This is a genomic window from Roseinatronobacter sp. NSM, assembly GCF_052379845.1.
Lineage (GTDB): Bacteria > Pseudomonadota > Alphaproteobacteria > Rhodobacterales > Rhodobacteraceae > Roseinatronobacter.
Genome location: NZ_JBQTCF010000007.1, coordinates 1 through 113866 on the forward strand (window position 1 = coordinate 1; position 113866 = coordinate 113866).

Consider the following 113866-nt stretch of genomic DNA (forward strand, 5'->3'; position numbering starts at 1 on the left):
CAGGCCCGCCTTTTTTGGTGTCTTGCAACTGGTGCAAAAGCTGTCACGCCTTGGTTGCGCCGTGATCGGCTGGGCTGGCTGCGTCGCGGAACACGGCGGTAATGCGGTTCCAGCCTTTGCGTATGCCTGCCTGAATATAGGCTGCGCGCATACGGCGCGCATCTTGTTCCAGCCGCGTGACGTCCAGAATGGTCAGTGTTTCATTGGATAGCGGTGTCATGTTTTTCAACCTTGATGGATGTATGTCTGTTGCACCGATAAATAGACGCTGCGGCGCAGCATTGCGACCGACAATTCGGAAACGCCGCTATGCAGCGCGTGCATTCCTGCGCAGTGCACTTGTCACGTTAGCGCTAACTGTTTATAGGATGGTGTAACATCGAATATTTGCCCGCGCATCTTGCGCCAGCCTATCGGAGGGATCATGCCAATCAATTCCGGGATTGAAGCTGTCACAGACAGAATCCGCAACCGCTCGGCTGCGCGTAGGGGGCAATATATGGACAGAATGCGCGCCGCAGCAGAAGCTGGGCCTGCGCGCGCGCATCTGTCTTGTGGCAATCAGGCCCATGCCTATGCTGCGATGGAAGGGGACAAGGACACTCTGGCCACAAGCCGCGCGCCCAATCTGGGCATTGTGACGGCCTATAATGACATGCTGTCCGCACATCAGCCATTTCAGGCATATCCCGACATCATACGCGCCGCCGCGCGTGCAGCGGGCGGCTCGGCCCAGGTGGCAGGCGGCGTGCCCGCAATGTGCGACGGCGTGACCCAAGGGCAGCCCGGCATGGAACTGTCGTTGTTTTCGCGCGACGTGATTGCGCTGTCGGCGGGTGTTGCCATGTCGCATAACTGCTTCGATGCCGCTGTCTGGCTTGGGGTCTGTGACAAGATTGTTCCCGGCCTGATCATCGCGGCCGCGACATTTGGTCATGTGCCTTCGGTGTTCATTCCCGCAGGCCCAATGACCAGCGGTCTGCCCAATGATGAAAAGGCCAAGGTGCGCCAGAAATTCGCACAAGGCGAAATTGGCCGCGATGCGCTGATGAAGGCCGAAATGGCCAGCTATCACGGGCCGGGCACCTGCACCTTTTATGGCACGGCCAATACCAATCAGATGCTGATGGAATTCATGGGCTTGCATTTGCCCGGCACCAGTTTCATCAACCCAAACACGCCCTTGCGCGATGCGCTGACCGTGGCCGCGACCGAACGCGCGCTGGCCATTACCGCGCTTGGCAATGATTACCGCCCCGCGGCCCAGGTGCTGGATGAACGCGCCTTTGTGAATGGCATTGTGGGGCTTATGGCCACAGGCGGGTCCACCAATCTGGTGCTGCACCTGCCCGCCATGGCGCGCGCGGCGGGCATTGAGCTGACCTTGCAGGATTTCGCCGATATTTCCGACATGGTGCCCCTGATGGCCAAGGTGTATCCCAATGGACTGGCCGATGTGAACCATTTTCACGCTGCTGGCGGGCTGGGCTTTATGATTGGCGAATTGCTGGATGCGGGGTTGCTGCATGATGATGTATGCACCATCGCAGGCGACGGGCTGGCCCGCTATGCGCAGGAACCCAAATTGCGCGACGGCGTGCTGGTATGGGAAGACGGGGCCGGGCACAGCCTGAATGACCGCATTCTGCGCCCTGCACGAAACGCCTTCCAGAAATCGGGCGGGTTGAAACAATTGTCGGGCAATCTGGGGCAGGGGGTTATCAAAACCTCGGCAGTCGACCCCGCGCGCCACGTCATACAGGCCCGCGCCCGCATTTTCCACGACCAAAGCGCAGTCAAGGCCGCGTTTCAGGCGGGCGAATTTACGCAAGATACGATCGTCGTTGTCCGGTTTCAGGGACCTGCCGCCAATGGCATGCCCGAACTGCATTCGCTGACCCCCATTCTGGCCGTGTTGCAAGATCGCGGGCTGAAGGTCGCATTGGTCACCGACGGGCGCATGTCAGGGGCCAGCGGCAAGGTGCCCGCAGCCATCCACGTCGCCCCCGAAGCTGCCAAGGGCGGCCCGCTTGCGCGGCTGAAGGACGGGGATTTGGTGCGCCTTGATGCGCAGGCGGGGCGGTTGGATGTGCTTGAAGATGACTTTGATGCGCGCACGCCAGTGGTGGCGGATCTCTCCGCGAATGAATTTGGCATAGGGCGGGAACTTTTCGCAGCCTTCCGTCAGGCCGTGGGCGATTCAACCGAAGGTGCCGCTGTCGTGGTCTGACCTGTCGGTCGTGACCGAAGGGCGCGCGACTGCGCGTCCCGACGCGCGCCGCAGCCCCCTCAATGGGGGCAAGGGGCGCGCCCCCTTACCCCTCGGGGGCAATCTTCCAGCGCGCCTCGTTCTCCTCGATGGCGCGAATCCGCTCAGCGGTTTTGGGGTGGCTCATCAACCATGCGGGCATGCCACCGCCAACACCCGTCAAGCTGTCCAGCTTGCGAAACAGCTCTTTTTGCGGGCCGGTGCCAATATTGGCCTTCACCAACAGCGCGGAGGCATAGGCATCGGCCTCGTATTCATCATTGCGGCTCAACTTTGCAGCCAGAACCGACACCAGAAAATTTGCAATCACCACGCCCAACCCGGGCAGGAAACGATTGAACACTGTGGCCAGCGCCATGCGTACGGCATTGGTGCCTGAAAAATCAATCATGCGCTTGCGTGAATGGCCCAATGCCACATGCCCCAGCTCATGCGCGATCACACTGGCAAGCTCCTCTGCCGTCACCTCGCCTCGCCGGTATTTATTGTAAAATCCGCGCGTAATGAAAATGCGCCCGTCCGGCGCCGCCAATCCATTGACAGGATCAATCTCATAGATGTGCACCTTGATCCGCTCCACGCCCACAGCGCGCGCAAAGCGGTCCGTCAGCGCCTTCAGCCGGGCATCCGCCAGCGGAGTGGACTGCATATCAAGCTCGCGTTTGGTGCGCCAGCTTGAAAACCAATACATCGCCACCCCATAGAGCAGCAGCAAAACAAAAGGGGCAAGTTTCAACATAGCCGGAATATGGGGTGCTTAGGGACGATAGGCAATGGTCACCCCCCCACAACAAGGGTCAAACCCATCATCGCGGCAAACGAAAGCGTGACAATACCCCCGGTTGTTGCAGGGGTCACGCCTTCGGTCGCCTCCGGCAGTAATTCCGAAAATATCATCCACAACATGGCCCCCGCCGCCAGCCCCAGCCCTACGGGCAAGAACGGCTCAAAACTCAGCACAAACAAAAACGCCGGAACCGCCAGCATGGGCTGCGGCATCGATGACAGGATCGCCCAGCCGGCCGCTTTGCCAATGCTTGCCCCGCGCGGCACCATGATCAACGCAATGGCCAGGCCCTCGGGGACATTATGCAGCGCAATCGCAATCGTGATAAAATCGCCCAGCTCGCGCCCGCTGCCATAGGCAACCCCGACCCCCACCCCCTCGGCTGCGGAATGCGCAGTCATCACCCCCATGATCAACAGGATCTTCAGCCCATCCGCCCCCTGCAGGCCCGCAACACCCCGCTCCCCGCTCGCGCTCAGCAGGGTCTTTGCCAGCCAGATCCCCCCCAGCCCCAGCACCAGCCCGACCAGACTGCGCAGACCTGAAAACCCGAACCCTTCATCAATCAGGCTGAATGTTGCGGCCAGCATCAACCCCGCCGCAATGGCATTGCCATGGGCCAGCGCACGTGGCGTCACATCGCGCAGCGCCAGCAACGGCAAGGCCCCAAGCCCGGTCGCAACCGCCGTGACGCCGGCCGCAAGGCATACCAGAAGAACTGTGGGATCAAGCATCGCATATCTTGTGTTTAGAATAATTCTAATAACCCTAGAGCGATATGATCCCCGTGACAAGCCCCATTGCCGCCGCAGCGCGCCCCCGCCGCATATGCCAGCATTTACACATACACCGTCACATGCCTGTTGCAGGGCTGCGCTAAAAAACGGCATGCGTGATTTGCAGCGTCATAAAGGCTTGTCAGGGCGTTGGCGCAAGATATAGTCCAGTTTATGGTGTCCGATACAATCGCGCACCACTGCCCCCGCGGGGCGCGCGCGCCCAGGGGGCTGCCAATACGGAGGCGGCACCTATGGATGGTGAATTCAGAACTGATTTTGTACGCGATCCAGTCGCATTGCGGCATTTTCCGGCACTGGTGCTGAACGCAGATTACAGGCCCCTGTCTTATTATCCCCTGTCGCTGTGGCCCTGGCAGGACGCCGTAAAGGCGGTGTTTCTGGACCGGGTTGATATTCTTGCAGAATATGATCAGGTTGTGCGCAGCCAGCGCATGGAAATCCGGGTGCCCTCGGTGGTCGTGCTGCGTGATTTTGTCAAACCCCGAAAACGTGTGGCCTTCACTCGCTTCAACCTGTTTTTACGCGATGAATTCTCATGCCAGTATTGTGGCGCGCGCCATGATCTGACCTTTGATCACGTCGTGCCGCGCAAGCTGGGGGGGGTAACAAGCTGGGAAAATGTTGTGGCCGCCTGCGCCCCGTGCAATCTGGCGAAAGGGTCCAAAACCCTCCGCGCCTCGGGGTTGAAGCTGCGCCAGACCCCCTATCGCCCGGATGCCGAAATGTTGCGCAATCTGGGCCGCCGTTTCCCCCCGAACCATTTGCACGAAAGCTGGCTGGATTACCTGTATTGGGATACCGAACTCGAAGCCTGATGCCCCCAAGCCGCGCTGCCTTGACGGGCAGGCCCTGTATGGACAAACTGCACCAGCAATCACCGCATCACGCGCGCCTGCGGAACAGGCTGCCACTGACGCCTTTCCTTCATTCTGGCAAAAATATCCCGGGGGCAAGGCCCGCAGGGCCTTGGGGGCAGAGCCCCCTGAAGATATAAAATATATCCCAAACGAAAGGCGCAACATATGGGCAATGCAGTCATGGTGCAGGGGTGTGGGTCCAATGTCGGGAAATCCGTCCTTGTCGCGGGGCTGTGCCGCGCGGCGTTGCGCCGTGGTATTTCCGTGGCCCCGTTCAAACCGCAAAACATGTCAAACAATGCTGCTGTCACGCAAGATGGCGGCGAAATCGGGCGCGCGCAGGCCTTGCAGGCGCAGGCTTGCGGACTGGACGCTGTGACCGACATGAACCCTGTGCTGCTAAAACCCGAAAGCGACACGGGCGCGCAAGTGATTGTGCAGGGCAAACGTATCGCCACAGTCAAGGCGCGCGCCTATGCGGGGTTGAAACCGCAGCTTATGGGGGCCGTGCTTGACAGTTTCGAACGGTTGAAATCCGCATATGATCTGATCATCGTCGAGGGGGCGGGCAGCCCCGCCGAGATCAACCTGCGCGCCCATGATATCGCCAATATGGGGTTCGCGCGCGCCGCCGATGTGCCGGTTCTTCTGGTCGGGGACATTGACCGTGGCGGCGTGATTGCCCAGATTGTTGGCACCATGGCGGTTCTGGACGCAGATGATGCCGCAATGGTTGCGGGCTTCATCATCAACAAGTTTCGCGGCGATCCGGGCTTGTTCACGCAAGGGTATCAGCAAATCGAAGCGCGCAGCGGGTGGCGTGGCTATGGGGTGCTGCCGTGGTTCTCGGATGCTATGTATTTGCCTGCCGAAGATGCGCTGGACCTTGGGTCTGGCGCTGCGCCGGGTGGGGTCAAGATTGCCTGTCTTGTCTTCTCGCGGATTGCCAATTTCGATGACCTTGACCCGCTGAAGGCCGAACCGGGCGTTGATCTTGTTATGGTGCGGCCGGGCCAGCCCATTCCGGGCGATGCGCAGCTGGTCATTCTGCCGGGGTCAAAATCCACCTGTGCTGATCTGGCATTTTTGCGGGCGCAGGGGTGGGATATCGATCTGGCGGCGCATATCCGACGGGGGGGGCATGTGCTGGGCATTTGCGGCGGGTATCAGATGCTGGGCCGGATTCTGCACGACCCCCAAGGCCTCGAGGGGCAGACAGGTCAGATGCAGGGCCTTGGGTTTTTGGACGTCACGACAGTGATGACCGCAGACAAACGGGTGGAACGGGTGCAGGCGCTGCAGTATTCAACCGGGCTGGAGGTGGCGGGCTATGAAATACATATCGGGCGGACCACGGGCGCGGATTGCGCGCGGCCTTATGCGCGCACGCCCAGTGGCAATGACGGCGCCGTTGACAGCACGGGGCGGATTATGGGCACATATCTGCACGGGCTTTTCGCGTCCGACGGGTTCCGGTCTGCCTTTTTGGCGCATCTGGGCGCAACGACTTCCGGGTTGAAGCATGCCGCCCTTGTCGAGGAAACGCTGAACGCGCTTGCGGATCATCTTGAAACGCATCTGGACATTGCGGGCGTGCTATCGCTTGCGCGCTGATACGCACCCTCGGACCAGATTTAAGAGTATCCGTCTTGATCAAGCAGTTTTCGGTGTCCATTCGCGGTCTTGTCGGACGATTGCGTTGGCCAGTTCGATCAGTTTTCGCATGAGGGCCGTCAGAGCAACTTTGGCGGGCTTTCCGGCCTTGATCATGGTCTGATATTTCTGCCGCAGATCTGGGTTGTGACGAGCGGCGACGAGCGCAGGCATGTAAAGCGCGTCGCGCAGAAACTTTCGCCCGCCTTGGATGAATGCTTTACCCAGCCACTGACCGGATTGTCGTGTCATCGGCGCGAGGCCCGCGAGACTGGCGATTTGCTTGCGGTCCATGGTGCCGATTTCCGGGCACTCGATCAGGATCGCGACAGCTGTGATCCGCCCCAGTCCGGGAATCGAACATAGAATGTTGAGGGCGCGCGCGCGTTTTGGGCACTCCTTCAAGAGCGAGAGCAGCGCGCTTTCCAACTCGGTGATCTGACGTTTGACTTGCGCGATCCGCGCTTTGGTCTGACGCTTGGTCAAGGCGATGGTCTGCGTCTTTAGCCGGTTCAAGAGGCGCGTGCGCTCCTTGATCAGGGCCGTGCGCGCGACCTGCAACTCCTTGAGCTTGGGTTGATTTTTATCGCCAACCCCATCCGGCAAAAGATCGAGCGCCGCTCCCATCATGGCGAGGGCGCGGGCATCAACGGCATCGGTCTTTGCCCGTGTCCCACGCGCCTGCGCGAAGCGGCGCGCCTGTAGCGGGTTCACCTTCACCAACGGCAGAACACCTGCAAAGCTGCGTTCGAGAGCCGCGTGGTAAGCCCCAGTCGCCTCGTAGACCACCAGGTCCGGCATGTGCGCCCCGATCCAGCGCCGCAGCGCGCGCTGGCCTGCGGCGGAGTTTGCGAATTGCGCAGCCGCGCCGGTGCTCAGGCGATGCACATCGAGCGTGTCTTTCGAGATGTCAATTCCGATGGTATCATTTGTCATCTTCGCATGTCCTCTGCTTGTCGTAGAGGGCTCCAGTGCCGCTCTGTATCCGTTCAGGCCTCAGGCGAAGACGATGGCTGATCACACTCTAAAACGGTCCCTCACGACCAAGCCCGTGACGATCCAGCCACCGCCCCAGCACGCCATAAATGGCGTGGCGTGCTGGGGCTCTCTTTTCGCATAAGAGCCGGGATCAGCATAAGACAAGCAGGTTGCGCAAAAGTGGGAACCGGTTTTATGCAAAAAGACATGCGACACCATAAGGTGTGAGTGGGTCGCGTGAATGCGAATGAACGCCAAACGCGCTAACGTGCCGATTTCGCCTGTCTTGGGCGCATGCCGGACCGTGATCCCTCTTTTAATGTGCAGAAACAGCCAGCAAGCGGCACGTCATTCAGCCATTTGTGTATCCCTTAGCGTTCATGCGCCACGCCAAACCTTTGGGATCGCGTGTTTGCGCGCAAAGCCGTGTCCCAGTTCTGCGCAATACGCTATATATGCGCCCGAACCGCCTGAACACAGGTGGTGACAGTCATGTCGCAACAACCAGCCCGCCCCAGCTTGGCAATACCACATAGGCCTGCGCTGGGGTGCGGGGGTAGGGTCGATCCGGCTGCAGCATCCTTCAGAATGGCACGCTGCTCATGGACGCGCGGGTAGCAGTTCTGCCAGCCTTTCGCGCAAAAGTGTGCTGTCGCGCACCGTGTTGCGACCCGCATTCAACAACCCTGACGGCACAGCATTTTCGTTTCGTAATGGAACCGCCAAGGGCTGGACAGAACCTGTTTCGACTTCTTGCGCTGTCTGCATCATTGCCGGTTGGGCCGGCCGTTCTTCCGATGCAACGCTTTCCGTGATGCTGGCTTCCATATTACGTTCGGCCACGTCAGTAGCATTCGCTTCCGGGGCAGAAATGTCGGGTAATGGTGTGGCGTCCAGCGCCGTGGCGATGTCACGCACTGGTCCTGTGCCGGTGTTGTCACTCTCTTGGGTGGTGGCCGGTTCGGCGATCAGAAGCTGTGCCTGCACATCAAATCCCAGGCGGGAAAGACGGCTTGCGAGCTCTGATTTCACGGGCCACGGCACCGATCCTTCCCAAGGGCGATACTCGAACACAAGGGTCACGAAGGACCTGTCATCGGCCTCGCGCACCAGGTCCAGCAGCAAATCGGCCATAAGGGCGTCAGTTTGTGGTTCAGGCAGGGCCGCGTCATTTTCCCGCGCAAGGGTGAAAGCGTCAGCATGCCGACCCGAACGTGACACCCCTTTTGCAAGAAGCGTGGCAAGCCTGTGCCCCTCCTCCGACCCGCGAAGCGCGCGCAAGGCATCTTGCGCTTCTTGCGCCAGTTCCGCTGACACCGGTTCGTCCAAATCCTGTTGCCGTTGCAGCAGGAATGTCAAAGATTCAAACGTCGGTTCAGAGATAAGGTTTTGTTCAAGTCGCTGCGCGTCTTGAGCTGAGGCGCGCGGCAGATCAAGGGCAGCTTGCGCAATGCGCAACGGGTCCGATTGCATCTGTGTGACCCTGTCAAGGCTGTCGCGTATGCTGTGCGCCGGCGACAAATGCCCTTGCGCGGCAAGGTGGCGGATAACATATGGCCCAAGATGCAGACGCAGATGTGGCGGAAGCGCCTGAACCGCTTGCGTCAGGTAGGTCACGGGATACCCGGCAGGCAAATCTTGCGGCAAGATGACCAGCGCTTGCCATAGAACACCCATCTCACCACAGGCTTCAAGCCCTGACAGGGTCAGGTTTTCGGGAAGCGGATCAAGATCAATGAGGTGACTCAGCACCTCCAGGACCTGGTTTTCGGGGGGCTGCGGGCTGATCAGCGACAGGATCAGGCGCGCCTCGGCGCCGAACCCCAGATACAGATAATGCTTCGCAAGCGCACGCGTAGCGTCAAGGTCCAGCATGTCGGTCTCGTTGAACAATTGGCCGGGGACATAGGGCGCAGGCGTGTCAGTGGCGGCCCCCGCCCAACCGGAGGGATCCATCATGTGCGCGGGCGGACAAGTTGCCCTGGTGTCATTTTGCAACGCGCGCGATGCGGCGCCACGGGCCGCAGACACGCTGTCGGTGACGGTGAAATGGCCTGATATGTCCGCGGTCTGTGCGGAGCTGTCCGGTGCAGGTCGGGTGTGCATTGTGGTTGCGTCTGGCGGCGGATCTGGCTGCGCGGACTGGTTGGGGGTCAGCAGACCTTGGCCAACAGCTTCTGATAATGCGCGGCCCAATTCTGTTGTCATGCTCCCCAATGCGGACAACGGCTCGGGAACCGGCCGGGCAGGCTGGGGCGTTGGCAGGATGTCTGGGGCTGATGCGCCGACCACTTGTGTCAGTAGCAAGGACGGGCGGTCTTGAGTCGCGGATGCGCGGCCCGTGAGCAAGGCGGCCAGAGATTCACCCGCCAGTTGGGCATGGGCGCGCGGCTGCGCAGGCACCGCTTGTTCGATTAGTTGAGACTGGTCAGGCCGCGTCTGGGGGCGCGGCGAATTGCGGGTGGCCAACATGGCCGAGGTTTCGATTTCAACGATGTCGATGACAAGATACCGAGGCAGATCCTCTGACGCGCGAATAACGCAATCGCAAGCAAGTTTCAGTTCCAACCCGGAGTCGATTTCCCGTAACGACGCAAGCCGCGTTCGTGGAATCCGCGCGAAAGTCTGAGAGAGATCGAAATCCAGCGCCGGGCCCGAGATCGCCAGTATCCCCAGATGCCCGTCTTGGGACAAGCGCCAGTCATTTGCTTCGGGAATTTGCACGGTCAGACGGGTGAACACGCTATGTTCGCCCGCTCGAACGGGAACAATTGTGGTCTGCGCCGTTGCCCCGAAGCCGACGAAACAACACCCCAAAACAGCAAGATACCTGATGTAGTATATCATCTTCACGCCACGTTCTTCTTGAGATCCCGCATCGCATTTTCCAGTTCATTGAAATCCGGGCGTTGATGATGCGGCGTGTTCTGCCGCCCCACTTCGATACAGATATTGGCTGGGTGCGCATGCAGGTTCGCAATCAGGACTTCACGAATCAGTTGAAAGAAATGATCGTCTTCTTCCACAATGTCGCGCATGCGCCCCGCGATTGGCCCCACAAATCCATAGGCCAGAAAAACCCCCAAAAATGTTCCCGTCAGCGCACCACCGATCATTTTACCCAAGATCTCTGGCGGTTCCGCGATGGCCCCCATGGTTTTGATGATCCCCAGAACAGCTGCAACAATTCCAAGGGCGGGAAGAGCGTCTGCAACGATCTGCACAGCATGGCTGGTGTGAAGGGCGTGGTGCTTATGCGCTTCAAGGCGTTTGTCCAACACTTCCTCGACCTGATGGGGATCGTCATAGTTCATTGATGCGGCGCGCAATGTGTCGCAAATCAGATCAACGACATCATGGTCCGCCTGGATTTTGGGATATTTCGAGAAGATGACAGACTCATTGGGCGCTTCGATCTGTTCTTCGATGGCGACGGGGTTCTGGCGCGAAAGCCAGATCAGTTCGAACAGTAGGCACAGCAGATCGCGGTAGTCGTTCGGGGACCATTTCGGCCCCTTGAAAACGCGACCAATATCTCGCCCGGTGCTTTTGATGGTGCCCATGCTGTTGCCGAGGATAAAGGCACCGGCAGCTGCCCCCCCGATCATCATCATCTCGAAAGGGAGTGCCTTGAGAATGATACCCATCGTCCCGCCAGCGGCAAGATAGCCCCCGAAGACCATAACGAAGATGATGACGATGCCGACGATTGCGATCACAATAAGCCTCTGTCTTGAAATTGGAGGAGGAAGGTGAAATCAGGATATTCACGCATCTTCGTTAAAAAAGCGCTTCGTTCGCGCCCATATATCAGTCCCGCGGGGTGTTGGCGTTTCGACCGGCCAAAACTGCGCTGATGGAATAGGCGGTCATTGGGTCAAGCGATGCCATGACCGCGCCTGCAAAATCCGGACGCAAGCGCGCAAAGAAGCCGGCTGCAAACTGGACATCCATCTGGCTGAAAAGTTCGGCGGCTTGTTGCGGCTTCATGTGTTCATACACTGCTGTCAGACGCGCGACATCGTCCTCGGCTGCGGATTCCGTAAGCGCCAAGGTCTGAAGTAGGCGCTCTTCGGCCTGTGCAAGCTGTTCAAGTTGCGCGCGAATGTCGGCTTCGGCCTGCCTGAGTTCCTCGGCGCGTTGTTCAAGGCGTTCTTCCATTTGCTGTAAACGCGCCTCTCTGGCGCGCAGACTTTGGAACAAGTCGCCCGGATCGGGGGCAGGAGGGTCCTGTGCGATGGCGGCATCAACCTGGGCTGTGTCATTTTCCGCAGCAATGACTTCTGCCACGCCAAGGCCAAGCCGTGACAGCCCCGCAACAAAAAACAACCCCGTCAACACCATCAACGCCGAAGAGGCGCCGCGTTTCTGAGCTGACTTATGTGCGTAGGGGTGTTTCATCGCCGACGTCCCATGGTATCGCGTTGTCGCAAAACGCGGGGTTTGTTGAGTTTGCCTTGCAAGAGTGGTGCGAAATCGTCCGCCGTCAGTGTTTCCGTCTCGTCCGTGGCCACGTCTGCCGCCGCCCGATCTGCCTTGGGTGCCCTTGCGCGGGGTTTGGCAGCAGCAAGCAACAATTCCAGATTGCGTGTCGCTGTTTCGGCCCGTGCGATCGTCAGGTTCAGACTTGTTTCAGCCTTGGTGCTGGATTGTGACGCTGCATTCAGGGCCTGCGTCAGCGCGTCGACCTGTTGCGACAGGATTGCGATTGCCGAACCCACATCGCCATCAAGGCGCGTCAGCGCCCGCAATCTGCGCGACAGCAGCATGCAATATGCTGCGGCAAGGAAAGCGCCAAGCGCGACTGCTATATCAACCAGAATTGCCATGACGACCCCCTTAGCTCAGTATGAATTCGGTAATCAGAAAATCGCGGATGTGACCCTGACCTGCGACTGTTTGCAGCCGGCGCAGAATCTGGGCGCGCAGCCGGATCAGCGAGGCAGGCTCGGCCAGGTCGCGTGGATCAACTGCGCGCAGATACATGTTGATGATGTCGATGAAGCGCGGTTGCAGGCGTTCAAGCTCCGCACGGGAACTTGCCTCAACCTCGAGTTGGCCCGAGAATTGCAAATGCCGCGAACTTGATCCGGGCGCGAGACTGACAGTGATTCGCTCAATCGGAATGAACGCAAAATCCTGTGCGATGCTCGCAGGTTTGGTTTCCGGCGCGGAAGGGGCCAGGATCAGCCCCGAATACACTGCATAAAAGCCCCCGCCGCCAAGGGCCAAAGCCCCTGCAAGGCCAAGCAATATTGGCATAAGGGCCTTCTTCTTTGGCGCCCCCTCGGTGCCGGACGCTGTGTCTGTGGCTGCGGTCATATGCCATTTCCCGTAAAACGAATTTTCTTACATATGCCACAAGGTCACTAACTGATTATTAAGCGAGAGAGGTGAAACTGCGATCAGATCAAGGGCAGAAGCCCACACAAGGAGAATCGCAGTGCAGAAGATTCAGTCGCTCTGGGCCGCACTGGACACGACCAGACGCGTCATGATCATCGGGGCAGTCGCCTTGATGTTTGCGGCCGTCATGGGGTTGGCGCGGCTTGCCTCCAGCCCGGGGATGTCGTTGCTCTATGCCGGGCTTGAAGATGCCGCCGCGGGAGAGGTGATTCAAACATTGGACACGCGCGGCATTCGCTATGATGTGCGTGGGGATGCTATATTCGTGCCCTCGGCATTGCGCGATGAAACACGCCTTATGCTGGCCGCCGCGGGGCTGCCTGCCAATTCCCATTCTGGGTATGAACTGCTTGATTCGCTTACAGGATTTGGCACCACATCGCAGATGTTCGATGCGGCTTATTGGCGCGCGCGCGAAGGTGAGTTGGCGCGCACCATCACCGCAAGCCCGCATATCCGTTCTGCGCGGGTGCATATCTCGCAAGGTGCGAATTCAGCCTTCCGGCGCGAAATTGCGCCAAGCGCCTCGGTGACAGTGACGACATCTTCGGGCATGCTCAACCCCGCGCAGGCGCGCGCAATCCGCTATCTTGTCGCGTCTGCGATTGCCGGCATGCAGCCCGAGCAGGTGTCCGTGATCGATGGTGCGGGCGGTCTGGTCTATGGCCCCGAAACCGAAGCGCTGGCAAACGGGACCACCACCGACCGCGAGGCCGATATGCGCCGCAGGGTCGAACGATTGCTGGAAGCGCATGTCGGTCATGGCCGTGCGGTTGTGGAACTCAGCCTGGAAACCGTCACGGACCGCGAGACGATTCAAGAACGACTGGTCGATCCCGAAACGCGCGTGGCCATCAGCACTGAAACCGAAGAAAGCGAAACCAGCAGCACCGACACGCGCGGGGGCGTCACAGTGGCCAGTAATGTGCCCGATGGTGATGCGGCCGGCACTGACGGCAGCGCGCAAGCCCGCGAAAGCCAGAACCGCCAGCGCACAAATTTTGACGTGTCTGAAACGCGCCGCGAAATTGAACGTCTGCCCGGTGCGGTGCGGCGCTTGACTGTTGCTGTGCTGATTGACGGCATCACTGAACCTGATGATCAGGGCGTCATGTCATGGCGACCCCGCAATGCCGAAGAACTTGAGGGCCTGCACGAGCTTGTGGCGTCTGCGGTCGGGTATGATGAAACGCGCGGCGATGTCATAACTCTGCGGTCGCTGCCATTCGAGCCGGTGGCGGCCTTGGGCACAGAGGCAAGTTCGGGGCTGTTTTCTGCATCCAGTCTGGACATCATGACCTTGCTAAAATGGGCCTTTGCGCTGCTTGCGCTTGTGGTTCTGGCCCTGTTTGTGCTGCGGCCCATCCTTCAGGCCGCAACGCAACAAAGCGGTGGGGCAGGATTTGACGGGTTCGACAATGATTCCGTTCCGGGTTTGCCGGGGGCAGGCGGTTTTCCTGAAATGGCCAGCCCGATGGCGCTGGATTTTTCGGGAATGGGGGGGGGCGATGCGTCTTTCGGGGGCGGGGATGATCCTGTCGCGCGTCTGCGCGAGTTGATTGCAGAACGGCAGCAGGAATCGGTCGAAGTGTTGCGCCATTGGATGGATGACGCAGGGAATGCCTCGAAAGGGCCAAAATGAGAAATGTCATGCTGAAACTCGAGGTTTTCGAGGCCGCGCCCGCTGATGAAGACCCGCTTCTGGATGCGGAAGCTGCGGAAAAATTGCGCGAAAGCGCCTATGAGCAGGGCTATGGTGCCGGCTGGCAGGACGCGCTTGCGCAGCTGCGCGATGAGGATGCGTTGCGCCAAAGTGCGGCACTTGAAGCGCTGCAGGCCATCAGTTTCACATATAACGAAGCGCATGCAACGCTCGAAGCATCGTTCATGTCGCTGACGCGGACCTTGTTGGAAACGCTTGTTCCCGAAGTTCTGCGTCTGTCGCTTCCCGGTCTGGTTCTGGAAAGTCTGCAACAGGCCGCCAGCCGTGACACGCGCGTGCCATTGCATTTGTATTGCGCCCCGCAGGTGCGTGCAACTTTGGAACAGGTGGTGGCCGCCGTGCCGGGGCTGGAGGTCCAGTTGCTGGACGAGCCAAGCTACAGCGAAGCGCAGGTGTCGCTGCGTCTGGACGATCAGCAAAACAACATTGACCTCGATTCGGTGCTGGCGCAGCTTCAGGCCGCGTTTTCCCGGCAGCTGGATCTCAAGGCACGCAAAGGAGCCTGACAATGGAAGAACGTGACCTGAATACTGCGATACTGGAACAGGTGCCGGTGGAAATATCCGTCTCGGTCGGGCGGGCGCGGCCCATGGTGCGCGACCTGATGCGTCTGGGGCGCGAATCGGTTCTGCCGCTGGACCGTCGTATTGATGATCCGGTGGAGTTGTTTATTGCCGACAAATTGATCGCGCGCGGCGTTCTGGAAGAACTTGAAGGCGAAAATGCGGGGTTTTTGGGTGTGCGCCTGACCGAGATTATTGACCTGAAAGCGGCACTTTAGGGACATGATACACCGGATCGTCGTTTTGATAGCAGCACTTGGCACGGGCCTTTTGTTGTCGGGCACCGCTGCGCTTGCGCAGGAGGTGACGTTCAGCTTCGGCGGGGCGGACGGGTCGCTGGCGGTGCGCAGTGTGCAGCTTATTGTTGTGCTGACATTGCTCAGTCTGGTGCCGGGCATTCTGGTTATGGTGACCTGCTTTCCCTTCATCGTGACAGTGCTTGCGATTTTGCGGCAGGCGCTTGGGCTGATGCAATCACCGCCCAATATGCTGATTGTGTCGCTGGCGCTGTTTTTGACCTATTTCGTGATGGAGCCTGTCTTTGTCGCCGCTTGGCAGGGCGGGATTGTCCCGCTGAATGCTGGGGATATTGAGCTGGAAGATGCGTTTTTGCGCGTGGCGGACCCGTTTCGGCAGTTCATGGCCGCGCGCGTGGATGTGCCAACCTATGAAAGCCTTGCCAATCTGCGCCCCGACAATGTGGGGGACCTGTCCCCTGATGCGCCGCTTTCGGTGCTGGTGCCCGCCTTCATGCTCAGCGAGGTTGCGCGCGCTTTTCAGATCGGGTTCCTGATTTTCCTGCCCTTCCTGATTATTGACCTTGTCGTGGCTGCAGTCCTGATGTCGATGGGCATGATGATGGTGCCGCCCGCGATTGTGTCGTTGCCGTTCAAGCTGTCGTTTTTCGTGATTGCCGACGGGTGGCGGCTGGTGTCGGAAGCATTGGTGCGAAGTTACATGTAATCGCGCGCGATGCCCTTGCCACATCTGCGCCCAAACCCTAAAAGCGGCCCTTGCGAATGCCAGTCAGGGGAATGGTGATGGGTTTCAAGATGGGAATCGTGGGTTTGCCGAATGTCGGCAAGTCTACATTGTTTAACGCATTGACGAAAACTGCCGCCGCGCAGGCTGCAAATTTCCCGTTCTGCACCATTGAACCCAATGTGGGCGATGTGGCGGTGCCGGATGCGCGACTGCAAAACCTGGCCGATATCGCCAAATCCCGAGAGGTGATTCCAACGCGCATGACCTTTGTCGATATCGCGGGACTGGTGCGCGGCGCGTCCAAGGGGGAGGGGCTGGGGAACCAGTTTCTGGCCAATATCCGCGAAGTTGACGCCATTGCCCATGTGTTGCGCTGTTTTGAAGATGACGATGTTACCCATGTAGAAGGGAAGATCGACCCGGTTGCCGATGCCGAAACCATTGAAACGGAATTGATGATTTCGGATATGGAATCCATCGAGCGGCGTCTTGCGAACCTGTCGCGCAAATTGCGCGGGGGGGACAAGGAAGCGCTGGAACACGACGCGCTGTTGCGCCGCGCGTTGGTGGCGCTGGAAGCGGGCAAACCCGCCCGCACAGTTGAAATCAGCGCCGAGGAAACAAAAAACTGGCGCATGTTGCAATTGCTGACGGCCAAACCCGTGCTGTTTGTGTGCAATGTCGAGGAATCCTCGGCGGGGACCGGAAACGCGCTGTCGGCCAAGGTGGCGGCCATAGCGCAGGCGCAAGGCGCGGCGCATGTCGTCATTTCCGCCCGCATCGAGGAGGAGATCAGCCAGCTTGACGCTGAAGAAGCGCAGATGTTCCTGACCGAAATGGGCCTTGAAGAAGCCGGGTTGGACCGGCTTATTCGCGCGGGATATCAGTTGTTGGGGTTGCAGACCTATTTTACTGTCGGCCCCAAGGAGGCGCGCGCCTGGACCATTCCGGCAGGCACGCTTGCGCCGCAAGCAGCGGGCGTCATCCATGGTGATTTTGAACGCGGCTTTATCCGCGCCGAAACAGTAGCTTATGACGATTACATCGCCTGTAACGGCGAAGCTGGCGCCAAGGATGCAGGAAAATTCCGTGTTGAGGGGAAATCCTATCAGGTCAAGGACGGCGATGTGCTGCATTTCCTGTTCAATGCCTGATTGTCAGGTTTGACATCCCTGCAAGCTTGGGGTTGTCTGGGGCGACGTCATGTCTTGCAGGTAGGCTGATGAACAGGACCCGTCTGTTTCAACTGGCGCTAGGGGCAATTGCCCTTGTGGGTATGCTGGGCTGGCTGGCATGGCACCATGCAACGCTTGTGTATTTTACGCAATTGCATGACCGCGGGCAGAACACGCTTAATCTGGCCGAGGCATCCTTGCGTGGGCAATTGTCGCGCTTTGAACGGCTGCCCCATCTTCTGGCCGACCAGCGGGTGATCCGGTCGCTTGTGCTGGCCCCGCGCGACCCCGACCTTGTGATGGCGGCCAATCTGTATTTGCGCGACACTGCGCATATGTTGGGCGCGTCCGATATTTATGTGATGTATCGTGACGGGGAAACGCTGGCGGCCAGCAATTTTGACCAGCCGCACAGTTTTGTGGGCGGAAATTTTGCGTTTCGGCCATATTTTTTTGATGCGCTGGGCACCAAGGGGGCGGGCCGGTTTTATGCGCTGGGCACCACGTCCAACAAGCGCGGCTATTATTTCGGGGCCCCCATCGAGGTTGCAGGCCAGCGCCATGGCGTGATGGTTATCAAGATTGATCTTGATGAGATTGAACAGACATGGGCCTCGGATGAGGTGCGCATCATCGTAACGGACCCCGAAAATATTGTGTTTCTGTCCAACAGGCCGGATTGGTTGTTCCGGTCCTTCGGGCCACTGACGACCGATCGTTTGTCGCGCACTGTGCAGACGCGGCGTTATGCCAATGCCGAAATTGGCCAGATTGATTATACGCGCGACACAAACCCCGACGGGTTTAACCTGTTGCGCACCACTGGCAGTGACGGCGCGATGCTGGAATACCTGATCGCTGATGCGAAAATGCCAGATGCCGAATGGATGGTGCAGGTCTTGTTGAATACCCGCCCCGCGCGGGTGCAGGCGGCCAGTGCAGTGGCCTTGGCTGGGTTCAGCTTGGGGTTGATTGCGCTGATCGGGTTTATCCTGTGGCAAAGGCGGCGCCAGCTGGCCGAACGGCTGGCCGTCCAGCAGGCCGCACGCGACGAGCTGGAAGCCCGTGTCAGCCAGCGCACATCCCAGCTTGGGGCCGCCAACGCCGCCTTGCGCGACGAGGTGGCCGAGCGGCGCGCGACCGAGGATCGCTTGCGCCAGACGCAAACCGAACTGGTGCAGGCGGGCAAACTGGCCGCGCTTGGGCAAATGTCGGCGGCGCTAAGCCATGAATTCAACCAACCGCTGGCAGCGGCGCGCAATTACGCGGAAAATGCGCAAGTGTTGCTGGACCGCGGGCGCAGCGCCGAGGCGCATGACAATATCGGGCGCATTCTGGGCATGATAGACCGGATGGGCCGTATCAGCCGGCATTTGCGCAATTTTGCCCGCAAGCCGCATCAGCAATTGCGCCCCGTCGATCTGTCCGAAGTGGTGGCGGATGCGCAAGAATTGCTGGCATGGCAACTTGCGCGGTCCGGGGTGGGGCTGCATGTCGACCTGGGACAGGACCCGCTGGTTGTCACGGCAGGCGCCGTGCGGTTGCAGCAGGTGCTTGTCAATCTGTTGTCGAATGCCATTGATGCGGTCGAGGGGCAGGAGCTCAAGAAACTGCGTCTGGTCGGGCGCAGGCTGGGGGATAGGGTTGAACTGCGCGTGCATGACAACGGCCCCGGTATTGGTGATGCCATTCAGCCGCGCATATTCGACCCGTTCTTTTCCACCAAGGAGGTGGGCAAGGGGCTGGGGCTGGGGCTGTCGATTTCCTATAACATCATCCGTGATTTTCACGGCGCGATTTCGGTGCGCAACCATCCTGACGGGGGCGCGGAATTCACATTGACGCTGCATGCCGCGCAGCCGCTTCCTGCGCAGGTAGCACAATGACGCCGCCAGTTGTCCTTTTGGTCGATGATGAGGAGGAGTTGCGCAACTCTACCATGCAAGCGCTGGACCTTGCGGGCCTGCAGGTGGACGGGTTTGCGCAGGCCGAACCGGCGCTGGACCGCATAACTGCGGGGTTTGGCGGTGTGGTCATCAGCGATATTCGCATGCCCGGCATGGACGGGCTGACGCTGATGAACCGCATCCATGACATTGACCGCGATGTGCCGGTTATTCTGATTACCGGACATGGCGATGTGCCGCTGGCGGTGCGCGCCATGCGCGAAGGCGCGCATGATTTCATTGAAAAACCGTTCTCGGGTGCGCAGCTTGCCTCCATTGCGGCGCGTGCGCTGGAATACCGCCAATTGGTGCTTGAAAACCGCCGCTTGCGGGCTGTTGCTGGGCAGGCGGATGATCTGGAAGCGCGCCTTGTCGGGCGGTCTGACAAAATGATTGCGCTGCGCCGCCAGATCCGCACGATTGGCCCGTCAGATGCAGATGTGCTGATTGTGGGGGATACGGGGACAGGCAAGGAAATCGTGGCGCGGGCGCTGCATGATTTGTCGCCGCGTGCCGCGCGTCCCTTCATTGCCATCACCTGTAGTGCACTGCCTGACACACTGATTGAATCCGAACTGTTCGGCCATGAAGCGGGCGCCTTTCCCGGCGCCATCCGGGCACGGATGGGCAAGTTCGACCACGCACGCGGCGGCACCATCCTTCTGGATGATATCGGGGCAATGGCCATGGATGTGCAGGGAAAATTGCTGCGCGTCATAGAGGACCGGGTGACAACGCCGCTTGGGTCCAATGCCCAGCACCAACTGGACGCGCGCTTCATTGCCACAAGCCGCGTGCCCCTTGAAGCCGAAGTGGCCGCAGGCCGGTTTCGCGCGGATCTGTTGTATCGGCTGAATGTGGTCAGTGTGCGGGTGCCGCCGCTGTCGGAACGTCTGGAGGATGTGCCGCAACTGTTTATTCGCCTGCTGACCGAAGCCTGCCTGCGCCACCGTCTGCCCGCGCGCACGGCCAGCCCTGCCATGCTGGCGGAATTGTCGCGCAATGACTGGCCGGGCAATGTGCGCGAATTGCGCAACGCCGCCGAGCGCTTCGCTTTGGGCGTGCAGATGTCCGAAGCCCCCTTGGCCGCGCGCGACAAATCCGCGAAATTGGCCGATATGATGGCCGCGCATGAACGCAAATTGCTGGTGGATGCGCTGATCCGCCATCAAGGGGCGTTGCGCCCTGTCTATGAAGCGTTGGGGCTGTCGCGCAAGGCGCTTTATGACAAGCTGCTGCGCCACGGCATTGACAAGGGGCATTTTCTGCCCGTGGGGGCCGATCTGCCCGACACGCCCCCCGATGATGTGTAGCAAACCACACATGGCTTTCGCGGGATGTGTAGTTTTCTACACATCAGTGTGGATTGCGTTGGAAAAATACCCAAACGCCCGAGAGCGCGCTTGAATAAAGCCGTCAAACCGTTTGCTGTGCCCCCAGTGCTTGCCTCACAGAGCGAGGAGTGACGCAAGCGCCCCGAGCACATAAATACGCAAAACCAAGGGGAGGTTCCCAATGCGTTACACCAATTTCGCGGCTTTGGCCGCTGCTGCTGTTATGACGGTATCTGTGGCGAACGCGCAGGACCGTGACGGCTGGCCATCTGATCTGACAGTGGGCACCGCCAGTCAGGGCGGCGTTTATTTCGTCTATGGCAACGGTCTGGCCGGGTTTCTGGGCGAAGAACTGGGGCTGAATGCCTCGGGCGAGGTGACGGGTGGGCCGGTGCAGAACGTTACGCTGGTGCAGATGGGCGACCATGATATTGGTCTGGTCACCATGGGTCCGGCCTTCGAAGCATGGACCGGCGTTTCCGAACTGGCCCCCGGTCTGGAACACAGCGATATTCGCGCGCTGTTTCCCATGTATGAAACCCCGTTTCAGGGTGTGGCCCTTAGCGGTTCCGGCATCACATCAGTCAGTGATTTCGAAGGCAAGCGCGTCGGCGTTGGCCCTGCAGGCGGCACACCCGGCACCTATTGGCCGCGCTTCTTTGACACGCTGGGGCTGAATGTCACTGTCTCGAATGCGGGTGCGGCTGACACGGCGGGCCAGCTGAAGGATGGTCTGGTTGATGCGTTCGTGTTCGCCGCAGGTCTGCCCATCGGTGCATTTTCGCAACTGGCCGCCGAAGCTGATGTTGTGATGTTCGGCTTCAGCGAAGAAGAACTGGCCACCATCATGGAAGGTCACCCGGAGGTGTCGCAATTCACCATTCCTGCGGGCACCTATACGGCGCAGGATGAGGACCAGCATTCCGTCGCAATGTGGAATTTTGCCATCGCGCATGCCGATATGCCCGAAAGCCTGGCCTATGAAATCACCAAACTGGTGATGGAAAACAATGACCGGATGCTGCAAATCCACGCAGCCGCCGCGGCAACCTTGCCTGAAAATGTCGGGAACAATTCCTTCCTGCCATTCCACCCGGGTGCTGTGCGCTATTTCGAGGAAATCGGAATCGAGATCCCCGAAGACCTGAAAGGCTGATCGAGCGGTCTGCTTTGACGACATCGGGCCAGGGCGGCGTCACGCTCTGGCCCGTTTTGGGAACCGTGGCCTAGTGCGGTTTGACATATGTGGTGCGTCTGCGTGCCCCTGAAGGGCCATTCATCGCAGAAATTCCAGAACTTGGGGGGAACATGTCTCAGACTGACGCGCAGGGTGCGCAACCTGAAACCGACAATATTGCCGAAGGTGTGGACAACGAAATCGTCACCAGCAACCAGCGTGTGTTTGCGGGGGTGGTGGGTATTGTCGTGACCGCACTGTGTATTCTGTATACGCTGTTTCATGTCGGTGCGATGAATGGTGTGCATGATCGCATCACGGATTTTCTGGGCCTGCCTTCGGTGGACCTGACAGAACCGTGGCGCTACAGGCTTGTGCATGTTGCAGGCGGTCTGGCACTGGGGTTCATCCTGTTTTCGGCGCGTGCGCTGCATGACAACAGCACCGACGCGCCGCTGTCATTGGCCGAGAAGGGGCTTCTTGCAGCAGGCGGTGCACTTATCTTGCTGGCGCTGGGGCAGGTGGTGGTCATGTTGACGACCGGCGACCGTATCACCACGGGGGCGCCTGCGGGTAAACATGTTCTGACATTCGGCTATCCGTTGATCGGGGGCACGGTTCTGGTGCTGCTGGCCAGCTGGATCCAGCCCATCCGCAACCGCACCAAGCTGTCGCTGGCCGATACGCTTCTGGCGGTTGCTGCCATTGTTGTGGGTATTTACATCATCGGCCACGCTGATTTGCTGCGCACCCGCGCGCAGGTCTTCCCGCATGTCAATGACATGTGGGCGTCCATCGCGGGGATTATCCTGATTCTGGAACTGACGCGGCGTCTGGCCGGACTGGCGCTGGTTATTATTGTTGCGGTGTTTTTGGCTTACGGGTTTATCGGCCCGTGGCTGCCGGGGGTTCTGAACCATCGCGGCTATGCGCCTGCGCGGTTCTTCGGGTTTATCTATACTGATAACGGCATTCTGGGCCCGACCACGGCGATTTCATCGACCTATATTATTTTGTTCATCACCTTCGCGGCGTTCTTGCAAGCCAGCCGTGTGGGCGAATATTTCGTGAATTTCGCCTTTGCGGCGGCGGGCGGCACGCGCGGGGGGCCGGCTAAGGTGGCGGTGTTTGCATCCGGCCTGATGGGCATGATCAACGGCACATCTGCGGGCAATGTGGTGTCCACCGGGTCGTTGACCATTCCGTTGATGAAAAAGGTGGGCTACAAACCGCAAACATCCGCCAGTGTCGAGGCTGCGGCCAGTTCCGGCGGCCAGATCCTGCCGCCGATCATGGGCGCGGGTGCCTTCATCATGGCGGAAATCACGGGCATCGCGTATCGGGACATTGTGATTGCCGCGATCATTCCCGCGATCCTGTATTTCACATCCGTTTATTTCATGGTCGACAAGGAAGCGCTGAAAAAGGGCATGCAGGGGCTGCCGCGCGACATGCTGCCGCGTTTTGACGTGCTGGCGCGGCGGGTGTTCCTGTTCATCCCCATCGTCATACTGATTGGGGCGCTGTTCATGGGCTACTCGGTCATTCGCGCAGGCACGCTGGCCATGGCGTCCGCGGCGGTGGTCAGTTGGTTCACACCGCATAAGATGCTGATGCGCGAAATCCTGTATGCGTTCGAAATTGCCGCGCGCATGTCGCTGCAACTGGTGGCGGTCTGTGCGGCGGCAGGTGTTATTGTGGGGGTTATCGCGCTGACAGGGGTTGGCACGCGGTTTTCGTCGCTGTTGCTGGGCTTCGCGGGCCAAAGCCAGTTGCTGGCGCTGGTGTTTGCCATGTTGGTGGCAATTATCCTTGGAATGGGCATGCCCACAACGGCGGCCTATGCGGTGGCGGCGGCGGTCATTGCGCCGGGGCTGATCCGCATGGGGATTGAACCGCTTACAGCGCATTTCTTCATCTTCTACTATGCTGTGATGTCGGCCATCACGCCGCCTGTGGCACTTGCGGCCTATGCGGGCGCGGCGATTGCGCAGTCAGACCCGATGAAGACAAGCGTGGAAAGCTTCAAGATCGGGCTTGCGGCCTTTATTGTGCCCTTCATCTTCTTCTTCAATGACGGGCTGCTGATGCAGGGGGATTGGGGCAACATTATCCATGTGTTCTTTACCGCGCTTCTGGGGATCTACCTGTTGGCGTCGGCGGTGCAGGGGTGGTTGTTCGGCGTTATTGGCTGGCCGCTGCGGGTATTGGTCGGCGGGGCCGCCATCGCCATGATCTCCGGCGGCTGGGTTTCTGATGCAATCGGGCTTGGTGTGGCCGCGCTGGTGTTTTTCATCCAGCGCGGGGTGATCACACCCAACACAGTGGCCAAAGGCCACGACTGACCCTGACAGGGGGTGAAGGTGCGAGGGGCCGTGTCACCTTTGTGACGCGGCCCTTTTCATGTCAGGCACTGTGGCTGGTGTTGTGGCGCGCTGGGCTGGCACCCCTGGCTAGAGCATGTCGCGCAAAAGTGGCAGGCGGTTTTGCGCAAAAAGACATGCGACACCATAAGGTTAGAGCCGGTCGCGTGACTGCGAATGAACGCGGGCACGCTCTAGCGCGTGATGTCTTCCATCTGGACAAACATGTTCTTCCAGGCGCGGTCTATCAGCTCGGGGGACATATGGCGCGGTTTTCCTTCAAAATCGCAGATATTGATCATCTGGTCGATCAGGAAAATGGGCTGATAATTGGCATAAATATTGTCTATCGTCGGGTATTTCTTCTGGATCAGGTAGATGATCGTTTCTTCATCCAGCGGCAATTTGCGTTTCTTCGCAACCATGGCAAAGATTTTCAGGAAATCGCCCTGACCGGGGCCGTCAATCTTGATCTTGTAGAAAATCCGGCGCAGCGCGGCCTGATCGAAAATTTCATTCGGGTGAAAGTTGGTTGAGAAAATCACCAGCGTGTCGAAAGGCACAATGAACTTTTCCCCCGACGCAAGCGCCAGAATGTCATAATTCATTTCCATCGGGACGATCCAGCGGTTGATAATCGCCTGCGGGGGTTCTTCCTGCCGGCCCAGATCGTCGATGATGAACACCCCGCCCATGGATTTGAACTGCAACGGGGCCTGATAGGTGCGCGATGTGGGGTTATAATTCAGGTCCAGCATCGACAGCGTAAGTTCCCCGCCGGTAATCACGGTCGGGCGTTCGCAATACACATAGCGGTTGTCAAACCTGTTGCCGGTCTGGCGTAGCAAGGTCGGGTTGTCGTCCGATGTCTTGACCAGTTTGTGCACGATGGGGTCATAGACAGTTATGATTTGCCCTGCGGTTTCAATGGCACGCGGCACGAAGATACAATCCCCCATCGCGGCCCTGATCCCGTTCGATATGGAGGATTTACCGTTGCCGGGGGGGCCATACATCAGGATTGACCGCCCCGAACTGACAGCGGGGCCAAGGTCATCCATCAAGGTGGGGGGCAGGATCAGGTCGCCCATGGCGATTTTCAACTCGCGCCGGGTAATTTTGATGCGGCGAATGGACTGGCGTTGGATCTGTTCGCGGTAGCTGTCCAGTGGCACGGGCATGGGCCCGTAATATTCGGATTGCGACAGCGCGTAAGTGGCCCGCGCCTTGCCTGCCTCGGTCAGTTCAAACGCGGCTTCGCTTCCGTCATCATCGGATTTGGTGGCGCGTGCTTCAAGCAGGCGTTCGGCGCGCACCAGATCCACAAGTTCGATTGTTTGCGGAATGGGCAGGCAAATATGGCGCGCAATATCAGTGATGCGCGACAGGGACATGCGGTAGATGGTCTTGATCAGGATGTCGCGCATCAGCACAGTGTTCAGCCCCGTCGCGGACAGGGTGCGGATGGGGGCAGGGGGCTGGATTTGCGGGGCTTGGGTGTTCATGGCGAAATGCTCTGGTGTTGGGGGCAAATATTATCGGATGAACCCTGATGAAATGCTAAATTGCCGCGCCATTTCCAAGGGCCGCCGCAAGCGCGATGTAGAACAGTAAGGCAGGCCCCAAGGCCAGCCCCAAGGGAAATTCCCGCCGGTGCCAGCTTTCCCAATCCGGGGCCATGCGCCGCGCAAGCGGGGTGCGCCGCAGCGTGCGATGTGCCGCAAAGCTGACAAGGATGACCACCCCCAAAAGTGGCAAGAATAGGCTTAGGTCCCCAAGCGCGATGAATGGGGCCATTGCAGCGGCGAATTTCGCATCCCCCGCGCCCAACAGCCCCACCGCGCTTAGGACGAACCCCACCCCCAGCACGGCCGCGAAATTGGCCCAGCCCCATGCCCATACAGACACCGGCAGGGCCACCAGCCCGACCACCAGATACACCCCCAACAGCGCCAGAACGGCCTTGTTGTGGATTTTCATCCACTTCATGTCACTCCATGCGACCCACAGGCTGATGGGGGCAATGAAGGGCAGGAACCACAGCGCGGCTGTGCTGCTGAGCATCATCAACCGCGCCCCCCGCCTTCCAGCGCGCGCAATGCGCGCACGGCTTCGTCAAAATGCTGTGGATGGGTTTCAATGGCTTCGGCAAGCATGGTGCGCCCCACATTGGTGTCGCCCTTGCGAATGGCGGCAATGGCCATGGTGTGCAGCAACATGGCGCGTTCCTGCTGGGTCATGCGCACCAGCGGCAGGCTGTAATTACCTTGGGCTGCGCGCGCCAGGGCCATGTTGTTCTTCGCGGTGAACAGATCGGGGTCATGTTGCAGGGCCTGTGTGAACAGGCTTTCGGCGTCGCGCGGGGCACCGCGTGTCAGTTTGGAATAGCCCCAGTTGTTCAGCACGGATGCAGGGCGCGTGGTCAGCCCCGCTGCCGTTTCATAAAAATGATCGGCCTTTTGCCATTGCTGTTTGCTGTCGGCGATGATGGCTTCCAGACGATAGCGGTCAAAGCTTTCATGCGTTGGGGGAACCGCGTTCAATGTCCGCTCGGCATCGGACCAGCGGTTGGCGCGGATCAGCGCATCGGCCAGCATGACCCTGTCATCATTGGTGGCGTCGGGATGTGTGACAAGCTTTTGCCACACGGGCACCGCGTCAGCCACCCGCCCCGCGCGGATCAGCGAGCGCGCAAGGCCGCGCTGGCTGTCCAGATGGTCGGGGTCACGTTCCACCTGGCTTGCGAAATAGGCAACCGCTTCTTCGGGGTTGCCCGCCGCCAGCATCAGGTCGGCCATGTTCTGGTTATCGACGGCAACCACGCTGTCAATTGCGCGCGTAACGGCTGTCTGCTTGCCGTTTTCGCATGCAGATACGACACACACGCTGCCTGCCAGCAGCGCAACTAGTCCGGGGTGGCGCATTTTTGCGTCCTCACTGCTCTTATAGGGGCGTGGACAACAACAGATACCTGCCACTTCCCCGCCGCATCAGCGAAAGCTGACGTGCCTCGGGGGTATCATAGCCTGTTTCTGCGGTCTTTTCGATGGCTAAACGCAGGTTGTCGCGGATTTCGCCCGCCCGCCCGCTGTCAAAGGCAAAAGCGTTGCGAAAATGCAATTGCGCCTCGCCCCAGCGGTTCTGTTCGGCAAGGGCCACCCCCAGATTGTTTTGCGCTGGGACAAATTGCTGGTCCAGTTCCAGCGCGCGGCGCAACACCTGCTCGGCCTGCTGGACGCGCCCAAGACGCAAATTCGCGGACCCGATTGCAGACAGCGCATCAACAGAGGTGCCCTGTTCGGCCATGGCGCGGTAATAGGCGCGCAGTGCCAGTTCAAATTCCCCCGCCGCCATCAGCCTGTGGCCCACAACCAGCCCATCCACTGCCTCCACCACATTGCCGCGCCCGGCTTGGGGGGCCATCTGGTCCGGCCCCAGGCCGAAATCCGTCGTTTTTGGGGCAGGGGCGCAGGATGCAGCCAGAACGACAAGACAAGCGCAGGCAACAAGAATTCGCGGCATCAATTCCCCATGATGGTGGCCGGGTTAAGTTCTGACATGACACCCACGACAGAAGGGCCAATCAGAATGATCAGCAATGGCGGCACCGTGAACATCATTGTGCCCAATGTCATCTTGGTGGGCAAGAGGTTGGCTTTCTCCTCGGCGCGCATGATGCGTTTATCGCGCATTTCAGCGGCAAAGACACGCAAGGCCTGGGTAATCGAGGTGCCGTATGCGGCGGCCTGAACCATGACGGTGACAAAGGATGTGATGTCGGGCAGGTCCACACGCTTGGCCATTTCGCGCAGCACTTCACCGCGCTCACGCCCGGCGCGCACCTGATCACCCACTGTTGTCAGTTCCTCGCTGAGGGCTGGGTAGGCAGGGCGAATTTCCTGCGCGACGCGCTGGATGGACTGGTCCAGCGACTGGCCCGCTTCAACGCAAATCAGCATCATGTCCAGCGCATCCGGAAATCCTGCCATGATTTCTTCCTGACGGGCAGCGGCGCGTTGCTCCACCCAGCGGCGCGGCAGGAAATACCCGATCAGCATAGGCGACACCATGACCGCAGCCAGAACCGGCAACCCGTCCAGCTTGCCGGGCAGGATGACGAAAATCAGCAGCAGCGACAGCAAGATACCGCCAATGGCCAGCAGGAACTGAACTGCATGCATGTCGCGCACAGCGTTCTTGCCATGATAGCCGGCCAGCACCATTTTTTTGCGGGCCTCGGACAGTTCCTTTTCGTCGGTCGGTTCCAGAAATTTGGCGTATTTTCGCAGCGCCGCCATATCCAGCCCCGAACTGGCCCGGCGCAAGGTCTGGCCAACGCCTGCAGCATCGGAATTGCGCGCGCGGGTCGCGGTTTCGCTGAACTTGGCCATCGGGTCGGGGCGGGTATTGGTGACCAAGGCAAATCCTGCGATCGCCACCAGCACCAGCCCCCCGATACCGGCCAGCATGATCACACCAAATGCACCTTGAAACATGTCCAACATTTTACGCCCGTCCTTGTTAAATTCATCTGTCCATTCGGGGGCAGGGTTATACTTTGATATTGGTCATCTTGCGCATATACAGGATGTTCACGACCAGAAACACGCACACGACGATGGCCAGCGGAATGTATATCGGGGTTTCCTTCACGCTGTCGTAATAGTCGGGCTTGATGCCCTGAATCATGACCATCGCCCCAATGGGAAAGGCCGAAAGGAACATGCCGGACCATTTCGCTTCTGCGGTGATGGCCTTGACGCGGCGAAACAACTTGAACCGCGCGCGGATAACTTTGGACAAGCCTTCCAGAATTTCCGCCAGATTGCCGCCGGATTTTTGCTGAATGGACACAGACACGGCCAGAAAGCGCAAATCCTGCATGTCGACGCGTTCGCCAAATTCTGCAATCGCCTCGCCTGCGTCGCGGCCATAGGCGACTTCATCCGCGATAAGGCCCAGTTCGGTGCCCAGCGGGTCAGCAATTTCTTCGGATGCGATGGTCAGGGCCGCGCCGAAAGGATGGCCCACGCGCAAGCTGCGCACGATAAGTTCAATGGCTTCGGGCAATTGTTCTTCAATGGCTGCGACGCGCTTCTTGGCCTTGCTGGACAGCCAGAAGAACACCCCGCCAAAGCCGAACACCGCTGCAAGCGCGATGCGCAGCCCGGTGGCAGTGGACGTGGCCAGCGTCAGCAACACAAAACTGAACATCGCCACCCCGCCCATCAGCATAATCAGGCTGGCGGGGGAAAAGGCCACATTTGCCTTGCGGGCATGCGATTCCAGCAAACCATAGAGCGGCAGCGCCGACACCCCGCGCCCATGTGCCCCGCGTTCCTTGCGCAGGTGTTCCATGACGTCTTTTTTCGTCTGGCCCTTGTCCATCAGGTCCAGACGCCGGTTCATTTTCTTGGAATGTTCAATGCTTTTGCCAAAGGCCATCAGGTAAATGCCCTGAATAAGCAAAACAACTGAACCGAATATCGCCAGATATATCAGGGGACTGAAGGACATGGGTTACCTACCTTGGGCCAGTGGGTTCATAAAGTGTTGCGGGCAGATCATAGCCCCAGCGCGCAAAACGGTCCGCGAAATGGGACCGCAGGCCCGTTGCCGTGAAATGGCCTATAATCTTGCCGCCCGGTTCAAGGCCCGTGCGTTCGAAGCGGAAAATTTCCTGCATGGTGATGATTTCCCCCTCCATGCCGGTGATTTCGGTAATCGACATCATGCGCCGCGACCCGTCTTGCAGGCGGGAGACTTGCACAATCAGGTTGACCGCTGACCCGATCTGGCTGCGCACCGCGCGCAAGGGCATATCAAGCCCCGCCATTGCAACCATGTTTTCCAGACGGCTGATGCCGTCGCGGGCATTGTTGGCGTGAATCGTGGTCATGGACCCGTCATGGCCGGTATTCATGGCCTGCAACATGTCGATCACTTCCTCGCCGCGGGTTTCGCCAACGATAATCCGGTCCGGGCGCATACGCAGCGCGTTGCGCAAACAGTCACGCTGGGTGACCGCGCCCTTGCCTTCCATGTTGGCGGGGCGGCTTTCCATGCGGCCCACATGAATTTGTTGCAACTGCAATTCAGCCGTATCTTCGATGGTCAGGACGCGTTCTTCATTGCCAATGAAGCCAGACAGCGCATTGAGCGTGGTGGTTTTGCCCGACCCGGTGCCCCCGGACACGATGACATTCAACCGCGTGGCCACCGCCGCTTCCAGATACAGCGCCATTTCCGGCGAAAACGCCCCGAAATTCACCAGATCCTGAATGCCAAGCTTTTCTTTCTTGAATTTCCGGATGGACACCAGCGCCCCGTCCACCGCGACTGGCGACACCATCGCGTTGAAGCGCGACCCGTCTGCCAGCCTTGCGTCAACATAGGGGTTGGATTCATCCACACGGCGCCCGACAGCTGAAACAATTTTGTCGATGATGCGCATAAGGTGGCGGTCATCGCGGAAGGTGACGTCACTTAGTTCCAGCTTGCCCGCGCGTTCGATGAATATCTGTTTTGGTCCGTTGACCAGAATATCGTTGATTGTGTCATCGGCCAGCAATGGTTCCAGTGGCCCAAGGCCCATCACCTCGAAATACAGGTCATGGTTCAACTGCATGCGTTCGTCATTATTCAGCACAACGTCGAATTCTGACAGCGCTTCAGCGGCAATGGCGCTGATTTCAGCGCGCACTTCGGCTTCACTGGCCTTTTCCAGCGCGGCAAGGTTCAGGTCTTCCAGCAAGCGTTTATGCAGGTCGCTTTTCAGGGCGTTGATGCGCAGCTTGCGCAGCGCGGTCTTGTCGGGGGCAGCAGCGCGCGCGGCCTGCCGGACCTCTTGGCGGGTGGCGGGGGCGGGTTGTGGTGCAATTCGGGGGGCGGGGCTGGCGTCTGGTGTCGGGGGCAGTTTGTCTGCGGTCACCGAAACGGGCTTGCTGGCGGTTTCTTTGCGATAACGTGCGAACATGATACAAACCTTGTTATTCTGCGGCGATTTTCTCAGCGTTTTTGGCAGGGGCCAGTGTCAGGGCAAGTTTGCGAATTTCCTTGGCGGCAGGATTTTTTGGCGCAAACTCTGCCAAGGGCAAACCATGGTCATTGGCATCGCGGACCTGGGCGCCGCCATCGGGGATAAATGTTGTGAAGCTGACACCAAGGCTTTCAGCCATGCGTTTTGCGCGCGAGCGCCCGCCAAGGTCGGTGAAACGCGGGGCACGGTTCAGAATGAAATGGAACCTGTCCATAGACAGACCGTCCGCCTTCAGGGCGCGAATAAGGCGCAGCGTGTTTTGGGCGCTGCGCATGTCCAGTTCCATCAGGGCAAAATATTGTTGGGCCGCACTCAGCACAGTTTCGGTCCAGTGAACGATTGTGCGCGGCATGTCGATGACGACGATATCGAAACTGTCGCGCGCAATGGTGATCACGCGCTCAATCTCGTCGGGGGAGAGCAGGTCCAGCGGCAACATGTCCGAAGGGGCTGTCAGCACATGCAGTTTCTCCTGAAAGTGCTGCAACGCCGAATAGAAAGCGTCCTTGTCCAGCGTGCTGGTTTGCGACAGCATTTCATACACTTTTTCGGTGCGCGGCAGGTCCAGATAGGTTGAGACAGACCCTGATTGAAAATCCAGATCCAGAATGCAGACAGACGGGCCGGTTTTCCCCTGCGATTGCACCAGTTCCCACGCCAGATTGACCGCAAATGTCGTGGCGCCGGCACCGCCCGCAAGCGACTGGACTGCAAGAACCGTGCCGTTGCATCCGCTTTGGGTGGGGGCCACTTTCGCATGCGCGGCGGCAAGGGCGGCTGTGCGAAGCCGGTCTATGGCATCCTTCAGGGCGTTTTCCGGCAAAGGATAGGGAACAAAATCATCTGCGCCCGCGCGCAGCATCTGGTGCAGCAAGATGGGGGACAGGGATTCCGCGATCAGCAAAACCCGTATGGATTTGGCCGCCGCGCGTTCAATGATGACGCGAACAAGATTCGTCTGCGCCGCGTCTTCGTCATCAAGGGCGATTGCCAGCAGTTCAAGATCAGCGGCTTCAGGATCATCAAGGAAGGACACTGTTTCAATGAAGGTCAATTCCCCCCAAGAATCCGCAAAAACGGCTTCCATATCCTCGATCAGCAGATCGAAATTCCGCACATCCCGACAGACAGTGCAGGCACGAATTCTTGGTTCTTCCTTCACACTACCCGCCATTACCCAACCTCAATACAAAAACATGTGCCGATTTATGATAGGTGCGGGGAATCATTCGACCTGACTCCCCTTCGACACTGCATCAAGATTGTCCACAAATCTGGCAAGAATTAGGCCAAAGAACTGCAATTGTTCGACGCTTTGGCAGGCAAACACGCCAGCATTCATGCATTAACCCTGTGGGCGGGGGCGTTGCGCCGCTGCCAAGGTGCCGGCGCGGGAATTGCCGGTGCCTTTGGGTCAAGAAACGAACATAATCAAATCCGGGAATATTGGGAATGAATAACAACATTATGTTGCGGAAAACGCCAAACCGGTTTTCCGCAACATATGCAAACCACCGCTTGGTGGCGTTTACAGTTTTTCGGTCAGTTCCGGCACCAGCGTGAACAGATCACCGACCAGACCATAATCAGCCACCTGAAAAATAGGGGCTTCTTCGTCCTTGTTGATGGCAACAATGATTTTGCTGTCCTTCATCCCCGCCAAGTGCTGGATCGCACCGGAAATGCCCACGGCGATATACAGTTCAGGCGCGACCACCTTGCCGGTCTGGCCCACTTGCCAGTCATTGGGGGCATAGCCGGAATCGACTGCCGCGCGCGACGCGCCCACGGCGGCACCCAGCTTGTCGGCCAGCCCTTCGATCAGTTTGAAGTCATCTTCCGACCCCACGCCGCGCCCGCCGGACACCACAACCTTGGCTGATGTCAGGTCGGGCCGGTCGCTGGCGGCCACCTTGTCCTCAACCCATTCCGACAGGGCAGGGTTATCTGCGGCTGAAATGGTTTCAACGCTGGCTGACCCGCCTTGTCCCGCCGCATCAAAGGTGGATGTGCGGATTGTCAGAACCTTGGTTGCATCGCGCGACTTCACGGTCTGGATGGCGTTGCCTGCATAGACCGGGCGTTCAAACGTGTCCGCATCGACAATGCCCGACACATCCGACAGCACCATCACATCCAGCAGGGCCGCAACGCGCGGCAGGATGTTCTTTGCATCCGTTGTGGCCGGGGCCACGATATGGCTGTAACCGTCCGCAAGGCTGACAATCAGGGCCGCAGTGGGTTCGGCCAGACGGTGGCCCAGACTTGCATCCTCGGCGCACAGAACTTTTGCCACACCGTCAATCGTTGCCGCATTTGCGGCCGCATCGGCGGCGCTTGCGCCTGCACACAGCACTGTCACATCGCCCAGTTGCGCCGCAGCCGTCACGGCCTTGGCGGTGGCGTCCATGTTCAGCGCACCATCGGTGACTTCGGCCAGAAGAAGAACCGCCATCAGAGTACCCCCGCTTCATCTTTCAGTTTGCTTAGCAATTCATCCACGGACCCAACCTTCACCCCGGCAGAGCGCGCGGCGGGTTCGGTGGTTTTCACGATTTCCAGCCGCGGGCTGACATCGACGCCGTAATCGGCAGGTGTCTTTTCCTCCAGCGGCTTTTTCTTTGCTTTCATGATGTTGGGCAGGGACGCATAGCGCGGTTCATTCAGGCGCAGGTCCACGGAAATGATTGCGGGCAACTTGACCTTCAGGGTTTGCAAGCCGCCGTCCACTTCGCGCGTGACTGTTGCACTGTCCCCGTCAACCGACACTTCCGATGCGAATGTGGCCTGTGCCCAGCCCGTCAGCGCACCCAGCATCTGGCCGGTGGCGTTCATGTCATTGTCGATGGCCTGTTTGCCGCACAGCACGATTTGCGGCGCTTCCTCATCTATCACCGCCTTTAGCAGTTTGGCCACGGCCAACGGTTCGATATCGGTATGCACATCATCGGCAGCGTTGATCAGGATGGCGCGGTCCGCCCCCATGGCCAGCGCGGTGCGCAGCGTTTCCTGCGCTTGCTTCACCCCGATGGACACGGCGACAATTTCAGAAACGATGCCTTTTTCCTTCAGACGGATCGCTTCTTCGACTGCGATTTCGTCAAACGGATTCATCGACATTTTGACATTCGCCAGATCAACCCCGCTGCCATCCGCCTTGACACGGACTTTCACGTTGTAATCGATCACGCGCTTGACTGGCACCAGAACCTTCATTGGCGACTATCTCCTTTTCGCAAAGCTTGTGTGGTTCTACCGAGTTGCAGTTGTGAAAAACAATGCAAAAACGACATGATGGCAAACCCCGACGCCGCGTTACCGCATATGTCTGCGCTAACGGTTCGCGCCCGGAACCCAAAGAATGTCATCCGCGCCGTTGTCATTGGCCACGCGGCCCGCAACAAACAGCCAGTCCGACAGCCGGTTCAGATATTTCACTGCCGATTCGTTGACCCCCTCGATTGTCGACAGATCCACAGTTTCGCGTTCCGCGCGGCGCGCCACAGTGCGGCACAGGTGGAAATGCGCCGACAAGGCCGACCCGCCGGGCAGGATGAAGCTGCGCAAGGGCTGTAAATTTGCGTTCATCGCGTCAATTTCGCGTTCCAGCCGGTCCACTTGCGCGGGCACCATGCGCAGGGGCGTGTATTCGGCCTGCGCGTCGCGTTCCATGTCGGGGCGGCACAGATCGGCGCCCAGATCGAACAGATCATTTTGGATGCGCGAAATGGCCTGCACCATATCGCCCGTGGCATGCAACCGCGCCAGACCCAGTGTCGCGTTCAATTCGTCAACTGTGCCATAGGCCGTGACGCGTTGCGAATGCTTGGCCACACGCGCGCCATTGCCAAGCGCAGTTTCACCGGAATCACCCGTGCGAGTGTATATTTTGTTCAGCACAACCATTGTCAGGCCCCCTTGGAACGGAAATAGGCAAAAGCGACAATCAAGATGACGGCCACGAACTGCGCATACAGTCGGTAACGCATCATGCGATTGCCATGTTTGCGGTTGAATTCGCCACCTTTGGCAAACCCGCCGATGCCGATCATCAGCACCACAAGCACCACCAGCGACGCAAAGGCCGCGATCAGGAACATGGGGTCTTGCAGCAGCATGTCGGAAACTCCTATCGGTTTGGGCGCAACTTAGTCGTCCCTGCGCCAATTGCGAGGGGAAAACCCAGATGCGCTACAATTTGCCCAGCACAAGGTCCAACAGCCGCGTGGGCAAAACACGGCGCAACCCGCCCAGAATATAGGTGGGTGTCGTCACATAATACCGCGCGCGGGGTCTGCGGCTTTCAAGGCCGGCAATCACGCGGCGCGTGACGGCATCGGGGGGCAGTTCAAAGAAGTCGGGGTGCGTCTTGTCATAAAGGCGCGCCAGCAAGCTGTCGCGGTAGTGCTGCGCGCGTGCGCTGTTTTCCCAATCGATCCAGCGTTCAAAATGCGGGATCGAGTTTTCGCGAATGCGCGATGTGACAGGGCCGGGTTCGATCAGCACGACGTGAATGCCCGTGCCCGCCAGTTCCAGCCGCAACACGTCTGACAGCCCTTCAAGCGCGAATTTTGTTGCGACATAGGCCCCGCGCCATTTCAACCCGGCCAGACCCAGCACAGATGAATTCTGCAAAATGCGCCCATGTCCCTGGGCGCGCATGACAGGCAGGACCGCGCGGGTCAGTTCATGCCAGCCAAACAGGTTTGTTTCAAAAATGCTGCGCAAGGCGTCGGTGGGCAAATCCTCGGTCGCGCCGGGAATGGCAAAGGCACCATTGTTGAACACCGCGTCCAGCGTGCCGCCGGTGGTGTCCAGTATCTGGGCAAGGGCCGCGTGGATGGTGGCATGGTCGGTATAATCCAAAACAAGGCTGGTCAGCCCTTCGCTGCGCAAACGCGCGCAATCGTCAGCTTTGCGGCAGGTGGCGAACACCTGCCAGCCGCGTTTTGCGAGGGTGTGTGCGGCATGATAGCCAATGCCTGAAGAACAGCCCGTGATCAGAACAGAACGCATCATTGCCTTTCGGAACAGCTATGCGCCCCTTCAGGACGACCATGTTTCGCGTTTGCGATAGATGGTCGAGGGGGCGATGTCCAGTTCCCGCGCCGCTTTGGGCACCGACCCCGCATTGCGCCGGATGGCCGAGGTGATGACCAGTTCTTCAATCTCGGCCATTGTCATGCCGCTCAGGACATCAGCGGCGGTGGCCCCATAGGCCAGACCTGTGGGCGCGCCGCCGTTTTCTGCGCTGGCGAAGCTTTGAAGTTCGGGGGGCAGCATATCGGGGGTAATGGTCGGGCCGTCATGCAACACCACAGCAAGGCGCAGCACATTGACCAATTCGCGCAAATTGCCCCGCCAGGGGGCCTTGCGAAACACAGACGCTGTTTCCGGGGCCAGCCCGGTAAAGGTTTTCCCTTCTTCCTGCGCAATCTGGACCAGCAGGTGACGGGCCAGAATATTCACATCCTCACCCCGGTCGCGCAATGGTGGCACATGCATGGGAATGACGAATAACCGGTAATACAAATCCTCGCGCAGGCGGCCGCTGCGCATTTCTTCGGCCGGGTCGCGGGTGGCCGCGCAGATGATACGCACATCCACCCTGACCGCATCCCCGCCGCCGGTTGGTGAGGCGGTTCCGTTTTGCAGAAAATTCAGAAGTCTGGCCTGCACCGACGGGGCCATGTCATGGATGTTTTCCAAAAACAGCGTGCCCGCATCTGCCTTTATCAGGGCGCCGGGCTTGACTGACGCAGCAGGTGCATTGCTGCGCTGGGCCTGCCCGAACAATTCGGCTTGTTGCAATTCATGCGGGATGGCACTGCAGTTGAACGTGACAAATCGGTTTTTTGCGCGGGCAGATTTCAGATGCACCGCGCGGGCGCATAATTCCTTGCCCGTGCCGCTTTCGCCCAGAACAAACACCGGCGCCATGGAGGTGGCGACAGCGCGGATTTTCTCATAGAGCTGGTGCATCACCTCGGACTGGCCAAGGAAGGCCGAATCAATCGCATCCGTGTCGTGCGCGCTGGCCGACACTTCTGCGGGCCTGTCCCTTTCGCTTTCGGCATGGGCATTGGCCACCGCACTGATAAGGCGAATGTCGCCCAACGGTTTGACCAGAAAGTCATGCGCGCCCGCGCGTGTCGCCTCGACCGCGGCATTGACGGACCCGTTTGCAGTGATCACGATGATCCGCGTGGCGGGCTGCAGGGCCAGCATTTCGCGCATCACGGCCATGCCGTCGGAATCGGGCAGCATAAGGTCCAGCAACACCACACCGGGGCGCGATTCGGCAAATTTCGTCAACGCCTCTTGGCCGTTTGACGCACATAGCGCGTTGTAGCCGGCCTTGCGCAGGATCGTCCGATACAGCATTTGCAAAGAGGGCGTATCTTCAACCAGAAGAAGCGAGGATATTGCCGACTGGTTACCAATATTCACATTCATTTAAGGGACTCAATATATTGTGCCAAAGCGGCCCGCACCTGGCCACATTCCCGAATCAGGGCAGGGAAAACTGCGGCAAGCGTCGCACCTTCCTTTTGTTTGGCCAAAGTTTCCGCGCGCAAAGATGTTTCGGGTAAATTATTCGCCCCAATCGTCAGGGCAAGCCCTTTCAGTTCATGTGCCAGCATGTGGATTTCTTTGAAATTCCAATCCGCATGTCTGTTCCATGCCGTCTGGGCATCAGCCAGCGCCCCGTGAATTCGTGCAAAATCCTGGGCGAGTTGTTCTGCCAGTTCTGCGGCAAGTTCACTGCCGCCCGTGTCCAGCAGGGCTAGGAATACTTCTGGATCAAGCACTGCATCGGTCATAATTTCGCCCACATTGCCAAATAAAATAATTCCCCTTTTGATTCTATCCCATCATATGACCAGAGTATAGACATCAGATTTCAACCTGACGGAGAGCGATGTTCGAATTAAGGTCGAAGCTTGGCAAAATTGGTCAAGCTACGGAATATTTCGGCGTTTCATGACGCTTGCCATGCGGCATACGAAATGACGACAAGACCATATGTCTGTCGCCCGAACCGGGAATTGCCATGAACCGATGCCGGTTAGCATGTCACCACACATGCCCGCGCGAGCATCTGCACGCGCGGGTGGGGGGGCGGTGCCGTCGCCGGGCGTTTCCGTTACCCTTTGGGGTAGCCAAGTGATGCAAGCGCCTGCGCAATTTCTGGCAGGATTGCGGGGTCGTCAATCGTTGCGGGCATCTTGAAGTCCTTGCCGTCTGCAATGGCGACCATGGTTGCGCGCAGAATTTTTCCTGACCGTGTTTTGGGCAGGCGGTCCACCACCACAGCCAGCTTGAAGGCCGCTACCGGGCCAATGCGGTCGCGCACCAGTTTTACGCAATCCTTGGCAATGTCGGCCGGGTCGCGTGTCGTGCCGGAATTCAGGCATAAAAAGCCCAGTGGCAGTTGCCCCTTCAGGTCATCTGCAACACCGATCACGGCACATTCTGCCACGTCGGGATGGCTGGCCAGCACTTCTTCCATACCGCCAGTGGACAGGCGGTGGCCCGCAACATTGATCACATCATCTGTGCGCGCCATGATGTAAACGTAGCCGTCCGCATCCATGTAACCTGCATCGCCGGTGGCGTAATAGCCGGGGAACTGGTCCAGATAGCTTTTGCGAAACCGCCCTTCGGCGTTCCACAGGGTGGGCAGCGTGCCCGGCGGCAGCGGCAGCTTGATGGCGATCGCCCCCAATGTGTCAGGCCCTACAGGGTGCCCCCCCTCATCAAGCACGCGAATGTCATAGCCTGGCATGGCGACAGCGGGTGACCCCAGTTTGACCGGCAGCGGGTCCACCCCCATCGGGTTGGCCGCAATTGGCCAGCCGGATTCGGTTTGCCACCAATGGTCAATGACCGGCACGTTCAACTGGGCCTGCGCCCATTCAATGGTGTCGGGATCCGCGCGTTCGCCTGCCAGATAGACGGTTTTCAGGCAGCTCAAGTCGTATTTCCGGACAAATTCGCCTTTGGGGTCCTCGCGTTTGACAGCGCGGAAAGCTGTTGGGGCGGTGAAGAAGCTTTTGACCTTGTGTTCCGAAATAACCCGCCAGAACGTGCCCGCATCCGGCGTGCCAATGGGCTTGCCTTCAAACACAATGGTGGTGTTGCCCGCAATCAGTGGCGCATAGCAGATATAGCTGTGGCCCACGACCCAACCCACATCGCTTGCGGCCCAGAACACATCACCGGGGTCAACATCATAGATGTTCTTCATCGTCCAGTGCAGGGCTACCAGATGGCCCGCAGTGGGGCGCACCACCCCTTTGGGCTGGCCAGTGGTGCCCGATGTATACAGCACATAGGCGGGGTGGTCCCCCTCAACCGGCACACAATCGGCGGGGTCTACGCCATATTGGAACGCGTGCCAGTCGTAATCCTGCCCGTCGGTCAGCCTGGCCACTTCCTGTTCGCGCTGGAAAATGACGCAGAATTCAGGCTTATGCGTGGCCAGGTCTATCGCGCCATCCAGCAGCGGTTTGTAATGGATCACGCGCCCCGGTTCCAACCCGCAGGATGCGGCAATAATGCATTTGGGCTGCGCGTCATTGATCCGCACAGCCAGTTCATTGGCCGCAAACCCGCCAAACACCACGGAATGAATGGCCCCCAGCCGCGCACAGGCCAGCATGGCTTCCAGCGCCTCGGGGATCATGGGCATATAGATGATGACGCGGTCCCCTTTTTGCACGCCCTTGGCCCGCAACGCCCCCGCAAGGCTGGCCACGCGGTCGCGCATTTCCAGATAGGTCAGTTCGCGTTTGGAATGGGTGATGGGGCTGTCATGGATAACCGCCACCTGATTGCCGCGCCCTGCCGCAACATGGCGGTCCAGCGCGTTCCAGCAGGTGTTGACCATGCCATCCTTGAACCATTCATAAAGCGGCGCGTTTTCGTCAAACAACGCCTTGGAAGGGGCGCGCACCCAGTCGATTGCCTGCGCTTGTTCCATCCAGAACCCGTTGGGGTCCGCAATCGACCATTTGTGCAAATCGTCATAGCGCATACCTGTCCCTCCCATGAACCTGACACTTGATCCTGAGATAGACGACACCACGCCGCGCGCGCAATCCTGTTAACGGGAACAAAGCGGGCGTATGCGAGATAATTTGCATGTCAGCTTTGCAAATTTTTGCAAATCTAACGTCTTTCTTGCGTATTTCGCATATCTGCACCCGCTTTGCAAATTTCCTGACGTTTTGTCCTATCCGTAAATGGAAACGGGGGTCCCCGCCAAGGCCGACATATTCAACAATCCGCGCGGGGTGATGGATGGGGTGACGATATGGGCAGTGTTGCCCATACCCATCAGGATAGGCCCGACTTCCAGCGCGTCGCCGCGCATCTTCAGGATATTGCGCACGCCGCTGGCCGCGTCGGTATTGGCGAAGATCAGCACATTGGCCGGTTCTGAAAACCGGGCGCTGGGGAACATGCGCGCGCGAAGCGCAGGGTCCAGCGCCGCATCGACATGCATTTCCCCTTCATAGTCGAAATCCAGCCCGGCCGCGTCCAGTATTTCCAGCGCTGCGCGCATGTTGCGCCCCGAGGGCGTGTCCAGATTGCCGAACTGGCTGTGCGAACATAGGGCAATTTTCGGGTTCAGGCCGAAGCGGCGCACATGGCGGGCCGCGCCAATGGCGGTTTCCGCAATCTGCTGCGGGGTGGGGTTGGGGTGAACCTGTGTATCGGCGATGAACAGGTTTCCTTCTTGCTGGATCATCAGGCTTAACGCGCCCACGGGGTGGCGGTCCTTGCTGCCCAGAATTTTGGTGACATAGTTCAAATGCCACAGGAACTGCCCGAATGTGCCGCAGATCAGGCTGTCCGCATCGCCGCGATGCACCATAATTGCGCCGATGGCTGTGGTATTGGTGCGCAAGATGGCGCGTGCCAGATCTGGGGTAACCCCGCTGCGTTCCATGATGGCGTGGTAGCTTTGCCAGTAATCGCGGTAGCGCGGGTCGTCCTGGGGGTTGACCAGTTCGAAATCGCGCCCCGGTTTGATGGACAGTCCCGCGCGTTCCAGCCGCATGTTCACCACATCCGGCCGCCCGATCAGGATGGGCACTTCGGTGGTTTCTTCCAGCATGGCCGAAGCCGCACGCAACACGCGCTCATCCTCGCCTTCCGCGAATACGATGCGGCGCGATGCGGCGCGCGCGGCTTCGAAGACGGGCCGCATGATCATCGCGGACCGGAACACCGACGCATCCAGCTTCGCCTTATAGGCGGCCAGATCGTCCAGCGGGCGTTTGGCCACGCCCGACTCCATGGCAGCTTTTGCCACAGCGCTGGCCACCACACCCATCAAACGCGGGTCAAAGGGTTTGGGGATCAGGTAATCCGCCCCGAAACTTAGCTGCTCGCCCTTATAGGCCGCCGCGGCCTCGGCGCTGGTGGTGGCGCGGGCAAGTGCGGCAATCCCTTCCACGCAGCCAATTTGCATCGCGTCATTGATTTCCGTCGCCCCCACATCCAGCGCGCCCCGAAAGATGAAGGGGAAGCACAACACGTTATTGACCTGATTTGGAAAATCCGACCTGCCGGTGGCAATAATTGCGTCAGGGGCCACTTCGCGCACCTGATCTGGCAGGATTTCCGGTGTCGGGTTGGCCAGCGCAAAGATGATCGGGCGCCTGGCCATGCGCGCGACATGGGCTGCCGTCAGTGCACCGGGGCCGGACAGGCCCAGAAACAGGTCCGCGCCGTCAATCACATCATCCAGCGTGCGTTTTTCGCTGGGCTGCGCAAAGGCGGATTTTTGCGGGTTCATATCCTGTTGGCGGCCTTCATATACCAGCCCGTGAATGTCGCACAGCCATATGTTTTCACGCCGCACGCCCAGTTTGACCAGCATGTTCAGGCAGGCAATGCCCGCCGCGCCGCCGCCGGTGCTGACGATCTTGATGTCTTCAAACGCCTTGCCCGCCACGCGCAGCGCATTTGTGGCGGCCGCGCCCACAACGATGGCGGTGCCGTGCTGGTCATCATGAAAGACCGGAATCCCCATGCGTTCTCGGCAGATGCGTTCCACGATGAAACAATCAGGCGCCTTGATATCTTCCAGATTGATCGCGCCGAAAGTGGGTTCCAGCGCGCAGACAATATCGGCCAGGCGTTCGGGGTCCGGCTCATTCAGTTCGATATCGAAACAGTCGATATTGGCGAATTTCTTGAACAGAACCGCCTTGCCTTCCATCACAGGTTTGGATGCCAGCGCGCCAATATTGCCCAGCCCCAACACCGCAGTGCCATTGGTGACGACCGCGACCAGATTGCCCCGCGCGGTGTAGCGCGCCGCATCTTCAGGGTTGGCCTTGATTTCAAGACAGGCTTCGGCCACGCCCGGCGAATAGGCGCGCGACAGGTCATAGCCGTTTGCCAGCGGTTTGGTGGGGCGCACTTCCAGCTTACCGGGGCGCGGATATTCATGATATATCAGGGCTGGATGGCGGCTGTCATCCGATGGCAGGTCGGTCATGTAGGTCCCTCAGTGTTCGTTTTGTTTAGTATTAAACTAAACAGCTGCGGGGGCAAGTTCTGCTTTATGGGGGCGGGCGGCAGTTTCGCGCTGTGCCCACGCCCGGCTTGCAATACGCTGCGCGGCGGCGCACAGTCATATCAGGGGGCGTAATCAACGTATCAAGGGGGCCTATGACGCTATTGCTTGAAGCGCGCAAGGTGCGTGAATTGGCCTATGCGCCTTATTCGGGGTTCAGGGTGGGCGCGGCGTTGCGCTGCCCTGATGGACAAGTGTTTGTCGGGTGCAATGTCGAAAACGCGGCCTATCCCGAAGGGGTCTGTGCAGAGGCGGGGGCCATTTCGGCCATGGTCGCCGGGGGCGCGCGCGAAATTTTGGAAATCACGGTTGTGGCCGACAGCGCCGCGCCTGTGCCGCCCTGCGGGGGGTGCCGCCAGAAAATTGCCGAATTTGCAACAGCACAGACGCGGGTGGTCATGGCAACTGTGTCCGGCCTTCAGGTGACCATGACAGTGGCGGAATTGTTGCCCGGTGCCTTCGGGGCGTCGCATATGGACAAATCCTGATGGCGCGCGCGTTTCTGGTTGTGCTGGATTCGGTGGGTTGCGGGGGTGCCCCTGACGCTGCTGATTTCGGGGACGAGGGGGCCAATACCCTGGGCCATGTTATTGCCGCCTGCGCACAGGGGCAGGCGCAGGACGGGCGCAGCGGGCCGCTGCAAGTGCCGGTGCTGGACGCGCTGGGGCTGGGGGCGGCAGTGCGGCTGGCCTCCGGGATGGCGACACCGGGACTGGCGGCCCCCCCGTCGGGGCTGTGGGGGGCTGCCACCGAAACATCGCGCGGCAAGGACACGCCGTCGGGGCATTGGGAACTGGCAGGGGTGCCCGTGCCATGGGACTGGACCTATTTCCCACGGCAGGTTCCCGCGTTTCCGCCTGATCTGGTCGCGCAGATTTGCGCGCTGGCGGGCACGGACGGAATCTTGGGCAATTGCCATGCAGCGGGCATTCCGATTGTGCGGGATCTGGGCGCGCAGCACCTGCGCACGGGCTGGCCGATCTGCTACACATCGGCGGATTCCGTGCTGCAGATCGCAGCGCATGAAGATGCGTTTGGACTGGCGCGCTTGCACAAGCTATGCGCCGATCTGGCACCGCTGCTGCATGCCATGCGCGTGGGGCGTGTGATCGCGCGGCCCTTCGCGGGGTCGGAAGCCGCAGGGTTCACGCGCACGCCCAACCGGCGCGATTTTGCGATGCCCCCCCCCGCACCAACCCTGTGCGACTGGGTGCAGGGCGCGGGCGGACAGGTCCATGCTGTGGGCAAGATCAGTGACATATTTTCGGGACAAGGGATAACGCATCAGCATAAAGGGCAAGGGGATGGCGCGCTGTTCGATCATTTCCTGCGCTTGCTGGCGGACACGGGGGACGGATCTTTGACATTTTGCAACTTCGTGGAATTTGACACGCTTTATGGTCATACGCGCGATGTATCGGGATATGCCCGTGCGCTGGAACGTTTCGACAAGATTGCCGCGCAAGCGCTGGCGCGGCTGCGCCAAGGCGATATGCTGGTCATCACCGCTGATCACGGCAATGACCCCACTGCGCCGGGCACGGACCACACCCGCGAACGGGTGCCCGTTCTGGTGGCGGGGTATGGCGCGGGGCAGATCGGGCAGTGCGCTTTCGCGGATGTTGCCGCCAGCATTGCCGCACATCTGGGCGTGCCAGCCCAAGGCCCGGGCCGGAGTTTTCTGCCATGAGGGACCGCGACGAACCTGCCATGATGGACCGCGACGAACCTGCCATGATGGACCGTGACGAACTTGTGCAATTCCCGAAGCTGGAATTGCATCTGCATCTTGAAGGGGCCGCGCCGCCGGCGTTCATCCGTGACCTTGCAAAGCGCAGGAAGGTTGATATTGCGGGCGTGTTCGATGATCAGGGGCAGTATCGCTGGACCGGGTTTGACGGGTTCCTGTCGACCTATGACGCGGTCAGTAGCGCCTTGACGGGGCCGCAGGATTTTCATGATCTGACATTATGCGTTCTGGAACACGCCGCAGCGCAGGGCGTCATTTATACCGAAGCTTTCTTGTCACCCGATTTTTGCGGCGGGGGCGATGGGATTGCATGGCGCGACCATCTGGCCGCGATTGAAGCCGCGGCCGAAACCGCACAGGCGCGGTGGGGAATTGTCATGCGTGGGGTTGTGACCTGCATTCGCCATCTTGGCCCCGAACAGGCGCGCAAGATCGCCATTTGCGCGCAGGAAACCGCAGGCCAATTCGTCACTGGGTTCGGTCTGGCGGGCAATGAAACGATGTTCCGCCCGCAGGATTTCGTCTGGCCCTTCGATGCCGCGCGCGAAGCGGGGCTTGGGCTGACTGCACATGCGGGGGAATGGCAGGGGCCAGACGCGATACGCGCGACATTGCGCGATTTGCGCGTGACGCGCCTTGGGCATGGGGTGCGCGCCATTGAAGATGCGTCGCTGGTCGCATCTCTGGCGGAAAGCGGCGTGGTGCTGGAAACCTGTCCGGGGTCCAATGTCGCGCTGGGCGTTTATGCGCGTTTGCACGATCACCCGGTTGCAAAACTGTGCGATGCAGGCGTAAAGGTCACTGTGTCCACGGATGACCCGCCCTTTTTCGGCACCACGATGACGCGCGAATATGAAGGGCTTGCCCGGTGTTTTGGCTGGGGTGGGTCCGAGTTTGCCCGGATGGCGCATACAGCGCTTGATGCGGCCTTTGTTGATGCGCCTGCGCGCAAGCTGTTACAGAAGCGACTGGAGGAAACATGTCCCACCCCGACCTGACCATCATCGAGCACCCGCTTGTTGTGCATAAATTGTCGATGATGCGCGAAAAGACCCTGTCCAGCCGGGATTTTCGCAGCTTGCTGCGTGAAATCAGCCAGTTTCTGGCCTATGAGGTGACGCGCGACCTGCCGCTTCGGTTGCAGACCATCACCACCCCTGTGGCCGAAATGCAGGCCCCGGTTCTGGATTGCCCTGATCCGGTTCTGGTGTCCATTTTGCGGGCCGGAAACGGGTTGCTGGATGGCATGCTGGAAGTGCTGCCCACGGCGCGGGTGGGGTATATCGGGCTGTACCGGGACGAAGCGACGCTGCGCCCGGTGCAGTATTACTGCAAACTGCCGCCCGAACTGGCTGGCCGGCGCGTGATTGTGGTTGATCCGATGCTGGCCACGGGCCATTCGGCAGCGGCGGCGATTGACCTGCTGAAGGGGGCGGGGGCCACGGACATTGTGTTTCAATGCCTGCTGGCCGCGCCCGAAGGGGTGGCGTGCATGGCGCGCGCGCACCCGGGTGTGCGCATTGTCACCGCCGCGCTGGATGAATGCCTGAATGAGCGCGGATATATCGTTCCGGGACTAGGGGATGCGGGTGACCGGATTTTCGGCACATCATAAGCCATGCGCGGGCGCGAATCGGGTTTACTTTCAAAACTGTTAAAGGGCATGGTCAACGTGCTGAAGCGGGGGTTTCATGTCTGTCAGATCATTTGCACTTTCAAGCTTTTTAGCCATCCTTATGACCACCACGGCGTCTGGCCAGACCAATGGCACAACACCGGCGGAATTGCCGCCAGCAGGGTATGACGCGCGCGAATTCACCGACAGTCGCGGCTGTGTGTTCTTGCGCTCCACATTCGGGGGGGAAGTGACATGGGTTCCGCGCTACGGGGCGGACAGGCAGCCTGTATGTGACGGAACGCCCAGCATTCGCGCTGAAGTGCGCGAACCAGCGGTCCAACCCGTGCCGCAGCCCGTGGGCTCGGTGTCGCGCCCGGCCCCTGTGGCAGGCGGCAAGGAACCTGCGCGCGCCACCGTGTCGGCCCGCCGCCACACGCCGCGCCCCCCCGCACCACGCCATGCCGATGCGTCAGGCCGTCACCCTGATTGCCCGCAAAATGCGCCTTTCGGGCAGGTGGTGCGCACCAGTGATGCGCGGCTGATGGTGATTTGTGTGTCAAGTATAGACCAGTTTCCCGAAGGACTGGGGCCGAATGCAGGCCATCGCGGCCCCATCGCATTGCCGCGCAACACCATCATGCCCCCCCCTGCAGCCGCGCCGCAACACACCCGCAACATTGGCACCCATGTTCAGGTTGGCAGCTTCCGGGTTCCCGACAATGCCACGCGCCTGCGTGCGCGCCTTCTTGCGCGGGGTTTGCCTGCTGGCATTCATGTCGCGTCAGGTTTGAATGTGGTCACCATTGGCCCGTTTGCTGACGCCGCGCAGGCACATCAGGCGTTGGACATTGCGCGGCGCATGGGCTTTCGGGATGCGTTCTTTCGCCGCTAGCATATGATTTGTAACGTAAACTGTTTGAAAGGGGGGGGTATCATCGCCCCACAGTCTATTCCATGGCGGGCTTGCGCTGAAGAACCTTGCTTCGACTGACCAGAAGCCCCGAAATGATAATGCCCAAAGCCAGCAGGATGCGCGGCGAAAGGTCCTCGGACAGGATCATCACCCCCAACAGCACCGACCAGACCGGCACATGGTAATTCACCTGCGCCAGAAAACCCGGCCCCGCGCTGCGGATGATACTGATTTTCAACAAGGTCGCCAGCCCCGTGGGCAACAGTCCCAAAAACAGCAGCGCCAGCAGCGGGCGCGCAGCGGGCAGGGCGGGCACCCCTTCGTGCCACAATGCGGCAGGCACCATCAGGACACTTGCCATCCACAGCGCCAGCACCCCGAAGGCCATCGGGTGCACCTCGGGGCAGCGGCGCGTGACAATGGACCCGATCGCATAGCTTAACGACGCCGCCAGGCACCCCAGCCGCGCCAATGTTTCCAGTTCCGACCCTGTCATCGCCAGAACCCCCGGCCCGATCAGCACGCCCACACCCAACAGGCCCAGCATGAAACCGCCCGCCTTGGCATTGGTCAGCCGGTCGCCCGGAACCAGAAAATGCGCAAACCCCAGAACGAACAGCGGAATCGCCGCCATGCTGATTCCGGCAAAGCCGGACGTGACATGTTGCTGCGACCAGCTTAGCAAGAAGAACGGCAGCGCAGTTGAAAACACGCCCATCGCGGCAGCAAAGCCCCAGATGCCTGCCCGCATGGGCAGTTTTATTCCCATCATGACCGCAACCCCGGTCAGTGTCAGCGCGCCAATGACAATGCGCCCCGCCGCCACCCAAAGCGGCGCAAACCCTTCCAGCGCAACGGCAATTCCCAAAAAGGACGCGCCCCAGATCAGGCCAAGGGTGATCAGGGACACCCAGTTTGACAAGGTCGGATTGCTTGGCATTGGAATGGTTCCTTGGGGCGGCAGGTTTGTGAATATGTGCAGTAATGCATCGTGGAGGCGCTGATGTCCACCAACCCGCAAAATGACGAATCGTGCGCAGAAAACAAGCGTAAGCCGCAATAATGACCCTTTTTGGCCCCACCAACCCCGTTATGTCATGGTGCACTGCCAATGCGACACAGACACAGCGCCACACAGCCAGCGGGAACCCCAGCAATGCCAAGATGCCCCCGACCAAACCGCCTGCGCATTTTCCTTGTTTGCGAAGCCGGTGCCGTTTCTGTGGATTGGGTTGTGCTGTCTGCCGCAGCGATAGGATTGGGCGCGTTTTTCGTCACGCAGGTCAGCGAGGGCAGCGCCACGCTGGCCAATGCGACGCAAAGCAGTTTGCAGGACATGCTGGCAGAAGACCCGGTTGCGCGCTACATGATCCAGCGCTTGGATGAGGCGCAAGTGGCAAGCTGGACGGCCACTTTTGCCGCACAGACCGACACGCAGCTTCTTGGGTCTGTTCAGACACGGCATGATCAGTTCATGTCGCATCTGGCCGCACAACAATGGTCACAGGCCCTGCAGCGCATCGATTATTACCATATCATCGAAGAAGAACTCGCGACACGCGGTCTGCAGCGTCCCGAAGGCATGCCCACGGCGCAAACCATGTTTGACCTGTATACCAGCGCGCGCAGCTGATACAGGGCGCGCCCCCTCCCTCGAAAGGAAGGGGGCGCGCGGTTGCGCAACCCTTGTTAGTTGCGCTCTTTGTCAACCATCTTGGACGCGCCGATCCAGGGCATCATCGCGCGCAGTTTCGCGCCCACCTGTTCAATCTGGTGTTCGTCATTGATGCGCCGTGTGGCCTTGAAGAAGGGCTGGCCCACGGCATTTTCCGCCATGAAGTCGCGGACGAATTTGCCTTGCTGAATGTCGGTCAGAACGGCCTTCATCCGTGCCTTGGTTTCTTCATAAGGCAGAATGCGCGGCCCGCTGACATATTCGCCATATTCGGCAGTGTTGCTGATCGAATAGTTCATGTTGGCAATCCCGCCTTCATAGATCAGATCAACAATCAGCTTCACTTCATGCAAGCACTCGAAATAGGCCATTTCCGGCTCATAGCCCGCTTCCACCAGTGTCTCGAACCCCATGCGGATCAGCTCGACCAGACCACCGCACAGCACGGCCTGTTCCCCGAACAGGTCGGTTTCGCATTCCTGACGGAAATTGGTTTCAATGATCCCCGAACGCCCGCCACCAATGGCGCTGCAATAGGACAGACCGATTTCCATTGCCTTGCCGGTTGCGTCCTGATGCACCGCCACCAGACAGGGCACACCACCGCCTTTGGTGTATTCGCCGCGCACCGTGTGGCCGGGGCCTTTGGGCGCCATCATGATGACATCGACACCCGGTTTCGCCTCGATCAGGCCGAAATGCACGTTCAACCCGTGGGCAAAGGCAATCGCGGCCCCTTCGCGCAGATTGTCATGCACATATTTCTTGTAGGTTTCGGCCTGCAGCTCATCTGGCATGGTGAACATGATCACATCGCACCATGCGGCCGCTTCCGCGATGCCCATGACCTTCAGCCCTTCGGCTTCGCATTTCTTGGCACTGCTGGACCCTTCGCGCAGGGCGACGACAACATTCTTTGCGCCCGAATCGCGCAGGTTTAGCGCATGGGCATGGCCCTGGCTGCCATAGCCCAGAATGGCTACTTTCTTGTCCTTGATCAGGTTCACATCGCAATCGCGATCATAATAGACGCGCATGATACTTCCTCCGTTAGATGTGCTTCTGCGCCAGATCATACTGTTTTTCGAACAAATTGCGTTTCATATCTCGCGTATATTTCCGAAATCCGATAAGTATCATTCATGAATATGGAAATTATGAAATAATCATGCGTATCGATGACAGCGACCGCCGCCTGTTGCGCCACCTTATGGCCGCCCCCGATGCCAGCACCGCCGACCTGGCCGCGCGCGCGGGCATGACTGAAGCCACCTGTTGGCGCAGGCTGGACAAGTTGCGCACTGTAGGCATTTTGCGCGGGCAACAATCTGTGATCAACTGGCGCGCCCTTGGCTGGCAGGTCGAAGTCAGCTTGCGCATCACGCTTGACAAAACCAACCCGCGCGCCTTTGACGAATTCGTGGCCGCCGCGCGTCATGTCCCCGAGGTGCTTGAGATCCAAAGCTTTCTTGGCCGCGTTGATGTGCGCCTGAATGTCATTGCGCGTGACATGGCGCATTACCAGCAAATCTACCGCGACCGTATCCTGACCCTGCCGCATATTTCCGACCTGGAGGCATTGATGCATCTGTCCGACATCAAATCCGAAGAAAGCCTGCCGATATGATTTTCATCTTGCCGCAAATACTCCGGGGTGAATGGGGCCGCAGGCCCCAGAGGGGCAGCGCCCCTTTCCGCGCCCCCCGCACAGCGCCATGATTGACTTCGACGATACCGACCGCGCCCTGTTGCGCGCACTCGCGCAGGACAGCACCCAAAGCGCGGGCGCGCTGGGGCGCAAGCTGGGGCTCAGCCAGCCTGCCGCATGGCGCAGGCTCAAACGCCTGCGCGATGGCGGCGCGATTGCGCGCCAGCGTCTGGATCTGGACGTGGCCGCGCTGGGCTTCGGGGTCACAGTGTTTTTGGGAATCAGCCTTGCCGCCAAGGGCCGCGTCAGCCTTGCGGATTTTGAACGCGCCGTATCGGCCATCCCCGAAGTGCAGACTGTCCAGCATGTGCTGGGTCTTTATGATTACCGCCTGCGCGTGGTTGCGCGCGATCTGGCAGATTTTGAACGCATTTTGCGCCGTCGTATCATGACCTTGCCGGGCATTGGCGCAGTGGACGCAAATGTGTTGTTAAGCGAAGAACGCCTCGCAGGGCCCTTGTAGGGAATTGACCTTGGCGCGCGTATTGGGCAAGACCGCGTCATGCTGATTTACAAGATATTCCGCCGCCCCGAATGGGACGCAATGGTTGCCAGCGGGCGAACAGATGGTGCGCCTGTTGATCTGGCCGATGGTTACATCCATTTCTCCACCGCCGCGCAGGTCATGGCGACAGCTGCCAAGCATTTCGCCCAGGAAAGCGATCTTGTCTTGATCGCGGTCAATGCCGCTGATCTGGGCGCGGCGCTGAAATGGGAACCCTCGCGCGGGGGGGATCTGTTTCCGCATCTGTACCGGCCCTTGCACAGCGAAGACGTGCTTTGGGACACCTCGCTGCCGCTGGGGGCTGCCGGGCACATCTTTCCGGAAGGGCTGGTATGAGTGTTCTTGAAAATCTGGGCCTTGGGGTATTGCGCAGTCTCGACCCTGAAACCGCCCATGGGCTGGCCATCAAGGCGTTGCAATCAGGGCTTGTGCCCCTGCCGCGCGCAATCGTGTCGGACAGGTTGCAAACACGGGTTGCCGGGCTGGATCTGCCCAACCCGGTGGGGCTGGCCGCGGGGTTTGACAAGAACGCGACTGCGCTTGCGGGGCTGGCGCGCGCGGGTTTCGGCTTTGTGGAAGTGGGCGCTGCAACCCCGCGCCCGCAACAGGGCAATGCGCGCCCGCGCCTGTTTCGCCTGACGCAGGACCTTGCAGTGATCAACAGGTTCGGCTTCAACAATGACGGCGCGCAGGCCATTGCAGCGCGGCTGGCGCAGCGGCCTGCGGGTATGGTTCTGGGGCTGAATCTGGGCGCCAACAAGGACAGCAGCGACCGGGCAGGCGATTTTGCGCAAGTGTTGCGCATGACAGGCGCCTATATTGATTTCGCAACTGTGAATGTCTCCTCGCCCAATACCGAACGGTTGCGGGATTTGCAGGGTGCAACAGCGCTGGCGGCCCTGCTGGCGGGGGTGATGTCCGCCAGACAGGAGCTTGCGCGCCCGATCCCGGTTTTCCTGAAAATCGCCCCCGACCTGTCAGACACGGACCTCGCCGAAATCGCGGATGTGGCGCTGGCCGCGCGCATAGATGCCATCATCGCCACCAACACCACCCTGTCGCGCGAGGGGCTGACCAGTCCACAGGCACAGGAAACGGGGGGGCTGTCGGGGGCACCGCTATTTGAAAAATCCACGCGCGTTCTGGCGCGCTTGTCCCATCTGACCGGGGGCGCTGTGCCCCTGATCGGCGTGGGCGGGGTGTCCTCGGCGCAACAGGCCTATGCGAAAATCAGGGCAGGGGCCTCGGCGGTGCAACTCTATTCGGCGCTAGTCTATGAGGGGCTGTCGCTGGTGGCGCGCATCAATCAGGGTCTGGCCGAGTTGCTGGAACGCGACGGACTGGACAATGTCGCGCAGGCTGTGGGCCGTGACCGGGACAAATGGCTGTGACTTCATCTTGCCAAAAATACTCAAAAAGCTGCGTTCAGACGCCGTTCCAGCCTTGGGTATAGTGCGGCCAGCAACACCCCGCGCAAGACGTTGAGCACCATCAACGCCCCCCACAGCGCATGATTGCCCCAGATTGGCACAGACCACCAGATTATGGCTGCGTAAATCGCCACGGCCAGGGCGACAGTATTGCGCATGTCGCGCGTGCCAGTGGCCCCAATGAACACACCGTCCAGCATATAGGCCCCGACCCCCAGCACACATAGCGCAACTACATAAGGCAGGAATTCGCGCGCCGCCGCCTGAACACCTGCATCCTTGGCCATCAGATCAATTGCAAACGGGCCAACTGCCCAAAACCCCAACGCCATGACCAGCGCCGCCCCCACTGCCCAGACGGACGCGCGCAGTGCCGCCTGCCGCACGGCCGCCAACGACCGCGCCCCCACCGCATGGCCCACCAGCGCTTCGGCAGCGAAGGCAAACCCGTCCAGCGCAAAGGCCGTGACCATCAGAAATTGCCACAACACCTGATTTGCCGCCAGTTCCACATCGCCAAACCCCGCCGACACGAACATGAACCCTGTCATCGCGCCTTGCAATGCGATGGTGCGCAGCATGATGTCGGAATTGACCGACCACATGCGATGCAGGCGGGCGCGGTCAAACACCCGTGCCCAGTCGCGCCATTGCGCGCCCGAAAATGCCGCACGACACAGGTATAGGCCAAGCGCCAGCGATGTGGTTTCGGCAATCAAGGTGGCAATGGCCACCCCTTGCACCCCCCAGTCAAGCCCCAGAACGAACCACAGATCCAGCGCGATATTCAGCCCGTTCATCCACAATTGTAAAATCAGCACGGACCGCGTGCGTTCGGTGCCAATCAGCCAGCCATTGACAGCATAAAGCGCGATTGTCGCCGGTGCCCCCCAGATGCGGATTGTCAGATACTCGCGCGCCAGGGCCTCAACCGTGTCGCTGGCGGGCGCTATGCGAAAGGCTGCGGCCATGATCAGCGCTTGCGCTGTGACCATCACCACACCGGCAGCCAGCCCCAGCATAACCCCGCGCGTCAGAACCGCGCCGCTTTCGGCCAGATCGCCCGCCCCGCTGGCTTGCGCAACCAGTCCGGTGGTGCCCATGCGCAAAAACCCGAAAACCCAGTAGATTGACGCCAGAATGACAGCGCCCAGCCCCACAGCACCAATCGGGGCGGCCGCACCCATCTGGCCCACCACGCCCGTATCCACTGCGCCCAGCAACGGCACCGAGATATTGGCCAGCACAATGGGCAAAGCAATCCGCAAAACGCGCCTGTTGGTCACCGGCTGCGCCGCGCGCATGGCGTCGGTCATGTCAGCGCCCGCCGGACGGGGGCAGGGGCGGTTGCGGCATCAGGAAATGCCCGGTCGCTTGCGCAAACAGCCGCGCGCGGTTGTCCTGCCAGGCTTCCACATGGACACTGGCATAGCGCCGCCCGGACCGGTTGACCCGCGCGCGCGCATAGGCATCGCGCGGCAGGCCGGTCCGCAGATAATCGATGGTGAAATCTATTGTCTTTGGCAGGCGTGGCATATCAAGGGCCATGCTTTCGGCGTTTAACCTGCCGGATTCAAGGTCTTCCCACAGCATGGCCCAGCTCAGTTCCACAATCGCCGTTACTTCCATAAAGGATGCGATGGCCCCGCCATGCAGGGCGGGCAGGATGGGATTGCCGATATGGGTTTCATCGAAGGGCAAGACCGCTGTCAGTTCGTCGCCATGGCGTTCAAACTGTATGCCAAGGAATTGTGCATAGGGAATGGCGCCCACCAGCGTTTGCAAGGCTGTATCGCGCCGGTATTTGACCTGTTGAACGGGTTCGGGCTGTTTCATTCCGGCACCTTTTGCGCATGGTCGAATGTGAAGGCCCCTGTGGCCGTGGCGACCGGGTTTTGCGCGTCGTCATCATGGGCCGTGGCCCGCACGAAGGCCACATTGCGCGTAACATGGTAGCACACGGCCCGCGCGGTAATGCGCTGACCGGGGGTGGCCGCGCGCATATAATCGATGCGCAGGTCAATGGTGGCGGTGTTTGTCGCCCCCGGATAAGACAGCACTGCCGCCCCGCCGCATGTGTCCATCAATGCAGAAACTGCCCCGCCATGGATGACGCCGGTTGCAGGGTCCCCCACAAACCGGGCGTCCCAGTCCATTGAAATGCGCGCCTCGCCCGCGTCCAGTGCTTCAAGCTGCATTCCCAGCGCGCGCGCGAAGGGCAGGGCATTGATAAAACTTTGCGGGTCTAGGGGGGGCATGGGAACCTCGGGCTTTGGTGTGGCGTTCATTCTGTGCCTGAACCGGTGCAAATGGCAATAGCGCGGGCGGGAATTGCATCATCGGCACGCAGGGCGTAGCATATCGCACAGAAGACAGGGAGGCATGTATTTTGTCCGGCGACAGGCTTGGGTTCAAACAGATGTGCGTGAAGTTCGATGTGACGCCGCGCACCTTGCGGTATTATGAATATATTGAATTGCTGTCCCCCGAAAAAGAGGGGCGCAACAGGTTCTACACCCCGCGCGAGGTGGCGCGCATGACCTTGATCATGCGTGGGCGGCGTTTCGGGTTCAGCCTTGAAGAAATCCGCCAGTGGCTTGAAATTTACGAACACTCCGGCACGCACAGGCAGCTTTCGGCGTGGCTGGACATGGCTGATCGCCAACTTGTTGCGTTGAAAAACCAGTCAGCGGAACTTGATCGCACAATAGATGACCTTCACAAACTGCGCGAAGATGCTGCCGCGCTTTTGGCGGATCAAAGGACGTGACGTAAGTTTGAATTCTGACGTGGCGTTTAACTTTACCTTCACGTCAACATGCATATGTTACCCCCAAGGCGGCGCGCCAGTTGGTGTGCATTTTTTCGAAAGGGGGGAAGCCATGTCGCAAGATGTCAAGACGATCCGGCAGATGTGCGATGCGTTCGGTGTGACACCACGCACTTTGCGTTTCTATGAAGCAAAAGAACTGCTTTGGCCCCGCCGCGACGGGCAACACCGGCTGTTTACACGCCGCGACCAGGCCCGTCTGAAGCTGATTTTGCGGGGCAAACGCTTTGGGTTCAGCCTTGAAGAAATCCGCCAGCTTCTGAACATGTATGACCGCGACGACAGCGAATTGAAGCAGTTGCGCAAAACCTATGAAATCGCGCGGGACCGTCTGGCAGACATGGAACGCCAGCGCGACGAACTGACCGAAGCCATCATAGAGCTGAAGAAGGAATTGTCCTGGGGCGAAAATGTCCTGCGCCAGGCCGACAAACCTGCAGCCGCTGAATAACCTGCAAAGCTGCACATCCGCGCATATGCAGCACCGACGACACCAGGGAGAGAATGACATGCCCAGCTACACAGCACCGACCAAAGACCTGAATTTTGTGTTGCATGATCTGCTCAAGATCAGTGCCTCTGAAATTCCGGGTTATGCCGATCTGGATCAGGACTTCACATCCGCCATTCTGGACGAGGCCGCGAAACTTGCCGAAGGGGCCATGGCCCCCCTCAACGCTGTGGGCGACCAGCAAGGGTGCCGGCTGGAAAACGGCGTGGTGCGCACGCCTGACGGGTTCAAGGACGCGTTCGCGCAGGTCAAGGCCGGTGGCTGGAACGGGCTGGACCTGCCGGAAGACTACGGTGGGCAGAACCTGCCCTATGTGCTGCAATCGGCAGTGGGGGAAATCTTCTCGGCCGCGAATATGGCGTTCAACATGTATCAGGGCCTGACACATGGCGCGATTTCCGCAATCATCGCGCATGGCTCAGATGAACAGAAGGCGCGTTTCCTGCCCAGGATGATCAGCCTTGACTGGACAGGCACCATGAACCTGACCGAACCCCATTGCGGCACCGATCTGGGCCTGATCCGCACCAGGGCCACCCCACAGGAGGATGGCAGCTACAAGATTACCGGCCAGAAGATATTTATTTCCGCCGGGGATCATGACATGGCGGAAAACATCATCCACCTTGTGCTGGCCAAGGCACCGGGCGGCGGGGACGGGACCAAAGGGATTTCACTGTTCATCGTGCCCAAGATCATGGTGAATGATGATGGCAGCCTTGCTGCGCCCAATGCCGTTTCCGTGGGCAAGATCGAAGAAAAGATGGGCATTCACGGGAATGCCACTTGCGTCATGAACTACGACGGCGCGACCGGATATCTGGTGGGCGATCTGCATAAGGGCATGCGCGCCATGTTCACCATGATGAATGAAGCGCGCCTTGGCGTGGGGTTGCAAGGGTATGCGCAGGCTGAAATCGCCTATCAGAATGCGCGTGCCTATGCGATTGACCGCCTGCAAGGGCGCGATGTGACAGGCACCAAAAACCCCGATGGTCCCGCCGATCCGCTGATCGTGCACCCTGATGTGCGCCGCATGCTGATGGATCAGAAAAGCTTTGTCGAAGGGGCACGCGCCTTCACCATGTGGGGGGCAAACCAGATTGACCGCGCCCACCGCATGAAGGATGCGCAGGCCGATGGCCTGATCTCGCTGCTGACGCCGGTGATCAAGGGCTTTCTGACCGACAAGGGCTTTGATATGTGCATTCAGGCCCAGCAAGTGTATGGCGGGCATGGCTATATCGAAGAATGGGGCGTGTCCCAGTTCGCGCGCGATGCACGGATCGCCATGATCTATGAAGGGGCGAACGGCATTCAGGCGCTGGACCTGGTGGGCCGCAAACTGGCCCAGGATGGCGGCAAACATGTGATGGCGTTCTTCGCTTTGGTCAAGGATTTCATCAAGCAAAATGCAGGCGATGACCGCCTGGAGGAATATGTCACGCCGTTGAAATCCGCCTCCAAGGATTTGCAGGCGGCAGCGCTGTATTTCATGGAAAACGGTATGAAAAACCCCAATGACGCGCTTGCCGGATCCAATGATTTCATGCATCTTTTCGGGCATGTGTGCCTTGGTCTGGTCTGGGCGCAAATGGCGAAAGCCGCGCTTGGCGCATTGGATGCGGGCGCCACGGATCAGGCGTTTCTGAATGCGAAACTGATAACAGCGCGTTACTACATGACCCGCCACCTGCCCGCTACAGCGTTCCACCTTGCGCGTATTCGAAGCGGCTCTGACGCGATGATGGCGCTTGGCCCCGAGCAGTTCTAGACCATACAACTGCGGCATCGCCCGCCCGGCGGTGCCCCCTTGCCCTTGCAGGAGGATCCATGCCCAAACGCTTTCGCCTGACCCGCAGGTTCAACATGGCCATGACCGAAGACGGATACCGTCGTTTGCGCCGTTTCGCACAGGACGCCGGACTGGAAGAAGGAGAAGCGCTGTCGTTCCTGTTCGAAAATTTCGAGTCTGTGACACATGCCGAAAATCTTGGCCACCGGCTGCGGATGTTCAATTCGGAACTTGAGGATCGCAAAAGATGACCGAAAAAGGCGCCTTCGGCGAGAGTATTTGTAGCAAGATGAAAACGAAGGTCAGTTGATGCGCCCCGTCCCTCCGCTTGTGGCATCATCAGAACGGGGCGGCTTCACCTTGCGCGGTCATCGGCTCTCCAGCCTGTACCGCAACACCAAGGATGCCTCATCAAGGTTAACAAAGTCTGAGCGCTGCAGGTCTTCATCTTGCAAAAAATACTCAAATATGCAGCCGCCGAAGCGACAGGCCGGCTGCGTCGCGCAAGACCTGTGGCAGAACCGGTGCGATGTTCCGGCCGCAGGTTTTACGACATACGCTAATGACAACAGATTACGGAGGAACGCATGAGCGACGCATATATCTATGATACGATCCGCACGCCAAGGGGCAAAGGGCGCGCTGATGGCAGCCTGCATGAAGTGACCGCCGTGCGTTTGTCGGCTTTGGTTCTGAACCATCTGAAATCCCGCAACGATCTGGACACGCGCGCGATTGAGGATCTGATCTGGGGCAATGTCACGCAGGTGGGCGAGCAGGGGGGGTGTCTTGCGCGCACGGCAATCCTTGCATCGGATTTTGATGAACAGGTGCCGGGGCTGGCAATCAACCGTTTCTGCGCGTCCGGCATGGAGGCGGTGAATATTGCCGCCAATCAGGTGCGCGGCGGGGCGGGCATGGCCTATGTGGCTGGCGGGGTCGAGATGATGAGCCGCGTCGCCATGGGGTCGGACGGGGCGGCCGTGGCTGTGGACCCGTCTGTAGCGATGGAGCGGTATTTTGTGCCCCAAGGCATTGCGGCCGATATCATTGCCACCCAATACGGATTCAGCCGCCAGATGGCGGATGAACTGGCCGTTGAAAGCCAGAAACGGGCTGCCGCTGCGTGGGCGGACGGGCGCTTCGCGCATTCGGTCGTGCCGGTCACCGATATCAACGGGCTGACCATTCTGGACCGCGACGAATACATGCGCCCCGCCACGGATATGGCCAGCCTGTCGGCCCTGAAGCCTGCGTTCAAGGACATGGGCGAGGTGATGCCGGGCTTCGACAAGGTGGCCTTGATGAAATACCCGCATCTGGAACGCATTGAGCATATTCACCATGCGGGCAATTCATCGGGCATAGTAGACGGGGCGGCGGGTGTTTTGATCGGCAACAAGGAATTTGGCCAGAAATACGGCCTGAAACCCCGCGCGCGCATTCGTGCCACGGCCAAGATTGGCACCGATCCCACCATCATGCTGACTGGCCCGGTTCCGGTGACTGAAAAAATCCTGCGCGAGGCTGGCATGCAGATTGCCGATATCGACCTGTTTGAGGTCAACGAGGCTTTTGCCGCAGTCGTCCTGCGCTTCATGCAGGCATTTGGTGTGGGCAGCGAGCGTGTCAATGTCAACGGCGGCGCAATTGCGATGGGCCATCCGTTGGGCGCGACGGGGGCGATGATTATCGGCACGCTGCTGGATGAGTTGGAACGCACGGGCAAGGGCACGGGCCTTGCAACGCTATGTGTGGCGTCGGGCATGGGTGCGGCCACGATCATTGAACGCGTGTAAGGGGGGCAAGGAACATGACCGATTTTATCTATTCCGTAGATGCTGACGGCGTTGCGATCATCACTTGGGACATTCAGGGCAAATCCATGAATGTCTTGTCCCTTGAGGGGCTGGCCGAGTTGGAGGCACATATCGACAATGCGATTGGCGATGATGCCGTCAAGGGGGTGATCATCACCTCTGGGAAGGGGGATTTTGCGGGCGGGATGGACCTGAACGTGATTGCCAAAATGAAGGATATGGCGGGCGATCAGCCGGAAAAGGGCCTGTTTGATGGCATAATGTCCTTGCATCGGTGCCTGCGCAAGATTGAACGCGCGGGCATGGATGCCAAGACCCTGAAGGGGGGCAAGCCCATTGTGGCGGCCTTGCCGGGCACCGCGCTGGGCATTGGTCTGGAAATTCCGCTGGCGTGTCACCGTATCATTGCGGCCGATAACCCCAGGGCCAAGATCGGCCTGCCGGAAATCATGGTGGGTATTTTCCCCGGTGCAGGTGGCACCACGCGGCTGGCGCGCAAGCTGGGTGCGATGGGGGCGGCGCCCTTCTTGCTGGAAGGCAAGCTGTCGGACCCCTCGAGAGCCAAATCGGCGGGGTTGATTGATGAGGTGGTCCCCGCATCGGAATTGATGACGCGTGCGAAGGACTGGGTGCTGGGCGCAAAAGACGCCGATCTTGTCAAACCATGGGACACCAAGGGTTATAAAATGCCCGGCGGCGCGCCCTATCATCCGGCCGGGTTCATGACATTCGTGGGGGCGTCAGCCATGGTGAATGGCAAGACCCAAGGGGTGTATCCGGCGGCCAAGGCGTTGTTGTCGGCGGTGTATGAAGGGGCGCAGGTGCCATTCGATACAGCGCTGAAAATTGAAGCGCGCTGGTTTGTCCATGTGCTGATGAACCCCAGTTCAACTGCCATGATCCGGTCGCTGTTCATCAACAAGGAAGCGCTGGAAAAAGGCGCGAACCGCCCCAAGGTCGCGGATGAGAAGGTGCGCAAGCTGGGGGTTCTGGGCGCGGGCATGATGGGCGCGGGCATTGCCTATGTCGCGGCCAATGCCGGCATTGAGGTGGTGCTGATTGATGCGCAGCAGGCAGCGGCGGAGAAGGGCAAAGGCTATGCCGCAAATGTGCTGGACAAGGGCATGAAGCGCGGCAAGGTCACTGAGGGCAAGAAGGCCGACGTGCTGGGGCGCATTACACCGACCACGGATTACGCAGCGCTGACGGGCTGCGATCTGGTGATCGAGGCCGTGTTTGAAGACCCCAAAGTGAAGGCGGAAGTGACCGCCAAAGCGGAATCCGTGCTGCCAGGTGACGCGATTTTTGCCACCAACACATCGACCCTGCCGATTTCTGATCTGGCGAAGGCCAGCGCGCGGCCCGGCCAGTTCATTGGTATCCATTTCTTCAGTCCGGTCGACAAGATGCTGTTGGTCGAAATCATCAAGGGCCGTGAAACCGGTGACCGCGCTGTGGCCAAGGCGCTGGATTTCGTGCGCCAGATCCGCAAAACCCCGATCGTTGTGAATGATGCGCGGTTTTTCTATGCCAATCGCTGCATCATTCCCTACCTGAATGAAGGCATGCGCATGGTGCGCGAAGGGGTTGCGCCTGCGCTGGTGGAAAATGCGGCCAAGCTGATGGGCATGCCTTTGGGCCCGCTGCAGCTGGTCGATGAAACATCGCTTGATTTGGGGGCGAAAATTGCCAGGGCCACGCGCGCGGCCATGGGCGCTGATTATGCCGATGGCGATGTTGATGAGGTGGTGTTCTGGATGGTCGAACAGGGCCGGTTGGGGCGCAAATCCGCCGCCGGTTTCTATACCTATGACGATAAGGGCAAGCGTCAGGGTCTGTGGCAGGGGATCGCAGACAAATTCCCGCAATCGGACGATCAGCCCGATGTCATCGAAGTGCAGCACCGCCTGATGTTCGCCCAAGCACTGGAAGCAGTGCGCGCGCTGGAAGATGGCGTGCTGGAAGATATCCGCGAAGGGGATGTGGGCGCAATTCTGGGCTGGGGGTTCGCGCCATGGTCCGGCGGCCCGTTTTCTTGGTTGGACATGCTGGGCGCGGAATTCGCGGTGTCTGTGTGCGACGATCTGCAAGCGCGTTTCGGGGCGCGGTTCACCGCCCCCGATATGTTGCGCAAGATGGCAGAAGCGGGGCGCAGTTTTTATGCCAGCCGCGCGTCTGCTGCTGCGTGAGTGGAAGTGTCGGCACGCGTGTCCTGTTTCAGGGCGCGCGCCACCTTTTGCAACTGCCGCAAGCTTAGGCGCGGGGTGTCCAGCACCCCCACCGCCGCCGCCGCATGCAGCGGCGAAAAGTCGCTTTCGGCCCGCGCGCTGACAAGCGTGGCACCGGCGCAGTGAATGACCTGTTCGGACGCGAATGTAAGCATGTGGATCGTCAGGTCACCCGCTATCGGCACCCGATGAATGCCGCTATACCCTTCCAGCATCAGGGCCTGGATCAGGACAAAAGGTTCGCCGAAGTCAATTTCCGCCATGTCGGATTCAACGATGACTTCCTGACAGGGCAGTAAGGATATTTGTTTGCGGTTGCCCAGAACCCCCGCTGGCACCGCCATCGTAAAGCCTTTATGCGCGGGCAAGCTGGCCTGCGCGATTGTGACCCTATGGTTGGCTTCAACCCGTTGCATTCCGTTGTCGAATGTCAGAACCAGATCGCCGGGCAGGATGGTTTCGACACCGCGCCAGCCCGATTGCGTGCCGATCAGCGTGCCGGGCAGTAACCCGTCTTCGCGCAGGGCGACATCATACAATCCGGCGTCCTTGTGCATGGCCGCAGCGATGGCGGGCGCGCAAGCTGACAGGCTGCCGATATAAGCAGAATGGGAGGGTGTTGAATTCAGCATGTCGACTCCTCTTTGCGTCGGCCAAGGGCTGTCGTCCATCTTGGTCCATGCTCGACTAAACCATTTGTTAAGGACGAAATCTGGGAAAGAACTGGACATTTCCAAGGCGAGGATCTTTATTTTGTTATAAGCTGGCAAGGCGGGGTTGAAGGTGCCGGGCTGGCGCCTGCTGTATGGCAGGGGCACGCGGCGACAAAAACAGGGGGGCTGATGGGCTGGCTTTCGGATGAAACCGGTTTGGACCGGAACGCGGCAAATTATGTTGCGCTGACCCCGCTATCGCATTTGCGCCGCGCTGCAGACGTGTTTGCACACCATGAAGCCATGGTTTACGGCGCGATCCGCTGGACCTATGCGCAATATTGCGCGCGTGTGACGCGCCTTGCCAGCAGTCTGGCCGCGCAGGGTGTGAAACCCGGCGACGTGGTGGCGACGCTTCTGCCCAATATTCCCGCCCATGCCGAAGCGCATTTTGCAGTGCCCGCCTGTGGGGGCGTGCTGAATGCAATCAATATCCGGCTGGATGTGGACACAGTTGCCTATATCCTTGGGCATGGCGGGGCCAAGCTGATACTGGTGGATACGGCCTTTGTGGAGCTTGCCGAAGCGGCCTGCAGCACGCTTGACGCCCCGCCCGTGATTGTCGAAGTGCCTGACACACAGGCCGGTTTCACCCCCACCGGACGCCATACCAACTATGAGGCATTGGTGGATGCGGGCGATCCGCAGTTTGCGTGGATTCTGCCACAGGATGAATGGGAAAGTATTGCGCTGAACTACACTTCCGGGACGACCGGTCGCCCCAAAGGCGTGGTTTATCACCATCGCGGCGCGTATCTGTCCACGCTGGGTCAGCCCATTTCATGGCGCATGACGCTGTTTCCCCGGTATCTGACGATTGTGCCGATGTTTCATTGCAATGCATGGTGCCATCCATGGATGCTGCCCGCGCTTGGCGGGTGCATGATTTGCCTGCGCGATGTGACGGCAGCGGGCATTTATCATGCCATCAGCGCGGAACGGGCAACCCATTTCGGCGGTGCGCCAATCGTGCTGCAAACCATCATCAATGCCCGCCCCGAAGACCGCCTGCCGTTTGATCATCTGGTCGAGGTGTTTACCGCAGGTGCCCCGCCGCCTGCTGCCGTGCTGGCCGCGATTGAACCACTGGGGTTCAATGTGACGCAGGTTTACGGCCTGACCGAAACCTATGGCCCCGCGACGGAATGCCTGTGGCATGACGGGTTCGATACCCTGCAAGGCGAGGACCGCGCCGAGGTGAAGGCTAGAACAGGTGTGCTTATGCCGTTCATGGATGATATTAGCGTCATGCAGCCCGACACCTTGATGCCAGTTGCGCGTGACGGGGCGGCGCTGGGGGAAATCCTGCACCGGGGCAATGGTGTGATGAAAGGCTATTACAAGAACCCGCAAGCCACGGCAGACGCCTTTCGCGGTGGGTATTTCCATTCCGGCGACATCGCCTTCTGGCACGAGGATGGCTATATCAAGATTGCCGATCGCGCGAAGGATATCATCATTTCCGGCGGCGAAAATGTCAGTTCCGTCGAGGTGGAAGGGGTTTTGATGAAACACCCCGCTGTCGGGCTGGCCGCTGTGGTCGCCAAGCCAGATGATACATGGGGCGAAGTGCCCTGCGCCTGCATCGAACTGAAGCCCGGCGCACAGGCCAGCGAACAGGATTTGATTGCCTTTTGCCGCGCAAGATTGGCAGGGTTCAAGACCCCCAAAAAGGTGGTCTTCATGGACCTGCCGAAAACGGCAACCGGCAAAATTCAAAAAGCCGATTTGCGCGAATGGGTGCGCGCGTTGTGACACGCTGGCGTTGCGTGCGAAGTTGCGATAAGGTGCCTTCAAAACGACAAAGCAGGCAAGCGGCATGACGACCGCGCTTAAGAAATATCATAAGCTTGAAGGCATGGGCCTGTGGTCCGGCGGGGTCGAGGACCAGCGCCGCGAAGTTGTCGTGTCCTTCGGGGATGCGACGCTTGTGATCATGGACAGCCGCAGCATGCATGTGCTGTCGCATTGGTCGCTTGCAGCGATTGAACGGTTGAACCCCGGCCAGCGCCCGGCGCTGTTCAGCCCTGACGGGGAAGCCAGCGAAGTTCTGGAACTGGATGAAGACCTGTTGATTGATGCGCTGAAGGAACTGCACGCAGCCCTGGCCCCGCCGCGCAGTCTGCTGGACCGGCTGCGTCTGCCGATCATGGCGGGGCTTAGCCTTGTTGTGCTGGGGCTTGGCGCGGTGTTGTTGCCGCCCGCGCTGGTGGATCATACCGCTTCAGTTGTGCCCATGGCCAAACGGACGGAAATTGCAGATCGTGTGCTGGCGGATTTGGTGCAATCAGGGGCTGCGCAATGCCAAAGCGGGCTGGGGACAAGCGCGCTTGGGGTTTTGCAACGCCGCCTTTTTGACACGCCAGTGCGCCTTGTCATCATGCGCGGGCTGCCATTGGAAACCCCGCGCATCCAGCATTTTCCGGGACGGTTATTCGTGATGGACGCCCGATTGCTGGATCAAGCCGAGAATGTCGACGCGCTGGCCGGGGCTTTGGTGATTGCGGGGGTGCGCGCGGGGGCAGATGATCCGTTGCGCCCGTTCCTGCGCCATGCGGGTGTTATGACCACATTTCGGTTGCTGACATCCGGGGAATTGCGCCGGGGCGCGGTGCGTGGCTATGCGCTGTCGCTTTTCAATACGCCACCGGACCTGCCAGAACCGGAGGCCCTGCAAACACGACTGGACAGGCTGGGCCTGTCGCTGCGGGCATTCGCTGAAAATGCGCGCCCGCTGGACCCGGCTGCCGCGCAGATTGCCGAGAGCCTGCGCCTTGATGGCGACACGCCCCCGGACCCCGCGCGCGGCGCGTTGCTCAATGACGGGCAATGGGTCAGCCTGCTGAATATCTGTGACGGATAAGCAGGTTTAGCGCATCTCGCACAAAAGTGGGACCCGGTTTTGCGCAAAAAAACATGCGACACCATAAGGTAAGAGTGGGTCGCGTGAATGCGAATGAACGCGGGCACGCGCTAACCAGACGTTCCAGCCCGCAGCACATGCCAGGGCGTTTCAAACCAGTGTTCCTGAAGGTTTGGGCTGTCCCCGATCCGGTCAATAACGGCGAACCTGCCGGGATGTGACAGCGGCGTTAACACCCCATGCCAGATATTGCGGTGAAAATTGATGCCCTGCGCCCCGTCGGTTTCAAACGCCAGCGGGACAGCGGGGCAGCCGTTCTTATCTGGTGCGACAATGACAAGGAAGGGTTCGGCATGCATGGGGATGAAAGCCTGCGTGCCGTCAGGGTGACGTTCCATCATGTCCAGCCGGTAGGGCAGGGCGCGGGGCTGCGCGTCAAACAGCGAAATTCCCGCGCGGCCGCCCTGTCCAAAATCCAGTTTGGCACGGTCATGGAAGCGCCCGCAAAGCCCTTGATTGATCAGCTTGTCGGGCGGACCGTGTAGGTCCAGCACATCGCCAAAAGGCGCGAAGGCGGCCTGTGTCAGCGGGCTTGGGGTCAGGGTGTATGTCATGGCTGGCGGTGCGATCCGGTGATAGGGCAGGATTTGAGTATTTTTAGCAAGATGAAGCCAGCAGGGCGTTCAAGCGCAATTCGGCGATGCGTTCAACTTGCTGGCACGCCGTTGAAAATTCGGTCGTGGTGTCATTGTCGATGCGCGCCTTGAACGCTGCGAGGATGGACGCCTTGGTGTTGTCGCGCACTGCGATGATGAAGGGGAAGCCGTGTTTTTGCACATAGGCAGTGTTGAGGTTCTGGAATGTGCTGCGCTCATCATCGGTCAGGGCATCGAGCCCGGCGCTGGCCTGTTCTTGGGTTGAGGCATGCGTCAGGCGTTTTGCGGCGGCCAGTTTTCCGGCAAGGTCGGGATGGGCGCGCAGGACCGTCAGGCGTTCATCCATGCTGGCCGCGCGGAAGGCGCGCGCCAAAGCATTGGCAAGGCCGGTTGCGGTATCATGGGCAGGCCCCAGTTCCAGCCCGTAGGCGCGTTCCGCCACCCAAGGGGAATGTTCATAAACCCCGCCGAAGCGGTCTATGAAGCTGGCGCGGTCCATCTGGCTGGGCCGGGTGCCGCGCTGGTGGGGATGTGCGGTGGCCCAGTGCTGTGCGATGTCCATGCGACGCGCGAACCACACGCCCGGATGCGATTGCACATGATCTAGAAAGCGCATCAGGCCCGCAATCTTGCCTGGGCGCCCGATCAGGCGGCAATGCAGCCCGATGGACAGCATTTTTGGCGCGCCTGCTTCCCCTTCGGCATAAAGCACGTCAAAGGCGTCCTTGAGGTAGGTTTCAAAATCAGCGCCCGTCACCCAGCCCGGCGCGGTGGCAAAGCGCATGTCATTGGCTTCCAGCGTATAGGGCAGGATAAGCTGGTCGCGGTCGCCGAATTCCATCCAATGGGGCAGGTCATCATCATAGGTGTCCGAAATCCAGTCAAACTGGCCCGTTTCCGCAGCCAGCCGCACTGTGTTGACCGAACAGCGTCCCGTATACCAGCCGCGCGGGGGGGTGCCCACAGTTTCCGTGTGCAGGCGAATGGCGTCCTGGATGGCGGTGCGTTCGTGATCCTCACTCATGTCGCGGTGTTCGACCCATTTCAGGCCGTGGCTGGCGATTTCCCAATCCGCCGCTTTCATGGCGGCCAGTTGTTCGGGGTTGCGCGCAAGGGCGGTTGCCACGCCGTAGATGGTGACCGGCAGCCCCCGCGCCGTGAAAAGGCGGTGCAGGCGCCAGAATCCCGCCCGCGCGCCATAGTCATAGATGGATTCCATATTCCAGTGCCGTTGTCCGGGCCATGGGGCCGCGCCGGGAATGTCGGACAGGAACCCTTCTGATGCCGCGTCGCCATGCAGCAGGCAGTTTTCGCCGCCTTCCTCATAATTCAGCACCAGTGAGATGGCGATTTTCGCGCCCCCTGGCCAAGCTGCATTTGGGGGTGTTGCGCCATATCCGGTCAGGTTGCGGGGGTAGCGTTGCAAGGGGGCCTCCGGGGTTTGGTGGAATGATGCAGTGGTAAAGCAGAATGCGCACTTCCGCTTTCAGTCAATTTTTGAAAGACCTGAAAGCGGCGCTCAAGGCAAGGGGCTGGCGTGCGCTGGCGTATCTGGTCTAGGTTATTGCATAGATTTGCACAAAACGGAGACATGCAATGTCCGGTTTTCTGACCACCCATGTTCTGGATACCGCCCGCGGATTGCCTGCGCAGGGGGTGCAGATCACGCTGTACAGGCTGACAGGGGGCGCGCGAGAGGAAATTGCGCGGCTGGTCACCAATGATGACGGGCGCACTGACAGCCCGATTCTGCCGCAGGCGGAGTTTGCCACGGGCCAGTATGAGCTGGTTTTCGCCGCAGGCGATTACTTGCGCGCAACCGGACAGGCGGGGGCCGCGCCGCTGTTTCTGGATGACATTCCTGTGCGGTTTGGCATCAATGATGCGGACAGTCACTACCATGTTCCGCTGTTGCTGTCGCCATACGGGTTTTCGACCTATCGCGGAAGTTAGGTGCCTGAATTTCGTTAGAATTATTGGTTAATTCATGACCCGATGCGGTGACACCGGGGGGGGGGGCAAGTCTTTGACCGGCTCACGCCACGGTCATGGCCGCAAGTTCAGCCCTGATCCTGTCGGCAATGAAATCGGTGAACAAGGACACTTTCAGGTCGCGCAACCGCTTGTGGGGGGTCAGCGCCGCAAGGGTCACTGGCAGGGGCGGGGTTGCTGCGGCCACGGGCACCAGCGCGCCGCTGCGCAGGTGGTCTGCAACCTCGAAGATTGGCTTGAGGACAATGCCGTGCCCGTCCAGCGCCCAGCCCGTCAGAACATCGCCATCATCGGATTCAAACGGCCCGCCAATCTTGAAACGCTGCGGGCCAGTGGCGGTTTGCAGGGTCCATTGAAATTCGCGCGCGCCCGGAAAGCGCAGGTTCAGGCAATCATGTGACTGCGCCACCAGGGCTGCGCCGTCCTGTGGCATGCCGCGGCGGTCAATATAGGCAGGTGCTGCGCATAAAATGCGCGGGCATTCCGCGATGAAGCGCATTTTCAGCGCGGAATCCTCTAATGGTCCCAGATGAAACAGCAGATCCAGCCCCTCGGCTGTTACATCAATGCTGCGGTCCGACAAGCGCAGGCGCAATTCGATTTCGGGGTTGTCCTGCTTGAAGGCAGGCACATGTGGCGCAATCAACCGCCTGCCAATGCCAAGCGGGGCGGCCACGAACAATGTTCCGCGCGGTTGGGCTGTGGCATGGGTCAATATGGCCTCTGCCTCGGTGATGGCATCAAGGATTTTCAGCGCGCCCTCATAGAACAACCTGCCGTTCGATGTGGGGTTCAGCGACCGCGTGGTGCGGTTGAACAGCCGCACGCCAAGGTGTTTTTCCAATTCCCCCACCCGCGCTGACGCCACCGCAGGCGAGGTGCGCTGATCGCGCGCCGCCGCCGACATGCTGCCTAATTCATAGACGCGCACAAACATCTTGATGTTGTTGATATAGGCCATGGGTATTTTCAGGCTGCATTTGAAAGTGTTCGGGGTTTTAGTGGATTAACAGAAAGCCATGCGCCGGTATAGCCTGCGCACAACACATAACCGGAGGGCACCTTATGCTGGAACTGGCTGTCATTGGCGCATGGGCAGAATTCGCCGTGCGCTGGCTGCATGTGATCACGGCAATCGCCTGGGTCGGGTCCAGTTTCTATTTCATCGCGCTGGATCTGGGTTTGCGCAAATCACCCGACCTGCCCGAAGGGGCCTATGGTGAAGAATGGCAGGTCCATGGGGGCGGGTTCTATCACGTCCAGAAATATCTGGTCGCGCCCGCGCGCTTGCCCGAACACCTGATCTGGTTCAAATGGGAAAGCTATTTTACATGGCTTTCGGGGTTCGCGCTGCTGGTTCTGGTTTATTATGTCGGCGCGGAATTCTACCTGATTGACGCCAACACGCTGGATCTGGCGGTCTGGCAGGCCGTAGCCATTTCGGTGGCGTCGTTGGGCTTGGGGTGGCTGGTTTATGACCTTCTGTGCAAATCCCGCTTGGGTGATGATAACAACCGGCTGATGGTGGTGTTGTTCGTGCTGCTGGTCATCATGGCATGGGGGTATACGCAGGTATTCACCGGGCGCGCGGCCTTGCTGCATTTGGGGGCATTCACCGCCACGATCATGAGTGCGAATGTCTTCATGATTATCATTCCAAACCAGAAAATCGTTGTCGCCGATCTGCGTGCAGGCCGCATCCCGGATGCAAAATATGGCCGCATTGCCAAGCAGCGCTCCACCCATAACAATTACCTGACATTGCCGGTCATTTTCCTGATGCTGTCAAACCACTATCCGCTGGCTTTCGCATCCGAGTATAATTGGCTGATTGCCGGGCTGGTCTTTCTGATGGGGGTCACGATCCGGCATTTCTTCAACACCATGCATATGGGCGGCGGCTATAAATGGTGGACATGGGCTGCAACGACCGCGTTGTTCATCGCCATCATCTGGCTTTCGACGCTTGGCCAGCCCCGCGATTATGAAGATGCACTTGCCAGCCTGACCCCCACCGCCGCACGTTTTGCCCAAGACCCGCAGTTTGAGGATGTCTATTGGACCGTGGTCGGGCATTGCTCCATGTGCCACGCGCAAGACCCTGTCTGGCCGGGCCTGCATTGGGCACCCAAGGGCGTGGTTCTGGAGACCGAAGCCCAGATTGCCCGCGCGGCCCAGCTGATCTACCTGCAATCCGGCATCAGCCACGCCATGCCGCCGGGAAATACAGTGCTCATGGACACAACTTCGCGCGCGCAGATTGCGGACTGGTATCAGCGCGTCAGCGGATCCTAGAGTATCCGTCTTGATCCGCCGCACTCCGTTCAGGCCTCAGGCGAAGGCGATGACTGGTCACATTCTAGAGTGGGTCGCGTTCATTCGCATTTGCGCGACCCACTCTAACCTTATGGTGTCGCAGGTTTTTTTGCGTGTCATGCTCTATGCCGCCTGAAACAGCGCCAGCGGGAAAAGAGGGCGGCTACATCCCCTCGCCAAAGCGGTCCATGACCAACGCACTTAGCGCATCCGCAAGGTCTTGCGCCTGTGCGCCGCTGGTGCGCACCAGAATGGAAGTCCCGCGTGACGCCGCCAGCATCAGCAGCCCCATAATTGAATCACCGGGCACATTCATTCCATCCTTGCTGACTTCGGCTGTGGCGTCATGACGTTCCACCACCTCAACAAACTTGGCAGAGGCCCGCGCGTGCAGCCCCTTTTCGTTTATGATCTCCAAAACGATTTCAACCATGGCCAATCAAATCCTTCATCCGGCTTCGGGGGCGGCGTCAAATGCCCTGCCCCTGCCCCCCAACCTCGAGTGAGTTAATATATTTTCTGCCGGCATCCAGCGCCGCAGTGGTCGCGTCCTGCATGGACAGGTCACGCGATTTGGCCAGCTTGATCAGCATCGGCAAATTCGCACCATACAGAATACGCCGATTGGGCGATGCGCATGCAGGCAAAGACAGGTTCGACGGGGACCCCCCGAACATGTCGGTCACCACAATCACGCCTTGGCCCGTGTCAACCGCGGCCGCTGCATTCAGGATTTCCAGCTTCTTGGCCTCACGATCATGATCATATTCGATCGCAATTGCCCGAATGCCGTTTTGTTTGCCGATCACATGTTCAATCGCGGCGAGGTATTCGCGCGCAAGCCCACCATGTGCGACGATCACGATTCCGATCACGCCCGAACCTTACTCATCTTTGCCAGTTTCCAGCGTCGTTGCCGAAACACGTTCCAATTCCCTATGACGTATAGACACCCGCCACTTAGTCTGCGCAAGGGCTTGTGCCAGTTTTTCTGCAGTTGCAACCGATCTGTGCCGCCCGCCAGTACAGCCAAAGGCGATTGTCAGGTGCGACTTCCCTTCCTGCGCGAATTCCGGCAGCAAAGTTTCAACCATATCGTGAACACGGTCAAAAAACGGGGTAAAACGCGCATCACTCTCGACAAACTGGGCAATCCGCGCATCCCGGCCGTCAAAGGCGCGAAGTTTGGGGTCCCAATGGGGGTTGTTCAGAAAACGGCAGTCAAACACCATATCGACCGCAGATGGCACCCCCCGCTTGAAGGAAAAGGACTGCACCTGAACATGCATGCCCCGCTGCCCGTCCTGACCGAACACATCATGCAGATGGCCGCGCAAATCATGGGGCGTCATGGGGTTTGTATCAATAAGCACATCAGCACGTTGGCGCAACGGTTCCAGCAGGCGCAATTCCAGCGCAATTCCTTCGCTTGCTGGGGTTTCGGGGCGCAGTGGGTGGCGCCGGCGCGTCTCCGAAAACCGCCTGCCAAGCGTTTCAGCCGAGCAATCCAGATACACAAGTTCAAATTCAAGGTCGGGAATTCCCGCCAGCATCTCAACCAGCGCCAGAACCGCGTTGACCGAAAAATCACGGTTGCGTGTGTCAATCCCCAAGGCCAGCGGGCATCGAAGCGGTGTTTTCACCAATCGCGGCACCAAAGATGAGGGCATGTTGTCAATCGCTTCAAACCCGACATCTTCCAACGCTTTCAATGCTGTGCTGCGCCCTGATCCCGCTGGCCCGGTAATCAGGATCAGGCGTTCGGTTTCCGATGCGTGGCGTGACATGTCCAAAACGTTCCCAGGTGGCCAGGTCATGGCCGCGCCCCCTCATCAAGCCACGACTGGGACAGCACATATTGCCGTAACGCGGCGGCAAAAGCCTTGCTCTCGACCTTGTGTAGAGTGGGCACATCAACGCCCAGCATTGTCGTAACCCGCCGCGGCGGCATGCGCGTTTCCTCGGTCACGTCCATATCGACCAGCACCGACACCCGCACACAGTGCAACGGCGTCGCCGCAATCAGCCCGATCCCGCGCATTTCAACCAGCCCCCGAATGGGCGCGGGACATTGTGCAAACAGGTTTTCGCCCGCGCGCAGAATGCGGGTTTGGTCATCCGCAACAAGCCGCGCCCCCAGCGCCATAAGTTCCAGCGCCAGTTCCGACTTGCCGGACCCTGACCGCCCTTTTGCGACAATCGCGTGCCAGCCCCCGGGTGTTTCCAGAGCGACAGCGCTGGCATGCAGCAGGGTTTCCGCGCCCCCGCTCACACTGGCAGGCCGACGACAAAACGCGCCCCCAAGGGTGCACTGCCCAGCGGCGCATCAGGCAGGCGGATATTCTCGGCCCAGATCACACCTTGATGCGCTTCAACGATCTGTTTGGATATCGCCAGCCCAAGGCCCGAATGATTACCAAACTGCTTGACCGGTCGTTCCGAATAGAACCGTTTGAACACCTTTTGAAGGGCATTGTCGGGAATACCGGGGCCCGTATCCTCGACCACGATCAGCACGCGTTCATTGCGCTTGCGTGCCCATATGCGCACCGCGTCCCCGTCTTCGCAAAACGAAATCGCATTGGTGATCAGGTTGACAAACACTTGCGCCAGCCGCCCTTCCAGTCCGGTTACGATAATCGGGTCCTGTGGCAACAGCTTGATGAATTCCACACCTTTGGCCTGCGCTTCCTGACTAAGATGTTCGCACAGATTATTGAGCAGATTGATCAGGTCAAATTCTTCTTCTTCTTCCTTGACAAGTTCTGCGTCCAGCCGCGACGCATTGGACGTGTCTGAAACCAGCCGGTCCAGCCTGCGCACATCATGTTCAATCACATCCAGCAGACGTTGAATCTGATCTTCGCGTTTGGCCATGCGCAATGACCCGACCGCGGACCGCAAGGATGCAAGCGGGTTCTTGATTTCATGCGCGACATCTGCAGCGAACTGCTCATTGGCCTCAACCCGGTCATAAAGGGCGCTGACCATACCGCGCATGGCGCGCGACAGATCACCAATTTCATCAGGCCGACCCGTCAGGTCGGGGATGCGCACGCGCCCCGCGTGGGTGCGCCGACCGTCACGCCGCTTCCCCAGTTCCGCAGCCATTGCCAAATCGGCCAAGGGGTTCGCAATTGTGGAAGCCAGAACGAAACTCAACCCGATGGAGACCAGAAGCGCAATCAGGAAAAACTGCAACACTTGTTCGCGGTCATGACGCATGAGTGAGGCGGTGTCGCGCGCATCCCGGCGCAAAATGACCGCACCGCCAAACACGTCATTGGCAAGCACTGGTGCACTGGCGGCAATCCACATGTCGTCATTTGGGCCGCGATGGGTGTAGCTGTCACGCTCACCTTGTTGATTTCGTGCAAAAAGGTCCTGCGCAATATCGTTGAATTCCGGGGCGGCCTGTGCCATCAGTTTTGCGCCGGTCACATAGGTCATGGCCGACCAGATCCCCGTCAACGAATCGCTGATGAAGGTGGCTTTTTCCGCCAACACATCATCGTCAGGGCGCTGGGAGCCATTGAGCTGCGCCGCGATGGTGCCGTCTTGCGCCACAAGGACAATTGCGAAGCGTTCATCCAGCGTCAGACGGCGGGCTAGAACATCTTTCGACGCCTCAATCCCGCCTGCCGCCGCGACAATATCGGCCACAATCTGGGCAGTCTGGCGCAAGGTCTGTTCCTGCTGGCGCAGCAAACTGTCGCGGAACGGGTTGGTAAACAGAACGCTGACCACAAGGATAACAAGCGCCACAAGGTTAAACAGAACGATCTTGCGCGCCAGCGGCGAACTGGAAATGCTTAGAAACCCGCGCTTGGCACGGGTTGCACGCACTTCGGACTCGACCGCATCGCCCGGACCAACCCAGTCGTCACCAAGAACAACGTCGGTTCTGGACGCTGTGACTTCTGTTTTCACGCTCGCACCTACTGCCACCCCAAGGGGCCACCCCTGCATTCTCAGGCTTCGTTATACTTGTACCCAATCCCATAAAGCGTTTCTATGGACGAGAATTCTTCGTCAACACTGCGCATTTTCTTGCGCAATCGCTTGATATGGCTGTCAATCGTTCTGTCGTCCACATAGACCTGATCATCATAGGCCACATCCATCAACTGATCGCGCGATTTCACGACACCGGGGCGCTGCGCCAGCGCCTGAAGCAGCAAAAACTCCGTGACTGTCAGCGTCACATCCTTGTCTTTCCATTTGACCGAATGGCGCAGCGGGTCCATTTCAAGGTTGCCGCGCACAATGGTTTTTGCTTCCTCGCCGTTTTCCTCGCCGCTTTCGATGGCCTGTTTGCGCCGCAGCAAGGCCCGGATACGTTCGACCAGCAGACGCTGGGAAAACGGCTTCTTGACGTAATCATCCGCCCCCATGCGCAGCCCCAGAACCTCATCAATCTCATCATCTTTGGACGTCAGAAAGATGATGGGCATCTGGGTTTTCTGGCGCAACCGCTGCAACAGCTCCATCCCGTCCATGCGCGGCATTTTCATATCAAGAACTGCCATATCGGGCAGTTTGCGATTGAACGCCTCTAATGCGGACTGGCCGTCATTATATGTTTCAACCTCAAAGCCCTCTGCTTCCAGACAAATAGAAACAGAAGTCAGAATGTTACGGTCATCATCGACAAGTGCAATCCTTGACATATTGCCTGTCCTTTTCACTGCTGGAGTAGTTGGCGTGACTGCCTTATTTTTGCCACATATTCACCCAAGTGCAGGGGATACGCAATAAAATACTTGTCAGGCGCAACTGGCAAGGTCGGGATTCGCTGCGGATCGTGCGAATCCGCAACACATTTATCCGCGACGGGTCTTAATATTGCGCTAACGCGCATTTGGTTGCGCTAACTGCACCGAACACGCCTATCAATCGCTGCAGTGCCAGTGTTATAGCGAATGACATCGGGGGCGCTGCACACTTACCCCCCATCATCGCATGTCGGCCATGGCCGGCCTTGACCCAGATTGTTATCGCGCCAGACGGAGCAGGCATAATGACAAAACCCCGCGTCAACCCAAACAAACGCTTGGAAGATCAAGGCATTACCGGCGCGTCGGCAGTGTATTACAACTTACTGGAACCAGCACTTGTCCAGGCCGCCCTCACCCGCGGCGAGGGGCATCTGGGGCTTGGTGGCGCTTTGCTGGCCTCGACCGGCACACATACGGGCCGGTCCCCCAAGGACAAGTTCGTCGTGCGCACCCCCTCGGTGGAAAACACCATCTGGTGGGAAAACAACGCCCCCATGGCCCCCGATGCATTCGACCGGCTGTATGAAGACATGCTGGACCATGTCAAAGGGCGGGAATTGTTCGTGCAAGACCTGTATGGCGGGGCGGACCCTGCACATCGGCTTGATGTGCGCGTGGTCACCGAACTTGCATGGCACGGGCTTTTCATTCGCCATATGCTGCGCCGCCCCGAGGGGGAGGAGCTGGAAAGCTTCGTGCCCGAATTCACCATCCTTAACTGCCCCAGCTTCAAGGCCGATCCCGCGCGCCATGGCTGCCGGTCGGAAACCGTCATCGCGCTGAATTTCGACCGCAAGCTGATCTTGATCGCCAACACCGCTTACGCTGGCGAGAACAAGAAATCCGTCTTCACGCTTCTGAATTACCTGCTGCCTGAAAAGGGCATCATGCCGATGCATTGTTCGGCAAATCACGGCATCGACAACCCTGAGGATACTGCTGTCTTTTTCGGGCTGTCAGGCACTGGCAAAACCACGCTTTCCGCTGATCCTGCGCGCATCCTGATCGGGGATGACGAACATGGATGGTCCGATACTGGCATCTTCAATTTTGAAGGGGGCTGCTATGCCAAGACCATCAATCTGGACCCCGAGGCAGAGCCGGAGATTTACGCCACCACGCACCGCTTCGCCAGTGTTGTGGAAAATATGGTGTTCGACCCCGACACGCTGGAACTGGATTTCACCGATGACAGCCTGACGGCAAACACGCGTGTTGCCTATCCGCTGGACGCCATTTCGAATGCGTCCGACACCTCGCTGGGTGGGGTGCCAAAAAACATCATCATGCTGACCTGCGATGCGTTTGGGGTATTGCCACCCATTGCGCGACTGACGCCAGCACAGGCAATGTATCACTTCCTGTCGGGTTTCACGTCCAAAGTGGCCGGAACCGAACAGGGTGTGACAGAACCGCAGCCCACATTCTCGACATGTTTCGGGGCCCCCTTCATGCCGCGCCGCCCCGAGGTTTACGGGAAATTGCTGCAGGAAAAGATTGCCAAATTCGGGGCGGAATGCTGGCTGGTGAATACGGGCTGGACCGGCGGTGCCTATGGCAGCGGATCACGCATGCCCATTAAGGCCACCCGCGCGCTTCTGAGTGCGGCCCTTGACGGTTCGCTTGCAAATGCGGAATTCCGTCGTGACCCCAATTTCGGCTTCGATGTGCCTGTTTCGGTTCCCGGCGTGGCTGATGTTCTGCTGGACCCGCGCAGAACATGGGAAGACCCGGCTGCCTATGACGCGCAGGCCGCCAAACTGGTGGCAATGTTTGCTGAAAACTTCGCGCAATATGTGCCCTTCATTGATGAAGAAGTGAAACAGGCCGCGATTGGCTGAAACTGCGCTGCATGATATGACCCACAGGAAAAAGCCCCGCCGAGGTTTCGGCGGGGCTTTTGCTGTTTTACAGGAAAGGGGGCGTTGCCCCCAGTCGTCTGCGACGACTTCCCCCAGAGTATTTGCGGCAAGATGAAGCTGGCAGCTGTGCGGGCGCGGCAGCCGGTCTGGGGCGGGGGTTAGAGCGTGTTGCGCAGAAGTGGAAACCGGTTTTGTGCAAAGAAGACATTTGGTAACAGAAGGTTAGAGCGTCTCTCGTGAATGCGGATGAACGCGAGACACGCTAATACGCAAAAAAGCCAGGCTTCAGGGGAAGCCCGGCTTTTGAATTGTTGCGGTGCTCGTGATTATTCGACTGTTTCCTGCGCGGGGATCTGGTCGAAGCGCGGTTCGCGCGGCGGCCTGCCAACAACATCGCGCAGGTCATCCAGCTCGATGAAGTTGTCAGCCTGACGGCGCAGTTCATCTGCGATCATCGGGGGCTGGCTGCGGATCGTGGAGACAACTGAAACCCGCACGCCCTGACGTTGCAGGCTTTCGACCAGTGGCCGGAAATCCCCATCGCCGGAAAAAAGCACCGCATGGTCAAGGCGCGGGGCAAGTTCCATGGCATCCACGGCCAGTTCGATGTCCATATTCCCCTTCACCTTGCGGCGGCCCATGGAATCCGTGTATTCCTTGGCTGCTTTTGTGACCATGCTGTAGCCGTTGTAATGCAGCCAGTCCACCAGCGGGCGGATGGGCGAATATTCATCATTTTCCAGCAGCGCGGTATAGTAGAACGCCCGAAGCAGTTTGCCGCGGCGCATGAATTCCTGACGCAGAAGCTTGTAATCAATGTCAAAGCCCAGGGCCTTGCCGGCCGCGTACAGGTTTGACCCGTCTATAAAAAGCGCTAAACGCTCATCTTTGTAAAACATGGTTTTACCTTTGTGTTTTTAACCTGTCACACCGCAACTATGTCGAATAGGCATGATGGCTGTGTCAAATATCCTGATCCTGGAAGGACCGTTCATACATGTTAGATAGCTTAATTGGGTCCAAGTGCAATCCGATCCTGATTGCACTTGGGTCAAACCTGGCGGGGCATTCGGATAGTCCAATTGTCCAATTGGATAAGGCCATTCGGGAAATCGCAAGAAAATCAGTTACTATCATGGAACGAAGCCCATATTACCGGACACCCTGTTTTCCGGCGGGGGCTGGACCGGATTTTGTGAATGCCGCGATCGTGTGTGAATGTGATCTGGCCCCGCGGGCATTGCTTGATGTGCTGCACGGGATAGAACAGGCGGCGGGGCGCGAACGCACCGGGCGCTGGAGCGCGCGCGTGCTGGACCTTGATTTGCTGGCCATGGGCGGGGCAATCCTGCCTGATGTCGGGACATTCCGGTATTGGTCGGAACTGGCGCCTGCACAACAGATGCAGCAAACGCCCCCAGAATTGATTCTGCCACATCCGCGTTTGCAGGATCGCGCGTTTGTGTTGCAGCCGCTGCTGGACATCGCCCCCGACTGGGTGCACCCCGACACTGGCCTTAGTGTGCGCGACATGCATGCCGCACTTGATCGCAGGGAATTGGCGCAGATTGTTCGGGTTTCGGGCTAGAATGCAAGGAATTGTGACAAGCAGGCGCTTGCGCTGGGACGATTCGCGCAGTATGCAGCAGGCTCTGGCCCACATCTGTTCTGAATTGGAGTCTGCTTATGGCCCGCGTAACCGTAGAAGATTGCGTTGACAAGGTTCCCAACCGCTTCGAACTGGTCGCTCTTGCCGCGCACCGTGCGCGTGAAATCGCAGCGGGCGCTCCGATTACGGTAGATCGTGACAACGACAAAAACCCCGTTGTTTCCTTGCGTGAAATCGCGGATGAAACCCAATCTGCGGATGAATTGCGCGAACGGCTGATCGAAAGCTTGCAAACCCAGATCGAAGTTGACTTGCCAGAGGATGACAACATGGCCCTGTTGATGGGCCGTGCGGAACATGACAAGCCCGAAGAAGACAGCATGAGCGAAGAACAAATGCTGCGTGCGCTTATGGAAGCACAAGGGCAGGCAGGCTGACACAATGCAGTCAGTGGATTGACACCTGCGGCGGTGGTTCAATCATGTATACTGATCTCTCGGGGAAGGTTCTGGGCGCGTGATCACATTCGCGGATCTGATCGCTTTGGTGCGCAATTACAACCCGAAGACGGATGAAGACCTGATGCGCCGCGCCTGGGACTATGGCGAGGCCATGCATGAAGGGCAGTTTCGCCATTCTGGCGAACCTTACTTCACACATCCCGTGGCTGTGGCCGCCTTGCTGACTGAAATGCGGCTGGATGATGCGACCATCATCACCGCACTGTTGCATGACACGATTGAAGACACCAAATCCACCTATTCCGAGGTGGCGCAGAAATTTGGTGATGAAATCGCGGAATTGGTTGATGGTGTGACCAAGCTGACCAATCTGCAGATTTCATCATCCGAAGCCAAGCAGGCCGAAAATATCCGCAAGCTGTTGATTGCCATGTCGCGGGATTTGCGCGTCATTTTGGTGAAGCTTGCAGACCGGTTGCACAATATGCGCACCATCAGGTCGATGAAACCGGCCAAACAGGCGCAAAAAGCCCGCGAAACCATGGATATCTACGCGCCCTTGGCGGGGCGTATGGGCATGCAATGGATGCGCGAGGAACTGGAGGATCTGGCCTTTCGCGTGCTGAACCCCGAGGCGCGCAATTCCATTCTGCGCCGCTTCATATCCTTGCAGCGCGAGGCCGGGGATGTGTTGCACCGCATCAGCGGTGATATTCGCACCGAACTGGAACGCGCCGGTATTGATGCGGTTGTGTTCGGGCGCGCGAAGAAGCCGTATTCCATCTGGCGCAAAATGCAGGAAAAGGAACTGGCCTTTTCGCGGCTGTCGGATATTTACGGCTTTCGGATCATCACCAACTCGGTCGAGGAATGCTATACTGTTCTGGGCCTGATGCACGGGCGCTGGCGTGCTGTGCCCGGCCGCTTTAAGGATTATATCAGTCAACCCAAATCCAACGGCTACAGGTCCATCCATACCACTGTTTCGGGCCGCGATGGCAAGCGCGTGGAAATCCAGATCCGCACGCGCGAAATGCATGAAGTGGCCGAAGCGGGCGTAGCTGCACATTGGGCGTATCGCGATGGCCAGCGCAGTGTGAACCCGTTTGCCGTGGATCCTGCAAAATGGATTGCCACCCTGACCGAAGGGCTTGAATCCGAAGAAGATCACGATGCGTTTCTGGAACATGTGAAGCTGGAGATGTATTCCGATCAGGCGTTTTGCTTTACGCCAAAAGGGGACGTTATCCAGTTGCCACGCGGGGCCACCCCGCTGGATTTTGCCTATGCAATTCACACGCGCATCGGCAACAGCTGCGTTTCCGCCAAGGTGGACGGGCTGCGCGTCCCCTTGTGGACACGGTTGCGCAATGGCCAGTCGGTTGAAATTATCACCGCCGAAGGGCAGCGCCCGCAGGCAAGCTGGATAGATATTGTGGCCACAGGCCGCGCCAAAGCTGCAATCCGGCGGTCCTTGCGCGATGAAGACAGGGCGCGCTTCATGCGGCTGGGAACCGAATTGCTGCGCGCCGCATTTGAAAATGCGGGCCGCGACATGAGCAACAAGGCCCTTGCGACCGCATCCAAAATCATGGGCATACCCGACGCCGCCGAATTGCGCGCGCGTGTCGGGTCGGCGGAAATAAGCGCGCGTCGGGTTGTCAGCGTGCTGTATCCTGACGGGCTTGCGCAGACGCCACAGGTTGATGTCACGCGCCCCGTTCTTGGGCTGAACGCGGACCAGTCTTTCCGGCGCGCGGCCTGTTGCCAGCCCTTGCCGGGTGAACGCATTGTGGGAATAACCTATCGCGGCAAGGGGGTCGTGGCCCATGCTATGGATTGTGATGCGCTTGCCGAATTCGAGGATCAACCCGATCGCTGGATAGATTTGCGCTGGCAGGATGGAACGCATCCTGCGGTGTATTCTGTTACGTTGGATTTGACGATTTCCAATGATGCGGGTGTTTTAGGGCGCGTATGCAGCTTGATCGGAGAGCATAAGGCGAATATCTCGGATTTGCGTTTCGTGGATCGCAAGCCGGATTTCTACCGGCTTCTGGTAGAAGCAGAAATGCGGGGTGTGTCGCATCTGCATGAAGTGATGACCGCGCTTGAAGCTGAAACCTCTGTTGCGCGTATCATTCGCACGCGCGACCCGTCGCTGCGCCCGTGACTGGCCCTGAGGGGCCAGGTTTAATGAAAGTTTGCCGCCCGTGGTGTTCAAAAGACGCAACCCAAGAAATCTTCGCCAGAATGTGGTGAATTTCTTCATTCCCGGCGGGGGGTGGGGCCGGTCGGCAAGTTATGTCATGCACAGGTTGCGCAGGTTGCCAGACAGCCCTAAACGGATTGCACGGGGCATTGCCGCCGGGGTTGCAGTAAGTTGTACACCGCTTTTTGGCATGCATTTTGTGGCCGCTGCCCTGCTGGCCTGGGCCTTGCGCGGGAATGTTCTGGCATCGCTTCTTGCAACGTTTTTCGGGAACCCGTTCACCTTTCCGGTTATTGCCGTGTCGGCGCTGGAACTGGGCAGTTTCATTCTGGGCATTGAAAACACCCTGAAAGGCAAGCATGCGATCCGCGCATTCGGTGCTGTCTGGCAGGAACTGTGGCGCAACAGCATTTCTGTTTTCACGTCCGAACCTGTCAGTTGGCAGAACATGGCGCATTTTGGCTGGGATGTGTTTGTGCCCTATATGCTGGGCGGAACGCTGATCGGGGTGGTGTGCGGTGTCCCGGCCTATTTTCTGTCCCTTCCCCTGATCAGGGCCTACCGGAACCGCAGAATGAAGAAGATACAGGAACGTTTTGAACAGGCCCGCAAAAATGACAAGAACCAGTGAACTGCCCGCTGGGTCATTGAGTTTGGCTGCCTGGCCGCTATTGTGTGTCACAGTTGGACGTGGGTTACAGCAAGTGTGGGAACCAGCATGAGTAAGCGAACAGACAGGCCTTTGCGCCTTGGGGTGAATATTGACCATGTGGCGACGTTGCGCAATGCCCGCGGCGGGCGCGACCCGGACCCGGCGCGCGCGGCCAAACTGGCGCAGCAGGCGGGTGCAGACGGGATCACGCTGCATTTGCGCGAAGATCGCCGCCATATCATGGATGCGGATTTGCCTGCCGTTATGGCAGCGGTGACGCTACCGATTAACCTTGAAATGGCAGCGACCGATGAAATGCAGGCCATCGCGCTGAAATACAAACCCCATGCCGTGTGTATTGTGCCCGAACGCCGCGAAGAACGCACCACCGAAGGCGGGCTGGACGTGATTGCGGATGCGCAGCGCTTAACGGACTATATTGCGCCGCTGCGGGCGGCGGGCAGTCGCGTGTCGTTGTTCATTGCCCCCGATGAGGCGCAGGTCGAAGCGGCCGCGCGCGTGGGCGCGCAGGTCGTCGAATTGCATGTGGGCGCGTATTGTGATTTTTGCACTGACGGGCGCGACGCGGAATGTGACCGCGAATTACGCCGCCTGTTTTCCGCCGCAGCCCGCGCCGAGGAGCTGGGGCTGGAGGTGCATGCGGGGCATGGGCTGAATTTCAGCAATGTCGGACCGATTGCGGCAATCCCGGAGGTTGTGGAGTTGAATATTGGGCATTTCCTGATTGGCGAAGCGGTTTTTATAGGGCTGGATGCCGCCTTGCGGGAAATGCGCCGCCAGATGGCGCTTGCACGGATGTAGCGGCGTCATGATTCTGGGTGTGGGAACTGATCTGGCCAATATCGACCGCATTGCGCGAACCTTGGCGCGGTTTGGGGATCGTTTTCGCAACCGGGTTTTTACGCAAGAGGAACTTGCCCGCGCAAAACGGCGCGGTGATGATGTTGCGACCTATGCCAAACGCTGGGCCGCGAAAGAGGCCTGTTCCAAAGCGCTTGGCACGGGCCTTGCGATGGGCATTTCCTGGCGGGATATGTGGGTGAGCAATCTTGCCGGTGGCCAGCCGGTGATGCATGTGTCCGGTTGGGCGGCAGCGCGGCTGGCGCAGATGACCCCGGACGGATATGAAGCGGTCATCCATGTCAGCCTGACTGATGATCACCCTTGGGCGCAGGCCTTTGTGGTGATTGAAGCACGCCGCCCAGACGGAACGGGTGCTTGATATTTGACCGGTGATCCTGCATAGACACGGTGAAATTTATCTTGTTAAGAATATTCGGGTGCCGGTCCCGGCCCCGATGCGGGCAGTGGCAAAATGACAGTATCGAAATTCGACCCCCACAGACGCCCGACATTTGCGGAACAATTCGCACCCAAATTGTTGACAGTGCTGCGCGAAGGGTATGGGCCAAAGCAGTTGCGCGCCGATGCAATTGCCGGGCTGACAGTGGCGATTGTTGCCTTGCCCTTGTCGATGGCAATTGCCATCGCATCAGGGGCCACGCCTGCGCAGGGGTTGTATACGGCCATCGTGGGCGGGTTCATCGTATCGTTGCTGGGCGGGTCGCGCTTCCAGATCGGGGGGCCTGCGGGGGCGTTCATTGTGCTGGTGGCCGCCACTGTTGCGCTGCACGGGATGGACGGGTTGATACTGGCCACGTTCCTTTCGGGGCTGATGCTGGCGGTGGCGGGGTTCCTGCGGCTGGGCACATTCGTAAAATTCGTGCCCTTTCCGGTGACAGTTGGCTTTACCGCTGGAATTGCGGTGATCATCTTTGCCAGCCAGATCAAGGAAATCTTCGGCCTGACACTGGTTGATGAACCCGGCGCGTTGGCGGAAAAACTGCCAGCCTTGTGGCAGGCGCGTGACAGCATGACGCCCCATGCGCTTGGGCTGTCCCTGGCAACGGTTGTGGTGATTGTGGCACTCCGGCGCTGGCGGCCCAACTGGCCGGGCATGTTGGTCGCTGTGGGGCTGGCGTCAATCGTGGTCGCGCTGTGGGAACTTCCGGTGCAAACGATCGGAACGCAGTTCGGGGGTATTCCGTCCTCCTTGCCCGCGCCCGCCTTGCCTGCCGTGACATGGGCCAAGGTCTGGGCGGTGCTGCCTGCGGCGGTATCCTTTGCGCTGCTTGGCGCGATTGAATCGCTGTTGTCAGCTGTGGTGGCCGATGGCATGACAGGGCGGCGGCACCGGTCCAATTGCGAATTGGTGGCACAGGGCGCGGCCAATATAGGGACGTCGCTGTTTGGCGGGTTCTGTGTCACGGGCACCATTGCGCGCACGGCCACGAATGTGCGCGCGGGCGCGCATGGTCCGGTTGCGGGCATGCTGCATGCGGTGTTTTTGCTGGTGTTCATGCTGGTTGCGGCGCCGCTTGCGGGGTATATTCCCCTTGCAGCGCTGGCGGGGGTTTTGGTTGTCGTGGCGTGGAACATGATTGAAAAGCCCGCTATCGCCATTTTGCTGCGCTCCGGCTGGGGCGAGGGGACGGTGCTGGGCGCCACCTTCTTTCTGACCATCTTCCGCGACCTGACCGAGGCAATTATCGTGGGCGTTGCGCTTGGGTCCATCTTGTTTATTCAGCGCATGGGGCGGGCAACGGCTGTGGACGCCCAGACCCCCTTCGTTTCGCGTGACGAGGCCGACATGGCGCGCCCGCGCCAAGCCTATGCCAAGGATATGGCTGCGAACCCTGATATTGTGATTTACCGGATTTCCGGCGCGCTGTTTTTCGGCGCGGCCGCAAGTATCGGGTCGGTTCTGGACCGCATACAAGATACGCATAAAGCCTTGATTGTGGATTTTTCGGCCGTGCCATTTCTGGATTCAACAGGCGCAAACATGATAGAAGAACTGGCGCATAAGGCGCAGAAACGCGGCGCGACCTTGTGGTTGACCGGCGCCAGCCGCGATATTCGGCGCGTTTTTCTGATGCACGGGTTGCGCAAACCGATGGTGCGCTATGCCGTCAGCGTTGACGCGGCCATAGCCGAGCTGATGACCCCTGCTCAAGACGCTTGAAGCCGGTTCAACCCAGGTCGCTACGCCAGTGCAGCAAGCAGGCGGGCGCGCGCTTCGGGCAGGGGGCGGCCTGTGGCATGGGCCAGCCATTGGTTCAGGAAATGGCCGCTGATGGCCAAAGACTCGGTCAGGTCGCGCGCGCTGAAGGGGCCGCCATTCACCAGCGCGGCAGGTAATGGCAACAGGCGCGCGGCATAGTCGCCCGCCCCTTCGATGGTGACCGCGCGGCCCGTGCGCGGGCTGACATAGGCCAGCCCCTGTTGCGCCCCCGTGACTGCGCAGCGTTCCAGGTCCAGCCCGAAGCCGGTTTCTTCCAGCAAGTGCAATTCCCACAGCGCATAGGATCGTAGCCAGCCGGGTTGGCCCAGATTGTCCAAAATCTCCATCGTTGCCGTATACAACCCCGGATAGGCAGCGCGTTCGGGCAGCGCGTAGCGGCACAGCGCGCAGACCGCGCCCAGCGCAAGCAGCGCCAGACGGTCCCCCAGAATAGCGGCGGCGCGTGGGTGCAGCAATTCCACAGTGAAATTGCCCATCTGTTCTTCAAGCCTTGCGCGCCAATGCACATCCAGTTGCGCGCCCGGCTGCAGCACAGGGGCCATCTTGCGCGACGCACCCCCGCGCACGGCACCTGCATGGCGTCCATGCAGCGCGGTGAATACCTCGATCAGGGCTGTTGCCTCGCCATGTTTGCGAACGCTTAACAATATGCCTTGATCTCGCCACTCCATGGTGCCAAGCCTTGCCCCGTCAGGCCGATTTCGGCAAGGGGGAATCCAACGCCGGATTTCAGCTATTGGCGTTGTGGCGCAGTGAAAGTGCAGGATCATCAGTTTTGGCAATAGATCGCAAATACCGCCTCATTGCCGGGCTTATTGGTGGGGTAGCGGTTGCTGCACTGGTGGCGCATGTGTTGGGGCGTTTGGGCAATGCCGGGATGGCCGCAGTCTTGTGGCGATCGGGCGGGTATTTTACCATTCTGACCAATACGCTTGCGGCAGGCACTTTTCTGACCATCGCCATAAGCGGGCGGCGGTTGCCCTTCGGCTGGATGAGCATGCTGACCTTGTCCATGATCATGGTTGCGCTGGTCTATCATATCCTGCTGGCGCATCTGTTCAATCCACATGGGCTGCGGTGGTGGGTTGATCAGGCCTTTCATACGGTTTTGCCCGCATCTGTGCTGTGGTTCTGGTTGATGGAGGTGACACGCATTGACCCGCGCGGCGGGCGACCGCTGGTCTGGGTGATGTGGCCAGCCTGTTACGGCGCCTATGCGCTGCTGCGCGGGGCCGTGACAGGCTGGTATCCCTATCCGTTCCTGAATGTCGGCAGCATCGGCTGGAATGATGTTGCGCTGAACCTTGCGGGAATTACGCTTGTTTTTGTGGTGTTGGCCTATGGGATGAACTATTTTGGCCAGCGCATGCCGCTGCGCGATTTGGACATACGCTAACTTATTGAGTGCGCGAGTGCGCGAGGCTCAAAACCGCTTCCCACCTTTGCGCAACCCCCCTCTAACGCATTGCCAGATAGGCGGCGCAACCTGCAAGCGCGGCGTAGTCATCCTGGACCAGGGCGACGGGGAAACGCTGCACAAGGTCCGACATGCGCCCCATATCCGTAAAGGCCGCTTCAAACCCGAACTGGTCCAGCCATGGGGCAAATGCGCGCGCCACACCGCCAATCAGGTAAATTCCCGCATAGGGCAGGGTGACCAGTGCAAGGCTGGCCATGGTTTGCCCCAGAAGCCGCACATAATGACGCCCCACGGATTGGGCCAGGGTGCAGCCTGACTCCATCGCGGCAAGAATGGCGGCCGCGTCCTTGCCGCCCGGCATGCCAAGCTGTTCGGCATGGAAATCATAAAGCCGTTCCAGCCCCGCACCTGCCAAAACATCCTCGACCGAGGCGATGCCGCGCCGCGCGATCAGCCAATCGGCCAGCCTGTAATCGTCCTGCCCGCGCAAGGGCAAATGAATATGCCCTGATTCTGATGGCGGAACGACAACCTGCCCCGTGCTGGTGCAATACACCGGCGCGGCATTCACGCCCGTGCCCAGCCCGATGACAAGGCGCGTGTTGCCTTCGCGCTGCCCTGTGCGGATCGGGCGCAGATGGGTTTGCGCCAACCCGCCCACAGCATAGCCCTGCGCCTGCAGGTCATTCAGGAAATGCACCTTGGCGATGCCATTCTGCTGGGCGATATCCTGCGCATTGGCATTCCATCCCAGATTGGTCATCTCGGCGGTGTCGCCATGCACCAGACCGGCCAGCGCAAAGGCGGCTTGCTGCGGCGTTTCAGCATGTTGGGACAGAAACTGCACCACGATTTCCCCAAGCCCCGAAAATTCGGCATTGCGAAAACGCGTCGTGCTTGGGGCGATCAACTCGCGCCCGCGGGCAAGGGCCATTCGCGTATTGGTGCCGCCAATATCCGCCACCAGAACCAGCGGAGCGTGCGTTGTGGGCTGTGATGCCGTCATGGGTGTGCCTTTGTGAATTCATGCAAGCGCTTTGGGGTGTGTGATAGGATGCTTCGGCCCGTGGCCGCAAGGGCATATGCCCCCCGGCACAGCACCTTTCACCGGCTGGATGGTGCGGCGGGATACGAAAATCCGGCGCCGGTATGGCGTGGCGGGTCTGGCTTACCGGATTGCCGCACCAGTGCTTTCGCCCACGATCAACGCAGTTTCCATCAGGCAGGTCAGGGGCGGGTGTCGCGGTGTGGCAATCGTCTGTAGCAACATCTCGGCGGCTTTCCGGCCTGCCTCGCGCACCGATGATTGTGTCGCGGTAAATAGCGGCACATCCCCGCCATTTGGCAGATAGGACAGGTCATCATCATGTGTGATGACCGAAACATCCCGCCCAAGCCGGACGCCCTGATCCACCAGCGCGCGCCGCAACCCATAGGCCACCAGCATGGACGAGGACAGAAACGCCGTTGGCGGGTCGGGCAGGCGCATCAGGTCCGTTGCGGCCCTGTGGCCAAACACTTCGGTCATTTCGGCCTGTCGCATCAAGGCGGGATCTGGCGCAATGCCCGCTTCCGTCAGCGCCTGAATATAGCCTTTTCGGCGGCGCATGGCGAAATCCATGTGTTCCAACCCGTTGACCAGGGCAATCCTGCGGTGTCCCAGTTGCAGCAGGAATTCGGTTGCGCGCCGGAAAGACCTGTTATTGTTGATATCCAGCCATGAATACGGCGCGTCCACCCCGCTGGAACGGCCATGAACCACAAACGGAACCCCCAGCTGCGTCAGCATGGCGATGCGGGGGTCGTTCAGTTTGGGGCCATGCACAATCATTCCGTCCACCGCGCCACGCGCGATCATGTTGCGGTAAGCCTGTTCTTCATCTGCGTCGGGCACCATGCTGAGCATCATTTCATAGCCTGCACGCGAATAGGTTTCGCCCGCCCCTGCAATGAAATCGGCAAAGACCGGATTGACGATTTCATGACTGTCCGACAGTGCGATAACGTGGCCAATGGCATGGGTGCGCCCGGTGGCCAGACTTCTGGCGCGGGTGTTCGGGTGATAATTGGCGCGATCGGCTGCATCGCGCACCCGCTTGCGGGTTTTTGCATTCACTTCGGGATAGCCGTTCAGGGCGCGTGACACTGTCGTTGGCGACAGGTTCAGCGACGCAGCAAGTTCTTTCAGGGTGACGCCCATTGTTTAGTCAAACCGCATTGAACATTTGCGATCAGTATGCGCAATTTTCGCGCCTTGGAAAGTGCTATTTCACAAATTCCTGATGCTGCACATGCGAAATTTGGCAATAAAAAAAGGATATTTGCAAGATAGATGATTGACTTGAATGGGGTGATCGGCAAATGTCCGATTATCCAAAGCGTTTTGGAAAATTGATTCCAAACTGCTGGGATACTGATCAGCACAAGCTAAAAAATTGTGCATAACAGATCGTCAACCGTGGGAGGATGGCAATGAAGACCAAATTTTACGCAGGCGTTGCAACGCTTGCCCTGATGGCGGGTAGTGCCACGGCGCAAGACCTGATTGTCGCGCCGGGAACAGACGGGTTTAACTGGACCAGCTTCGAAGACTTCGCGGCCGCGCATGATTTCAGCGGCGAAACCATCACTGTTTCGGGGCCTTGGCTTCAGCCGGACGCGGGCATGCTTCGCAATGTTCTGGCTTATTTCGAAGAAGCGACCGGCGCGACAGTCAACTATTCCGGATCGGACAGTTTCGAGCAGGACATTGTCATCGCAGTTCAGGCCAATTCTGCACCCAACATCGCTGTGTTTCCACAGCCCGGACTGGCGGCAGACATGGCGGCCATCGGCGCTTTGGCGCCGCTGGGCCAGGAAACTGCCGACTGGATGGTGGAAAACTATGCCGCAGGCCAGTCCTGGGTTGATCTGGGCAGTTTCGCCAATGCGGACGGCGAACAGGAAATGTTCGGCTTTTTCTACAAGGTCGATGTGAAATCGCTTGTCTGGTACAGCCCCGAACAGTTTGACGAAATGGGCTATGACATTCCTGAAACGCTGGAAGACCTGAAAGCGCTGTCTGCGCAGATCGTGGAAGATGGCGGCACGCCATGGTGTGTCGGGCTTGGGTCAGGTGCGGCAACGGGCTGGCCGGCGACCGACTGGGTTGAGGATATGATGCTGCGCCTGCATGAACCGGAAGTCTATGACGGCTGGATCACCAATGAAGTTGCCTTCAATGACCCCCGCGTGGTCGAAGCGATCGAGGCTTATGGCGAATTCGTGCGCACTGATGGCTGGGCGCAAGGGGGGGCAGAAGCGTCCGCAACAACCGATTTCCGCGACAGCCCTGCCGGTTTGTTCCAGATTCCGCCTGCGTGCTACATGCACAAACAAGCGTCCTTCATCCCGTCCTTCTTCCCCGAAGGGTCTGAATATGGTGTGGATTTCGACTTCTTCTACTTCCCGGCATCGGGCGAGGGTGACTTGGGCGAGCCGGTTCTTGGCGCAGGCACACAATTCGCCATCACCAATGACAGCCCCGCGACACGCGGCCTGATCGAGTTCCTGAAAGCCCCCATCGCGCATGAAATCTGGATGGCGCAATCGGGTTTCCTGACGCCGCATACGGGTGTCAATCTGGACACATTCGGGGATGATTCACTGCGCGCGATGAACGAAATCCTGCTCAATGCGACCACATTCCGCTTCGATGCATCCGACGTGATGCCGGGTGAAATTGGCGCAGGCGCATTCTGGACGGGTATGGTCGATTACACCACCCAAGGCGATGCTCAGGCCGCTGCAGATGCTATTCAACAGCGCTGGGATGCCATGCGCTAGACCCATATTGCAGGGCCGCGCCCCGTGTGTGGCCCTGCATTCTGCATATGGTCTGCGAACGCGGAACGCGGCTGCGGGCGCAATGTCGGCACCCAAGGGCAGGCGCTGCAAACGACAGCAAAAAAGGGGGGGGAAGATGTCACCGGTCTTGCAAGGAATTGTGACAATCATCATCGGGGTCGGTGGGTGCGTCGGATATTTCTACGCGTCCAACCTGCTTCTGGACAAGGTCATCTTCCCGGCGCGTGGCCCGCATGCCGGACGCAATATCAACCGTGCCAACAAGCTGCGCCCGTGGCTGTTCCTGTTTCCGGCCATCTTCGCGTTGGGCCTGTATCTGGTCTATCCTGTGGTGGGGTCGTTCTACAGGTCGCTGTTTGACCGTTCTGGCATGAATTTCATTGGGTTGGGAAATTACTTTGATCTGATGAATGAAGGGACATTCCGCACCGCTGTTTTCAACAACATGTTATGGGTGCTGTTCGTGCCCGCCATGGCCACGTTTCTGGGCCTTCTGGTGGCGCAGCTTACGGACCGGCTGTCATGGGGCAATATCGCCAAATCGCTGATTTTCATGCCGATGGCGATTTCCTTTGTGGGGGCGTCGTTGATCTGGAAATTTGTCTATTCGGCCAACCCCGATATCGGGATCATCAACGCGCTGCGCGACATGTTTGGGATGGCACCCGTTGACCCTGTTCAGGTGTCATTTTGGAACAATTTTTTCCTGATGTTCATTCTGGTGTGGATTCAGACAGGGTTTGCAATGGTCATCCTGTCCGCCGCACTGCGCGGCATTCCCGAAGAAACCATAGAGGCCGCGATCATTGACGGCGCGAACCCTTTTCAGGTGTTCTTTTCCATCAAGGTGCCCCAGATCATGGGCACGATCATCGTTGTCTGGACCACGATTACCATTCTGGTGCTCAAGGTGTTTGACATTGTCTATACCATGACAGGGGGCAATTTCGGAACCCATATCCTGCCCAGTTATATGATGACCTACATGTTCCGCGATGACGGGCGCGCAACGGCTGTTGCCTTCGTTATCATGATCCTCGTGCTGCCGGTGATGGTGTGGAACATCCGGCAGGCCAGAAAAGAAATGCGCTAAGGCGCGGAGGGCAGGAAAATGGACAATATCGCGGGACAAAATCAGGGCGGCAGGCTGGCAGTCAACATCACTGTGGTAATTCTGGTGTTGCTGTGGCTGTTGCCGACCATCGGGTTGTTTGTGTCGTCCTTCCGCGACCGCGACCAGATTTCGAATTCCGGTTGGTGGCAGGCGCCTTTTTCGGTGGACCTGAATTTCCGCACGCGCGTGGCGGCAGACGGTGCACGCGAAGAAGGCGGTGTGTTCATTCTGGAAGGCAATGTTTTTGATGACCCGGCCTTGGCGCAGAATTTCCCCGATGGTGACGGCATCGTTGCGGCATATGGCACCCGTGCGGTTGCACCGGATGAATTTGCCGCAGGCCAGGTGTCTGACCTGCGCAGCGGGGGCACTGTGGTTGTGGAACGCGACGGGCGCTACAGGGTAGAAAGCCCCGAAGACATCACGCGCGGCCCCACGCTGTATTTCGAAGCGCGCACAGCGCCGAAATTCACGTTGGCAAACTATCGCACTGTGCTGTTTGCCGATGGCATGGACCGTGCCTTCATCAACACGCTGACAGTGACCATTCCAGCCACGATCATTCCAATCCTGATTGCGGCTTTTGCGGCCTATGCGCTGGCATGGATGGATTTTCCGGGCCGGGGGCTGCTGATTGCGGCGGTTGTAGGGCTTTTGGTGGTGCCGTTGCAACTGGCGTTGGTGCCTTTGCTGAAATTGCACACTGACATTGGCATAGGGCAAAGCTTCTTTGGCATATGGCTGGCACATACCGGGTTCGGACTGCCGTTGGCGGTGTATCTGTTACGCAACTACATGGTTGGTCTGCCGCGCGATATTATCGAATCCGCGAAAGTTGACGGCGCCACGGATTTTCAGATTTTCGTGCGGATCATCCTGCCGCTTAGTTTTCCCGCACTTGCGTCTTTTGCGATCTTCCAGTTCCTGTGGACATGGAATGACCTGCTTGTGGCCAAGGTTTTCTTGCCATCAGGTGCAGAAAGTCAGGTGATGACAGTCAAGATTGCCGATGACCTGCTGGGGTCGCGCGGTGGGGATTGGGGCATTCTGGCGACAGCGGCGTTTGTGTCTATCGCGGTGCCACTATTCGTATTTTTTACAATGCAACGCTATCTGGTGCGCGGCCTTCTGGCCGGCTCTGTCAAATAAGGAAAGAGAATCTCGTGTCTGTTCAAACTTTGTTGCAGCCTGAACGCGGGCTGGAGCTTTCGCCAGAATGGTGGCGTGGCGCGGTTATTTATCAAATCTATCCGCGCAGCTACCAAGACAGCAATGGTGACGGTATTGGCGATTTGCGCGGTATCGTGGAACGCTTGCCGTATATCGCCAGCCTTGGTGTGGATGCGATCTGGATCAGCCCGTTCTTCACTTCCCCGATGAAGGATTTCGGCTATGATGTGTCGGATTATTGCGATGTCGACCCAATGTTCGGCGCATTGTCGGATTTCGATGCGCTGGTGGGCATGGCCCATAAGCTGGGCATCAAAGTTCTGATTGATCTGGTGCTGTCGCACACATCTGACCAGCACCCGTGGTTCAAGGACAGCCGCGCCAGCCGCGACAATGCGCGCGCGAACTGGTATGTCTGGTCCGACCCCAAACCCGATGGCACACCGCCCAATAACTGGCTGTCCATCTTTGGCGGGTCAGCATGGGCATGGGATGCGACGCGGTGCCAGTATTACTTGCATAATTTCCTGGCTTCCCAGCCTGACCTGAATTTCCATGAACCCGCCGTGCAGGAAGAATTGCTGAATGTCGCGCGGTTCTGGCTGGAACGGGGCGTCAACGGGTTCCGTCTGGATACGATCAATTTCTATGTTCATGACCGTGAATTGCGCGACAATCCGCCCCTGCCACCGGAACAGCGCAACGCGAATATTGCCCCTGCAGTGAACCCCTATAACCATCAGGAACATATCTACGACAAGAACCAGCCTGAAAATCTGGATTTCCTGCGCCGGTTCCGCGCGGTTCTGGACACATACGGCGCTTGCGCCGTAGGCGAGGTGGGCGACGCGCAAAAAGGGCTTGAAATACTGGGCGAATACACATCCGGCGGCGACAAGGTGCAAATGTGCTACGCGTTTGAATTTCTGGCCGCAGATGTGCCTTCGGCGGCGCGCATTTCTGCCGTGCTGCGCCATCTGGACCATGTGGCCCCTGATGGCTGGGCGTGCTGGGCGTTTTCCAACCATGATGTGCCGCGCCATATTACGCGCTGGAACCTTAGCCCGGCGGCGGCGCGGGCCTATGCGACCTTGATGATGTGCATGCGGGGATCGGTCTGTTTGTACCAAGGCGAGGAATTGGGCCTGCCAGAAGCCGAGCTGTGCTTCGAGGACCTGCAAGACCCATATGGCATTCAGTTCTGGCCGGAATTCAAGGGCCGGGACGGGTGCCGCACGCCGATGGTCTGGGCCGGGGCGGTGGTCAATGGCGGGTTTTCAGCGGCGGTGCCGTGGTTGCCTGTGGCGCGCGAACATGTCGGGCTGGCCGTGGATACGCAGGAACGCGCCCCCGATGCCTTGTTGCACCATTACCGCCGCGCAGTGGCCTTTCGCCGTGCGCATCGTGCGCTGACACATGGCAGTTTGCGTGATTTGCATGTGTCAGGCGACACGCTGTCCTTCATCCGGGAGGAGGCGGGCGAGGTGATGTTTTGCGCCTTCAACCTAAGCCATGAACCCGCAACCCTGTATCTGCCCGAAGGGCATTGGGTGGCCGTTGGCGGTGACCTGAACAGCTCCGGCCCCGGCGAGGATGGTCTGGTGCATCTGGGGCCATGGCAGCCCTGTCTTGTCGTGAAACGATAAAACAACGAATGGGGGGAGGACACCATGGCAGATCTTAGACTGACAGATGTCGAAAAGGCCTATGGCGAAGTCAAAGTGCTGTCTGATGTCAATCTTGACATCAAGAAGGGCGAATTGATTGTGTTTGTCGGGCCTTCAGGCTGTGGCAAATCCACATTGCTGCGCATGATTGCAGGTCTGGAGAAAATCACGGGCGGGACGTTGGAAATTGACGGTATGCTTGTCAATGACATTCCGCCCGCGCAGCGCGGCATTGCCATGGTGTTTCAGTCCTATGCGCTCTATCCCCATATGACAGTGCGCGACAACATGGCCTTTGCGTTGAAAATCGCCAAGAAAAGCAAAGCGGAAATTGACGCTGCGGTAAATCGGGCGGCAGACATCTTGCAGCTTGGCCCCTATCTGGACCGGCTGCCAAAGGCGCTGTCGGGGGGGCAGCGCCAGCGCGTGGCCATCGGGCGTTCCATTGTGCGCGACCCCAAAGTGTATCTGTTCGATGAACCGCTTTCGAACCTTGATGCGGCACTGCGTGTGGCAACGCGCATTGAAATTGCCAAACTGAAGGAATCAATGCCCGACTCGACCATGATCTACGTCACCCATGATCAGGTCGAGGCGATGACCCTTGCGACGCGAATTGTCGTTCTTGCCGGTGGCGGGATTGCGCAAGTCGGCACACCGCTGGAATTGTATGAGCGCCCGAATGGCGAATTTGTGGCGCAATTCATTGGGTCCCCGGCCATGAACCTGCTTGCGGGCGAAGTGACGCAAACAGGCGCGCAAACCGCTGTCAAGCTGGCAGGTGGCGGCACTGCGCGCGCGGACATTCCCACCACCGATGCGGATATGGGCCTTTCGGTTAATCTGGGGGTGCGTCCCGAAGACCTGATTGCCACGGATGACGATGATTTCCTGTATCAGGGTCAGGTGGATCTGGTCGAGGCGCTGGGCGAACTGACCGTGCTGTATTTCAAACCCGACGCGCCTGACGCAGCCCCTGTGCTGGCCAAACTGGCAGGCACGCATAGCGACCTAAGGGGAAAAACTGTCAAGTTGAAGGCCGATCCCGCGAAGTTGCATCTGTTTCATAACAAAGTATCGCTGTTGTATCGCTAGAGAGCATGTCGCGCAAACTTGGGCGCCCCTGTTGCGCGACATCCGCTAAATTATAAAAGGCCGCGCTTTCCCCGCGCGGCCTTTTACACGTCCTTGCAGATCACTATACCCTGCGGCCCACACACCAAGGGGGCATTGTATAATTTCAGGCGCTGCGAAATTCACGCATCAGGAAATCAGGCACATGGTCGCCCATGCCAATGACAGCACCATCACGGTTCGCCCCACGGTCGCGCGGGGCATGGTCCCTGCCTGTGGCGCTGCGTTGTTGTGACCTGCGCTGCGGCGGGTCATTGCGCGCTGCAGCGGGTTCCGGGGTCACGGTTGGCGCGGGCTTGCTTGCGGGGGCGGGCGCGTCGTCTTGGGGGGCAATCGGGGCCGCTTCGGTTTTCGCAGTGCGGTCCTTGTGGCGCACGCGCACAGGTCCTTGTATTTCAGGGGCTTCGGCCCGCGGCAGTTGTTTTTGCAGCAGTGCTTCTATGGCGTCCAGATATTTCTTGTCAGACGGCACCATGATCGAGATTGCCTTGCCTGACCGTCCTGCGCGGCCCGTGCGCCCGATACGGTGCACATAGTCTTCAGGATGCGAGGGCAGATCGAAATTGAACACATGGCTGACCGATGGCACATCAAGGCCGCGCGCCGCCACGTCAGACGCAATCAGAAGCCGCAATTCACCGGCACGAAACCGTTCCAGTGTGCGTGTCCGAACAGATTGGTCCAGGTCGCCGTGAATGGGCGCGGCATCGAATTTGTGCTTGATCAGGGATTTGGAAACGATATCGACATCTACCTTGCGGTTGCAGAAGATGATCGCGTTTTCCAGCTTGTCGCCTTCGACATTGATCAGGCTGCGCAAGGTTTCGCGCTTGAGTTTGGCTGCCGTGTCGCGCCGGGTTGCCTGCAGTTCAATCAGCTCCTGCGCAATCGTCTCCGACGCAGTGGCCTGACGTGCAATTTCAACACGCGCTGGGTTTGACAGGAACGTATTTGTAATACGTTCAATTTCCGGCGCCATGGTGGCGGAATAGAAGAATGTCTGTCGCGTGAATGGCGTCAGGCCGAAAATGCGTTCAATATCTGGGATGAAGCCCATATCAAGCATGCGGTCCGCTTCATCGACAACCATGACTTCAACGCCGGTCAACAGCAGTTTGCCACGTTCAAAATGGTCCAGCAACCGCCCCGGGGTGGCGATCAGCACGTCAACGCCACGGTCAATCAGTTTGTCCTGTTCACCAAAGGCGACACCGCCAATCAAAAGTGCCTTGGTCAGGCGGGTGTATTTGGCGTAAGTGTCAAAATTTTCGGCGACTTGCGCGGCCAGTTCGCGCGTGGGCGCCAGAACCAGCGAGCGCGGCATGCGTGCGCGCGCCCGACCACGACCAAGGCGCGTGATCAAGGGCAAGGTAAATGACGCGGTTTTCCCGGTGCCCGTCTGGGCAATGCCAAGTATATCGCGCCCTTCCAATGCAAAGGGGATGGCCTGCGCCTGAATGGGGGTGGGGGCTGTGTAGCCCGCTTCATGAACAGCCTTGAGGACCTTGGGGTCCAGCTTCAGATCAGAGAATGTGGTCATGCGTTTCCATGGTTTCGGCTTCGGGCCGGAACAGTTATAGGACGCATACATGTCGCGTCCCGCGATCGGATCAATTGCAGATGCAACATCCTTGCCCTACTGTAATTCCTGCCGTGAGTCAACGCGAAGGCAAAGCTGGCCGTTTGACCGGCGAAAATATCTTGTTGTGGGCGCATCTTCGCAGTTGCAGGCCGGCGCAAGGCGCGGTATTAGCCCAATGCTGGCACGCGGGTGTGGCGGAATGGTAGACGCAGGGGATTCAAAATCCCCCGCCGCAAGGCTTGGGAGTTCGAGTCTCCCCACCCGTACCAGCTTTGGCTTCCTGAAATTATGATGGGTCACCAGTCAGGCGCAGGCACCTTTGCCCCTGCGCTGCGGCGCTTGATGCGCAATAAAAAAAGGCCATGATTGGGGTTTGTCCAATCATGGCCTGTTTATCATTGTTCCAGATCAGGAATTGCTGGCGTTCTTTTTCTGCTCGGTCGCTTTTTTCACGGCTTCCGACATGGCAGCAGGGGCAGGTTGCGGGGCCACATTCTGCGCGGGCTGTGGCTGTTGGACCGCGCCGCGATTGGTTTGCAGCGGATCATCCTGCCGCTGGACCGACCCTTCGAAATGGGCACCGGATTCAATTGCGATGGTCTTGTGGATGATGTCCCCCTCGACCTGCGCTGCCGAGGTCAGGCGCACTTTCAGCCCACGCACGCGCCCTATGACGCGCCCGTTGATAACAATGTCATCTGCGACAATTTCACCACGAATCGTTGCCGTTTCACCGACAGTCAGCAGATGCGCGCGAATGTCGCCATCCACATTCCCTTCGATAACGATGTCACCTGTAGTGCGCAGATTGCCGGTGATCGTCAGGTCCGATGCCAGCACAGATGCAGCGGGCTTGGATTTTGTCACTTGTGACGGGGCAGTATCAACGCTGCTTTGGCGCAGAAACGAAGGTGTTTCTGCAGGGTGCGACTGCGCGGCCCCCTCGTTCGAGGGTTTTGTCGCGGTTTCGTTGATGCGGCTTTTAGAAAACATGCTGTCCAGCCCTTATGTAGGTTATCGGGTTTACTGGTCGACCGTTGATTCGCACTTCATAGTGCAAATGCACCCCGGTTGACGCGCCAGTGGTGCCCATACCACCAATCCGCTGCCCGCGCGATACCCTTTGTCCTGCGCGCACATCGATGGAGTTCAAATGGGCGTAATATGTCTCAATCCCGAAATCATGCTCGATGACGACAAGGTTGCCATAGCCCCCTTGCCGGCCCGCAGATTTCACCACCCCGTCGGCGGTTGCGTGGATGGCTGTCCCGCGTGACCCGGCCCAGTCCAGCCCGTTATGCATGGTGCTGCGCCCGGTCAACGGGTGACGGCGCATCCCGAACCCCGATGTTTCGCGCACATTCGCGGAAACAGGGCGGGCCACCGGCATACGGTTGATCCCAAGGCGATAGGCGTGAATATCCGCAAGGCGCTGCAAGACCGCGTTGGCGCGCGCGATGTCCTGATCCTGCGCCATGACGCCCGAGGTGGAGACCGAAATCGGGCGCAGCGATGCGGTTTGCGAATTCGCGCCCTGACGCACCAGACGCCGTATTTGTTCGGGCGTGACACCGGCCGCGCGGAAAACGCGTTCCAAGGGGTCCACGACCATTTCGAGCGCTTCTTCCAACTGGGAAAAAATCATGTGGTTGCGGTCGCGCAGCAATTCATTTTCCAGCGCCAGATGACGCGCCTGGTTGACCGATTGTTCCGCATCAAGCGTAAGTTCACGGGTCGAATCTGCCATTTTGTCCATGGCGACAAGCAGGTAATCCAGCATGTCTTCGGTTTCGCGGGCGCGGTCCGCGCTGGTCTGGGTGGTGCCGGTTTCGGCCTGCAGGGTGTTTGTGACTTCTGCCAGTCTGGCGCGCGCTTCATCGCGTTCGCGCACCACGCGGCGGATGGTGTGCTGAATGTTGTCGATGCCGGTTTCAAGTTCCAGACGCCGTTCTTCCGATGCCAGCAACTGCAGCTGCATGTCCGAAATGCGCCCCATGGCTTCGGCAAAGCGGGCTTGCGCGGCTTCTGTTTCAATGGCGCGCTGGTCGCGTTCTGCGGCCAGATCGTTCAGGCGTTGTTCGTAATTGGCCTGATCGCGCACGGCATGGTCGCGCAGCGTGCCCGACCCGATTGAATCCATCAGCAGGATGGATGTTGCAATAATACCCCAAGCGAAAAAACTGGTCACAGCAACAAGCGCCGTGGCTTGTGTCATGGGGCGAAGGCGAACAAAGCGCGTCGTCGTCTCGGATCTAAGGAAAAGCCTTTGTTCGGGTAGGTGGCGCTCCAGCCGGTGATTCAGTTGCGCAAGCATTTGTTTCAAAGCACAGTTCCCATATCGCCATCTGACAAGGGCATGCGAAAAACCGTCGCGTACAAACATGCACAAACCAGCGCCCCCCGCGTGATTACGCAAGCTTAACCAGTGCTGCAAGATTTTTCCTGACTGTTGCGCCGCCACATCACCCCCGGCCCCGTCAATCAGCGAAAAACTGCCGATTCAGGGCGCCTGACGGGGGTCTAGGCGCGTATGCGCGTTGTTGCATGCACGCATAGGGTGTTCTGTTTTGCTATTCGGCACACAGGGTTAACGTGCGGCGCCAATATCGGGTTCCGTCAGCGGCCAGTAAAAATCTGGCGGAATACCTGCCTGGGCGCGCTTTTCCTCGTTAAACGGGGGGCGCAGCGGGCTGTGGAAATACTTGCGCACAAGCTCAAGAAACACGGGTTGCGGGTCCTTGCCATCGCGCCCGCAGAGGAAGTTGAACCATTTTGACCCATAGGCCACATGTCCGACTTCCTCAGCGTAGATGATGTTCAGGGCCGCAACAACATTGTCCATACCAGCGCGGGTAAAGATGTCGATCATGCCGGGCGTGACATCCAGACCGCGCGCCTCCAGCACCATGGGCACAACGGCAAGACGCGCCAGAATGTCGCCTGCGGTGTCTTCTGCGGCGCGCCACATGCCTGCATGGGCGGGCAGGGCGCCATAGTGGCTGCCCAGCGTTTCCAGACAATCGCAGACCAGCCCGAAATGCTTGGATTCCTCGTCCGCGGCCTTGACCCAGTCATCATAAAACCCCAGCGGCATCTGGATATGCGCAAACCGCGCGAGAAGATCCCAATGCAGGTCCACCGCGTTCAGTTCGATATGGGCAATGGCGTGTAAAATGGCAATCCGACCCTGGGCGCTGCCGGGGCGGCGGCGCGGCACATCGCGCGGGTCCAGCAATTCGGGGCGGTCCGGGCGTGCGGGGGTCAGGGGCGGTTCGGCCATTCCAAGGGGCAGGGGCGCACCTGCCTTGCGCGCCTCAAACCACGCGGCCGCGTGGCGACGCGAGCGGGCGCATTTTTCGCGCCCGTCCGCCGTGGTCAGCACATCCACGGCCATTTCCCGAAGCGACAGGGTCATAGGTCTTGCGCAGCTTTCAGCACGTCTTGCGCATGGCCCTGCGCCTTGACCTTGCGCCAGATCTGCGCGATGCGCCCGTCGCTGCCGACAAGGAATGTTGCGCGTTCAATGCCCATCGATACCTTGCCATACATGTTCTTTTCGACCCACACGCCGTAGCGTTCGCACACATCGCTGTCTGCATCTGACACCAGCGTGACGCCAAGGTTGTGTTTCGTGATGAACTTGTCATGCTTTGCGACTGTATCCTTGGAAATGCCGATAACCTGTGCCCCTGCGGCGGCAAATTCCGACGCAAGTGCCGTGAATTCCAGCGCTTCGGTGGTGCAACCGGGCGTGTCATCGCGCGGGTAGAAATACAGCACCACTTTGGACGGCTGCAGTTCCGACAACGTTACATCGCCCCCGCCATCGCGGGGCAGGGTGAAATCGGGGGCGGTTTGGCCTTGTTCAAGCATGTCGGTTTCCTTTTATTGAACGCTTGCCCTGTTGTAGCGGTCTTTGCGACAAGTTAAAGGGGCCAGCCCAACCAAGTGCGGTGTTTGCGATGAAGCTGTCTGATTTTGACTTTGATCTGCCTGAAAACCTGATTGCCACGCGCCCTGTGCGCCCGCGCCCTGCGGCGCGCATGTTGCTGGCCCAAGGTGACCGGTTTTCAGACTGCCATGTGCAGGATTTGACCACAATCTTGCGCCCCGGTGACTTGTTGGTGATCAACACCACACGCGTCATTCCCGCACGCCTGACCGGCCAGCGCCCGCGCGACAGCGCCCAAGGGCCGGTCAGCGCGAAGATAGAAGTGACCTTGACCGAACCATGCCCCGACGGGACATGGCGCGCGCTGGCCAAACCGTTGCGCAAGCTTGCGGTGGGCGAAGCGGTGGTGTTTTCCGAAACCCTGCAGGCGCAGGTCGTGGAAAAAACGCCCGAGGATGTGGTGCTGCGCTTCAACTTGGAAGGCGATGATTTCGACCTTGCGCTGGACAGGGCCGGGCAGATGCCGCTGCCCCCCTATATTGCGGGCCGCCGTGCCGCCGATGCGCAAGACCGCGACGATTATCAGACTGTCTTCGCGCGTGACAAGGGGGCGGTGGCCGCGCCCACCGCATCGTTGCATTTTGATGCGGCCTTGATGGACGCCTTGCGCGATAATGGCGTGAATTTTGCCGAAGTTACCTTGCATGTCGGGGCGGGCACGTTCCTGCCCGTCAAGACAGATGACATCCGCGACCATAAAATGCACGCGGAATGGGGCCAGATCACCGCGCCCGCCGCGCAGGCAATACGCGACACCAAGGCCGCAGGCGGGCGGGTCATTCCGGTGGGCACAACGGCCCTGCGCCTGATCGAGACTGCGGCCACGGCACCGGGCCAGATTGCCCCCTGGAGTGGCAAGACCGATATCTTCATCACCCCCGGTTTCCAGTTCCGGGTTGCGGATGGGCTTATGACGAATTTTCATTTGCCAAAATCCACCCTGATGATGCTGGTATCCGCGCTTATGGGCGCAGATCGTATTCGCGCGATTTATGCCCACGCGATTGCAAATCAGTATCGGTTCTTTTCATATGGGGACTCTTCGCTGCTGTTTCCTGACTGAAAACTCTCAAAAGGGTCGCTTTGATCATATTTCCGACATGACCGCCGGACTATTGGTTTCGCTGGGGGCCGCTAGCCTATAGGCTGTGGACAGGTAACGAACAGGCAGGCGCGACAATGTTTTATGTATTCACCGGGTCCTGGGCGCTTTTGCTGGGAATGTTGCTGCTTATGGTGGGCAACGGGGTGCAAGGCACGCTGCTGGGGATTCGGGGCGCGATTGAAGGGTTTTCCACCTTTCAGATGTCTGTTGTGATGTCGGCCTATTTTGTGGGGTTTTTGTTCGGGTCGCGTGCGGCGCCTGAACTGATCCGGCGGGTGGGCCATGTGCGGGTGTTTGCTGCGCTGGGGTCGCTGATTTCTGCCGTGCTGGTTTTGTATGCGGCCATTCCCGACTGGATCGTGTGGGCCTTGTTGCGCGTTCTGATCGGGTTTTGCTTCTCGGGGGTGTATGTCACGGCGGAAAGCTGGCTGAACAATGCCTCGACCAACGAAAACCGCGGGCAAACGCTGTCACTTTACATGATTGTGCAGATGGTGGGCATTATCAGCGCGCAGGCGCTCATCAACTTTGCCGATCCGGCGGGATTTATGTTGTTTGTTATCCCCTCGGTGTTGGTGTCCCTGGCCTTCGCGCCCATTTTGCTGTCGGTCAGTCCTGCGCCCACCTTCGGCACCACCAAATCCATGAGCATTCGCCAATTATATGATGTGTCCCCGCTGGGTGTGGTGGGCATTTTCCTGATGGGGGGGGTGTTTGCCGCGATGTTTGGCATGACTGCCGTCTGGGGAACGCAGGCGGGGCTAAGCGTGCTGGAAATTTCCATCTTTACGGGGGCAATCTATTTTGGCGGGCTGGTGTTCCAGTTTCCGCTGGGCTGGCTGTCGGACCGGATGGACCGGCGCAAACTGGTCGTCTATGTGGCGCTTGTGGGCACTGTGGGCGGTGCCATGGCGGTGATATTTGACCTGAGCTTTATCTGGCTGGTCGGGGTTGCGCTGATTATCGGGGGGATTTCCAACCCGCTGTATTCCCTGCTGGTGGCCTATACGAATGATTATCTGGATACGGACCAGATGGCCGCCGCATCGGGGGGGTTGCTGTTTGTCAACGGGGTGGGCGCCATTGTGGGGCCGCTATGCATCGGGTGGTTGATGGGGGTGATGGGGCCATCAGGCTTTTTCCTGTTTATCATTATCCTGACATTGGCATTGGCCCTGTATGCGATGTGGCGCATGACCCAGCGCGCGGCAACCCCTGTAGACCAGACCGGCCCGTTCGCGCCAGTGTCGCCGGTTGTGTCGGCGGCCACGGTTGAGGCGGTATATACCGAAATGACCGAAAATGCCGAACACGACACCACGCCCTGATGCCCTAAGCCTGTTGTAAAACCGCAAGATACCGCTGTTTTCACCACAATGACGGGTAAATGACTTGCCTGATGGCAGGGTGGCTGGCACGGTTGGGGCAGGCAGCATAAGGAAAAAGATCATGTCCAGCGTTGATGATGTAATTTCGTTCTGGTTGGAAGATGTCGGCCCCGCAAAATGGTATGCGCAAAGCGATGCACTGGACGACGAAATCCGCGACCGATTCATGGCGCTGTGGGAGAAGGCGCGTGACGGGCGCCTGCTGAACTGGGCGTCATGCCCGCGCGGGGCCTTGGCATTCCTGATTGTCACGGACCAGTTCCCGCGCAACATGTTCCGCAATGATGCGCGCGCCTTCGCAACCGATGAACTGGCGCGGCGAATTGCGGCGCGCGCGTGCCATCTTGGGTTTGATTGCCAGATTGACGAACCTGCGCGCCAGTTTTTCTATTTGCCGCTGATGCATTCCGAAAGCCAGATGGATCAGGACCGGTGTGTGCGCATGTTCTTGTTGCGCATGCCGCAAACCGGGGCGGACAATTTGCTTCATGCCCGCGCGCACCGCGCCGTCATCCGCGAATTCGGGCGCTTTCCCTATCGCAATGATGCCTTGGGGCGGACCAGCACGGCACCGGAACGCGCCTTTCTGGCGCGCGGTGGATATATGGACGCGCTGACGCAACTGAAAAGCGCCGCATGAGCACGGTATGCCGGGAATGCATGGCAGGGTTTCGTCTTGCGCGTTGCGGTGGGGTCGTAAATAGTTTAATGGCAAACTACTTTCAGATACGCGTGCAGAAGGGGAAACCATATGGCCGCCAGATCGTTTGACCTTGTCGTAATCGGTGCAGGGCCGGGGGGCTATGTTGCAGCCATTCGCGCTGCACAACTGGGCAAATCCGTGGCAATCGTCGAACGCGAGAATTTGGGCGGCATCTGCCTGAACTGGGGCTGTATCCCGACCAAGGCCTTGTTGCGGTCCGCCGAAGTGTTCCATCTGATGCACCGCGCCAAGGAATTCGGCCTGACCGCTGAAAAAATCGGGTTCGATCTGGATGCGGTGGTCAAACGATCCCGCAAGGTGGCCGGGCAATTGTCGGGCGGCATTGGCCATCTGATGAAGAAGAACAAGATCACTGTGGTGATGGGCGAAGCGACCCTGCCGGCCAAAGGCAAGGTCAGCGTAAAGACCGACAAGGGCACCGAGGAACTTGCGGCTGCAAATATCATTCTGGCCACGGGCGCGCGGGCGCGCGAACTGCCCGGACTGGAAGCGGACGGCGATCTGGTGTGGACCTACAGGCACGCATTGCAGCCCAAGCGCATGCCAAAGAAACTGCTGGTTATCGGGTCCGGGGCCATCGGGATAGAATTTGCCAGTTTCTTCAACACGCTAGGCGCGGATGTGACTGTCGTTGAAGTGATGGAACGTATTTTGCCTGTTGAAGATGCCGAGATCAGTGCCTTCGCGCAAAAACAGTTCGAAAAGCAGGGCATGACCATTATGACCAAGGCCATGGTCAAGAAACTGGACCGTGCGAAGGGCAAGGTCACAGCCCATATCGAACGTCGCGGCAAGGTTGAAACGCACGAATTCGACACAGTGATTTCTGCAGTGGGGATCGTGGCCAATACCGAAGGGTTGGGGCTGGAAAAGCTGGGCGCAAAGATTGACCGGTCCTTTGTCGTGACAGATGACTATTGCCGCACAGGGGTTGAGGGGCTGTATGTGATTGGCGATGCCACCAATGGCCCGTGGCTGGCGCATAAGGCCAGCCACGAAGGCGTGATGGTTGCCGAACTGATTGCGGGTGGCCATCCGCATGCGGTTGATCCGGCCAGCATTGCCGGCTGCACCTATTGCCACCCGCAAGTTGCATCCGTGGGATTGACCGAAGCCAAGGCAAAAGAGCAGGGCTACGCCGTCAAGGTGGGGCGTTTCCCGTTCATTGGCAATGGCAAGGCAATCGCGCTGGGCGAGCCGGAAGGCATGATCAAGACCATATTCGACGCCAAAACTGGCGAATTGCTGGGCGCACATATGATCGGCGCCGAGGTGACGGAGCTGATACAAGGCTATGTGATCGGGCGGACACTGGAAACGACCGAGGAAGATTTGATGAACACTGTCTTCCCGCACCCGACACTAAGCGAAATGATGCATGAATCCGTGCTTGACGCATATGGGCGCGCGCTGCATTTCTGATATTGCCAAAATGCGCGGCTGCGCCGCAAGCCCATATGTCACGCCCTGCCTGCGGCAGGGCGTTCCTGTTTGGCGCGCGATCAGAGGGATGTAGACAATCACGATGCAGCGGTTTGATGTTGTTATTCTGGGGGCCGGGGCGGCGGGGCTGTTTTGCGCCATCGAGGCGGGCAGGCGCGGGCGGCGTGTCGCGCTGATAGACCATGCCCGCGCCCCGGGTGAGAAAATTCGCATTTCGGGGGGCGGGCGGTGCAATTTCACCAATCTTCACATCGGACCCGAGAAATTCATATCCCAAAACCCGCGTTTCGCGCTGTCCGCCTTGCGGCGCTATACGCAGCATGATTTCACCGACAGGGTGCGCCGCGCGGGGATTGCGTTTCACGAAAAAACCCTTGGGCAGTTGTTTTGCGATGGATCATCGCGCGCCATTGTGGCGATGCTGCTGGACGATATGACACAGGCCGGTGTGCAGTTATATCTTGGCACATCAGTGGGGGCTGTGTCCCATGATGGCAGCAGGTTCACCGTGCAAACCAGTGCAGGCCAGTTTGATGCCGCGCATCTGGTCGTGGCTACTGGCGGGAAATCCATCCCCAAGATGGGGGCCACGGGGCTGGGGTATCAACTGGCCGAGCAATTCGGGCACAAGGTTATCGAAACACGCCCCGCGCTGGTGCCGCTGGTGTTCTCCGCGGGGCAGTTGGAGGAGATGACGCCCCTTGCCGGGCTTTCGGTTCAAGCGGTTGTGTCCTGTGGCAAGGCACGATTTCAGGAAGGCTTGCTGTTTACGCATCGCGGTTTGTCCGGCCCGTCTATACTGCAGATTTCAAGTTATTGGCGCGAGGGGCAGGGGGTTGATGTGAACCTTGCACCTGATATTGAGACCTTGCCGGTATTGGAGGCGCAAAAGCACAGCAACGGACGACAGGCCGTGCACACTGCCCTGAACAGATTTCTACCAGAGAAACTGGCACGACAGGTCGCGCTGCGGGCACAGATTCAGGGGAATTTGGCAGATCAATCCAAACTGGCGCTGGCGCGCGTCAGGGATGCCATTCACGGGTGGCATGTCGTCCCTGTAGGAACCGAAGGATACCGGACTGCAGAAGTGACCTTGGGCGGAGTTGATACCCAGCAACTGGATGCGCGAACGATGGAATCGCGGTCCCAAAAGGGACTGTTCTTCATCGGCGAGGTGGTTGATGTGACCGGTTGGTTGGGGGGATATAATTTTCAATGGGCATGGTCATCAGGCTGGGCGGCGGGTCAGGTGGCCTGATGACCCCCTGAAACGCTGACCATGCCCTGAGCGGCAAAGACCATGGAGCATATCAACTTCATTCGCATCCATGAGACATGCGCTAACTTATTGATTGCACATGTCCGAAAAGCTCAAAACCGGTTTTTGAGCAACATGCCCTAGCCAGACACCTGTTCACGCAACACCGAAGCTGTCATCGACAACAGCAAATACACGCCAAGGAAGATCAGGAACGCCACGATCGAATTTTCCAGTTTGCGCGGATAGGTGGCTTCGTCCGGGGCAATGGGTTCGACAGACAGCGCCAGATACCGCACTTGCCTGCTGACTTCCATCCTGGCGCTTTCAAGCTGTTGCATGGCTTGTGCGCGCATCATTTCGCGGGTCTGGACCTCGGCTTCGGCCATGATCAATTCACTTTGGATGCGCGCAAGCGACGACCCCTGACTGGTGCCTTGGGTCATGGAATTGCGCAATGTCTCAATCTCGGCGCGCAGGGCTTCTTCGCGGCGTTCAAGGGGTTGGACGCGCGCGGCGCTGGGGCGGGCATTCGACATCATTTCCTGAAGACTCAGGCGGGTTTGGGTCAGTTCCGTCTCAAGGGCGACAATGCGCTGTGACAACAGCGACAATTCCACCTCGCCCGAAATGATCGAGGAACGTTCCTGCAGTTCCACGGCGGCCTGCCGGGCCTCGACCAGGTTTAGCTGGGCTTCTTCAAGGCTGGCTCGCGCTTCGCGCATCTGGCTGTCGCGCAGGCGCTGGGTCATCATGTCGACATGTTCTTCCGCATATCGGATCAAGGCCCGCGCGAAACGTTCGCTATCAGCAGGGGAGGCCGCGATCACTTCCATGCGCACGACGCCTTCGGTCGGGTCATAGCCGATCCGGACGTTGCGCTGATACAGTTTATACGCGGCCTCATCGGTGGCATCGTCTGCAAGGCGGCGCAGGATGTCTATCTGCGGGGTGCGGAAATGGTCCTTGAAGCCTTCCTCGGTGTCCAGCCGCAGCATGGCGCCGCGCGATTGCAGGAAGCTTTGCACTGAAGTGGCCTCATTCTGGCCGCCCATGCCCATTCCGGCCGCCGATGGCAGCACGCCAGACAGCGCGCCCATGCCAGACTGGCTGTCAGCTTGCTGGATGACAAATTCGCTTTGGGTTGCATACATGGGCGTTGCGATAACATAGAAATACCATGTTACAATGAACGTGGGCAACGTCACAAAGGCCAACAGGCGCGCGCCAAGCAAGGCCAGCCGTTTGCGGCGGCGCTTGGTAATATCGCGGCGCACTTTCGCAAGTTCGCGTTCACGGTCCGCCGCAATGCGCGCCATGCGCGATTGTGCAACATTCAGCGGGTCCTCGCCGGTTGCAGGCGCGGTTTCGCCGCGCAACGCAACTTCGCGCGAGGGGCTTTTTTCCCCGTCATCCAGCAAATCCAGCATGGTGGACCGCGCAAAGGGGTCTATGCCGCGCTGGCGTAAAATAAGCACGGCTTCATAGGCGGATGTCGCGCGGATGCCGTGTTTCTGGGCCACCCGCATGGCCATGCGCAACTGGCGCGCGGTCAGGCCTTCGCTGCGGATTGCCTCAATCGTCAGGGCCACATCTGCCCCCCCCTCGACATCGGCGGAATGGGCGGCCATGTCTACGGTCGGGGGTGTTTCGGTGGCGTTGGCTTGTTCGGGATGTGGGGCGGTTTGCGCCGGTTCTTCCGCAGGCGTGGTCTGCGCGCGGGCCGTGCCGGTGTGCGATGAGTGCGCTGGCGCGCGGTCACCTTGTGGCGGCGCCGCCCTGGAGCGTTTTTGCACGCTTATGGCTGCAACGGGCCGGGATGCTGGTTGCGGCGCTGCGGCAGCGGGCGCCACATCAGCGCCCGCAACGGCCGACAGGGTTGCGGATTGCGCAGTTCTGCGCAGGCGAAAACGCTGGGATTTAACTGGAGTAGTCATACAGTTCTTTCGCTTGTTCAAGCGTATCAAAAAAATACATCTTGCCATCCCGCAGCACAGCAGCAGAACTGCAGAATTGCTGCAAGGTTTCTACCTGATGCGATACAATTACAAGGCCGGATTGATCGAACCGTTCCTGCATGACCGTTCCCGCGCGCTTGTTGAATGCGGTATCCGTGGTCGATGGCATCCCCTCATCCACCAGATACAGGTCGAAATTCATGGCCAGCATCAACGCAAGTGCCAGACGCGCGCGCATACCGGCGCTGTAGGTGCCAATAGGCATATCGAAATATTCGCCGATATCACACATCCAGCGGCAGAACGCTTCCACATAATCCGGGTCAAGGCTGTAGAGCGTTGCGATGTAGCGGATATTTTCCGTGGCCGTGTGTTTGGTGATCAGCCCACCCATGAACCCCAGCGGAAAGGACACACTGCAATTGCGGTGAATTTTTCCACTGTCGGGTTTTTCCAGCCCTGCCATCATGTTGATGACGGTGGTTTTCCCTGTCCCGTTCTGGGCCAGCACGCCCAGCCGCATGCCCGGTGTTATGGTAAAGCTGGCATCGGCCAGAATGACCTTGTGCTGTGTGCCGGTCCAGTAGGATTTGCTGACACTCTCGAAGCTTAACATACCTGCATACACCTGAAACTTATAGAGAACGGATACAAACGTGGTCTGGTCGCGCGACATTACGATGAAAGGGTATCTAGTTCGATAATGCGGCGAAAATATGGGTAACGCGTGCAACAAACAAGGGCGTCAACTCGTTTTTGGGCCACAGGGTGTCGGGCAAAAACAGGCCCCACCCGAACCTGTCCCGGCTGTTTCTGCCCGCCTGCAGCGCGGATACGGTGGATAAAGGGGTCCATTCCTGCGGCAACACGCGCTGCCCTATCGGGGTTTCTTGACAGCGGGACTATTCTTGAAAATCCTGTGTGACCCAATGCAGGCCTGACTTTATGATGATTTTACAAAGCAGTCCCTTGAATTCAAACGCGCATTTTTACAATGCCTTGCACAAGCCCCAGACAAGACGCCATGTTTTATTGGGTTTTCTGGTGACCCCGGCAGGATTCGAACCTGCAACCTGCCCCTTAGGAGGGGGCTGCTCTATCCAGTTGAGCCACGGGGCCATGTGCTCTTGCAATAGCGTGTCAGGAGGCGCTTGTCACGGGGGTGGCTTCGCTCTTGCTCATTGTTATGATCAGGCGCTAACATCATCTTCGACCCAACTCTGACAGGATTACGGATTTGCCCCCTTATCTGCCCCCTGAAAGCCACCGCCCCCTGACGCTGCGGGATGTCTCTGATGCAAGCGGTGTCAGTGAAATGACAGTCAGTCGCGTGTTGCGCAACCGTGCGGATGTGTCGCCCGCAACCCGCGACAAGGTGCTGGCCGCCGCCAAGGCGCTGGGCTATGTGCCCAACAAGATCGCCGGTGCATTGGCCAGCCAGCGTGTCAATCTGGTGGGGGTGGTTATACCGTCGCTGGCCAATATGGTGTTTCCCGAAGTGCTGGGCGGTATTTCCGACGCGCTGGAGGATTCGGGGCTGCAACCTGTGTTCGGTGCGACAGATTACAAGCCCGAGCGCGAGGAGAATGTCATCTATGAAATGCTGTCATGGCGCCCGTCTGGCATGATTCTTGCGGGGCTGGAGCATTCGGAAGCCGCGCGTGCCATGCTGGCTGCAGCCGGTGTTCCGATTGTCGAGATCATGGATATTGACGGCACCCCGATCGATTCCATGGTGGGGATTTCCCACAAACGTGCAGGTCGCGAAATGGCCGAAGCGATCCTGGCCGCAGGTTATCGCCGGATCGGGTTCATGGGGTCCAAAATGCCCGATGACCACCGCGCGCGCAAACGGCTGGAAGGGTTCACCGAAGCGCTGACCGCGGCAGGGGTATCGCTGGCGGCAACCGAGCATTACGCGGGCGGGTCGTCGCTGGCCAAGGGGCGCGAAATGACAGCGGCCATTCTGCAGGCCAACCCGGACCTTGATTTCCTGTATTATTCCAACGACATGATCGGTGCAGGCGGGTTGCTGTACTGTCTGGATCAGGGGCTTGATGTGCCGGGGAAAATCGGGCTTGCGGGGTTCAACGGGCTGGAATTGCTGGACGGCTTGCGCTTGCGACTGGCCACAACAGATGCCTGCCGCCGCGAAATTGGCCAGCAGGCTGCCGAAATCGTTGCGGGTAAAAACAAGGACGGCACCATCGGCGGCAGGATCATCGAACTTAGTCCGCGCATGGCGCCCGGCGATACGATCCGCCAAATACGCTAGCGCGCAACAGGGGCCGGTTGCGGGGCTTTCCCTTGGCGGACAGGGGCGCTAAACACGGTTCCAAACCAAAGCAACGGGGCCGGACAGATGGCGATGGACAAGAATTTTCAGGCGCAGACCGCCGAGCGGCGCATTGCCGAGATGTGGCACGCGCAAAACGCCTTTGCAGCAGGCGCGAACAAGCGCCGCGATGACGCCTTCAGCATCATGATTCCGCCGCCCAATGTGACGGGCAGCCTGCATATGGGCCATGCATTCAACAACACGCTGCAAGATATTCTGGTGCGGTGGAAACGCATGCAGGGCTTTGATACGCTGTGGCAACCCGGACAGGACCATGCAGGCATTGCCACGCAGATGGTTGTTGAACGCGAACTGGCCAAGCAAGGCAAGAAGCGCACCGATTTCACCCGCGATGAATTTCTGGCCAAGGTCTGGGAGTGGAAGGCGCAATCGGGCGGTACCATTATCGGACAGTTGCAGCGGTTGGGTTGTTCGCTGGACTGGTCGCGCAATGCCTTTACCATGTCGGGCGCACCCGGAGCGCCCGCAGGCGAGGATGGCAATTTCCACGATGCCGTCATCAAAGTGTTTGTGGAGATGTACAACAAGGGCCTGATCTATCGCGGGAAACGATTGGTCAACTGGGACCCGCATTTTGAGACAGCGATTTCCGATCTGGAAGTTGAGAATATCGAGACTGACGGCCATATGTGGCATTTCAAATACCCGCTGGCTGGTGGCGAAAGTTATGAGTATTTGGAGCAAGATGAAGACGGGACGGTGATTTTCCGCGAGATGCGGGACTATATTTCCATTGCGACGACGCGGCCTGAAACCATGTTGGGGGACGGGGCGGTTGCAGTTCATCCATCAGATAAACGTTATGCGCCAATTGTTGGAAAACTATGTGAAATCCCGGTTGGTCCGAAAGAGCATCGCCGCTTGATCCCGATTATCACTGATGAGTATCCGGATCCCGCCTTCGGGTCTGGCGCGGTCAAGATTACCGGTGCGCATGACGCCAATGATTATGGCGTGGCCAAGCGCGGCGGGATACCGATGTATCGGTTGATGGACACGCGCGCGCAGATGCGCGCGGATGGCGCAGCCTATGCCGAGGCCGCCGCGATTGCGGGTGCTGTGGCGCGCGGTGAGCGGGTGCTGTCCGAGGCAGAGGCCGACGCGCTGAACCTTGTGCCTGACCATCTGCGGGGCCTTGACCGCTATGCGGCGCGTGAACGCGTGGTGGAAGAAATCACGGCCGAGGGGTTGGCGGTGATGACCCGTGCGGATGATCCGCGGCTGGGGCGCAAGCCGGGTGCGGAGGATGACCCCGCTGAACTGGTGCCGCTGGTTGAGGCGAAGAAGATCATGCAACCCTTTGGCGACAGGTCCAAAGTTGTGATTGAGCCGATGTTGACGGACCAGTGGTTTGTTGATGCCGAAAAGGTCGTCGGGCCGGCGCTGGATGCGGTGCGCGATGGCCGTGTGAAGATCATGCCGGAGAGCGGCGAGAAGACCTATTACCACTGGCTGGAGAATATTGAACCGTGGTGCATTTCGCGGCAATTGTGGTGGGGGCATCAGATTCCGGTTTGGTATGATGAAGACGGGAAGATGTTTTGCGCTCCGACAGAGGCGGATGCCCAAGATATGGCGCAAGGACGAAAGTTAATGCGCGACCCCGACGTGCTTGACACATGGTTCTCCTCGGGCCTTTGGCCCATCGGGACGCTGGGCTGGCCGGAGCGGACGGAGGAGTTGCAGAAATACTTTCCGACCAGCGTGTTGATCACCGGACAGGACATTCTGTTCTTCTGGGTCGCGCGCATGATGATGATGCAATTGGCGGTGGTGGATGAAATACCATTCCACCATGTCTATCTGCATGGGCTGGTGCGCGATGCCAAGGGCAAGAAGATGTCCAAATCCCTTGGTAATGTCGTTGATCCGCTGGAAATCATTGATGAATACGGCGCGGATGCGCTGCGCTTTACCAATGCGGCCATGGCCAGTATGGGCGGGGTGCTGAAGCTGGATACAAGCCGCATTGCGGGGTATCGCAATTTCACCACCAAGCTGTGGAATGCATGCCGCTTTGCCGAGATGAACGGGGTTTGGGACAAGCACAGCACGCAGGCGGCCCCGCCGCAGGCGCAGGCGACCGTCAACCGCTGGATCATTGGCGAAACCGCGCAGGTGCGCGAAGCTGTCGATGCGGCGCTGACTGATTACCGCTTTAATGATGCGGCGAATGCGCTGTATGCCTTCGTTTGGGGCAAGGTGTGTGACTGGTATGTGGAATTCGCCAAGCCCCTGTTTGATGGCGATCAGGCGCAGGAAACCCGCGACACAATGGCATGGGTGTTGGATCAGTGCATGATCCTGTTGCACCCGATCATGCCGTTTATCACAGAAGAATTGTGGCAGCTGACAGGGGCGCGCGACAAGCTTTGCGCGCATGCCGACTGGCCGGAATACGGGGCGGACCTGGTGGACGCTGGGGCCATGCGGGAAATGAACTGGGTGATCGGACTGATTGAAACCATCCGATCTGCGCGCCAGCAATTGCGCGTGCCGGTAGGGTTGAAGCTGAACATGGTGCAACTGGACCTGAACGCGGAGGGGCAGGCGGCCTTGGCGCGCAATATGGCGCTGGTGTCGAAACTGGCGCGTATTGCGTCGCTGGAACAGGTGGATGCGCTGCCCAAAGGGTCCATTACTGTGGCGGTCGAAGGGGGTACGTTCGGCCTGCCGCTGGAAGGGGTGATTGACATTGCCGCCGAAAAGGACCGGCTGCAAAAGACCCGAGCCAAGGCCGAGAAGGAACGTGCGGGCATTGAGGGGCGCTTGAACAACGCCAAATTCGTGGCCAGTGCGCCAGAAGAGGTTGTGAGCGAGGCGCGCGAAAAATCCGCTTTGCTGGCCGAGGAGATCGACCGCCTTGGCGGCGCCTTGGCGCAGTTGCAAGATATTGGCTGATCAAAGGGGCGCAGGGGTTACCCCTGTGCCCCGTCCAGTGGCCCAAGGGCGCGCCCGTCTTCGACTGGGGGGAAGGGCGTGGTGTTTTCAGCGTCAAACAGGCTGCCCAGCCGTTCGACTGCGGCCAGCATCATGGTTTGTTCCCAGCTTTCCAGTTTTCGAAACCGCGTGGTGAAGCGTTCATGCAAG

Annotated in this window: 106 protein-coding genes and 2 tRNA genes (1 of these 108 cut by a window edge); 54 read left to right on the forward strand and 54 right to left on the reverse strand. The window is 59.2% G+C overall.

Annotated features, from left to right (window positions below; all coding sequences use genetic code 11):
- Window positions 1-43: 43 nt before the first annotated feature.
- Window positions 44-220 (reverse strand): RSP_7527 family protein, encoded by a 177-nt coding sequence (locus tag ACTZWY_RS05300; RefSeq protein ID WP_444789651.1) that lies wholly within the window; start codon window positions 218-220, stop codon window positions 44-46.
- A gap of 204 nt (window positions 221-424) precedes the next feature.
- On the opposite strand from ACTZWY_RS05300, the gene edd reads away from it, so the two are divergent.
- Complete coding sequence (edd, locus tag ACTZWY_RS05305; protein WP_444789652.1) at window positions 425-2230, forward strand: phosphogluconate dehydratase; 1806 nt, start codon at window positions 425-427, stop codon at window positions 2228-2230.
- A gap of 85 nt (window positions 2231-2315) precedes the next feature.
- Here the strand turns inward: edd and ACTZWY_RS05310 are convergent, their stop codons facing one another.
- Together ACTZWY_RS05310 and ACTZWY_RS05315 are read right to left on the reverse strand one after the other, a co-directional pair.
- A complete protein-coding gene (locus ACTZWY_RS05310; protein ID WP_444789653.1) occupies window positions 2316-3008 on the reverse strand; it encodes a M48 family metallopeptidase in 693 nt (230 codons plus the stop codon).
- 38 nt (window positions 3009-3046) lie between these two features.
- A complete protein-coding gene (locus ACTZWY_RS05315; protein WP_444789654.1) occupies window positions 3047-3790 on the reverse strand; it encodes a ZIP family metal transporter in 744 nt (247 codons plus the stop codon).
- A 296-nt stretch (window positions 3791-4086) separates the two neighbouring features.
- Here ACTZWY_RS05315 and ACTZWY_RS05320 point away from each other — a divergent pair, with 296 nt between their 5' ends.
- Both ACTZWY_RS05320 and ACTZWY_RS05325 read left to right on the forward strand, forming a co-directional pair.
- Window positions 4087-4671: an HNH endonuclease gene (locus tag ACTZWY_RS05320; RefSeq protein ID WP_444789655.1), complete on the forward strand. Its 585-nt coding sequence runs from the start codon at window positions 4087-4089 to the stop codon at window positions 4669-4671.
- 207 nt (window positions 4672-4878) lie between these two features.
- Complete coding sequence (locus ACTZWY_RS05325; RefSeq protein ID WP_444789656.1) at window positions 4879-6327, forward strand: cobyric acid synthase; 1449 nt, start codon at window positions 4879-4881, stop codon at window positions 6325-6327.
- A 39-nt stretch (window positions 6328-6366) separates the two neighbouring features.
- Here ACTZWY_RS05325 and ACTZWY_RS05330 read toward each other — a convergent pair whose 3' ends face one another.
- The 6 genes from ACTZWY_RS05330 to ACTZWY_RS05355 form a co-directional block, all read right to left on the reverse strand.
- The gene (locus ACTZWY_RS05330; protein WP_444789657.1) at window positions 6367-7302 is read right to left on the reverse strand and encodes an IS110 family RNA-guided transposase; all 936 of its coding nucleotides are present in this window, start codon (window positions 7300-7302) and stop codon (window positions 6367-6369) included.
- A gap of 642 nt (window positions 7303-7944) precedes the next feature.
- The gene (locus tag ACTZWY_RS05335) at window positions 7945-10197 is read right to left on the reverse strand and encodes a hypothetical protein (protein ID WP_444789658.1); all 2253 of its coding nucleotides are present in this window, start codon (window positions 10195-10197) and stop codon (window positions 7945-7947) included.
- Window positions 10194-11063 carry a flagellar motor stator protein MotA gene (motA, locus tag ACTZWY_RS05340; protein ID WP_444789659.1) on the reverse strand — a complete coding sequence of 290 codons (870 nt, stop codon included), beginning with the start codon at window positions 11061-11063 and terminating at the stop codon, window positions 10194-10196. Before motA ends, ACTZWY_RS05335 begins: the two co-directional genes overlap by 4 nt.
- 91 nt (window positions 11064-11154) lie before the next feature.
- Window positions 11155-11745, reverse strand: coding sequence for a MotE family protein (locus ACTZWY_RS05345; protein ID WP_444789660.1), 591 nt, complete (start codon window positions 11743-11745; stop codon window positions 11155-11157).
- The gene (locus tag ACTZWY_RS05350; protein ID WP_444789661.1) at window positions 11742-12173 is read right to left on the reverse strand and encodes a hypothetical protein; all 432 of its coding nucleotides are present in this window, start codon (window positions 12171-12173) and stop codon (window positions 11742-11744) included. The genes ACTZWY_RS05345 and ACTZWY_RS05350 overlap by 4 nt, the downstream gene beginning before the upstream one ends.
- Before the next feature lie 10 nt (window positions 12174-12183).
- Window positions 12184-12666: a flagellar basal body-associated FliL family protein gene (locus tag ACTZWY_RS05355; RefSeq protein ID WP_444789662.1), complete on the reverse strand. Its 483-nt coding sequence runs from the start codon at window positions 12664-12666 to the stop codon at window positions 12184-12186.
- Window positions 12667-12787: 121 nt separating this feature from the next.
- On the opposite strand from ACTZWY_RS05355, the gene fliF reads away from it, so the two are divergent.
- The 9 genes from fliF (at window position 12788) to ACTZWY_RS05400 (ending at window position 23997) form a co-directional block, all read left to right on the forward strand.
- Entirely contained in the window at window positions 12788-14392 is a 1605-nt protein-coding gene (fliF, locus tag ACTZWY_RS05360) for a flagellar basal-body MS-ring/collar protein FliF (RefSeq protein ID WP_444789663.1), read from the forward strand.
- 8 nt (window positions 14393-14400) lie between these two features.
- The gene (locus ACTZWY_RS05365; protein WP_444789664.1) at window positions 14401-14979 is read left to right on the forward strand and encodes a hypothetical protein; all 579 of its coding nucleotides are present in this window, start codon (window positions 14401-14403) and stop codon (window positions 14977-14979) included.
- Window positions 14980-14981: 2 nt separating this feature from the next.
- Window positions 14982-15254, forward strand: a complete 273-nt coding sequence (locus ACTZWY_RS05370; RefSeq protein ID WP_444789665.1) for a FliM/FliN family flagellar motor switch protein — start codon at window positions 14982-14984, stop codon at window positions 15252-15254.
- 4 nt (window positions 15255-15258) lie between these two features.
- Window positions 15259-15999, forward strand: coding sequence for a flagellar type III secretion system pore protein FliP (fliP, locus tag ACTZWY_RS05375; RefSeq protein WP_444789666.1), 741 nt, complete (start codon window positions 15259-15261; stop codon window positions 15997-15999).
- A 77-nt stretch (window positions 16000-16076) separates the two neighbouring features.
- Window positions 16077-17174, forward strand: a complete 1098-nt coding sequence (gene ychF, locus ACTZWY_RS05380; RefSeq protein ID WP_444789667.1) for a redox-regulated ATPase YchF — start codon at window positions 16077-16079, stop codon at window positions 17172-17174.
- A 68-nt stretch (window positions 17175-17242) separates the two neighbouring features.
- The gene (locus ACTZWY_RS05385; RefSeq protein ID WP_444789668.1) at window positions 17243-19081 is read left to right on the forward strand and encodes a sensor histidine kinase; all 1839 of its coding nucleotides are present in this window, start codon (window positions 17243-17245) and stop codon (window positions 19079-19081) included.
- Window positions 19078-20454 carry a sigma-54-dependent transcriptional regulator gene (locus tag ACTZWY_RS05390; protein ID WP_444789669.1) on the forward strand — a complete coding sequence of 459 codons (1377 nt, stop codon included), beginning with the start codon at window positions 19078-19080 and terminating at the stop codon, window positions 20452-20454. The genes ACTZWY_RS05385 and ACTZWY_RS05390 overlap by 4 nt, the downstream gene beginning before the upstream one ends.
- A 202-nt stretch (window positions 20455-20656) precedes the next feature.
- On the forward strand, window positions 20657-21631 hold the full coding sequence (locus ACTZWY_RS05395) for a TAXI family TRAP transporter solute-binding subunit (protein ID WP_444789670.1): 975 nt from the start codon (window positions 20657-20659) through the stop codon (window positions 21629-21631).
- A 152-nt stretch (window positions 21632-21783) separates the two neighbouring features.
- A complete protein-coding gene (locus ACTZWY_RS05400) occupies window positions 21784-23997 on the forward strand; it encodes a TRAP transporter permease (RefSeq protein WP_444789671.1) in 2214 nt (737 codons plus the stop codon).
- Window positions 23998-24209: 212 nt separating this feature from the next.
- On the opposite strand, the gene ACTZWY_RS05405 is transcribed toward ACTZWY_RS05400, so the two are convergent.
- The 17 genes from ACTZWY_RS05405 to ACTZWY_RS05485 form a co-directional block, all read right to left on the reverse strand.
- Entirely contained in the window at window positions 24210-25520 is a 1311-nt protein-coding gene (locus tag ACTZWY_RS05405) for an ATPase (protein WP_444789672.1), read from the reverse strand.
- A 55-nt stretch (window positions 25521-25575) separates the two neighbouring features.
- Complete coding sequence (locus tag ACTZWY_RS05410) at window positions 25576-26082, reverse strand: prepilin peptidase (RefSeq protein WP_444789673.1); 507 nt, start codon at window positions 26080-26082, stop codon at window positions 25576-25578.
- Entirely contained in the window at window positions 26082-26939 is an 858-nt protein-coding gene (locus ACTZWY_RS05415; RefSeq protein ID WP_444789674.1) for a tetratricopeptide repeat protein, read from the reverse strand. Before ACTZWY_RS05415 ends, ACTZWY_RS05410 begins: the two co-directional genes overlap by 1 nt.
- A 19-nt stretch (window positions 26940-26958) precedes the next feature.
- Window positions 26959-27438 (reverse strand): tetratricopeptide repeat protein, encoded by a 480-nt coding sequence (locus ACTZWY_RS05420; protein WP_444789772.1) that lies wholly within the window; start codon window positions 27436-27438, stop codon window positions 26959-26961.
- A 98-nt stretch (window positions 27439-27536) separates the two neighbouring features.
- Window positions 27537-28520: a type II secretion system F family protein gene (locus ACTZWY_RS05425; RefSeq protein ID WP_444789675.1), complete on the reverse strand. Its 984-nt coding sequence runs from the start codon at window positions 28518-28520 to the stop codon at window positions 27537-27539.
- Window positions 28521-28566: 46 nt separating this feature from the next.
- Window positions 28567-29532: a type II secretion system F family protein gene (locus ACTZWY_RS05430; protein WP_444789676.1), complete on the reverse strand. Its 966-nt coding sequence runs from the start codon at window positions 29530-29532 to the stop codon at window positions 28567-28569.
- Window positions 29533-29539: 7 nt separating this feature from the next.
- Window positions 29540-30991: a CpaF family protein gene (locus ACTZWY_RS05435; RefSeq protein ID WP_444789677.1), complete on the reverse strand. Its 1452-nt coding sequence runs from the start codon at window positions 30989-30991 to the stop codon at window positions 29540-29542.
- Window positions 30992-31004: 13 nt separating this feature from the next.
- Window positions 31005-32228: an AAA family ATPase gene (locus tag ACTZWY_RS05440; protein ID WP_444789678.1), complete on the reverse strand. Its 1224-nt coding sequence runs from the start codon at window positions 32226-32228 to the stop codon at window positions 31005-31007.
- 354 nt (window positions 32229-32582) lie between these two features.
- Entirely contained in the window at window positions 32583-33509 is a 927-nt protein-coding gene (locus tag ACTZWY_RS05445; protein WP_444789679.1) for an electron transfer flavoprotein subunit alpha/FixB family protein, read from the reverse strand.
- Window positions 33509-34270 (reverse strand): electron transfer flavoprotein subunit beta/FixA family protein, encoded by a 762-nt coding sequence (locus ACTZWY_RS05450; protein ID WP_444789680.1) that lies wholly within the window; start codon window positions 34268-34270, stop codon window positions 33509-33511. Before ACTZWY_RS05450 ends, ACTZWY_RS05445 begins: the two co-directional genes overlap by 1 nt.
- A 117-nt stretch (window positions 34271-34387) precedes the next feature.
- Window positions 34388-34960: a cob(I)yrinic acid a,c-diamide adenosyltransferase gene (locus ACTZWY_RS05455; protein WP_444789681.1), complete on the reverse strand. Its 573-nt coding sequence runs from the start codon at window positions 34958-34960 to the stop codon at window positions 34388-34390.
- 2 nt (window positions 34961-34962) lie between these two features.
- The gene (locus tag ACTZWY_RS05460; protein ID WP_444789773.1) at window positions 34963-35169 is read right to left on the reverse strand and encodes a twin transmembrane helix small protein; all 207 of its coding nucleotides are present in this window, start codon (window positions 35167-35169) and stop codon (window positions 34963-34965) included.
- A 76-nt stretch (window positions 35170-35245) separates the two neighbouring features.
- A complete protein-coding gene (locus tag ACTZWY_RS05465; RefSeq protein ID WP_444789682.1) occupies window positions 35246-36073 on the reverse strand; it encodes an SDR family NAD(P)-dependent oxidoreductase in 828 nt (275 codons plus the stop codon).
- A 27-nt stretch (window positions 36074-36100) separates the two neighbouring features.
- Window positions 36101-37510 carry a sigma-54-dependent transcriptional regulator gene (locus tag ACTZWY_RS05470; RefSeq protein ID WP_444789683.1) on the reverse strand — a complete coding sequence of 470 codons (1410 nt, stop codon included), beginning with the start codon at window positions 37508-37510 and terminating at the stop codon, window positions 36101-36103.
- Window positions 37507-37878 (reverse strand): Hpt domain-containing protein, encoded by a 372-nt coding sequence (locus ACTZWY_RS05475; protein ID WP_444789684.1) that lies wholly within the window; start codon window positions 37876-37878, stop codon window positions 37507-37509. Before ACTZWY_RS05475 ends, ACTZWY_RS05470 begins: the two co-directional genes overlap by 4 nt.
- 323 nt (window positions 37879-38201) lie before the next feature.
- Window positions 38202-40094 carry a propionate-CoA ligase PrpE gene (prpE, locus tag ACTZWY_RS05480; RefSeq protein ID WP_444789685.1) on the reverse strand — a complete coding sequence of 631 codons (1893 nt, stop codon included), beginning with the start codon at window positions 40092-40094 and terminating at the stop codon, window positions 38202-38204.
- A 198-nt stretch (window positions 40095-40292) separates the two neighbouring features.
- Entirely contained in the window at window positions 40293-42572 is a 2280-nt protein-coding gene (locus ACTZWY_RS05485; RefSeq protein WP_444789686.1) for an NADP-dependent malic enzyme, read from the reverse strand.
- A 173-nt stretch (window positions 42573-42745) separates the two neighbouring features.
- Between ACTZWY_RS05485 and ACTZWY_RS05490 the strand changes: the two genes are divergently transcribed.
- The 5 genes from ACTZWY_RS05490 to ACTZWY_RS05510 all read left to right on the forward strand — a co-directional run bounded on the left by ACTZWY_RS05490 (window position 42746) and on the right by ACTZWY_RS05510 (window position 46910).
- Complete coding sequence (locus ACTZWY_RS05490) at window positions 42746-43138, forward strand: cytidine deaminase (RefSeq protein ID WP_444789687.1); 393 nt, start codon at window positions 42746-42748, stop codon at window positions 43136-43138.
- Window positions 43138-44340: a phosphopentomutase gene (locus ACTZWY_RS05495; RefSeq protein ID WP_444789688.1), complete on the forward strand. Its 1203-nt coding sequence runs from the start codon at window positions 43138-43140 to the stop codon at window positions 44338-44340. The genes ACTZWY_RS05490 and ACTZWY_RS05495 overlap by 1 nt, the downstream gene beginning before the upstream one ends.
- A 65-nt stretch (window positions 44341-44405) precedes the next feature.
- Complete coding sequence (locus ACTZWY_RS05500) at window positions 44406-45398, forward strand: adenosine deaminase (RefSeq protein WP_444789774.1); 993 nt, start codon at window positions 44406-44408, stop codon at window positions 45396-45398.
- Window positions 45380-46015 carry a uracil phosphoribosyltransferase gene (gene upp, locus ACTZWY_RS05505; RefSeq protein WP_444789689.1) on the forward strand — a complete coding sequence of 212 codons (636 nt, stop codon included), beginning with the start codon at window positions 45380-45382 and terminating at the stop codon, window positions 46013-46015. The genes ACTZWY_RS05500 and upp overlap by 19 nt, the downstream gene beginning before the upstream one ends.
- 76 nt (window positions 46016-46091) lie before the next feature.
- On the forward strand, window positions 46092-46910 hold the full coding sequence (locus ACTZWY_RS05510) for an SPOR domain-containing protein (RefSeq protein ID WP_444789690.1): 819 nt from the start codon (window positions 46092-46094) through the stop codon (window positions 46908-46910).
- A 55-nt stretch (window positions 46911-46965) separates the two neighbouring features.
- Here ACTZWY_RS05510 and ACTZWY_RS05515 read toward each other — a convergent pair whose 3' ends face one another.
- Window positions 46966-47871, reverse strand: coding sequence for a DMT family transporter (locus ACTZWY_RS05515; protein WP_444789691.1), 906 nt, complete (start codon window positions 47869-47871; stop codon window positions 46966-46968).
- Between the two features lie 216 nt (window positions 47872-48087).
- On the opposite strand from ACTZWY_RS05515, the gene ACTZWY_RS05520 reads away from it, so the two are divergent.
- Window positions 48088-48564 (forward strand): hypothetical protein, encoded by a 477-nt coding sequence (locus ACTZWY_RS05520; protein WP_444789692.1) that lies wholly within the window; start codon window positions 48088-48090, stop codon window positions 48562-48564.
- Between the two features lie 56 nt (window positions 48565-48620).
- Here the strand turns inward: ACTZWY_RS05520 and ilvC are convergent, their stop codons facing one another.
- On the reverse strand, window positions 48621-49643 hold the full coding sequence (ilvC, locus tag ACTZWY_RS05525; RefSeq protein WP_444789693.1) for a ketol-acid reductoisomerase: 1023 nt from the start codon (window positions 49641-49643) through the stop codon (window positions 48621-48623).
- A gap of 131 nt (window positions 49644-49774) precedes the next feature.
- On the opposite strand from ilvC, the gene ACTZWY_RS05530 reads away from it, so the two are divergent.
- The 4 genes from ACTZWY_RS05530 to ACTZWY_RS05545 all read left to right on the forward strand — a co-directional run bounded on the left by ACTZWY_RS05530 (window position 49775) and on the right by ACTZWY_RS05545 (window position 52210).
- Entirely contained in the window at window positions 49775-50233 is a 459-nt protein-coding gene (locus tag ACTZWY_RS05530; RefSeq protein ID WP_444789694.1) for an Lrp/AsnC family transcriptional regulator, read from the forward strand.
- An 88-nt stretch (window positions 50234-50321) separates the two neighbouring features.
- Window positions 50322-50777, forward strand: a complete 456-nt coding sequence (locus ACTZWY_RS05535; protein WP_444789695.1) for an Lrp/AsnC family transcriptional regulator — start codon at window positions 50322-50324, stop codon at window positions 50775-50777.
- A 39-nt stretch (window positions 50778-50816) separates the two neighbouring features.
- Window positions 50817-51155 carry a DUF952 domain-containing protein gene (locus tag ACTZWY_RS05540; protein ID WP_444789696.1) on the forward strand — a complete coding sequence of 113 codons (339 nt, stop codon included), beginning with the start codon at window positions 50817-50819 and terminating at the stop codon, window positions 51153-51155.
- Window positions 51152-52210 (forward strand): quinone-dependent dihydroorotate dehydrogenase, encoded by a 1059-nt coding sequence (locus ACTZWY_RS05545; RefSeq protein WP_444789697.1) that lies wholly within the window; start codon window positions 51152-51154, stop codon window positions 52208-52210. Before ACTZWY_RS05540 ends, ACTZWY_RS05545 begins: the two co-directional genes overlap by 4 nt.
- Before the next feature lie 20 nt (window positions 52211-52230).
- Here ACTZWY_RS05545 and ACTZWY_RS05550 read toward each other — a convergent pair whose 3' ends face one another.
- The 3 genes from ACTZWY_RS05550 to ACTZWY_RS05560 are packed head-to-tail and all read right to left on the reverse strand — an operon-like array spanning window position 52231 to window position 54537.
- Window positions 52231-53565 (reverse strand): MATE family efflux transporter, encoded by a 1335-nt coding sequence (locus tag ACTZWY_RS05550; RefSeq protein ID WP_444789698.1) that lies wholly within the window; start codon window positions 53563-53565, stop codon window positions 52231-52233.
- 1 nt (window position 53566) lies between these two features.
- The gene (locus tag ACTZWY_RS05555) at window positions 53567-54085 is read right to left on the reverse strand and encodes a PaaI family thioesterase (protein WP_444789699.1); all 519 of its coding nucleotides are present in this window, start codon (window positions 54083-54085) and stop codon (window positions 53567-53569) included.
- Complete coding sequence (locus ACTZWY_RS05560; protein ID WP_444789700.1) at window positions 54082-54537, reverse strand: PaaI family thioesterase; 456 nt, start codon at window positions 54535-54537, stop codon at window positions 54082-54084. Before ACTZWY_RS05560 ends, ACTZWY_RS05555 begins: the two co-directional genes overlap by 4 nt.
- Before the next feature lie 101 nt (window positions 54538-54638).
- Here ACTZWY_RS05560 and ACTZWY_RS05565 point away from each other — a divergent pair, with 101 nt between their 5' ends.
- From ACTZWY_RS05565 to ACTZWY_RS05590, 6 genes are all read left to right on the forward strand, one after another.
- Window positions 54639-55019 (forward strand): MerR family transcriptional regulator, encoded by a 381-nt coding sequence (locus tag ACTZWY_RS05565; RefSeq protein WP_444789701.1) that lies wholly within the window; start codon window positions 54639-54641, stop codon window positions 55017-55019.
- A gap of 112 nt (window positions 55020-55131) precedes the next feature.
- The gene (locus ACTZWY_RS05570; RefSeq protein ID WP_444789702.1) at window positions 55132-55530 is read left to right on the forward strand and encodes a MerR family transcriptional regulator; all 399 of its coding nucleotides are present in this window, start codon (window positions 55132-55134) and stop codon (window positions 55528-55530) included.
- 58 nt (window positions 55531-55588) lie between these two features.
- Window positions 55589-57364 (forward strand): acyl-CoA dehydrogenase C-terminal domain-containing protein, encoded by a 1776-nt coding sequence (locus tag ACTZWY_RS05575; protein WP_444789703.1) that lies wholly within the window; start codon window positions 55589-55591, stop codon window positions 57362-57364.
- Between the two features lie 59 nt (window positions 57365-57423).
- Entirely contained in the window at window positions 57424-57636 is a 213-nt protein-coding gene (locus ACTZWY_RS05580) for a hypothetical protein (RefSeq protein WP_444789704.1), read from the forward strand.
- Window positions 57637-57972: 336 nt separating this feature from the next.
- The gene (locus ACTZWY_RS05585; RefSeq protein WP_444789705.1) at window positions 57973-59184 is read left to right on the forward strand and encodes an acetyl-CoA C-acetyltransferase; all 1212 of its coding nucleotides are present in this window, start codon (window positions 57973-57975) and stop codon (window positions 59182-59184) included.
- Window positions 59185-59198: 14 nt separating this feature from the next.
- Window positions 59199-61394 (forward strand): 3-hydroxyacyl-CoA dehydrogenase NAD-binding domain-containing protein, encoded by a 2196-nt coding sequence (locus ACTZWY_RS05590; protein ID WP_444789706.1) that lies wholly within the window; start codon window positions 59199-59201, stop codon window positions 61392-61394.
- Here the strand turns inward: ACTZWY_RS05590 and ACTZWY_RS05595 are convergent.
- Complete coding sequence (locus ACTZWY_RS05595; RefSeq protein ID WP_444789707.1) at window positions 61364-62065, reverse strand: Hint domain-containing protein; 702 nt, start codon at window positions 62063-62065, stop codon at window positions 61364-61366. The two genes, ACTZWY_RS05590 and ACTZWY_RS05595, sit on opposite strands and share 31 nt — an antisense overlap.
- A gap of 210 nt (window positions 62066-62275) precedes the next feature.
- Between ACTZWY_RS05595 and ACTZWY_RS05600 the strand changes: the two genes are divergently transcribed.
- Together ACTZWY_RS05600 and ACTZWY_RS05605 are read left to right on the forward strand one after the other, a co-directional pair.
- A complete protein-coding gene (locus ACTZWY_RS05600; RefSeq protein WP_444789708.1) occupies window positions 62276-63901 on the forward strand; it encodes an AMP-binding protein in 1626 nt (541 codons plus the stop codon).
- 64 nt (window positions 63902-63965) lie between these two features.
- Entirely contained in the window at window positions 63966-65009 is a 1044-nt protein-coding gene (locus ACTZWY_RS05605; RefSeq protein WP_444789709.1) for a hypothetical protein, read from the forward strand.
- Between the two features lie 110 nt (window positions 65010-65119).
- On the opposite strand, the gene ACTZWY_RS05610 is transcribed toward ACTZWY_RS05605, so the two are convergent.
- Entirely contained in the window at window positions 65120-65623 is a 504-nt protein-coding gene (locus tag ACTZWY_RS05610; protein WP_444789710.1) for an ureidoglycolate lyase, read from the reverse strand.
- Window positions 65624-65666: 43 nt separating this feature from the next.
- Window positions 65667-67091 (reverse strand): allantoinase PuuE, encoded by a 1425-nt coding sequence (gene puuE / locus ACTZWY_RS05615; protein ID WP_444789711.1) that lies wholly within the window; start codon window positions 67089-67091, stop codon window positions 65667-65669.
- A 170-nt stretch (window positions 67092-67261) separates the two neighbouring features.
- Here puuE and uraH point away from each other — a divergent pair, with 170 nt between their 5' ends.
- Window positions 67262-67618, forward strand: a complete 357-nt coding sequence (gene uraH / locus ACTZWY_RS05620; RefSeq protein WP_444789712.1) for a hydroxyisourate hydrolase — start codon at window positions 67262-67264, stop codon at window positions 67616-67618.
- Window positions 67619-67700: 82 nt separating this feature from the next.
- On the opposite strand, the gene ACTZWY_RS05625 is transcribed toward uraH, so the two are convergent.
- Window positions 67701-68618, reverse strand: coding sequence for a LysR substrate-binding domain-containing protein (locus ACTZWY_RS05625; RefSeq protein ID WP_444789713.1), 918 nt, complete (start codon window positions 68616-68618; stop codon window positions 67701-67703).
- A gap of 104 nt (window positions 68619-68722) precedes the next feature.
- Between ACTZWY_RS05625 and ACTZWY_RS05630 the strand changes: the two genes are divergently transcribed.
- Window positions 68723-69952 carry a urate hydroxylase PuuD gene (locus tag ACTZWY_RS05630; protein ID WP_444789714.1) on the forward strand — a complete coding sequence of 410 codons (1230 nt, stop codon included), beginning with the start codon at window positions 68723-68725 and terminating at the stop codon, window positions 69950-69952.
- A gap of 184 nt (window positions 69953-70136) precedes the next feature.
- Here the strand turns inward: ACTZWY_RS05630 and ACTZWY_RS05635 are convergent, their stop codons facing one another.
- From ACTZWY_RS05635 to ACTZWY_RS05660, 6 genes are read right to left on the reverse strand one after another with little or no spacing between them, the layout of a single operon-like run.
- Window positions 70137-70406: an HPr family phosphocarrier protein gene (locus ACTZWY_RS05635; protein WP_444789715.1), complete on the reverse strand. Its 270-nt coding sequence runs from the start codon at window positions 70404-70406 to the stop codon at window positions 70137-70139.
- 37 nt (window positions 70407-70443) lie between these two features.
- On the reverse strand, window positions 70444-70848 hold the full coding sequence (locus ACTZWY_RS05640; protein ID WP_444789716.1) for a PTS sugar transporter subunit IIA: 405 nt from the start codon (window positions 70846-70848) through the stop codon (window positions 70444-70446).
- A 9-nt stretch (window positions 70849-70857) separates the two neighbouring features.
- Window positions 70858-71790, reverse strand: coding sequence for an RNase adapter RapZ (gene rapZ / locus ACTZWY_RS05645; RefSeq protein WP_444789717.1), 933 nt, complete (start codon window positions 71788-71790; stop codon window positions 70858-70860).
- Window positions 71787-72245, reverse strand: a complete 459-nt coding sequence (locus ACTZWY_RS05650) for an HPr kinase/phosphorylase (RefSeq protein ID WP_444789718.1) — start codon at window positions 72243-72245, stop codon at window positions 71787-71789. Before ACTZWY_RS05650 ends, rapZ begins: the two co-directional genes overlap by 4 nt.
- Entirely contained in the window at window positions 72242-73942 is a 1701-nt protein-coding gene (locus tag ACTZWY_RS05655) for a sensor histidine kinase (RefSeq protein ID WP_444789719.1), read from the reverse strand. The genes ACTZWY_RS05650 and ACTZWY_RS05655 overlap by 4 nt, the downstream gene beginning before the upstream one ends.
- 2 nt (window positions 73943-73944) lie before the next feature.
- Window positions 73945-74643, reverse strand: coding sequence for a response regulator transcription factor (locus ACTZWY_RS05660; protein WP_444789720.1), 699 nt, complete (start codon window positions 74641-74643; stop codon window positions 73945-73947).
- A gap of 350 nt (window positions 74644-74993) precedes the next feature.
- Here ACTZWY_RS05660 and ACTZWY_RS05665 point away from each other — a divergent pair, with 350 nt between their 5' ends.
- Window positions 74994-76592, forward strand: a complete 1599-nt coding sequence (locus ACTZWY_RS05665) for a phosphoenolpyruvate carboxykinase (RefSeq protein WP_444789721.1) — start codon at window positions 74994-74996, stop codon at window positions 76590-76592.
- A 347-nt stretch (window positions 76593-76939) separates the two neighbouring features.
- Here the strand turns inward: ACTZWY_RS05665 and ACTZWY_RS05670 are convergent, their stop codons facing one another.
- Entirely contained in the window at window positions 76940-77512 is a 573-nt protein-coding gene (locus ACTZWY_RS05670; protein ID WP_444789722.1) for a LabA-like NYN domain-containing protein, read from the reverse strand.
- Window positions 77513-77610: 98 nt separating this feature from the next.
- Between ACTZWY_RS05670 and folK the strand changes: the two genes are divergently transcribed.
- The 7 genes from folK (at window position 77611) to ACTZWY_RS05705 (ending at window position 84593) form a co-directional block, all read left to right on the forward strand.
- Entirely contained in the window at window positions 77611-78201 is a 591-nt protein-coding gene (gene folK / locus ACTZWY_RS05675) for a 2-amino-4-hydroxy-6-hydroxymethyldihydropteridine diphosphokinase (RefSeq protein WP_444789723.1), read from the forward strand.
- Between the two features lie 98 nt (window positions 78202-78299).
- Window positions 78300-78659 (forward strand): DNA-directed RNA polymerase subunit omega, encoded by a 360-nt coding sequence (rpoZ, locus tag ACTZWY_RS05680; RefSeq protein WP_444789724.1) that lies wholly within the window; start codon window positions 78300-78302, stop codon window positions 78657-78659.
- 79 nt (window positions 78660-78738) lie between these two features.
- Window positions 78739-80856: a RelA/SpoT family protein gene (locus ACTZWY_RS05685; RefSeq protein ID WP_444789725.1), complete on the forward strand. Its 2118-nt coding sequence runs from the start codon at window positions 78739-78741 to the stop codon at window positions 80854-80856.
- 40 nt (window positions 80857-80896) lie between these two features.
- Window positions 80897-81526, forward strand: coding sequence for a DUF2062 domain-containing protein (locus ACTZWY_RS05690; RefSeq protein ID WP_444789726.1), 630 nt, complete (start codon window positions 80897-80899; stop codon window positions 81524-81526).
- Window positions 81527-81613: 87 nt separating this feature from the next.
- On the forward strand, window positions 81614-82369 hold the full coding sequence (locus ACTZWY_RS05695) for a pyridoxine 5'-phosphate synthase (RefSeq protein ID WP_444789727.1): 756 nt from the start codon (window positions 81614-81616) through the stop codon (window positions 82367-82369).
- A 7-nt stretch (window positions 82370-82376) separates the two neighbouring features.
- Window positions 82377-82790 (forward strand): holo-ACP synthase, encoded by a 414-nt coding sequence (gene acpS / locus ACTZWY_RS05700; RefSeq protein WP_444789728.1) that lies wholly within the window; start codon window positions 82377-82379, stop codon window positions 82788-82790.
- 93 nt (window positions 82791-82883) lie between these two features.
- On the forward strand, window positions 82884-84593 hold the full coding sequence (locus ACTZWY_RS05705; protein WP_444789729.1) for a SulP family inorganic anion transporter: 1710 nt from the start codon (window positions 82884-82886) through the stop codon (window positions 84591-84593).
- Between the two features lie 20 nt (window positions 84594-84613).
- Here ACTZWY_RS05705 and recO read toward each other — a convergent pair whose 3' ends face one another.
- On the reverse strand, window positions 84614-85324 hold the full coding sequence (gene recO / locus ACTZWY_RS05710) for a DNA repair protein RecO (protein WP_444789730.1): 711 nt from the start codon (window positions 85322-85324) through the stop codon (window positions 84614-84616).
- Window positions 85325-85428: 104 nt separating this feature from the next.
- Here recO and ACTZWY_RS05715 point away from each other — a divergent pair, with 104 nt between their 5' ends.
- Window positions 85429-86049: a Pr6Pr family membrane protein gene (locus tag ACTZWY_RS05715; protein ID WP_444789731.1), complete on the forward strand. Its 621-nt coding sequence runs from the start codon at window positions 85429-85431 to the stop codon at window positions 86047-86049.
- Window positions 86050-86110: 61 nt separating this feature from the next.
- On the opposite strand, the gene ACTZWY_RS05720 is transcribed toward ACTZWY_RS05715, so the two are convergent.
- Window positions 86111-87079, reverse strand: a complete 969-nt coding sequence (locus ACTZWY_RS05720; RefSeq protein ID WP_444789732.1) for a glucokinase — start codon at window positions 87077-87079, stop codon at window positions 86111-86113.
- 162 nt (window positions 87080-87241) lie between these two features.
- Window positions 87242-88273 (reverse strand): LacI family DNA-binding transcriptional regulator, encoded by a 1032-nt coding sequence (locus tag ACTZWY_RS05725; protein ID WP_444789733.1) that lies wholly within the window; start codon window positions 88271-88273, stop codon window positions 87242-87244.
- A gap of 272 nt (window positions 88274-88545) precedes the next feature.
- Here ACTZWY_RS05725 and ACTZWY_RS05730 point away from each other — a divergent pair, with 272 nt between their 5' ends.
- From ACTZWY_RS05730 to ACTZWY_RS05750, 5 genes are all read left to right on the forward strand, one after another.
- Complete coding sequence (locus ACTZWY_RS05730; RefSeq protein WP_444789734.1) at window positions 88546-89898, forward strand: ABC transporter substrate-binding protein; 1353 nt, start codon at window positions 88546-88548, stop codon at window positions 89896-89898.
- Window positions 89899-90034: 136 nt separating this feature from the next.
- Window positions 90035-91012, forward strand: a complete 978-nt coding sequence (locus ACTZWY_RS05735; RefSeq protein WP_444789735.1) for a carbohydrate ABC transporter permease — start codon at window positions 90035-90037, stop codon at window positions 91010-91012.
- 18 nt (window positions 91013-91030) lie between these two features.
- Complete coding sequence (locus tag ACTZWY_RS05740) at window positions 91031-92182, forward strand: carbohydrate ABC transporter permease (RefSeq protein WP_444789736.1); 1152 nt, start codon at window positions 91031-91033, stop codon at window positions 92180-92182.
- Between the two features lie 14 nt (window positions 92183-92196).
- Window positions 92197-93849, forward strand: coding sequence for an alpha-glucosidase (locus tag ACTZWY_RS05745; RefSeq protein WP_444789737.1), 1653 nt, complete (start codon window positions 92197-92199; stop codon window positions 93847-93849).
- A gap of 24 nt (window positions 93850-93873) precedes the next feature.
- Window positions 93874-94965 (forward strand): ABC transporter ATP-binding protein, encoded by a 1092-nt coding sequence (locus ACTZWY_RS05750; protein ID WP_444789738.1) that lies wholly within the window; start codon window positions 93874-93876, stop codon window positions 94963-94965.
- 145 nt (window positions 94966-95110) lie between these two features.
- Here the strand turns inward: ACTZWY_RS05750 and ACTZWY_RS05755 are convergent, their stop codons facing one another.
- Window positions 95111-96544 (reverse strand): DEAD/DEAH box helicase, encoded by a 1434-nt coding sequence (locus ACTZWY_RS05755; protein ID WP_444789739.1) that lies wholly within the window; start codon window positions 96542-96544, stop codon window positions 95111-95113.
- A 227-nt stretch (window positions 96545-96771) separates the two neighbouring features.
- Between ACTZWY_RS05755 and ACTZWY_RS05760 the strand changes: the two genes are divergently transcribed.
- Window positions 96772-96855: transfer RNA gene (locus tag ACTZWY_RS05760), tRNA-Leu, on the forward strand.
- A gap of 139 nt (window positions 96856-96994) precedes the next feature.
- Here the strand turns inward: ACTZWY_RS05760 and ACTZWY_RS05765 are convergent.
- From ACTZWY_RS05765 to bcp, 4 genes are all read right to left on the reverse strand, one after another.
- Window positions 96995-97579, reverse strand: coding sequence for a bactofilin family protein (locus ACTZWY_RS05765; protein WP_444789740.1), 585 nt, complete (start codon window positions 97577-97579; stop codon window positions 96995-96997).
- On the reverse strand, window positions 97569-98969 hold the full coding sequence (locus tag ACTZWY_RS05770; protein ID WP_444789741.1) for a DUF5930 domain-containing protein: 1401 nt from the start codon (window positions 98967-98969) through the stop codon (window positions 97569-97571). Before ACTZWY_RS05770 ends, ACTZWY_RS05765 begins: the two co-directional genes overlap by 11 nt.
- A gap of 204 nt (window positions 98970-99173) precedes the next feature.
- On the reverse strand, window positions 99174-100001 hold the full coding sequence (locus tag ACTZWY_RS05775; protein WP_444789742.1) for a ferritin-like domain-containing protein: 828 nt from the start codon (window positions 99999-100001) through the stop codon (window positions 99174-99176).
- Window positions 99998-100459 (reverse strand): thioredoxin-dependent thiol peroxidase, encoded by a 462-nt coding sequence (gene bcp, locus ACTZWY_RS05780; protein WP_444789743.1) that lies wholly within the window; start codon window positions 100457-100459, stop codon window positions 99998-100000. The genes ACTZWY_RS05775 and bcp overlap by 4 nt, the downstream gene beginning before the upstream one ends.
- A gap of 89 nt (window positions 100460-100548) precedes the next feature.
- On the opposite strand from bcp, the gene queA reads away from it, so the two are divergent.
- The 5 genes from queA (at window position 100549) to ACTZWY_RS05805 (ending at window position 106459) form a co-directional block, all read left to right on the forward strand.
- Window positions 100549-101601, forward strand: a complete 1053-nt coding sequence (gene queA, locus ACTZWY_RS05785; protein ID WP_444789744.1) for a tRNA preQ1(34) S-adenosylmethionine ribosyltransferase-isomerase QueA — start codon at window positions 100549-100551, stop codon at window positions 101599-101601.
- Between the two features lie 116 nt (window positions 101602-101717).
- Entirely contained in the window at window positions 101718-102971 is a 1254-nt protein-coding gene (locus ACTZWY_RS05790; protein ID WP_444789745.1) for an MFS transporter, read from the forward strand.
- 121 nt (window positions 102972-103092) lie between these two features.
- Window positions 103093-103671: a DUF924 family protein gene (locus ACTZWY_RS05795; protein ID WP_444783212.1), complete on the forward strand. Its 579-nt coding sequence runs from the start codon at window positions 103093-103095 to the stop codon at window positions 103669-103671.
- Between the two features lie 111 nt (window positions 103672-103782).
- Window positions 103783-105177, forward strand: coding sequence for a dihydrolipoyl dehydrogenase (gene lpdA / locus ACTZWY_RS05800; RefSeq protein WP_444789746.1), 1395 nt, complete (start codon window positions 103783-103785; stop codon window positions 105175-105177).
- 103 nt (window positions 105178-105280) lie between these two features.
- Complete coding sequence (locus ACTZWY_RS05805; protein ID WP_444789747.1) at window positions 105281-106459, forward strand: NAD(P)/FAD-dependent oxidoreductase; 1179 nt, start codon at window positions 105281-105283, stop codon at window positions 106457-106459.
- Between the two features lie 140 nt (window positions 106460-106599).
- Here the strand turns inward: ACTZWY_RS05805 and ACTZWY_RS05810 are convergent, their stop codons facing one another.
- The 3 genes from ACTZWY_RS05810 to ACTZWY_RS05820 form a co-directional block, all read right to left on the reverse strand.
- Window positions 106600-108396, reverse strand: coding sequence for a capsule biosynthesis protein (locus ACTZWY_RS05810; protein ID WP_444789748.1), 1797 nt, complete (start codon window positions 108394-108396; stop codon window positions 106600-106602).
- On the reverse strand, window positions 108380-109033 hold the full coding sequence (locus ACTZWY_RS05815; RefSeq protein ID WP_444789749.1) for an ABC transporter ATP-binding protein: 654 nt from the start codon (window positions 109031-109033) through the stop codon (window positions 108380-108382). Before ACTZWY_RS05815 ends, ACTZWY_RS05810 begins: the two co-directional genes overlap by 17 nt.
- A gap of 426 nt (window positions 109034-109459) precedes the next feature.
- Window positions 109460-109536, reverse strand: a tRNA-Arg gene (locus ACTZWY_RS05820).
- Between the two features lie 118 nt (window positions 109537-109654).
- On the opposite strand from ACTZWY_RS05820, the gene ACTZWY_RS05825 reads away from it, so the two are divergent.
- Together ACTZWY_RS05825 and ACTZWY_RS05830 are read left to right on the forward strand one after the other, a co-directional pair.
- On the forward strand, window positions 109655-110692 hold the full coding sequence (locus ACTZWY_RS05825; protein ID WP_444789750.1) for a LacI family DNA-binding transcriptional regulator: 1038 nt from the start codon (window positions 109655-109657) through the stop codon (window positions 110690-110692).
- An 87-nt stretch (window positions 110693-110779) separates the two neighbouring features.
- Window positions 110780-113677 carry a valine--tRNA ligase gene (locus ACTZWY_RS05830; RefSeq protein WP_444789751.1) on the forward strand — a complete coding sequence of 966 codons (2898 nt, stop codon included), beginning with the start codon at window positions 110780-110782 and terminating at the stop codon, window positions 113675-113677.
- A gap of 17 nt (window positions 113678-113694) precedes the next feature.
- Here the strand turns inward: ACTZWY_RS05830 and ACTZWY_RS05835 are convergent, their stop codons facing one another.
- Window positions 113695-113866, reverse strand: the end of a protein-coding gene (locus ACTZWY_RS05835; RefSeq protein ID WP_444789752.1) for a MarR family winged helix-turn-helix transcriptional regulator. It continues 323 nt past the right edge of the window; 172 of the gene's 495 nt are visible here — the last part of the coding sequence; its start codon lies beyond the right edge, outside the window; its stop codon occupies window positions 113695-113697.

Bases quoted from the DNA above. Each gene is read 5' to 3' on its own strand.
- ACTZWY_RS05735 (WP_444789735.1), top strand. From the start codon at position 90,035: ATGTCACCGGTCTTGCAAGGAATTGTGACAATCATCATCGGGGTCGGT.
- ACTZWY_RS05580 (WP_444789704.1), top strand. From the start codon at position 57,424: ATGCCCAAACGCTTTCGCCTGACCCGCAGGTTCAACATGGCCATGACC.
- ACTZWY_RS05585 (WP_444789705.1), top strand. From the start codon at position 57,973: ATGAGCGACGCATATATCTATGATACGATCCGCACGCCAAGGGGCAAA.
- edd (WP_444789652.1), top strand. From the start codon at position 425: ATGCCAATCAATTCCGGGATTGAAGCTGTCACAGACAGAATCCGCAAC.
- ACTZWY_RS05550 (WP_444789698.1), bottom strand. From the start codon at position 53,565: ATGACCGACGCCATGCGCGCGGCGCAGCCGGTGACCAACAGGCGCGTT.
- ACTZWY_RS05310 (WP_444789653.1), bottom strand. From the start codon at position 3,008: ATGTTGAAACTTGCCCCTTTTGTTTTGCTGCTGCTCTATGGGGTGGCG.
- ACTZWY_RS05665 (WP_444789721.1), top strand. From the start codon at position 74,994: ATGACAAAACCCCGCGTCAACCCAAACAAACGCTTGGAAGATCAAGGC.
- ACTZWY_RS05625 (WP_444789713.1), bottom strand. From the start codon at position 68,618: ATGGCCTATATCAACAACATCAAGATGTTTGTGCGCGTCTATGAATTA.
- ACTZWY_RS05595 (WP_444789707.1), bottom strand. From the start codon at position 62,065: ATGCTGAATTCAACACCCTCCCATTCTGCTTATATCGGCAGCCTGTCA.
- recO (WP_444789730.1), bottom strand. From the start codon at position 85,324: ATGGAGTGGCGAGATCAAGGCATATTGTTAAGCGTTCGCAAACATGGC.
- ACTZWY_RS05370 (WP_444789665.1), top strand. From the start codon at position 14,982: ATGGAAGAACGTGACCTGAATACTGCGATACTGGAACAGGTGCCGGTG.
- ACTZWY_RS05445 (WP_444789679.1), bottom strand. From the start codon at position 33,509: ATGGCGGTTCTTCTTCTGGCCGAAGTCACCGATGGTGCGCTGAACATG.
- ACTZWY_RS05495 (WP_444789688.1), top strand. From the start codon at position 43,138: ATGGCGCGCGCGTTTCTGGTTGTGCTGGATTCGGTGGGTTGCGGGGGT.
- ACTZWY_RS05490 (WP_444789687.1), top strand. From the start codon at position 42,746: ATGACGCTATTGCTTGAAGCGCGCAAGGTGCGTGAATTGGCCTATGCG.
- ACTZWY_RS05635 (WP_444789715.1), bottom strand. From the start codon at position 70,406: ATGGTTGAAATCGTTTTGGAGATCATAAACGAAAAGGGGCTGCACGCG.
- ACTZWY_RS05415 (WP_444789674.1), bottom strand. From the start codon at position 26,939: ATGCGCCACCCCGGACTAGTTGCGCTGCTGGCAGGCAGCGTGTGTGTC.
- ACTZWY_RS05300 (WP_444789651.1), bottom strand. From the start codon at position 220: ATGACACCGCTATCCAATGAAACACTGACCATTCTGGACGTCACGCGG.
- ACTZWY_RS05575 (WP_444789703.1), top strand. From the start codon at position 55,589: ATGCCCAGCTACACAGCACCGACCAAAGACCTGAATTTTGTGTTGCAT.
- ACTZWY_RS05795 (WP_444783212.1), top strand. From the start codon at position 103,093: ATGTCCAGCGTTGATGATGTAATTTCGTTCTGGTTGGAAGATGTCGGC.
- ACTZWY_RS05450 (WP_444789680.1), bottom strand. From the start codon at position 34,270: ATGAAGGTTCTGGTGCCAGTCAAGCGCGTGATCGATTACAACGTGAAA.
- ACTZWY_RS05610 (WP_444789710.1), bottom strand. From the start codon at position 65,623: ATGACATACACCCTGACCCCAAGCCCGCTGACACAGGCCGCCTTCGCG.
- ACTZWY_RS05740 (WP_444789736.1), top strand. From the start codon at position 91,031: ATGGACAATATCGCGGGACAAAATCAGGGCGGCAGGCTGGCAGTCAAC.
- ACTZWY_RS05790 (WP_444789745.1), top strand. From the start codon at position 101,718: ATGTTTTATGTATTCACCGGGTCCTGGGCGCTTTTGCTGGGAATGTTG.
- folK (WP_444789723.1), top strand. From the start codon at position 77,611: ATGTTAGATAGCTTAATTGGGTCCAAGTGCAATCCGATCCTGATTGCA.
- ACTZWY_RS05320 (WP_444789655.1), top strand. From the start codon at position 4,087: ATGGATGGTGAATTCAGAACTGATTTTGTACGCGATCCAGTCGCATTG.
- ACTZWY_RS05475 (WP_444789684.1), bottom strand. From the start codon at position 37,878: ATGACCGATGCAGTGCTTGATCCAGAAGTATTCCTAGCCCTGCTGGAC.
- lpdA (WP_444789746.1), top strand. From the start codon at position 103,783: ATGGCCGCCAGATCGTTTGACCTTGTCGTAATCGGTGCAGGGCCGGGG.
- ACTZWY_RS05730 (WP_444789734.1), top strand. From the start codon at position 88,546: ATGAAGACCAAATTTTACGCAGGCGTTGCAACGCTTGCCCTGATGGCG.
- ACTZWY_RS05655 (WP_444789719.1), bottom strand. From the start codon at position 73,942: ATGCAGGGGTGGCCCCTTGGGGTGGCAGTAGGTGCGAGCGTGAAAACA.
- ACTZWY_RS05600 (WP_444789708.1), top strand. From the start codon at position 62,276: ATGGGCTGGCTTTCGGATGAAACCGGTTTGGACCGGAACGCGGCAAAT.
- queA (WP_444789744.1), top strand. From the start codon at position 100,549: ATGAAGCTGTCTGATTTTGACTTTGATCTGCCTGAAAACCTGATTGCC.
- ACTZWY_RS05725 (WP_444789733.1), bottom strand. From the start codon at position 88,273: ATGGGCGTCACCCTGAAAGAACTTGCTGCGTCGCTGAACCTGTCGCCA.
- ACTZWY_RS05430 (WP_444789676.1), bottom strand. From the start codon at position 29,532: ATGTCCTTCAGTCCCCTGATATATCTGGCGATATTCGGTTCAGTTGTT.
- ACTZWY_RS05815 (WP_444789749.1), bottom strand. From the start codon at position 109,033: ATGTTAAGCTTCGAGAGTGTCAGCAAATCCTACTGGACCGGCACACAG.
- ACTZWY_RS05720 (WP_444789732.1), bottom strand. From the start codon at position 87,079: ATGACGGCATCACAGCCCACAACGCACGCTCCGCTGGTTCTGGTGGCG.
- rapZ (WP_444789717.1), bottom strand. From the start codon at position 71,790: ATGACCTGGCCACCTGGGAACGTTTTGGACATGTCACGCCACGCATCG.
- ilvC (WP_444789693.1), bottom strand. From the start codon at position 49,643: ATGCGCGTCTATTATGATCGCGATTGCGATGTGAACCTGATCAAGGAC.
- ACTZWY_RS05590 (WP_444789706.1), top strand. From the start codon at position 59,199: ATGACCGATTTTATCTATTCCGTAGATGCTGACGGCGTTGCGATCATC.
- ACTZWY_RS05530 (WP_444789694.1), top strand. From the start codon at position 49,775: ATGCGTATCGATGACAGCGACCGCCGCCTGTTGCGCCACCTTATGGCC.
- ACTZWY_RS05440 (WP_444789678.1), bottom strand. From the start codon at position 32,228: ATGGCGGGTAGTGTGAAGGAAGAACCAAGAATTCGTGCCTGCACTGTC.
- ACTZWY_RS05805 (WP_444789747.1), top strand. From the start codon at position 105,281: ATGCAGCGGTTTGATGTTGTTATTCTGGGGGCCGGGGCGGCGGGGCTG.
- ACTZWY_RS05750 (WP_444789738.1), top strand. From the start codon at position 93,874: ATGGCAGATCTTAGACTGACAGATGTCGAAAAGGCCTATGGCGAAGTC.
- ACTZWY_RS05755 (WP_444789739.1), bottom strand. From the start codon at position 96,544: ATGACCACATTCTCTGATCTGAAGCTGGACCCCAAGGTCCTCAAGGCT.
- ACTZWY_RS05830 (WP_444789751.1), top strand. From the start codon at position 110,780: ATGGCGATGGACAAGAATTTTCAGGCGCAGACCGCCGAGCGGCGCATT.
- ACTZWY_RS05560 (WP_444789700.1), bottom strand. From the start codon at position 54,537: ATGAACGCCACACCAAAGCCCGAGGTTCCCATGCCCCCCCTAGACCCG.
- ACTZWY_RS05540 (WP_444789696.1), top strand. From the start codon at position 50,817: ATGCTGATTTACAAGATATTCCGCCGCCCCGAATGGGACGCAATGGTT.
- ACTZWY_RS05510 (WP_444789690.1), top strand. From the start codon at position 46,092: ATGTCTGTCAGATCATTTGCACTTTCAAGCTTTTTAGCCATCCTTATG.
- ACTZWY_RS05435 (WP_444789677.1), bottom strand. From the start codon at position 30,991: ATGTTCGCACGTTATCGCAAAGAAACCGCCAGCAAGCCCGTTTCGGTG.
- ACTZWY_RS05695 (WP_444789727.1), top strand. From the start codon at position 81,614: ATGAGTAAGCGAACAGACAGGCCTTTGCGCCTTGGGGTGAATATTGAC.
- ACTZWY_RS05420 (WP_444789772.1), bottom strand. From the start codon at position 27,438: ATGGCCCCCCAAGCCGGGCGCGGCAATGTGGTGGAGGCAGTGGATGGG.
- ACTZWY_RS05390 (WP_444789669.1), top strand. From the start codon at position 19,078: ATGACGCCGCCAGTTGTCCTTTTGGTCGATGATGAGGAGGAGTTGCGC.
- ACTZWY_RS05315 (WP_444789654.1), bottom strand. From the start codon at position 3,790: ATGCTTGATCCCACAGTTCTTCTGGTATGCCTTGCGGCCGGCGTCACG.
- ACTZWY_RS05770 (WP_444789741.1), bottom strand. From the start codon at position 98,969: ATGTTTGTACGCGACGGTTTTTCGCATGCCCTTGTCAGATGGCGATAT.
- ACTZWY_RS05345 (WP_444789660.1), bottom strand. From the start codon at position 11,745: ATGAAACACCCCTACGCACATAAGTCAGCTCAGAAACGCGGCGCCTCT.
- ACTZWY_RS05350 (WP_444789661.1), bottom strand. From the start codon at position 12,173: ATGGCAATTCTGGTTGATATAGCAGTCGCGCTTGGCGCTTTCCTTGCC.
- ACTZWY_RS05775 (WP_444789742.1), bottom strand. From the start codon at position 100,001: ATGACCCTGTCGCTTCGGGAAATGGCCGTGGATGTGCTGACCACGGCG.
- ACTZWY_RS05810 (WP_444789748.1), bottom strand. From the start codon at position 108,396: ATGACTACTCCAGTTAAATCCCAGCGTTTTCGCCTGCGCAGAACTGCG.
- ACTZWY_RS05330 (WP_444789657.1), bottom strand. From the start codon at position 7,302: ATGACAAATGATACCATCGGAATTGACATCTCGAAAGACACGCTCGAT.
- ACTZWY_RS05425 (WP_444789675.1), bottom strand. From the start codon at position 28,520: ATGTTGGACATGTTTCAAGGTGCATTTGGTGTGATCATGCTGGCCGGT.
- ACTZWY_RS05605 (WP_444789709.1), top strand. From the start codon at position 63,966: ATGACGACCGCGCTTAAGAAATATCATAAGCTTGAAGGCATGGGCCTG.
- ACTZWY_RS05455 (WP_444789681.1), bottom strand. From the start codon at position 34,960: ATGGTTGTGCTGAACAAAATATACACTCGCACGGGTGATTCCGGTGAA.
- ACTZWY_RS05465 (WP_444789682.1), bottom strand. From the start codon at position 36,073: ATGATGCGTTCTGTTCTGATCACGGGCTGTTCTTCAGGCATTGGCTAT.
- ACTZWY_RS05410 (WP_444789673.1), bottom strand. From the start codon at position 26,082: ATGATGCTCAGCAGCACAGCCGCGCTGTGGTTCCTGCCCTTCATTGCC.
- ACTZWY_RS05670 (WP_444789722.1), bottom strand. From the start codon at position 77,512: ATGTTTTACAAAGATGAGCGTTTAGCGCTTTTTATAGACGGGTCAAAC.
- ACTZWY_RS05485 (WP_444789686.1), bottom strand. From the start codon at position 42,572: ATGACCGACCTGCCATCGGATGACAGCCGCCATCCAGCCCTGATATAT.
- ACTZWY_RS05365 (WP_444789664.1), top strand. From the start codon at position 14,401: ATGCTGAAACTCGAGGTTTTCGAGGCCGCGCCCGCTGATGAAGACCCG.
- ACTZWY_RS05515 (WP_444789691.1), bottom strand. From the start codon at position 47,871: ATGCCAAGCAATCCGACCTTGTCAAACTGGGTGTCCCTGATCACCCTT.
- ACTZWY_RS05705 (WP_444789729.1), top strand. From the start codon at position 82,884: ATGACAGTATCGAAATTCGACCCCCACAGACGCCCGACATTTGCGGAA.
- uraH (WP_444789712.1), top strand. From the start codon at position 67,262: ATGTCCGGTTTTCTGACCACCCATGTTCTGGATACCGCCCGCGGATTG.
- ACTZWY_RS05405 (WP_444789672.1), bottom strand. From the start codon at position 25,520: ATGAACACCCAAGCCCCGCAAATCCAGCCCCCTGCCCCCATCCGCACC.
- rpoZ (WP_444789724.1), top strand. From the start codon at position 78,300: ATGGCCCGCGTAACCGTAGAAGATTGCGTTGACAAGGTTCCCAACCGC.
- bcp (WP_444789743.1), bottom strand. From the start codon at position 100,459: ATGCTTGAACAAGGCCAAACCGCCCCCGATTTCACCCTGCCCCGCGAT.
- ACTZWY_RS05545 (WP_444789697.1), top strand. From the start codon at position 51,152: ATGAGTGTTCTTGAAAATCTGGGCCTTGGGGTATTGCGCAGTCTCGAC.
- ACTZWY_RS05555 (WP_444789699.1), bottom strand. From the start codon at position 54,085: ATGAAACAGCCCGAACCCGTTCAACAGGTCAAATACCGGCGCGATACA.
- fliP (WP_444789666.1), top strand. From the start codon at position 15,259: ATGATACACCGGATCGTCGTTTTGATAGCAGCACTTGGCACGGGCCTT.
- ACTZWY_RS05470 (WP_444789683.1), bottom strand. From the start codon at position 37,510: ATGAATGTGAATATTGGTAACCAGTCGGCAATATCCTCGCTTCTTCTG.
- ACTZWY_RS05520 (WP_444789692.1), top strand. From the start codon at position 48,088: ATGCCAAGATGCCCCCGACCAAACCGCCTGCGCATTTTCCTTGTTTGC.
- prpE (WP_444789685.1), bottom strand. From the start codon at position 40,094: ATGCGCTATGACGATTTGCACAAATGGTCGATTGCGGACCCCAACGGG.
- ACTZWY_RS05385 (WP_444789668.1), top strand. From the start codon at position 17,243: ATGAACAGGACCCGTCTGTTTCAACTGGCGCTAGGGGCAATTGCCCTT.
- ACTZWY_RS05395 (WP_444789670.1), top strand. From the start codon at position 20,657: ATGCGTTACACCAATTTCGCGGCTTTGGCCGCTGCTGCTGTTATGACG.
- ACTZWY_RS05400 (WP_444789671.1), top strand. From the start codon at position 21,784: ATGTCTCAGACTGACGCGCAGGGTGCGCAACCTGAAACCGACAATATT.
- ACTZWY_RS05660 (WP_444789720.1), bottom strand. From the start codon at position 74,643: ATGTCAAGGATTGCACTTGTCGATGATGACCGTAACATTCTGACTTCT.
- ACTZWY_RS05570 (WP_444789702.1), top strand. From the start codon at position 55,132: ATGTCGCAAGATGTCAAGACGATCCGGCAGATGTGCGATGCGTTCGGT.
- ACTZWY_RS05535 (WP_444789695.1), top strand. From the start codon at position 50,322: ATGATTGACTTCGACGATACCGACCGCGCCCTGTTGCGCGCACTCGCG.
- ACTZWY_RS05355 (WP_444789662.1), bottom strand. From the start codon at position 12,666: ATGACCGCAGCCACAGACACAGCGTCCGGCACCGAGGGGGCGCCAAAG.
- ACTZWY_RS05630 (WP_444789714.1), top strand. From the start codon at position 68,723: ATGCTGGAACTGGCTGTCATTGGCGCATGGGCAGAATTCGCCGTGCGC.
- upp (WP_444789689.1), top strand. From the start codon at position 45,380: ATGTCCCACCCCGACCTGACCATCATCGAGCACCCGCTTGTTGTGCAT.
- ychF (WP_444789667.1), top strand. From the start codon at position 16,077: ATGGGTTTCAAGATGGGAATCGTGGGTTTGCCGAATGTCGGCAAGTCT.
- ACTZWY_RS05765 (WP_444789740.1), bottom strand. From the start codon at position 97,579: ATGTTTTCTAAAAGCCGCATCAACGAAACCGCGACAAAACCCTCGAAC.
- acpS (WP_444789728.1), top strand. From the start codon at position 82,377: ATGATTCTGGGTGTGGGAACTGATCTGGCCAATATCGACCGCATTGCG.
- ACTZWY_RS05325 (WP_444789656.1), top strand. From the start codon at position 4,879: ATGGGCAATGCAGTCATGGTGCAGGGGTGTGGGTCCAATGTCGGGAAA.